This is a genomic window from Pseudoalteromonas fenneropenaei (genome assembly GCF_042643375.1).
Lineage (GTDB): Bacteria > Pseudomonadota > Gammaproteobacteria > Enterobacterales > Alteromonadaceae > Pseudoalteromonas > Pseudoalteromonas fenneropenaei.
This window is the reverse complement of sequence record NZ_JBHRSD010000014.1, coordinates 230686-346028: the sequence shown is the minus strand read 5'-3', so window position 1 is coordinate 346028 and position 115343 is coordinate 230686. Positions and strand designations below refer to the sequence as shown.

Annotated in this window: 94 protein-coding genes, 5 pseudogenes and 1 CRISPR repeat array (2 of these 100 only partly in view); of the genes and pseudogenes, 45 read left to right on the top strand and 54 right to left on the bottom strand. The window is 45.3% G+C overall.

Translation table 11 applies throughout. The features are described 5' to 3' along the window. Both ACFOEE_RS09650 and ACFOEE_RS09645 read left to right on the top strand, forming a co-directional pair. Window positions 1-363, top strand: the 3' portion of a protein-coding gene (locus ACFOEE_RS09650) for a hypothetical protein (protein WP_377123617.1). Its footprint begins 243 nt before the window's first position; the window shows 363 of its 606 coding nt (coding positions 244-606); its start codon lies off the left edge, out of view; its stop codon occupies window positions 361-363. A 141-nt stretch (window positions 364-504) separates the two neighbouring features. After that, entirely contained in the window at window positions 505-1176 is a 672-nt protein-coding gene (locus ACFOEE_RS09645) for a DUF2461 domain-containing protein (protein ID WP_377123615.1), read from the top strand. 7 nt (window positions 1177-1183) lie between these two features. On the opposite strand, the gene ACFOEE_RS09640 is transcribed toward ACFOEE_RS09645, so the two are convergent. Then, the gene (locus tag ACFOEE_RS09640) at window positions 1184-1972 is read right to left on the bottom strand and encodes an EAL domain-containing protein (protein WP_377123613.1); all 789 of its coding nucleotides are present in this window, start codon (window positions 1970-1972) and stop codon (window positions 1184-1186) included. A 65-nt stretch (window positions 1973-2037) separates the two neighbouring features. After that, window positions 2038-2931: a LysR family transcriptional regulator gene (locus ACFOEE_RS09635; protein ID WP_377123611.1), complete on the bottom strand. Its 894-nt coding sequence runs from the start codon at window positions 2929-2931 to the stop codon at window positions 2038-2040. A 216-nt stretch (window positions 2932-3147) separates the two neighbouring features. Here ACFOEE_RS09635 and ACFOEE_RS09630 point away from each other — a divergent pair, with 216 nt between their 5' ends. Next, window positions 3148-4338 carry an MFS transporter gene (locus ACFOEE_RS09630; protein WP_377123609.1) on the top strand — a complete coding sequence of 397 codons (1191 nt, stop codon included), beginning with the start codon at window positions 3148-3150 and terminating at the stop codon, window positions 4336-4338. Then, the gene (locus tag ACFOEE_RS09625) at window positions 4338-4901 is read left to right on the top strand and encodes a GNAT family N-acetyltransferase (protein ID WP_377123607.1); all 564 of its coding nucleotides are present in this window, start codon (window positions 4338-4340) and stop codon (window positions 4899-4901) included. Before ACFOEE_RS09630 ends, ACFOEE_RS09625 begins: the two co-directional genes overlap by 1 nt. A 32-nt stretch (window positions 4902-4933) precedes the next feature. Here ACFOEE_RS09625 and ACFOEE_RS09620 read toward each other — a convergent pair whose 3' ends face one another. Both ACFOEE_RS09620 and ACFOEE_RS09615 read right to left on the bottom strand, forming a co-directional pair. Next, a complete protein-coding gene (locus tag ACFOEE_RS09620; protein ID WP_377123605.1) occupies window positions 4934-5908 on the bottom strand; it encodes a calcium/sodium antiporter in 975 nt (324 codons plus the stop codon). Between the two features lie 490 nt (window positions 5909-6398). Then, window positions 6399-7097 (bottom strand): pirin family protein, encoded by a 699-nt coding sequence (locus ACFOEE_RS09615; RefSeq protein WP_377123603.1) that lies wholly within the window; start codon window positions 7095-7097, stop codon window positions 6399-6401. 315 nt (window positions 7098-7412) lie between these two features. Here ACFOEE_RS09615 and ACFOEE_RS09610 point away from each other — a divergent pair, with 315 nt between their 5' ends. The 3 genes from ACFOEE_RS09610 to ACFOEE_RS09600 all read left to right on the top strand — a co-directional run bounded on the left by ACFOEE_RS09610 (window position 7413) and on the right by ACFOEE_RS09600 (window position 12483). Further along, window positions 7413-7895 (top strand): gamma-glutamylcyclotransferase family protein, encoded by a 483-nt coding sequence (locus tag ACFOEE_RS09610; RefSeq protein ID WP_377123601.1) that lies wholly within the window; start codon window positions 7413-7415, stop codon window positions 7893-7895. A gap of 314 nt (window positions 7896-8209) precedes the next feature. After that, window positions 8210-11149: a TonB-dependent receptor domain-containing protein gene (locus tag ACFOEE_RS09605; protein ID WP_377123599.1), complete on the top strand. Its 2940-nt coding sequence runs from the start codon at window positions 8210-8212 to the stop codon at window positions 11147-11149. A 338-nt stretch (window positions 11150-11487) separates the two neighbouring features. Further along, window positions 11488-12483, top strand: a complete 996-nt coding sequence (locus ACFOEE_RS09600) for a DUF4382 domain-containing protein (protein WP_377123597.1) — start codon at window positions 11488-11490, stop codon at window positions 12481-12483. Window positions 12484-12620: 137 nt separating this feature from the next. Here the strand turns inward: ACFOEE_RS09600 and ACFOEE_RS09595 are convergent, their stop codons facing one another. From ACFOEE_RS09595 to ACFOEE_RS09585, 3 genes are read right to left on the bottom strand one after another with little or no spacing between them, the layout of a single operon-like run. Further along, window positions 12621-13052 carry a VOC family protein gene (locus ACFOEE_RS09595; RefSeq protein ID WP_377123595.1) on the bottom strand — a complete coding sequence of 144 codons (432 nt, stop codon included), beginning with the start codon at window positions 13050-13052 and terminating at the stop codon, window positions 12621-12623. Further along, window positions 13052-13759, bottom strand: a complete 708-nt coding sequence (locus ACFOEE_RS09590; protein ID WP_377123593.1) for a DUF4336 domain-containing protein — start codon at window positions 13757-13759, stop codon at window positions 13052-13054. Before ACFOEE_RS09590 ends, ACFOEE_RS09595 begins: the two co-directional genes overlap by 1 nt. Before the next feature lie 40 nt (window positions 13760-13799). Next, on the bottom strand, window positions 13800-14603 hold the full coding sequence (locus ACFOEE_RS09585) for a substrate-binding periplasmic protein (RefSeq protein ID WP_377123591.1): 804 nt from the start codon (window positions 14601-14603) through the stop codon (window positions 13800-13802). 357 nt (window positions 14604-14960) lie between these two features. On the opposite strand from ACFOEE_RS09585, the gene ACFOEE_RS09580 reads away from it, so the two are divergent. Then, entirely contained in the window at window positions 14961-16028 is a 1068-nt protein-coding gene (locus ACFOEE_RS09580; RefSeq protein ID WP_377123589.1) for a glycerol-3-phosphate dehydrogenase/oxidase, read from the top strand. 30 nt (window positions 16029-16058) lie between these two features. On the opposite strand, the gene ACFOEE_RS09575 is transcribed toward ACFOEE_RS09580, so the two are convergent. Together ACFOEE_RS09575 and ACFOEE_RS09570 are read right to left on the bottom strand one after the other, a co-directional pair. After that, window positions 16059-16898, bottom strand: coding sequence for an alpha/beta hydrolase (locus ACFOEE_RS09575; protein ID WP_377123587.1), 840 nt, complete (start codon window positions 16896-16898; stop codon window positions 16059-16061). Next, window positions 16888-17490 (bottom strand): TetR/AcrR family transcriptional regulator, encoded by a 603-nt coding sequence (locus ACFOEE_RS09570; RefSeq protein WP_377123585.1) that lies wholly within the window; start codon window positions 17488-17490, stop codon window positions 16888-16890. The genes ACFOEE_RS09575 and ACFOEE_RS09570 overlap by 11 nt, the downstream gene beginning before the upstream one ends. A gap of 353 nt (window positions 17491-17843) precedes the next feature. Between ACFOEE_RS09570 and ACFOEE_RS09565 the strand changes: the two genes are divergently transcribed. The 6 genes and pseudogenes from ACFOEE_RS09565 to ACFOEE_RS09540 all read left to right on the top strand — a co-directional run. Then, window positions 17844-22721: an RHS repeat domain-containing protein gene (locus ACFOEE_RS09565; RefSeq protein ID WP_377123583.1), complete on the top strand. Its 4878-nt coding sequence runs from the start codon at window positions 17844-17846 to the stop codon at window positions 22719-22721. A gap of 18 nt (window positions 22722-22739) precedes the next feature. Then, the gene (locus ACFOEE_RS09560) at window positions 22740-23189 is read left to right on the top strand and encodes a hypothetical protein (RefSeq protein ID WP_377123581.1); all 450 of its coding nucleotides are present in this window, start codon (window positions 22740-22742) and stop codon (window positions 23187-23189) included. Window positions 23190-23595: 406 nt separating this feature from the next. Continuing rightward, window positions 23596-23868, top strand: coding sequence for a hypothetical protein (locus ACFOEE_RS09555; protein WP_377123579.1), 273 nt, complete (start codon window positions 23596-23598; stop codon window positions 23866-23868). 131 nt (window positions 23869-23999) lie between these two features. Beyond that, on the top strand, window positions 24000-24263 hold the full coding sequence (locus tag ACFOEE_RS09550; protein ID WP_377123577.1) for a hypothetical protein: 264 nt from the start codon (window positions 24000-24002) through the stop codon (window positions 24261-24263). Beyond that, window positions 24253-24693 carry a hypothetical protein gene (locus ACFOEE_RS09545; protein ID WP_377123575.1) on the top strand — a complete coding sequence of 147 codons (441 nt, stop codon included), beginning with the start codon at window positions 24253-24255 and terminating at the stop codon, window positions 24691-24693. The genes ACFOEE_RS09550 and ACFOEE_RS09545 overlap by 11 nt, the downstream gene beginning before the upstream one ends. 221 nt (window positions 24694-24914) lie before the next feature. After that, a pseudogene (locus ACFOEE_RS09540) lies at window positions 24915-25139 on the top strand (transposase); the annotation flags it as partial. Window positions 25140-25206: 67 nt separating this feature from the next. Here the strand turns inward: ACFOEE_RS09540 and ACFOEE_RS09535 are convergent. After that, window positions 25207-26541: pseudogene (locus tag ACFOEE_RS09535) on the bottom strand (IS5 family transposase). A 120-nt stretch (window positions 26542-26661) separates the two neighbouring features. Here ACFOEE_RS09535 and ACFOEE_RS09530 point away from each other — a divergent pair. Continuing rightward, window positions 26662-27601, top strand: a pseudogene (locus ACFOEE_RS09530) (IS3 family transposase); the annotation flags it as partial. A 200-nt stretch (window positions 27602-27801) separates the two neighbouring features. Here the strand turns inward: ACFOEE_RS09530 and ACFOEE_RS09525 are convergent. The 4 genes from ACFOEE_RS09525 to ACFOEE_RS09510 form a co-directional block, all read right to left on the bottom strand. Then, window positions 27802-28455: a hypothetical protein gene (locus ACFOEE_RS09525; RefSeq protein WP_377123573.1), complete on the bottom strand. Its 654-nt coding sequence runs from the start codon at window positions 28453-28455 to the stop codon at window positions 27802-27804. A 175-nt stretch (window positions 28456-28630) separates the two neighbouring features. Continuing rightward, a complete protein-coding gene (locus ACFOEE_RS09520; RefSeq protein ID WP_377123571.1) occupies window positions 28631-28945 on the bottom strand; it encodes a helix-turn-helix domain-containing protein in 315 nt (104 codons plus the stop codon). A 342-nt stretch (window positions 28946-29287) separates the two neighbouring features. Beyond that, on the bottom strand, window positions 29288-29539 hold the full coding sequence (locus ACFOEE_RS09515; RefSeq protein WP_377123569.1) for a DUF2999 family protein: 252 nt from the start codon (window positions 29537-29539) through the stop codon (window positions 29288-29290). Window positions 29540-29607: 68 nt separating this feature from the next. Continuing rightward, window positions 29608-30498: a DMT family transporter gene (locus ACFOEE_RS09510; RefSeq protein ID WP_377123567.1), complete on the bottom strand. Its 891-nt coding sequence runs from the start codon at window positions 30496-30498 to the stop codon at window positions 29608-29610. Window positions 30499-30813: 315 nt separating this feature from the next. On the opposite strand from ACFOEE_RS09510, the gene ACFOEE_RS09505 reads away from it, so the two are divergent. Further along, entirely contained in the window at window positions 30814-33474 is a 2661-nt protein-coding gene (locus tag ACFOEE_RS09505; RefSeq protein WP_377123565.1) for an ATP-binding protein, read from the top strand. Next, window positions 33464-33823, top strand: a complete 360-nt coding sequence (locus tag ACFOEE_RS09500; protein ID WP_377123563.1) for an Hpt domain-containing protein — start codon at window positions 33464-33466, stop codon at window positions 33821-33823. The genes ACFOEE_RS09505 and ACFOEE_RS09500 overlap by 11 nt, the downstream gene beginning before the upstream one ends. A gap of 36 nt (window positions 33824-33859) precedes the next feature. Here ACFOEE_RS09500 and ACFOEE_RS09495 read toward each other — a convergent pair whose 3' ends face one another. Continuing rightward, on the bottom strand, window positions 33860-34630 hold the full coding sequence (locus ACFOEE_RS09495) for a DeoR/GlpR family DNA-binding transcription regulator (protein ID WP_377123561.1): 771 nt from the start codon (window positions 34628-34630) through the stop codon (window positions 33860-33862). 207 nt (window positions 34631-34837) lie between these two features. Between ACFOEE_RS09495 and ACFOEE_RS09490 the strand changes: the two genes are divergently transcribed. Next, on the top strand, window positions 34838-35983 hold the full coding sequence (locus ACFOEE_RS09490) for an MFS transporter (protein WP_377123559.1): 1146 nt from the start codon (window positions 34838-34840) through the stop codon (window positions 35981-35983). A gap of 79 nt (window positions 35984-36062) precedes the next feature. On the opposite strand, the gene ACFOEE_RS09485 is transcribed toward ACFOEE_RS09490, so the two are convergent. The 3 genes from ACFOEE_RS09485 to ACFOEE_RS09475 all read right to left on the bottom strand — a co-directional run bounded on the left by ACFOEE_RS09485 (window position 36063) and on the right by ACFOEE_RS09475 (window position 40420). Beyond that, window positions 36063-37268 (bottom strand): response regulator, encoded by a 1206-nt coding sequence (locus ACFOEE_RS09485; RefSeq protein ID WP_377123557.1) that lies wholly within the window; start codon window positions 37266-37268, stop codon window positions 36063-36065. A 393-nt stretch (window positions 37269-37661) separates the two neighbouring features. Further along, complete coding sequence (locus tag ACFOEE_RS09480) at window positions 37662-38855, bottom strand: RsmB/NOP family class I SAM-dependent RNA methyltransferase (RefSeq protein WP_377123555.1); 1194 nt, start codon at window positions 38853-38855, stop codon at window positions 37662-37664. 119 nt (window positions 38856-38974) lie between these two features. Beyond that, a complete protein-coding gene (locus tag ACFOEE_RS09475; protein ID WP_377123553.1) occupies window positions 38975-40420 on the bottom strand; it encodes a chitinase in 1446 nt (481 codons plus the stop codon). 255 nt (window positions 40421-40675) lie between these two features. Here ACFOEE_RS09475 and ACFOEE_RS09470 point away from each other — a divergent pair, with 255 nt between their 5' ends. The 4 genes from ACFOEE_RS09470 (at window position 40676) to ACFOEE_RS09455 (ending at window position 46057) form a co-directional block, all read left to right on the top strand. Continuing rightward, window positions 40676-41236: a GNAT family N-acetyltransferase gene (locus ACFOEE_RS09470; protein ID WP_377123551.1), complete on the top strand. Its 561-nt coding sequence runs from the start codon at window positions 40676-40678 to the stop codon at window positions 41234-41236. 4 nt (window positions 41237-41240) lie between these two features. Next, window positions 41241-42578, top strand: a complete 1338-nt coding sequence (locus ACFOEE_RS09465; protein ID WP_377123681.1) for an NAD(P)/FAD-dependent oxidoreductase — start codon at window positions 41241-41243, stop codon at window positions 42576-42578. A gap of 91 nt (window positions 42579-42669) precedes the next feature. Beyond that, entirely contained in the window at window positions 42670-43881 is a 1212-nt protein-coding gene (locus ACFOEE_RS09460; RefSeq protein ID WP_377123549.1) for a sugar ABC transporter substrate-binding protein, read from the top strand. Continuing rightward, window positions 43859-46057, top strand: a complete 2199-nt coding sequence (locus ACFOEE_RS09455; RefSeq protein ID WP_377123679.1) for an ATP-binding protein — start codon at window positions 43859-43861, stop codon at window positions 46055-46057. The genes ACFOEE_RS09460 and ACFOEE_RS09455 overlap by 23 nt, the downstream gene beginning before the upstream one ends. 26 nt (window positions 46058-46083) lie before the next feature. Here the strand turns inward: ACFOEE_RS09455 and ACFOEE_RS09450 are convergent, their stop codons facing one another. From ACFOEE_RS09450 to ACFOEE_RS09440, 3 genes are all read right to left on the bottom strand, one after another. Beyond that, a complete protein-coding gene (locus tag ACFOEE_RS09450) occupies window positions 46084-46545 on the bottom strand; it encodes a hypothetical protein (protein ID WP_377123547.1) in 462 nt (153 codons plus the stop codon). A 185-nt stretch (window positions 46546-46730) separates the two neighbouring features. Then, window positions 46731-48758: a S9 family peptidase gene (locus tag ACFOEE_RS09445; RefSeq protein ID WP_377123545.1), complete on the bottom strand. Its 2028-nt coding sequence runs from the start codon at window positions 48756-48758 to the stop codon at window positions 46731-46733. Window positions 48759-48975: 217 nt separating this feature from the next. After that, window positions 48976-49404: a GFA family protein gene (locus ACFOEE_RS09440; protein WP_377123543.1), complete on the bottom strand. Its 429-nt coding sequence runs from the start codon at window positions 49402-49404 to the stop codon at window positions 48976-48978. Window positions 49405-49685: 281 nt separating this feature from the next. Here ACFOEE_RS09440 and ACFOEE_RS09435 point away from each other — a divergent pair, with 281 nt between their 5' ends. Beyond that, entirely contained in the window at window positions 49686-51035 is a 1350-nt protein-coding gene (locus ACFOEE_RS09435; RefSeq protein ID WP_377123541.1) for a flavohemoglobin expression-modulating QEGLA motif protein, read from the top strand. Window positions 51036-51107: 72 nt separating this feature from the next. Here ACFOEE_RS09435 and ACFOEE_RS09430 read toward each other — a convergent pair whose 3' ends face one another. Beyond that, the gene (locus ACFOEE_RS09430) at window positions 51108-51701 is read right to left on the bottom strand and encodes a TetR/AcrR family transcriptional regulator (protein ID WP_377123539.1); all 594 of its coding nucleotides are present in this window, start codon (window positions 51699-51701) and stop codon (window positions 51108-51110) included. 195 nt (window positions 51702-51896) lie between these two features. On the opposite strand from ACFOEE_RS09430, the pseudogene ACFOEE_RS09425 reads away from it, so the two are divergent. The 4 genes and pseudogenes from ACFOEE_RS09425 (at window position 51897) to ACFOEE_RS09410 (ending at window position 55657) form a co-directional block, all read left to right on the top strand. Then, window positions 51897-52922, top strand: a pseudogene (locus ACFOEE_RS09425) (MBL fold metallo-hydrolase). A gap of 99 nt (window positions 52923-53021) precedes the next feature. Then, window positions 53022-53798, top strand: coding sequence for a helix-turn-helix domain-containing protein (locus ACFOEE_RS09420; protein WP_377123537.1), 777 nt, complete (start codon window positions 53022-53024; stop codon window positions 53796-53798). 77 nt (window positions 53799-53875) lie between these two features. Beyond that, complete coding sequence (locus ACFOEE_RS09415) at window positions 53876-55420, top strand: serine hydrolase domain-containing protein (protein ID WP_377123535.1); 1545 nt, start codon at window positions 53876-53878, stop codon at window positions 55418-55420. Between the two features lie 81 nt (window positions 55421-55501). Then, on the top strand, window positions 55502-55657 hold the full coding sequence (locus ACFOEE_RS09410) for a hypothetical protein (protein WP_377123533.1): 156 nt from the start codon (window positions 55502-55504) through the stop codon (window positions 55655-55657). A 112-nt stretch (window positions 55658-55769) separates the two neighbouring features. Here ACFOEE_RS09410 and ACFOEE_RS09405 read toward each other — a convergent pair whose 3' ends face one another. The 3 genes from ACFOEE_RS09405 to ACFOEE_RS09395 all read right to left on the bottom strand — a co-directional run bounded on the left by ACFOEE_RS09405 (window position 55770) and on the right by ACFOEE_RS09395 (window position 61532). Further along, window positions 55770-56873: a DSD1 family PLP-dependent enzyme gene (locus ACFOEE_RS09405; RefSeq protein WP_377123531.1), complete on the bottom strand. Its 1104-nt coding sequence runs from the start codon at window positions 56871-56873 to the stop codon at window positions 55770-55772. Window positions 56874-57012: 139 nt separating this feature from the next. Next, window positions 57013-59205 carry a TonB-dependent hemoglobin/transferrin/lactoferrin family receptor gene (locus ACFOEE_RS09400; RefSeq protein WP_377123529.1) on the bottom strand — a complete coding sequence of 731 codons (2193 nt, stop codon included), beginning with the start codon at window positions 59203-59205 and terminating at the stop codon, window positions 57013-57015. Window positions 59206-59648: 443 nt separating this feature from the next. Continuing rightward, window positions 59649-61532, bottom strand: coding sequence for a S8 family serine peptidase (locus ACFOEE_RS09395; RefSeq protein WP_377123527.1), 1884 nt, complete (start codon window positions 61530-61532; stop codon window positions 59649-59651). Between the two features lie 379 nt (window positions 61533-61911). Between ACFOEE_RS09395 and ACFOEE_RS09390 the strand changes: the two genes are divergently transcribed. Continuing rightward, a complete protein-coding gene (locus ACFOEE_RS09390) occupies window positions 61912-63186 on the top strand; it encodes a Xaa-Pro dipeptidase (protein WP_377123525.1) in 1275 nt (424 codons plus the stop codon). 155 nt (window positions 63187-63341) lie between these two features. On the opposite strand, the gene ACFOEE_RS09385 is transcribed toward ACFOEE_RS09390, so the two are convergent. Together ACFOEE_RS09385 and ACFOEE_RS09380 are read right to left on the bottom strand one after the other, a co-directional pair. Then, on the bottom strand, window positions 63342-63689 hold the full coding sequence (locus ACFOEE_RS09385) for a DUF6176 family protein (RefSeq protein WP_377123523.1): 348 nt from the start codon (window positions 63687-63689) through the stop codon (window positions 63342-63344). A 73-nt stretch (window positions 63690-63762) separates the two neighbouring features. Further along, on the bottom strand, window positions 63763-64455 hold the full coding sequence (locus tag ACFOEE_RS09380) for a hypothetical protein (RefSeq protein ID WP_377123521.1): 693 nt from the start codon (window positions 64453-64455) through the stop codon (window positions 63763-63765). Between the two features lie 332 nt (window positions 64456-64787). Between ACFOEE_RS09380 and ACFOEE_RS09375 the strand changes: the two genes are divergently transcribed. Both ACFOEE_RS09375 and ACFOEE_RS09370 read left to right on the top strand, forming a co-directional pair. Beyond that, the gene (locus ACFOEE_RS09375) at window positions 64788-65090 is read left to right on the top strand and encodes a helix-turn-helix domain-containing protein (RefSeq protein WP_377123519.1); all 303 of its coding nucleotides are present in this window, start codon (window positions 64788-64790) and stop codon (window positions 65088-65090) included. 133 nt (window positions 65091-65223) lie between these two features. Next, on the top strand, window positions 65224-65850 hold the full coding sequence (locus ACFOEE_RS09370) for a hypothetical protein (RefSeq protein ID WP_377123517.1): 627 nt from the start codon (window positions 65224-65226) through the stop codon (window positions 65848-65850). Between the two features lie 440 nt (window positions 65851-66290). Here the strand turns inward: ACFOEE_RS09370 and ACFOEE_RS09365 are convergent, their stop codons facing one another. The 3 genes from ACFOEE_RS09365 to ACFOEE_RS09355 form a co-directional block, all read right to left on the bottom strand. After that, entirely contained in the window at window positions 66291-67598 is a 1308-nt protein-coding gene (locus ACFOEE_RS09365) for a hypothetical protein (RefSeq protein ID WP_377123515.1), read from the bottom strand. A 418-nt stretch (window positions 67599-68016) separates the two neighbouring features. After that, window positions 68017-68187 carry a hypothetical protein gene (locus ACFOEE_RS09360; protein WP_377123513.1) on the bottom strand — a complete coding sequence of 57 codons (171 nt, stop codon included), beginning with the start codon at window positions 68185-68187 and terminating at the stop codon, window positions 68017-68019. A 212-nt stretch (window positions 68188-68399) separates the two neighbouring features. Then, complete coding sequence (locus ACFOEE_RS09355) at window positions 68400-69374, bottom strand: transposase (RefSeq protein ID WP_377123511.1); 975 nt, start codon at window positions 69372-69374, stop codon at window positions 68400-68402. 101 nt (window positions 69375-69475) lie between these two features. Here ACFOEE_RS09355 and ACFOEE_RS09350 point away from each other — a divergent pair. After that, window positions 69476-69769, top strand: a pseudogene (locus ACFOEE_RS09350) (transposase); the annotation flags it as partial. 283 nt (window positions 69770-70052) lie between these two features. Here ACFOEE_RS09350 and ACFOEE_RS09345 read toward each other — a convergent pair. From ACFOEE_RS09345 to ACFOEE_RS09330, 4 genes are all read right to left on the bottom strand, one after another. Continuing rightward, a complete protein-coding gene (locus tag ACFOEE_RS09345) occupies window positions 70053-71201 on the bottom strand; it encodes a radical SAM protein (protein WP_377123509.1) in 1149 nt (382 codons plus the stop codon). A gap of 128 nt (window positions 71202-71329) precedes the next feature. Beyond that, entirely contained in the window at window positions 71330-71506 is a 177-nt protein-coding gene (locus ACFOEE_RS09340) for a hypothetical protein (RefSeq protein WP_377123507.1), read from the bottom strand. Beyond that, a complete protein-coding gene (locus ACFOEE_RS09335; RefSeq protein WP_377123505.1) occupies window positions 71484-71846 on the bottom strand; it encodes a hypothetical protein in 363 nt (120 codons plus the stop codon). The genes ACFOEE_RS09340 and ACFOEE_RS09335 overlap by 23 nt, the downstream gene beginning before the upstream one ends. Before the next feature lie 419 nt (window positions 71847-72265). Further along, window positions 72266-73210 carry a ChaN family lipoprotein gene (locus ACFOEE_RS09330; RefSeq protein ID WP_377123503.1) on the bottom strand — a complete coding sequence of 315 codons (945 nt, stop codon included), beginning with the start codon at window positions 73208-73210 and terminating at the stop codon, window positions 72266-72268. Window positions 73211-73565: 355 nt separating this feature from the next. Here ACFOEE_RS09330 and ACFOEE_RS09325 point away from each other — a divergent pair, with 355 nt between their 5' ends. From ACFOEE_RS09325 to ACFOEE_RS09310, 4 genes are read left to right on the top strand one after another with little or no spacing between them, the layout of a single operon-like run. Further along, window positions 73566-74402: a heme/hemin ABC transporter substrate-binding protein gene (locus ACFOEE_RS09325; protein ID WP_377123501.1), complete on the top strand. Its 837-nt coding sequence runs from the start codon at window positions 73566-73568 to the stop codon at window positions 74400-74402. After that, window positions 74402-75427: a FecCD family ABC transporter permease gene (locus tag ACFOEE_RS09320; protein ID WP_377123499.1), complete on the top strand. Its 1026-nt coding sequence runs from the start codon at window positions 74402-74404 to the stop codon at window positions 75425-75427. Before ACFOEE_RS09325 ends, ACFOEE_RS09320 begins: the two co-directional genes overlap by 1 nt. Continuing rightward, complete coding sequence (locus ACFOEE_RS09315) at window positions 75420-76217, top strand: heme ABC transporter ATP-binding protein (RefSeq protein WP_377123497.1); 798 nt, start codon at window positions 75420-75422, stop codon at window positions 76215-76217. Before ACFOEE_RS09320 ends, ACFOEE_RS09315 begins: the two co-directional genes overlap by 8 nt. Continuing rightward, on the top strand, window positions 76210-76950 hold the full coding sequence (locus ACFOEE_RS09310) for a HugZ family pyridoxamine 5'-phosphate oxidase (RefSeq protein ID WP_377123495.1): 741 nt from the start codon (window positions 76210-76212) through the stop codon (window positions 76948-76950). The genes ACFOEE_RS09315 and ACFOEE_RS09310 overlap by 8 nt, the downstream gene beginning before the upstream one ends. 44 nt (window positions 76951-76994) lie before the next feature. Here the strand turns inward: ACFOEE_RS09310 and ACFOEE_RS09305 are convergent, their stop codons facing one another. After that, window positions 76995-77615 carry a peptidylprolyl isomerase gene (locus ACFOEE_RS09305; RefSeq protein WP_377123493.1) on the bottom strand — a complete coding sequence of 207 codons (621 nt, stop codon included), beginning with the start codon at window positions 77613-77615 and terminating at the stop codon, window positions 76995-76997. Between the two features lie 175 nt (window positions 77616-77790). Here ACFOEE_RS09305 and ACFOEE_RS09300 point away from each other — a divergent pair, with 175 nt between their 5' ends. The 10 genes from ACFOEE_RS09300 (at window position 77791) to ACFOEE_RS09255 (ending at window position 90548) form a co-directional block, all read left to right on the top strand. Beyond that, window positions 77791-78321: a GrpB family protein gene (locus tag ACFOEE_RS09300; protein WP_377123491.1), complete on the top strand. Its 531-nt coding sequence runs from the start codon at window positions 77791-77793 to the stop codon at window positions 78319-78321. Continuing rightward, on the top strand, window positions 78318-79223 hold the full coding sequence (locus ACFOEE_RS09295; RefSeq protein ID WP_377123489.1) for a LysR family transcriptional regulator: 906 nt from the start codon (window positions 78318-78320) through the stop codon (window positions 79221-79223). Before ACFOEE_RS09300 ends, ACFOEE_RS09295 begins: the two co-directional genes overlap by 4 nt. 257 nt (window positions 79224-79480) lie before the next feature. Further along, entirely contained in the window at window positions 79481-82183 is a 2703-nt protein-coding gene (locus tag ACFOEE_RS09290; protein ID WP_377123487.1) for a TonB-dependent receptor, read from the top strand. A 13-nt stretch (window positions 82184-82196) separates the two neighbouring features. Next, window positions 82197-83057, top strand: a complete 861-nt coding sequence (locus ACFOEE_RS09285) for an N-formylglutamate amidohydrolase (protein ID WP_377123485.1) — start codon at window positions 82197-82199, stop codon at window positions 83055-83057. After that, a complete protein-coding gene (locus ACFOEE_RS09280; RefSeq protein WP_377123483.1) occupies window positions 83054-84430 on the top strand; it encodes a YfcC family protein in 1377 nt (458 codons plus the stop codon). Before ACFOEE_RS09285 ends, ACFOEE_RS09280 begins: the two co-directional genes overlap by 4 nt. A gap of 112 nt (window positions 84431-84542) precedes the next feature. Next, window positions 84543-84725 carry a zinc ribbon domain-containing protein gene (locus ACFOEE_RS09275; protein WP_377123481.1) on the top strand — a complete coding sequence of 61 codons (183 nt, stop codon included), beginning with the start codon at window positions 84543-84545 and terminating at the stop codon, window positions 84723-84725. A 507-nt stretch (window positions 84726-85232) separates the two neighbouring features. Further along, the gene (locus tag ACFOEE_RS09270) at window positions 85233-87734 is read left to right on the top strand and encodes a zinc-dependent metalloprotease (RefSeq protein WP_377123479.1); all 2502 of its coding nucleotides are present in this window, start codon (window positions 85233-85235) and stop codon (window positions 87732-87734) included. Between the two features lie 224 nt (window positions 87735-87958). Continuing rightward, window positions 87959-88447, top strand: a complete 489-nt coding sequence (locus ACFOEE_RS09265) for a MarR family transcriptional regulator (RefSeq protein ID WP_377123477.1) — start codon at window positions 87959-87961, stop codon at window positions 88445-88447. Next, window positions 88437-89495 (top strand): HlyD family secretion protein, encoded by a 1059-nt coding sequence (locus tag ACFOEE_RS09260; protein WP_377123475.1) that lies wholly within the window; start codon window positions 88437-88439, stop codon window positions 89493-89495. Before ACFOEE_RS09265 ends, ACFOEE_RS09260 begins: the two co-directional genes overlap by 11 nt. A 15-nt stretch (window positions 89496-89510) precedes the next feature. Further along, the gene (locus ACFOEE_RS09255; protein WP_377123473.1) at window positions 89511-90548 is read left to right on the top strand and encodes a DUF2955 domain-containing protein; all 1038 of its coding nucleotides are present in this window, start codon (window positions 89511-89513) and stop codon (window positions 90546-90548) included. A gap of 85 nt (window positions 90549-90633) precedes the next feature. On the opposite strand, the gene ACFOEE_RS09250 is transcribed toward ACFOEE_RS09255, so the two are convergent. The 19 genes from ACFOEE_RS09250 to ACFOEE_RS09160 form a co-directional block, all read right to left on the bottom strand. Further along, window positions 90634-91992: a DUF3526 domain-containing protein gene (locus ACFOEE_RS09250; protein WP_377123471.1), complete on the bottom strand. Its 1359-nt coding sequence runs from the start codon at window positions 91990-91992 to the stop codon at window positions 90634-90636. Next, the gene (locus ACFOEE_RS09245) at window positions 91979-93421 is read right to left on the bottom strand and encodes an ABC transporter permease (RefSeq protein WP_377123469.1); all 1443 of its coding nucleotides are present in this window, start codon (window positions 93419-93421) and stop codon (window positions 91979-91981) included. The genes ACFOEE_RS09250 and ACFOEE_RS09245 overlap by 14 nt, the downstream gene beginning before the upstream one ends. A 21-nt stretch (window positions 93422-93442) precedes the next feature. Further along, complete coding sequence (locus tag ACFOEE_RS09240; protein ID WP_377123467.1) at window positions 93443-94165, bottom strand: ABC transporter ATP-binding protein; 723 nt, start codon at window positions 94163-94165, stop codon at window positions 93443-93445. 128 nt (window positions 94166-94293) lie between these two features. Then, window positions 94294-94755 (bottom strand): hypothetical protein, encoded by a 462-nt coding sequence (locus ACFOEE_RS09235; protein WP_377123465.1) that lies wholly within the window; start codon window positions 94753-94755, stop codon window positions 94294-94296. A 10-nt stretch (window positions 94756-94765) separates the two neighbouring features. Beyond that, entirely contained in the window at window positions 94766-96040 is a 1275-nt protein-coding gene (locus ACFOEE_RS09230; protein ID WP_377123463.1) for an MFS transporter, read from the bottom strand. Window positions 96041-96042: 2 nt separating this feature from the next. Then, window positions 96043-96867 (bottom strand): nicotianamine synthase family protein, encoded by an 825-nt coding sequence (locus ACFOEE_RS09225; protein WP_377123461.1) that lies wholly within the window; start codon window positions 96865-96867, stop codon window positions 96043-96045. Window positions 96868-97132: 265 nt separating this feature from the next. Then, window positions 97133-99262: a TonB-dependent siderophore receptor gene (locus ACFOEE_RS09220; RefSeq protein WP_377123459.1), complete on the bottom strand. Its 2130-nt coding sequence runs from the start codon at window positions 99260-99262 to the stop codon at window positions 97133-97135. A 128-nt stretch (window positions 99263-99390) separates the two neighbouring features. Beyond that, window positions 99391-101079: direct repeats of the CRISPR family, unit length 32 nt; unit sequence GTTTCAATCCACGCGCCTGCGGGAGGCGCGAC. A gap of 176 nt (window positions 101080-101255) precedes the next feature. Further along, window positions 101256-101549, bottom strand: a complete 294-nt coding sequence (gene cas2, locus ACFOEE_RS09215) for a CRISPR-associated endonuclease Cas2 (protein WP_377123457.1) — start codon at window positions 101547-101549, stop codon at window positions 101256-101258. 11 nt (window positions 101550-101560) lie between these two features. Then, the gene (cas1c, locus tag ACFOEE_RS09210; RefSeq protein WP_377123455.1) at window positions 101561-102592 is read right to left on the bottom strand and encodes a type I-C CRISPR-associated endonuclease Cas1c; all 1032 of its coding nucleotides are present in this window, start codon (window positions 102590-102592) and stop codon (window positions 101561-101563) included. Then, window positions 102589-103212 (bottom strand): CRISPR-associated protein Cas4, encoded by a 624-nt coding sequence (gene cas4, locus ACFOEE_RS09205; protein WP_377123453.1) that lies wholly within the window; start codon window positions 103210-103212, stop codon window positions 102589-102591. Before cas4 ends, cas1c begins: the two co-directional genes overlap by 4 nt. A 64-nt stretch (window positions 103213-103276) precedes the next feature. Next, window positions 103277-104146: a type I-C CRISPR-associated protein Cas7/Csd2 gene (cas7c, locus tag ACFOEE_RS09200; protein WP_377123451.1), complete on the bottom strand. Its 870-nt coding sequence runs from the start codon at window positions 104144-104146 to the stop codon at window positions 103277-103279. Beyond that, the gene (cas8c, locus tag ACFOEE_RS09195; RefSeq protein ID WP_377123449.1) at window positions 104146-105948 is read right to left on the bottom strand and encodes a type I-C CRISPR-associated protein Cas8c/Csd1; all 1803 of its coding nucleotides are present in this window, start codon (window positions 105946-105948) and stop codon (window positions 104146-104148) included. The genes cas7c and cas8c overlap by 1 nt, the downstream gene beginning before the upstream one ends. Next, the gene (cas5c, locus tag ACFOEE_RS09190) at window positions 105945-106625 is read right to left on the bottom strand and encodes a type I-C CRISPR-associated protein Cas5c (RefSeq protein ID WP_377123447.1); all 681 of its coding nucleotides are present in this window, start codon (window positions 106623-106625) and stop codon (window positions 105945-105947) included. The genes cas8c and cas5c overlap by 4 nt, the downstream gene beginning before the upstream one ends. Before the next feature lie 70 nt (window positions 106626-106695). After that, window positions 106696-108966, bottom strand: a complete 2271-nt coding sequence (gene cas3, locus ACFOEE_RS09185; protein ID WP_377123445.1) for a CRISPR-associated helicase Cas3' — start codon at window positions 108964-108966, stop codon at window positions 106696-106698. 577 nt (window positions 108967-109543) lie between these two features. After that, window positions 109544-111898: a family 20 glycosylhydrolase gene (locus tag ACFOEE_RS09180; RefSeq protein ID WP_377123443.1), complete on the bottom strand. Its 2355-nt coding sequence runs from the start codon at window positions 111896-111898 to the stop codon at window positions 109544-109546. Next, entirely contained in the window at window positions 111891-112880 is a 990-nt protein-coding gene (locus ACFOEE_RS09175) for a sugar kinase (RefSeq protein WP_377123441.1), read from the bottom strand. The genes ACFOEE_RS09180 and ACFOEE_RS09175 overlap by 8 nt, the downstream gene beginning before the upstream one ends. Continuing rightward, entirely contained in the window at window positions 112873-114321 is a 1449-nt protein-coding gene (locus ACFOEE_RS09170) for a sodium:solute symporter family protein (RefSeq protein WP_377123439.1), read from the bottom strand. The genes ACFOEE_RS09175 and ACFOEE_RS09170 overlap by 8 nt, the downstream gene beginning before the upstream one ends. Before the next feature lie 242 nt (window positions 114322-114563). Beyond that, window positions 114564-114950 (bottom strand): RidA family protein, encoded by a 387-nt coding sequence (locus tag ACFOEE_RS09165; RefSeq protein WP_377123437.1) that lies wholly within the window; start codon window positions 114948-114950, stop codon window positions 114564-114566. Continuing rightward, window positions 114943-115343, bottom strand: the final stretch of a protein-coding gene (locus ACFOEE_RS09160) for an N-acyl-D-amino-acid deacylase family protein (RefSeq protein ID WP_377123435.1). The gene runs 1087 nt beyond the window's last position; the window shows 401 of its 1488 coding nt (coding positions 1088-1488); its start codon lies off the right edge, out of view — the gene reads right to left on this strand; the stop codon is at window positions 114943-114945. The genes ACFOEE_RS09165 and ACFOEE_RS09160 overlap by 8 nt, the downstream gene beginning before the upstream one ends.

Sequence of the window (115343 nt, the reverse complement as noted above, 5' to 3'; positions counted from 1 at the left end):
GAAGAACCTTTTGGCCGTTGCAGAACGGCAATTGCGCCTTTAGTCGACGAAGTGGTGCTATTGGATATGCCGCTGGAAATATGCCTTTCACGCGTGATTATGCGAAACATAAATAACTCACCTTCAAAGTCGCACATCATGATCGCCAATTACTTAGCACGGTACGACGACCATTTACGGGCGATTTACCGCGAAATGGTTGAGCGTGCCCGGCAAAGTAGCGACCTGATTGTTCAAGACCTCGGCTCAGTTGAACACCTAGCCGAGTTAATCTGCGAATGGCTAACAAACCACTACGGTTGCAAAGCCATATGGACAGACTGGGCAAATGCAAAATGCTCTAGCCGCTTAGGTCTTTTATAAAATTGTGAGCCTTTAGATTATTCGCCTTAAAGTTAAGGCGATATTTTCGACAAACTCGCCACATACCTCTCATAACTACACTCGACAGCGCGCTGAAATTGCTCTAATTTGCCAATATATAAGCTAAAGAGGCGATGCATCATGTTTAGCACAAGAACATTTGATTTTTTACAGCAATTAGCAGGCCACAATGACCGCGAATGGTTCAAAGCACATCAACAAGAGTACGAAGATGTGGTGCGTACCCCAGCCCTTAGTTTGATAACAACCTTAGCACCAAGTGTACAAACCTTTTCACCGCGCATTTTGGCGGTGGCGAAAAAAGTTGGTGGCAGCTTGATGCGCGTGCAACGTGATACCCGTTTTGCGCATGACAAATCCCCTTATAAAACCAATATCGGTATTCAGTTTCGCCATTTTCAGGGCAAAGATGTGCATGCGCCCGGCCTCTATCTGCATATCGCCAATGATGAATGTTTTCTGGCCGCAGGTATTTGGCATCCTGAGAGCAAAGCACTGAATGCGATTCGTCATTGTATTGATGAAAATCCCAATGCCTATCAAAAAGCATTACAAACGCTGCAAAAAGCCGATTTTGTGATGGATGGTGAGAGTTTACAACGCCCGCCGCGAGGCTTTAGCGCCGACCACCCATTACTCACTGAATTAAAACGCAAAGACTTTATCGCCGTGAAAACAATCAGCAAAGATAGGGTGCTAAGTGCCGATTTCCCCGAGTGGCTGATGTCACAATGGCAAGCATGTAAACCCTTAATGGCTTACTTATGTTTTGCGTTGGAGTTGGATTTTTAGCCAATAATTATAATTGGCTAAAGTCAACCTCGGGCAGCGCTTCAAACGCAGGTTTAGCAAAAAAGTAGCCCTGCATTAAGGTTATGCCCTGCGCCTTGAGCCATGCGTACTCAGCGTGTGTTTCTATTCCTTCAGCTAAAACTTCGCATCCTAACTCACGCAACATGGCGACCTGATGTTTAACAATCGCCTGACGGGTTTTATCTGTATCAATGCCTCGTAGCAACGCCATATCAAGCTTAACAATATGAGGTTGGAATTCGCTCAGTAAACCTAACCCGGCGTAACCTGCGCCAAAGTCATCAATCGCGGTAATAAAACCTTGATCGCTATAATACTGAATAATTTTTTCGACATGCGCTACATCGGTAATTTTTTCAGTTTCGGTAAACTCAAACATGATTTGATCTATGGCAAAACCGACTTCTCGTGCGGCACGTAAAGTGGTTTTTATGCAGCGTTCAGGTTTGTAAACTGCATTAGGCATAAAATTGATACTGAGTTTTTGTGTCATACCCAGCTTTTTTGCTAGGGTTATCGCTTTAACTCGGCACATTTGATCGAACGCATAGCTATTTTTGTTTTTAACTTTGTTTATCACCACATACGCCGATTCACCTTGAACACCTCTCACCAAAGCTTCATAGCCAAATATGGTTTTTGCTTTCACATCGACTATCGGCTGAAAAGCCATAGAAAAATCAAATTCTAACTGCTCAGCTTGCATACAGTAGTCACAGCCATCTGGCTGTACATGCTGCACAGGAATACTTTGTTGTGCATCCATCTGATTCATTCGTTATCCTCACACATGTTCTTCCAAGTATAGGGAATATTTACGACATGTCGATGTAGTTCGGTTCAACTGCGTACCACATTTCGTAAGTTGGTTTTTAAGTGTTCAATAAACAACTTGGTTTTATACGGCGTAAAGCTCGCTTTGGGATAATAAGCCCATAACTGCTTAACCGCAGAGCGTACTTGCGGCATCACAGGCACCAATAAACCAAGCTGCACCTCACGTTCGATATAATGCGGCGAAATAAATATCAGCCCCATGCCTTGAATCGCCGCTTTGAGGATGGCATCGAGGTGATCGGTCACGAAATTGTAGTTTTCAAAGGTAAATACCCGCCCATCATCCAATATCAATCCCCCTTTCTTTTGATAGTAGTTGGTCAGCAACATTTTGTGCTTCGCTACTTCTTTTAAAGTGGTGATAGGTGGATGCTGTTTTAAATAATCCGGCGCGGCAAATATCTGCATTTGATAATCGATTAAACGTTTGCCAACGTGGGCGGTTGAATCAAACTCTTCATGGTAGCGCGTGATCACTAAATCATGGTGTAGATCAGGCGGCGCGCCGGGTGGAAGTACGTTTAAATGGATGGTAAGACGTGGATAAAGCGCTAAAAACGATTTGATGTTCGGCATTAAAACCGTACTACCGACCGCTTGCGTTGCAGCTATTTTTAAGCTGCCTTGCGGCTCAGTATGTGCGGACTGCGCATCATCTAGCATGGCATCAAAGTCATTGATCCAACGCTGTGCTTTGGGTAAAAACGCCAGTCCTTGCTCGGTTAAATTGACTTGTCGCGTAGTACGTACCAATAAACTTTGTCCAAGCTGTTGTTCAAGCCAATCAATCCGCTTACTCATGGCCGAAGGCGAAATGCTCAGTTGCTCCGCCGCCTTCGTAAAGCTGCCAGTTTGTGCCAACCAAGTAAAACTGCGTGCGGCATTCAACCAATCCATAATTAATTCCTGTTAGGAAAAAGTATTTTAATTATTACCCTATTTTTAAGACATTAAAAGCCCATTATAGTACCGCCCAACTGAGGTAATAATCGAACCGTCACCCTAGTGAGTTAGCCTCTCTTGGTATGATTGTCGCACCCCAAATAATACGGTGAGTAACAGCTTGTAGGTTGTCCACCAAGTCACGATCCAAAATAACAAGGTAGCAGCACGATGAACAAAACCCCGATGTGGGTTCCCCTCGCCGTATTTTTATTGTCCTGCTCGCAGCTTGCCAGCCAAATTTATATGCCCGTGCTGCCAAGTATCGCTAACTCACTGGCGCTCAGTGCAGGTAGCAGCCAAGCGATTATTGCCAGTTATTTTATTACCTTAGGTTTGTCGCAGCTAATAGTTGGACCAATGCGCGATAAATTCGGTGACCGTCCGGTGTTTATCTGTGGTCAGGCGACCTTACTGCTTGGCACTGTACTTTGCTCTATTGCACCTTCCGCTAGCTGGTTTTTATTAGGTCGTGTCCTTCAAGGAATTGGCGCTGCATCACCGCTGCTGATCAGCCGCACTTTATTAGCTGCACAGCTCAGTGGTGACAAACTCAAAAACGCCATGGCGACCTTAGCGATTTGTTCTAGTGTGACCTCGCTACTAGCACCGCTCTTTTCCGGGGTATTATCAGACTGGTTTAGTTGGCAAGGAATGTCGTGGGTATTGGTCGTCTATTACAGCCTAATTACCTTGTATGGTTTATCGCTGCTTAAGCACACAGAGCGAGCAAGTAACTCAGTTCATCCTAAGTTTTTAATTAAGCAATATCGCGAGCTTTTAAAACGCGGGCCGTTTATTACCGTTGCTTGTATAAAATGGGTACCGACATTTTTGTATCTCACCATTCAGCTGTATCTACCTTTTTTACTCAGTCATGAGTTTGGTTACAGCGACAAGGAAACCGGTCAGGCGATGATGCTGCCAATGCTCGGTTTATTGATTGGCTCTAGCGTCGCGAAAATACTACAAAAACGCTTTAGCTACTTAGACTTAGTGCTATGGTTTTGGCCTATCTTACTTATTGGTGCGGTACTTTTTGCCGTCAGCGAGCAAGCGCTGCTATTTTTGCTCGCCTATGCGCTGATCATGTTGGTATTTGGTGTGTATTTCCCAAGCTATATGCATCTTATCGGCGTAATTGAGCCGCAAAAGGCTGGCACAGCAAATGCGCTGGTGGGCGCCATTGAACTGTTGGTGTTCACTTGCCTTGCTTGGGCTATCAACCAATGGTTATTGCATTCGACTATCGCGGTTGCCGTTTTTGTTACCTGCTGCGCGGCCGTCATGATAGTGGCATGGCAGCGCCTCAACGCGCGTTTTGCTGAGCTTAGCCTGCAAACCTTACAAGGGAGTAAATAATGTTATTTCATACCACACGTTTAACCATCAGACCACTGGCAGAACAAGACTTAGCAGCGGTTTATCAGCACCGTAAAGATCCGCAAACTTCACGCTATATCGGCAAACCTGCGACCTTAGACGATGCCAAAGCGCGTATTGCCAATGCAGCGCTACCTTGGCAAGGACAAGAAAATGAGCGTTTGATGCTAGCGGTGGAGCTGACACCATGCGGTACTTTTATCGGTGAAGTAATGTTCAAATACATCAATCTTGAAGGTGAAATTGGTGAGTTTGGCTACCGTTTAGCCGCAGAGTTTATTGGCCAAGGTTATGGTTATGAAGTTGCCGCTGGCTTGATTGACCATTTATTCCATGTACTTCCGCTGCACAAGCTTACTGCCATTGCCGCAATAGATAACCTTGCCTCATGGAAGCTGATGGAAAAGCTTGGTATGCAACGTGAAGGCGTACTGCGTAGCCATATGAAGCTGAAAAATGGCCATGAAGATTGCGTATTGTATGGCATTTTAAAAACCGAATGGCTTGCCCGCAACCACACACCATTAGCCCGATTGGCCTGAATTAGGCAGGCCAATCAAATCTTTGCGCCAGCTTAGGCGCCCACCACGTTAGTGACTAAATAGCCGTTGTAGGCAATATAACAGGCGAGTAGCACCCCACCTTCAACACGGCTGATACGACCTTGGCGGCCAAAGCCAAAGGCCATTGCAAGTAGCAGCAAAGTTAATACCAGCATGGCACCATAATCACGGAAAAAGATCTCAGCGGAAATCTCCGGAATTGGGGCAATAACCCCAGCAATACCAATCACCGCTAAAATATTAAACAGGTTTGAACCAACCACATTACCAATTGCAATGTCGTGCTCGCCCTTTTTGGCGGCAATGATGGACGCTGCCAATTCTGGCAAAGAAGTACCGAGTGCCACGATAGTTAAGCCAATAATTAAATCACTGACACCCAGTGCTGCAGCAATTTCTACTGCCCCCCACACCAGCATACGCGAGCTGGCAATCAACACCACTAGGCCAATCACCAACCACAGCACGGCGCTGCGTAGTGGCATCGCATAGCTTTGTGTTTCTTGGGCAAACTCGGTACTGAGTGGATCGGCCACGTTACGCATGCCGCTGTAAATAGAGCCTGCTAAAAACAGTACAAACCCAGCCAGCAGTAATAGCGCATCGAGATAAGATAAATTACCGTCGTACAGCAGCACACCACAAAACAGCACCACAGCTAAGAGCAGTGGTAGCTCTTTTTTGACAATACTGGATTGTACCGCAATGGGTGCGATAAGCGCGGTGATCCCTAAGATCAAGCTGATATTCACTATGTTAGAACCTAGTGCATTACCAAGCGCTAACTCTGGATTACCGTCACTGGCCGCCATGGCAGACACCACCATTTCTGGTGCCGAGGTGCCAAAACCGACTATCACCATACCAATTAGCAATGGCGGTAAACCCGCATGGTTTGCCGTTGCCGCTGCGCCGTCAACAAACTTATCAGCGCTCCATACCAACAGCACTAAACCACATAAAATAGCAATAGACGCTAACAGCATAACGCCCCCGCTTGGTAATTATCGCAGCTAAGGCTAATTAAAGAGGACAACTGAGATAAGACTGGTACAACGACCAACTGAACAACAAACATGGTAAAAAGAACTCCAGAGGGCAGACAAGTTACAATAAGGCAAACAATCACATCTGCCCGATATGATGGCTTACCTTAAGTCTTGTCAAAGCTATACCCAACCTGCTTGAAGCCACAGCGGTATTAGCAAAGTTCGCTCCCCAATCAAAAAACCTAGCTATTCTGATGTGGATCTACTCACTTGCTACCAACCAGCAACGCCAAGTAGCTGAGGTATAAAGAGCCCGAAACTGCCACGAACGTTTTGTTGTTCGGAGACTGTTGACAGTTACCCTGTGAAGCACAGGCGACTACTCCCCTAAGTGGGTGAGAGCTTAGCGCCAATTGCGGTATAGGGGCAAGTTAAAAACCGCCGCACTGATACATTTTTAGGTGAAATTGAAAATCTTTCATTTTACTCACTCGGTAAGGGACACCGGCAAATCAAACCACAGCGCTTCAAATTCGCTATTGGCGCGCAGCGTTACCGCTTGCCCTGAAGGCAATGCAATACCATCCCCCATGCTCAGGGTTAATTCAGCTAACTGCACGTCGCCATGCACAACATGTAAATAGCCAAGCCTCGGTACCTCAAGTGTTACGCTCTCCTCTTGCTGCAAACGGACTCGATAGATACTTGCGTCCTGATGAATTTGCAACGAACCACCAACCCCATCGGGCGTTACCAAAGGGGTCAGCATGCCAGTTTGCTGTGGCTTACATTGCTGATAACTAGGTGCAATGCCTTTTACGTTGGGTCTAATCCAAATTTGCAAGAAATTCAGTGAGTCAGACTTTGAAGCGTTGTATTCAGAATGGTAAATACCTTTACCAGCACTCATCAGTTGCACTTCCCCAGCGGGAATAACATAACGGTTGCCCGTGCTGTCTTGGTGTTCAAGCGCACCAGACACCACATAAGACACAATTTCCATATCTTTGTGGCCATGGGTGTCAAAGCCAGCACCCGGCGCAACGACATCATCGTTAATCACCCTCAGCACCGACACCCCCATATGCGCCGCATCATAGTAACTGCCAAAGGAGAAACTGTGTTGACTGTGCAACCAGCCAAAGTGGGCTTGACCTCGTTCGTTTGCTCGGCGTAGATATACCATGATTTAAGCCTCAAAAATCTGACTGAGATCAGTGTAGCTTTCAAACGAATAGAATAATATTTGTAAATCTAAAAGCATTCATTCTTTTTAAACGAATTTTTGAAACATACTCAAAGCATGCATCCAGATACCCTACTTGCTTTAATCCTACGCACATAAACTGCAACACAAAGCTGCTAAAAACTCACCTTACGTAGCATGATCACGAACTCGCCTTAGCGGTTTGGATCACGTTATCTATGGTTCACACGAGTTACTACTAGGCAAACGCAGTCCAACAAGATAAGCTGCTCATACCATTTTTGGAGTGCAATCATGTCGTCAAACTCTTCTCTCACTATGTCGGCAAATCCAGCGCAACCTGCAAGTCAGGACGAGTATTTATTCGTTTATGGCACTTTGCTGCGCAAACTTAATCTCGCATGTTTTCGATTTCTTACCCCAGTTGCTGAATATGTCTGTGAAGCCCAAGTACGCGGGGAGTTATGGGATTTAGGTAGTTATCCTGGCCTATGTTTAAACGAGCAAGCAAATTTAGTTAAGGGCGAATTATTTAAGCTCACCAACAACAGTAATTGGCAAACGCTCGATGAATATGAGGATTACCAACCAAGCGACCCTGCTAACAGTCTCTATTTGCGTGTTGCGACACCGATTGTATGTGAGCACTCCACTATCACCTCTGCTTGGGTTTATCATTACCAAGGGTCGCTGCAACTCGCCAAAGCAATCAGCTCCGGTGACTACTATAGCTATCGGCGCAAACTAGCCGTTGCAAAACATACTAAGTTGCGGTAATTAGCGCGTTATACGCAGTTAAGCATCAAGTTTGTATTGCGTAATAAATCCTACTTAGCTTTGGTTATTTTGCGATGAAGAGTTGTTGTGTCACTTAAGATTAAATCGATGTCAGATCTTATTCTTAAACTACCTTGAATGGATTCAGGGTAATTTATGCATGCCAAGATAGATGTCCAATATACCCAGCAAAACAAGCCTAGATATTACAAAAAACAAACATTAATGCCAATTACCAAACAATTTCATCTCATTCGATTTGTACCCAATTAAAAAACAATTTACAGTACCGTTTTTAAAACCGAGGAAATACTGTGAATAGTCTGAATAGAATAACAACAACCATATTAGCGACAGTCGCTGTGACATCTGTTTCTGCCGCTTTTGCGGACCCAAAAAACGATACTGAAATAGAAAGAGTCGCTGTGACAGGCAGCCGTATTTTAAGCATCGAGGCTGGTTCACCCTCCCCCGTCACGGTAATTGACAAAGACTTTATTCTGGCAAGCGGCGCCACCGATATCTCTGAATTATTAAACAAACTACCATCAATGGCGCCGGGCCTTAGCTCAGGTACCAGTAATTACAATGGTAATGCGGGCATGAGCACGCAAGATCTCCGTGGCCAAGGCACGAAAAGGACGCTTACCTTAGTTAATGGCCGCCGTCATGTTGGCTCTATTCCAGGTGAAAGTACCGTAGATATGAGCTCAATTCCCACCGGCTTAATTGAACGCATCGAGATCCTAACTGGCGGCGCATCTTCAATTTATGGTGCGGATGCGGTTGCAGGGGTAGTCAACATTATCACCAAAAAAGATTATGTTGGCTCTAGTCTCAATGTTTCCACAGGAATAACCTCTCGCTCTGACGGAGAAAAAGCAGGGTTAAACTTCCTACACGGCCTGAACTTTGACGACAACAAAGGGAATACCACATTCTATTTCTCGTACAACAAAGAAAATGAGGTCAATGCCAAAGACCGCCCTTATACCAATTCAAACTGGGCTTATTACCCAAACCCTGAGCACCTCGCACTGCGCAAAAAGCTTCTCGCAGAAGGAATGTCTCCCAATGAGGTTACAGATATCACAGACAATGACGATATCCCCAATAACTTAATGGCCAGACGCTATTCTATTACTGCCAGCCCTACAACCGTGGTATTTATTGGCGGTGCAGCTTACACCTTCAATCCCGATGGCTCGATGAGACCTGTCAAGTTAGGTAAAAGTGGTGAGTTATATCGACCAGAAAACGGTTTAACCGGCGTGCAAACTGATGAAGGTGGTGAGCAGCTTGGAGCCTATGAGTTCCAACGCTTACAAGTCCCTGTAGAAAAGCTGATGTTCAATAACACCATAAACTACGAGTTTGACTCGGGCATATTGTTCACCATGGACTCTAAGTATGTCAAAACGAAGTCTGAATCACGGGTTTTTCCTGCGTCATTGTACGGCAGTGTACCTTTGTCTCGCGACAATGCCTTTATCCAGTCAGACTTAGCCGCGAAAATGGATGAGTTCAATATGACGTCTTTACCAATTGCCCGTCATTTTACCGAAATGGGTGCGCAAGGTAACGATTTTGAACGTGATGTATACCAAATTGTCGCCGCGCTACAAGGTGACTTTAATGATAATTGGCGCTGGGAATTTTATGCGCAGTACGGTAAAGCTACCGCTGACTCGACTACCATCAACAGTTACTATGAAGACCGTTGGCTCGCCAGCTTCGACGCCGTATTAGATACTAATGGCAACGCGGTGTGCCGAGCTTCAATTGATAGTAGTGCAGCACCAACTGCGGGTAATGACTACAGCAACTGCGTACCCCACGATGTCTTTAAACCTATGACTCAAGAAGTGTTAGACTATATCGGACTGGAACACACTTCTTCGCAATCACAATCGCAACATGTGTTCCATTTTAATACCAGTGGCGACCTGTTCGAACTCCCTGCAGGCCCGTTAGCAGTTTCTGTCGGTGTGGAATACCGTAAAGAAAAAAGCGCAACTAACCCCTCTGAGGTGTTTCGTCAAGGCATAGGTCAAAGCTACGCCATTGTTAAGCCAGTGGTTGGTTCATACGATGTCAAAGATGTGTTTGCCGAATTCAACATTCCGCTGTTAGCAGACATGACTTTTGCTAAGAACCTTGACCTGAATGTATCGGCACGTTCAGCACATTATAGTGAGGCGGGTCAGAATACCAGCTGGAACCTAGGCACTGTTTGGAAACCGATTGACGATATCACCCTAAGGGTTTCTCGCTCTCGTTCCGCTCGAGCACCTAATATCAATGAGCAGTTCACCACAGAAGGTCAAGGCTTTGAGTGGTTGTACCAACCATGTAGTCAAAACCGTATTAAAACCGCTGAAGCGCACGTTGTTGAAAACTGTAAAAAACTTGGTGTAAATGTATTTACCAACGCGGACGGTGAAACCACCAGTGATATTCGCTGGTATCAACCGGGCAATATCGTCACCTCAGGTAATAAAGAACTAGAAGTGGAAACAGCCAATACGCTCACCGCAGGTGTTGTTTTGGCCCCAGAAGCCATTGAAAATCTCGAAGTGACGTTTGATTACTGGGATATCAAACTAGATGGCCTCATCGACATGTTTAACGTCCCAACTGTTGTCGATGCTTGTGTTGAACAAACCTCCCTAGACAATCAATTCTGTAAATTACTGACACGACTGCCAAATGGCATTATCACCGACGTTGAATTAAAAACTCTCAACTTAAACCAACGCCGTACTAGTGGCTTAGACATAATTACCAATTACAAACTTGATGCCTTTGGTGGTCAAATTGGGCTCAATAGCATTGTGCAAAAGCTGATCCGCCGTGACATTCAAACGGACCCGACGTTGGATTTAGAGCCAACTAAAGGTTTATTTGCCTTCCCTGAATGGAAAGCAACGTTGAGCTTAAGTTACCAAAACGAACTGTTTAGAATTGGTTCATCAACACGTTACGTTGGTAAGCAAAAACGCCGCCAAACTTACAATGCATCCATCGCATCACCATTTGAAACACCGAGTGTTATCTATACCGACTTAACCGCTTCTTATTTCTACAGCGATAAGTTACGTTTTAACCTAGGTACTAATAACGTGTTCGATAAGAAAACGCCGCAAATGCCAGATGCGTATAGTGGTGGTGGTAATTATTATTTAGGTACAGAAGGTGGACTATTCGATACCTTAGGCAGAACCTATTTCGCCAACCTAAATTGGACTTTCTAGACTTTGCAAAGAGTCCATCGCAAAGTCAGTCATCAATTGATAGGTTAATTTGAACCTAATAAAGCCAAGCAACTAAAACCATTGTTTGGCTTTTCCTGCACTTACCTGAGCTTTGTCGGGGTGCGCTCAAATCACAATTTCGCAGTAGTTGTGTTTACCTAAGCTGAGCGCTTGTACAGCTCTATGTTTAAGTCTCCAGCCCTATGTGTTGAATATTTGTCGTTTAGCCTGCTATGGCGACAATTCCCCCAGCCATTAAGCTTCTGTTTATAAATAATTAACGATTTATTCAGTAAAGCACAACTATCCTTTCCATGACACGTATCTGGAGGATAATCATGTTTACACGTCATACTTTGCTTGCAACATCAACACTCGCCATGACTCTATTAGCTGGTTGTGGCTCGGACTCTGATGGCAACGCGACAACCACACCGCCACAAAGCCAGCAAGCGACTTTCTCACTGGCAGTTTCTGATGCACCCGTCACCAATTTAAAAGCCGTATGGGTCGCTTTTGATGCAATTACGCTCAAGGCACAAGGCGGCAATAGCGTCACGTTTGATCTGAAAAGTGAAGATGGTAGCCAATCCGTCCGCATGGTGAACTTACTCGATTACACTGGTGATGACATCTACCAACTCTTAGCCGACCAAAACATTCCCCCCGGCAGCTACGAATGGCTGCGCGCAGACGTGGTCAACGGGGATAGCAGCAATTACACACTGACTTCTCATGTGGTCTACAACGATGAAACTATGGCGCCTTTAGTCGTTAGCCGTAAAGGCAATGACGGCATTGGTGAAATCCAAATGAACAGCTTTAGTCTACTGGCTGGTGATAACCAGTTTGTACTGGAATTTGACCTCAAAAAATCTCTGGTTGACCCAAAAAATAATGACGAAATCAAGCTTAAGCCAACAGGTGTGCGCCTTGAAAATCTAGCACAAAAAACCAAAGTAAGTGGTGATATTAGCGCGCAACTCATGGCCGATTGTGAAGTAGCAAACGCCACACTCGCAGGGCTTGATAACCGTTTTGAGCATGCGGTTTACCTTTATTCAGCAACTGTGGAAACACCTGCCGATATTTACACCGAAGGTGAGCAACAATCAGCAACAAGCCCGCTAGCAACCTCATTGGTGAGCATTGATGCAGATGACCAACAAGGTGAGTATGAAATCGCGTTTCTCAGCACTGGTGATTACAAAGTCACTTATACTTGTTTAGCACATTTAGATAATATCGAAACCCAAGATGCTGATTTTACGCTGTATCGCACCCAGTCAGTGACTTTAACTGGCACAGAAAACGACGTTGACTTTACGGAATAATCCCCTTACCGGATAGGTTGAATTACGCCGTTTTAGTACTGCGGTCATGGCGATGTAATCGCTGACCGCAGTTGTTTTTTAGCCAGTACGCAATCATCACCAGGCAAACCTTAACTACTCTAGGGCATGCGGTTTGGTTAACGCGAATAAAGACTATGCCCCGCTTTTAGCTCAATTAAATCCCACAAATTGCCATACAAATCAGCAAATACTGCCACTGTGCCATATTCAGCTTCACTGGGCGCTCGGACAAACTCAATGCCTTTAGCAACATACGCATGGTAATCACGCCCAAAATCATCGGTCCGTAGGAACAAAAATACCCGACCACCACTTTGTGAACCCACCACCGCACTTTGCGCTGCTGAGCTTGCTTTTGCTAACAACAATGTTGCGCCTTGCCCACCGGGTGGCGCAACGACAACCCAACGTTTATCCTGCTCGGCTTGATAGCTGTCTTCCAGTAGCTCGAAGCCTAACTTGTTTACGTAAAAATGAATGGCTTCATCATAATCATTCACCACTAGGCTGATATGGATAATCGCTTGTTGTTTTTGTACTTCAGACATTAATCAACCTCACACCGGGACAAATCTGCCCAGCTAAATGAACGCTGTAAAAACGCAGTGGCGTTATTTGGCACAATTTCGCCATGTGCCATCACGATACGTTTTGGCTGCCACGCTACAAGCTTGGCAATATGCGATCTTACTAGGGCTTTTTTAAACATAAAACTACTGCGCCAATCCAGTGGCATTTTACCATTGGGCGCTAAAATACCAGTGATTTTCGCCACCAAGCGCTTCACTGGCGGGAATTGCGATGGGGTAAAATTTTCAATTAAATCAGTCACAATTAACGTACCACTGGCTTGATGTAGGAACACACACTCTTCCATCACCGCTGAGCCAGTAAACAACAGCATGTTGAGGTCTGAAGGCCAACAACTTGGTTCTTGAGCAGCAAAAACATGATGAAAAGTTAAATCAGGGCGCTTTTTGGCAACCCCAGCTGTGCCATATAACACAGCCTTAGGGTACGCTTGCAGCCAATCTGGTAAAAACAAATGGTGTAACTGATTCGGTGCGACTAAGCTGGCAACCTCACCTAGTTCAGCTAATTGCCGTTTGATTTCGTCACTCAAACGAATGGGGCTGTGTACCCAAAGCTGACCATTTTTAAGCCTAACTACTACCATGCGGGTTGAATAAGGAAAACCGAAAAACGACACTGCTTCACCGTCTACGTACCAAATGTCTTGGGCGAGTTCCTTCATGTTAAATTCTCCATTTCCACGTTTACGCCGTTTCACCGCGCTATTTTGGAAGCTGCTGCGCTAAAATTTGCAGCAATGCTTGGTCCATTTTGGCGATAAAATCCGCCTGATAACTGAATTTCTTTTTAATATCGGCAACATAGCCGATATGCGCGGTGCGTTTCATAATTTCCCGTACTTCACTTATTTGCGCAAACCGTTCTTGCAAATTGTCTGGGAGCGCAGCAACCACGTAGTGCGTTGACAAGCGGTCATTAATATAACAATCCAAACGTTGTTTTAAGAGTTTAATGACATTGGCATAAGTGTCTTTGTTTTCCCAGATTTGTACTTTACCCGCTCGTTTTGCCGTAAGAAAATCCGCACCTAAGATGCGAAATCCCGCATTGACGCCAACATTTAAACTTGCACCATCATTATCTGTCGTACTTAGCACACCTAAGTCCACATCATGTTGGCAAAAAGCGACGACTACCTCTTCTTGCAGCGGCACGGAATAGCGAGCAATGTAAGGGCGCTCCTTTTCTAAACGATACGGTGGCAATATGGCTATGGCATCGCCTTGCTCAAGCGCCGCTAAGCCTCTTTGCCAAGGGACAGGCATTAACGTCACGTCATAGTCGCGGGCCAGTAACATAGCAGCTTGCTTCACAAGTTCGACGTAAATACCTTGTAGTTCACCGTCGGCCAAAAATGAATAAGGTGGGTAGCTGTCATCGGCAAGAATGACCACTTTAGGTATGGATTGCTCCGCTTGGCACACCAGCGGCAAAAATAGCGCGCTACACCAGAGGTAAATTGCGATCCCAATACTGCTGCCAAACTTTCTTTGCGGTGCCATCATATACGTTTGTCCCTAACCAACCTACTGTGAATAGCTTAGTGCCAAACCGCCAACTCTGCTGAGTTATTTGCTTTTAATTTAATCATTTAAATCTGGCTAAGATATACCCACATTACTTGGGGTTGTAGGTAAACAGCAACTAAGCGGCTCCCCCTGAGTATAAATCTCTTATGTGATTGAGGTGAGGGAGCGCCGCCAACTCCACTTCAACTTCAACTTCAACTTCAACTTCAACTTCAACTTCAACTAAGCAGGGTATATCTAGTTTTTGACACTATTGCTACACTGAAAAACAACAGCCTACTGGCGACCTATCCACATATCCCTAATAAAAAAGAACCAACACAAGGAGAAACTATGCCCAAAGTTGCAGTCATTGGTGGTGGTATCAATGGTTTGTGTAGTGCTTGGCAACTGGCATTGGCAGGCGCTGAGGTGACTGTGTTTGAACGTGATGAACTGCTTAGTCAAACCAGCAGTGCCTCGAGCAAATTACTCCACGGCGGGCTGCGCTATCTTGAACATTTTGAGTTTAGGTTAGTGAAAGAAGCACTCGCAGAGCGACAATGGTGGCTAGAACATGCCCCTAACGCTACGCGCCGACTGCCGATACTCTACCCGCTTTATGCTCATACCCGACCACGCTGGAAACTGAAACTGGGCTTTATGCTCTACGATTTGTTGGCCGGCAAAAAAGGCATTGGTCGCCATCGCTGGCTAACCCCAAAACAAGTGCGGCGATGCTCACCACAGCTTAAACAACAGGGCTTACTTGGGGCTTATCTTTATCACGATGGGCAAATGGATGATATTGCCCTCGGGCAATGGGTTATCAACCAATGCCAAAAGTTAGGGGTAGTACTACATACTCAGCACCACGTCAGCTATTGTGACGCCAACGGTAAGCTAGTCGTCAACCAACAAACACTTAATTTTGACCATATCGTCAATGCCGGAGGCCCTTGGAGTGAGCAACTGCTCACCAACTCACAGCAACCTCACGATGTCACGCTCGATTTAGTGCGAGGTAGCCATTTATTATTGCCAAGTATCAGTAAATTCGGACATTTTCTTGAAGTGCCGGGTGAGTCACGTTTAGTATTTGTATTGCCGTATAAAGGCCAAACTTTATTGGGCACTACTGAAGTCGCACAATCTCTACAAGACCCAATCGCATGCTCTGAAGACGAGCGCAGCTACCTGCTAAAACTTTATAACCATTACTTTAGCCAAACCGTCACTAACTCTGATATTTTAGCTGAGTTTGCGGGGGTGCGACCGCTTATTGCCAGCGATGGATCTCTTAGCAGCCATAGCCGTGAATACAAATTACTACTACAAGGCAAACTATTAACCGTGTTTGGTGGCAAGTGGACTACCGCCCGCGCGCTCGGCAAGGCGGTAAGCAACACATTGCTGCCTTAAGGCTTTGCACCACCTGCAAACCGACTGCAGCTAAAGTAACTGCTGTTTAATAAGCTGCCAAGTCGGCTCCGCGCTGATGATCCTACCGTGACCTAATTGCGATGCTGATGTCAGCATAAAGTGAGTGTGCTGCCGAGCTTGTTCTGCACTTAACTGAAAAGGGGCAAACCTATCTTCGGTATCATGAATTGCATGCACTTTACACTGTTGCAAGGCCAAATGCTGCTCAGGTAGTAGCTGCAAAAATTGCATCTCATGTTCTTGCTCAACTTCCGTCAATACTCGCTCGAACAAACGTTCGCTGATCCCTGTGGTTAGAATTCGCTCACGAAATGATTCATAAAAACCAAACGTTGGCGCAATTAAAACCTGAGGTAAATGCTTAACGGCATTCAGGGCCGCAACAGTGCCCATCGAATGGCTCACTACACCAACTGCGTCTGGCACTTCAGCCAGAACGGCTTTTAAACCTTTAATAAAAAGCGGTAAATTGGCAAATTGCCCTTGGCTTTGACCATGCCCAAAGTGATCAAATGCCAGAGCACGGTATCCTGCCTCGGCAATTTTCGCCATTAATGGATAAAACTGCGCGCTACTGCCCGACCAACCATGCGTTAACACTATGGTTTTACCACTGCCTACAGCGCTAAGTTGTAATTTACCCTCATCAGTAATAAGTTCGCTTTGGCTAAAATGTACAGGCAAAGGCTCACGTTTACGACTGCGCACTGGCGTCAGGAGTAGCTTTTTGGTGTGCTTTAGCGCCAATGCTGGCGCAAGAGTTGCCATAGAGCTAGATAATGCTCTAATGCCATAGTAACTGAGCGGTTTACGCGCCGACTTAGAAGAAAAGTAGATTTTACTGCTCATGTGACACTCCACCACGATAACGTTCGATTAAGTTTTGCAACGCTTGTTTGAAACGACTGTGATTAGCATCTTCTAACCCCAGCCACGGCATACTTTGGCTCCCGAGATACAAGGAGTACAACTCAAAGACAAATTGCTGCGCATCAGTACCTTGTTTAAATTGCCCGCCCGCAATCACAGCTTCTACGCATTTAGTGAGAAACTTCAGCCACATAGCTAAGTCTTGCTGCACTTTGTCATGCACCGCGCCTGGTTGGTCGTCAAACTCGACTGCCGCTGAGATATAAATGCAGGTTTTAGCCTGATGCTCATACCAGTCCAGCCAGTTATCGCACACAGCCAACAAACGCGTAAGTGGGTCGCTGATATCACGCACAGGTTCACTCACTATGCTACGAAACACTTGCTGAGCATGCTCTAAAACTGCCAGTTGTAAGTTTTCTTTGGAATTAAAGTGCGCAAACAAACCTGACTTCGACATGCCTGTCGCAATCGCCAAACTGCCAATAGTTAGGTCGTTCAAACTACTTGCCGTCGCCAATTGCAATGCTGTACTTAAGATCTGTTGCTTAGTCTGGGTGCCTTTTCGCATATTAGTACACTTGTGCTTTTTTCACATAATAGCACGAACGTTCGGTTTGTAAAGAACCTAGATATTGCAGGTATGCCGTTACTTAATCGAAGATTAAAACCAACCACACGACCAAATATTTACAAAAATAAAACTTATGGTAACGTTAAATCCCCTCTTGCTTGAACTCAATTTGGAAACAACAGCAAGATGAGAGTAGACCGCAGCAACTTATTTCAACCTTAAGTCATGTTATTTATAGGGTTTTATAGGTTCTACAAGTCAAATCAAACTTAAAAGGAAACGGTCGAATAGCGTAGCCAGCAGCAATTGCTGGTGAGCTCTTTGGCTAATTTAAATAAATTGAGAAAAGTATGGATATGCATAATCAATATAAAGGCGTAATGAAACGATTCACGTACGCAGGAAAGTTTGCTGTTTTAATCTTATCTTCAACAATATTAACACTTACACCTCTGGCTAGGGCGAATACCGATCCACTAGTTACAAAGGAAGTCTCTGACATACTTACCCAAGCGATTGAACCGGGTGTTTTTGTCGAAGATGTGCCAACTTTTAAAATGCACTTTAAAGAGAAAACCCCCAAAAATGGATTTTTTGCCGATACTGTCGTTGTTCCTGGCACCAATCTAAGCGACATGATCCTCGATAGGCTAAAAGTGAACGAGGCTATCACTCCCGAAACAACAGCCCTATTTGGAGAAACCATAGACCCCAATACCGGTGTATTCTCCATGCAACATATTGATGTCAATATTCCTGGCAACTCCAAACTACCTGTAGAATTGCGGCGTATTTTTAGAGGTGCTCGCTATGCGTACAACTCCAGTTTAAGCTTAGGAGACTGGCAACTTGGTATTCCAAGTTATAGCACCACTATTATTCAAGACCCGTTTAATCACACTTATTCAGGCGCTTGGGGCAAAGGCAAACTGTGTTCTGGAGAGTTAAACCCAGACCAAATCGGTGTTGGTCCGAATTCAATATTAAACCCAGGTGACTATTGGAGTGGCGACACACTGGATATTCCTGGCGTGGAAACCGCCAAAGTACTTTATAAACAGGCTACTGGGATTAACAAGTATGTAAATAACTGGAAACTAACATGCTATACCGTTAGCTCTGACCCAATGGAAAGGATAAAGGCCACCTCCCCCGAAGGCATCACCTACCATTTTGGACAGCCAAAACTCATTCCAACTCAACCAATAAGTGCCTCTAACGGCGTTGGTCTAGATGAAGTTGTCAGTCGCTACAACGCATTTATGCTGGTAACAAAAATCTCTGATAGATTTGGCAATGAAGTAAACTTTACCTATTCAGATGGCCAACTTACGCAAATCAGTAGTAATGATGGCCGAGCTATAACGCTGACCTATGAGAAGAACCCATACGGTAAATATCGAGTAAAAACCGTCTCAGCAAATGGACAAACTTGGCAATATGCCTATATTAATGCAAATCATGCGGTTAAAGCAGATCAATTGGTACGAGTAACTCGGCCCGATGGTAGAAGTTGGCAGTTCACTTTAGATAAAGTAAATAGAGGCTCTGCAGGCAGTGTGACCGACCGCGAATACTTTTACCAATACGATTATACACCTGATGGAATAGTAACAAGACTACTAAGAATTGAAGAAAGCCAATGTTTAGACATTAGCTACAATCCTCTGCAGAGTGCCTCGGTTATTCACCCAAATGGTGCCAAGCTCGACTTAGGATTTAAAACGATTCGCTTTGGCCGCTCTGAAGTACCCAAAGTGAAAGCGCACAATGTATATGACGTGCATGCAAATGATCTATGCTTCCTCAGTAACTCAATTGTCAGTAAATCCATCAGTCAAGCAGGCTTATCACCGTTGAATTGGTCCTACAGTTATTCGCAAAATAAAGGGAAATGGGCTGGCGTCACAGGAGGTCAAGCATTGACAGGCCTCTATCAAACTCCCACAGGCTATAATGCAATGGATCTGCGCTCTACAACTATCAATAATCCAGATGGCAGCAAAACTGTGCATGTATTTAGTCGCAAATGGGATTACACAGATGGTCAAGAGGTCGCGACTGAGTACTATGATAATGATGGCTCAACATTACTGCAGCGCAAAGAGCGCTCATTCACTAACGTATCTACCGGAGCATCACCAGACTATTACTCTTATACTGGGCCTGAACATGCTTGGTCATTTCTATTTGATAACCCCGCACCTCACGCCAATTATGTCAACAAAACCAAAGAGGTGACATACAACTACGAAAACGGTTTGTACGATAGCTACACACTTGTTTATAGTAACTTCAATGCCTACGGCGCGCCTGGCAAAATCACCGAATATAACAGTTTAGGGAACCAGCAGCGGCACACGCTACAAACTTACACGCATGATACAACTAATTGGTTATTAAACCTTCCTGCGTCAAAAGCGCTATCAACAAATGGTAGTACGTATACCACAGTAGAGCAGACGAATTACTATGCACCTAACCACACCTATAAATCTCTCCCATATCAAACTTATAAATTTGGTCAACTCGAAAGTACCTTTGCAAGCTACCACCCTGACGGTAATTTAAAGCAACAAAATCTTAATGCACCTAATCGCTGGATATATTTTGAAAATTATAAGCGAGGAAAACCACAAGTTATCAAAGTGCCGCAGCGATATACAGCCAGCTGCACCAACCCAGCAACATGCTACATGAGTGCCAGTTTAAACATCAATAATGATGGGACTGTAGCCCAAGTCGTCGACCTAAACGGCAATCAAACCAATTATATGTATGACAATATGAGCCGTCTCACCAAGGTCACTCCCAAAGATACAAAATGGGCTGCTACCTCCATCTCCTATACCACCGAGAATGGGTTGTTCACGCGCACAGAAAGCAAAGGAAACTTCCGAAGTAAAACCAATTATGATGGCTTATTGCGGCCAATACTGACACAGGAGTGGGACGCAACCGTAGCTGGGAGCAACCGATACCTCAAACAATCGTTCAATGCCTACAATAAAACCACATTCAAGTCTTACTTTAGTAGTAACAGCAATGAAACGAAAGGAATTGCCACTCGTTATGACGGGCTACAAAGAGTTACACGTACTTTCAACACGGTCAATAACACCGGGACTGATTACCACTATCAGGCTGGTAATGAAATTCAGATGACGGATGCGAAAGGAAATAGCACTTTCACTACATACCACGCTTGGGGCACCCCAGAACACTCGTTGCCAAGCAAAATTGAAAGCCCTGAAAATATCACAACCACGATTTCCTATAATGTTTTCAATAACCCGACCTCAATTAGCCAAGGTTCTGTTAATGAGATCCGCACATACAATGCGCAACAAAGATTGTGTCGCTCTTCCCGCCCCGATGTTGGCAGTACCGCCTATAACTACAATGCCATCGGCGAGCTAATTTGGGAAGCGAAAGGTGCTTCAGGTAGTACGAGTGTATGTGACGAAGGAGCCGTGCTCGGTACTCAAAAGGTTACCTACAGCTATGATAATTTAGGTAAAGTACGCACCATGGCTTTTGGTGATGGCACCCCTACTCGAACCTTTACTTTAGATAAACAAGGCAATCTCAACCAACTGGTTGCAGGCACGGCAACTTGGTCATATAACTACAATAGCAAACATTTACTTGAAACAGAGTTGCTAAAAATTGACACTAAATCTCTTAATTTAAAATGGACTTATAACAATTTAGGACATATTGATAGCTTAACCTACCCAACCGGACGAGTCGTGAGTTTTAATCCAAATGCTCTCGGTCAAGCACGTCAAGCAGGCAGCTTTGCTAGTAGCGTAAGCTACTATCCTGACTCAAAAATCAATCAATTTAACTACGGCAACGGCATTGTACGAAAGTACCAACTTGATGCACTCAATCGTCCCCAAACTTTACGTGATTATTATGCCACAACGAATTACGTCGACTTTACTCATGGCTACGATAATAATGACAATATTATTTCCGTTACCGACTCTGTTGATACACAATACAATTTGACTTTAAGTTACGACTCGGCAAATAGACTCAAGTCAGCAAACGGTAAATGGGGAGCCGGTAGTTTTGTCTACGACACCGTCGGTAATATTACAAAACAACAACTCGGAAATTTCGTACTGAATTATGCTTATGCAAACAATCGGTTGGCTTCAGTTTCCGGCAGCCAAACAAGAAATTTCAGTTATGATGCAAGAGGAAACGTCACCAACAATGGTCTAAGGGGATTTAACTTTAACCTTGCTAATCAACTCGTATCATCAGCTACTCTCAGTTATGTTTACGATGGACATGATAGATTAGTCAAACGCAACTACAATGGCGCTATCTCGTACCCTATGTACAGTCAAACAGGCAAGCTGCTTCATGAGGTAAACAGTGATGGCAGTAGCACAGATTACGTGTATTTATCAGCCAGCTTAATCGCAAAAGTCAAAGGAAATGCCACTTCTTATGTTCATGCAGATTTATTGGGCTCACCTCGTCTAGAAACCGATACAAATCGTGCTGTTGTGAGCAATAGCAGACAACATTATCAGCCTTATGGCAACAGGATCCCGACCAGTAATTTTACTGATATTGGCTTTACCGGCCATAAACATGATGGTGAGTTGGGCCTAACATATATGCAGGCACGATACTATGATCCAGTTATCGGGCGTTTTTACTCGAATGATCCGGTTGATGCGATGGGGCACCTAAATACGCCAAATGGTATACACGGCTTTAACCGTTATACTTATGGCAACAATAATCCATTTAAGTATACAGATCCTACAGGAAAAAGCTCATATAACCCACAAAGGATGGCTGTTGAAATGGCCAGAACTCAAGGTGAAGCAAAGGCTATACATGCTTCCTACACAACTCCAAGGAGTGGTAGTGATACAACGAAGATTGTGGCAGGTGCTGCACTATCTTTGACGGGAAACATAGTTGCTGGAGCCATTACGATGGGGGAAGGGCTTACTGGTGAATCTTTAGTTGAACAAGCTGCGTTGGCACTCGATATTGAACCAGAAACTGCAAGTAACCTCGCATTAGGTGCTGACCTACTAGGTGGAATGAAAGGAGTGGCTGAAAGTATTAAGAAAATTGGAGATAACTTTGGCCCAGCAACTATTAATAAGATGCAAGAAGGGGCTGTAGAAGCTACTGCACAAGGAGCAGTATTAGGAAATGACATAGATAAATCAATAGAAGAAACGAAGTAGCCTAAATAGGATGGTGGTATGGTCAAGATTCTAAAAAACAATCTAAATATAGTATTCTCCTTGATTGTTATGTTTTTCACAGGGGCTGCTATCTTAAAAGTCTACTTGTCGGAACATCAAGTGGTTAATGGGTACATAGACGAAATTAATTGCCAAGCTGATAAGAAAAAGGACGGCGTTTATTCCTACCAAATAAGATTGGATAACGAATTTAGCTTTCGAAATAGACTAAATGTAGCGTGTGAGATAATTTCAGATTTGAAGAAAGGAGACTATATCGAAATCGAAAGTATCGGTCATATTTTTATTCAATTGAAACATAATGGGGTTAATTTGTTCAATAAAAAAGAACTTAATATAAAAAGGAGTGGAATTAGTATTATTTTCACCCTTTTGTTTTTATTGGCAAGTTGTGATTTTTTCTACCGAATCTACTCTTTTAAGAAAAATCGACATCATCAGACCTAAGTAAATTCATAGCCAAATTACTTAAAGGACAGCAAACCTGTTGTCCTTTTTGTGAACGATGGGATTAGCAAGGATGCGACAAATCAGTTTGTCTGAAACGCAATTGTTTGACAGTTAGTTTTGAATCCAAAGCCTTGCACTTGCAGAGCTAAGCTCACGGGTTTTGTTTTATCTGGGGTAGCTGGCTTGGGATTCTGTTTTCAAGGCAGGATGAGCGGATCAATAAAAAATCCGTTTGGTGCCAAATTCAATTGAGTTATCTCTCAGGTGAAATGCCGTGGCGATTCAGATTGATATTTCGATGGTAAATTGTTAGCGGAACACTGGTAACGTTTTATCGGACTCGTGGTAAATTTATGTCGGACGTGTGGTAAGGGATGGGCGGAATATACAGAAGAGATAAACAATGAGTAATAGAGCACCATTAGTAGTCTATTTGGATAAAAAATACCTACTGGCATTTAGAATCACAATGCTCTTAGTATCGCTTCCATTTCTCCATGATGTTTATGTAATAGTGGCTTCTGGTATCGCTGACTCTGGTGAATACATAGTCAATCGCGGTGAAGGATGGGGATACAATGCGTACTTATTTAAAAAATCAGCGTTTGCTTTCTTGTTTGTTTGGTTAGGTACTCTGGGGGCAAAGGACAAATCTGAAATATCCAACGGAAATTAATTTTAATCCAAAGCCTCGCATTTTTGAAGTGACCCCCAGTAATTGAATAGTCCAGCTACTGGGGTCACTTCAACTCGCGGGGCTTATTTATGCTGTTAAGTTAGCCAAATCTGTTTTCAAGGAACAAATAAATGAAAAAGAATAGCAAACCTAATGGAAGTTATTATTCTGGCTTTATGTCGATAATTATTGGTGGCGCCCTTATGGTTTTAAATTGTTCAATATTTTTAGGTGGTGAATATCACATGAGACAGAATTCATTGTCCGCAGATGGTGACTTGTTATTATTTAGCCTCAAATTGCTTACCTCTGCTTTAGCGTCTCTGTTTTTTATAATTTCCGGACTTAAGGTTATCTTAACTAAATTTAAAGATAAGGATGATAATGAAAAATAACACAAGAAATATTAATAAAGTTATATTTGTGTATTTTATTTTTGCGTTTCAATCTTTTGCAAATGAAGAAATTACAGTGATTGGTGGAACTTGGAATTGTATACAAGAGCAAAAAATAACGGATGCAATTACGGGGAATAATTCATTCATTTTGAAATTTTTACATGAAGGCAATAGCGTGAAACAGCTCGAAAAGGTTGTTATCTCTGACAAATCAACCAACAAAACTTCTGCGTTAGATTATTCGTTACATTTTAAATCTGAGATTAAAAATATGGCGTTCACCAATACATTAGCCGACTTAAATTATATTATTGTCAACGATGAACTAAACGTTTTCTCCAGTGGGGTTGAAACATTTTTTCCAAAAATCGGGGAAGAAATAAGTGGCAAAATATCGCTATTGGATAATGGAAATCTAGTTAGTTAATTCTCAGATGGAAGTGTTATAGAGTGCAGGAAAAACGATAAGTAAAATACTCAGTAATTTGAATCCAAAGCCTCGCACTAACGGGGCTTTGCTTTTCAAACTAACCGTTAATTAGCCCAAAGTCCGACAGCAATCAAAGACAACATTGTATAGCCGACTGAATCGCCACTGATTTCCTAGACGCCTTCTAGTTAGATAAACTAGCTAAAAAAGAGGTGTCCATGAGCCATAAACGTTACCCCGAACAATTCAAAATCGAAGCAGTGAAACAAGTCACTGTTGCCGGCCATTCTGTTGCTGACGTTGCTCAGCGTTTAGGTACTACCACACACAGTCTTTACGCCTGGATTAAGCGCTATGGTCCTGACTCTGAGGCACACCTTCAGCAGTCTGCTGAGTCCGCAGAAATTCGACGATTACAAAAAGAGCTTGAGCGTGTTACTGAGTCGATTCTGAAAATGTCGACTTTCCAGAAAATCGAGCCTTTTCGTTCCCAATTACCCTACTTTAAGTCTAGCTAAACAACTCGATATTTGTCCGATTCTCCCAACTCAGACACATTTTCAACCAACATAAAATCCAGACGTAAAAAAACCTCAATAGGCTTAGAACTTTTCTAAAGTTTTGCCCGATACCCGCTAAAATGGCATTGAGTTTGTCGCCCAATATGCCTTTCAAGCGGTTTAATCCCAAGTGACCATCATTTTTCATGTGTCCGATGATGGGCTCTATCCCATTGCGGCGCTTGAGTTTTTTCTTAATCGCAGGTGTCACGCCACGTTTTTGTCCTGCGATAAAGACTTCATACCGCTATGCCATATGACCGCGATAACCTCTGTCTACAAAACACCTAAACGGGCGCACGTTGGTGACGTCTTCGACTATTTTCAAGGTGCGATACAAGGTGTCACCGTCATAAGGATTGCCGTGCATTGCATGACAGCACAGCACAAATTGTTCTTTCACTGTCGTTGCTACGCTGACTTTCACCCCAAACTCGTACGGTTTTGCACTTTTGCCTTTCGCTATGCATTCAACGTGCGGCTCATGCAGTGAGTACAGCTTCGATTTACTGAATTTATCTTGCTTGAGCAGTTTTTCAGCTTGCCGGAGTTGAACGACCATCACCGCCGAAGGGTTGGAGTCTAGCTTACGAAGAATGTCGCGGAACACGCGACCAAGATATGACTTTTGTTTTTTCAATGCTTTACGCATCCGCTTGTATTGTTTGGCATGGGCGTAGCGACTGACCGAGTTTGCGACCTTCACACCTTCTCTCGCATAGCTTTGCCGCTGTGTGATACCTGCGTGTTTGGCAAGGTCGACTAACTTTTTACGGCATCGTTCAAGTAGTTTACTGTCGGTTGGAAAGCTGATGTTCTTTTCCATCACCGTGCTATCCACCACCACTTCGCGCAAACTACTTTCTTTTACCGCACCGACTTTTAGCCCAACATCAACGGTAAGCGATAACATCAATTCCGCACCTTGCTCGCCAATTCGCTTGCGAAAACGAACCATCGAACTGGGGTCGCAAGGCATGTGATGAGTAAAAAACTGCATCCCACAAAAATACTGCCAGTAGGGATTCTCACACCACATCGCGACCGTATTTTCATCCGAAAGTTTATGAATTTGTTTAAGATATTCCAATCCAGCCAGTAACCGAATGGGTTTCCCCAATGCGCCAGTATCTGCACTATAAAGTTGGCCAAACTCTGCTTCTAAACGCTGTCAATCAATGATGTTGGCCAATTTAACGAGTTCATGGTTGGGCGCCACAAGGTCAATCAATTCGACCGCGAACAGTTGCTTTTGTGGTGTATGGTTGGTCGCTTTTGGCTTCATTTTTAATCTCCATTTTGCAAGGTTTTGAGGGGTGAGAAAACAAACCTTGCAAAATGAGGATAGTAAGATCGTTTAGATCATCAAGAAGATCAATAAATTAAGTGATTTTCAGTGTCGACTACTGAAGAACGTGACCTCTTAAAAAAGCCGCGGCGTACTTCGCAAGCCACCCCGAGTAAGATACGCCTTTATCCAAGAGCATCATCACAGCCACTCAGTGCGACAGCTGTGCCAGTTGTTTGATGTTCATCCGAGCGGGTATTACGCGTGGAGGAGCTACGCAAAGTCGAAGCGACAACGTGACAATGAACGACTTACAGCCCAACTCAAACAATGTTGGCTTGAGTCTGGTGGTGTCTATGGATACCGCAAACTCCATCGAGATCTGCGTGATCTTGGCGAGCAATACGGTATTAATCGTGTACATCGCCTGATGCAGCGAGCAGGACTGCGAGCGCACGTTGGCTATCGCAAACCGAGAGCTCCTAGTGGTGAGCAACACGTTGTTACGCCAAATCGTTTAGAACGGTAATTCGATCCATTAGCGCCCAACAAGGCTTGGGTAACGGATATTACGTACATCAAAACGCATAAAGGCTGGCTCAATCTTGGCGCTGTAATGGACTTGTTCTCACGACGAATTATTGGTTGGTCAATGGGCCGTCGTATCACCAAAGAGCTTGCGTTAGATGCTTTATTTATGGCGGTATGGCGTCGTAAACCTGCTGGCAAAGTGTTGGTTCATTCAGATCAAGGAAGCCAATACACAAGCCATGATTGGAGTGAGTTTCTAAGCGCACATGGTTTGGAGGGTAGCATGAGCCGTCGAGGTAACTGCCATGATAACGCAGTAGCAGAGAGTTTCTTTCAACTGCTGAAACGCGAACGAATAAAGCGAAAAATCTATGCGACCAGGGACGACGCAAAGATGGATGTGTTTAATTATATTGAGATGTTTTACAATCCGAAACGACAGCATAGTTCCAATGATGATGGGCTATCACCGTTAGAGTATGAACGTCAGTATTTTAATGAGGCTAAAAGTCGTCTACTGAAGTAGTGGCGATTCAGTTCTTGGCTATCTCAACCCAGAGAATTTTGAATTGAAGAACAGTGCTTAGCGAAGTGTCCACTGTTGCTGGTATGGATCACTTTGCTTTGCTGGTGAGGTTTACCGTTGGTTTGCAGCAGAAAATAAAAAAGCCTTGTTTTAAAAGGCCTTTTCCATTTTATCTATCTGCGCTTTGTTTAAAGTAGATGTTATCTTTGTTCAACCAAAGTAGGTGCTGCTCGCTTTGCTTTGGAGCGCTCAATATAGATAGCTGCAAAAAATAACATTACGACGAAACACATTAAAACCGTCTTAACGGGTGAATACAAGTAGAAAACAAAGTCCCAACTCCAGAAAGGTTTGGCAAATTCCTCGCTAAAGCCAAAATGCTCTAAATTGCGAATTACATTTTCCGCAAGGCCCGCAGTATCAACAAAACAAAAGATTATTAATAAACCATACATAGGCGCATCAATTAGGCTACGCTCAAGTATTTTCGCAGTGATTTTAGGCTCTTTATCACCATACCATTTTAATTGGAAAACCTGTCGGTTTCGCAGCACGCCGATGAGACTCAGGTCTATCACTAAATGAATTAAATAAAATAGCGAATTCGAGTAAGCTCTAGCAACATTCCCCACCACAATAAATTTCAAGCCAAAAAACAAAAACATTTCTACCAACGAAATTGATATAAATACTGCAAGCAAATAACGTATGTTTAACGATCCTTTTGCATAGATATAAAAAGCTGACAATGTCAAAACGAAGATAATTTGATGACTTAGACCAGCAGCGAAAAATTCAACAATAAACAAAGAGATAACTATTGTTATAATAAGTAACTTATAAAAAGGTTTCATCTTTTAGTCCGTATCTAATGGAATGTACACTACATCATCGCTTACACTACTAGATGCGACCTTTGGTGTTTCAGGTGTATAACTTCCACTCCCACCAACAACTTGCCTTGCGTTAATAGAGCTAAGGACTTTTACACAATAATTTTTACGCTCAAAATTAAACAAACGTGTACTGTCATTCATTTTCTTTTTCAACATTGTCCATATTCTCCAGTTGCGTCTTATCATGGCTGGCTTCCTTATTGTAATGCTCAGTAAAGGCGTCTGTAGAATCCAAAATATCGCTAAGACTCAATTTTGCTAATTCGGCCAATCTTAACAAGGTGCCTAATCGAAAAGAGCTGACGCCATTCATATAATCATCCAGCGTGGTTAAGCCAATGCCAAGCTTCTCGCTTACAACTTTTTTTGTAAAACCACGCCGCTTTTTGAGCTCCTTGAGGATAGCGTTTATCCTAAGTGTCACTTCATATTCTTCGGGTGTTTGCATATTTCCCTCAATGCCCAGCCTCCAGCCTTTTCGAATACCCACGCTACGATACCGAAAGTTGCTGAAACTTAAAAGTGTCAAAGTTGAACAAACTATGAACAACAATAATAAATCACATCAAACATGGTTTGATGTTAACCTTAATTGTAATATTTGTAAATTATTTTACTTAACTTTAAGTTTACATTTCTAAAGTGTGATATTGGCTAAAATGGTCTTGGTACATGACTTCAGGGTTGTGATGTGAAGTTAAGAATGGGGAGGTGGGGGCTTAACAAATCGCCCCTCAAGTTTTTAAGATGCGAACAATCGTCCATATCACCTTATGTTTGTAACTGGGTTTTATTTTTGCAACTGCGCTTTAGCCGCTTCCACTTTGCTAAAATCAAGCCCCAACTCAGTTACGGCTTCTTTAATGAGCACAGGGTTTTGCATCACCAACATCATTAACTGCTGTAATTTATCTTGTGGAATACCGAGTTGCTGTACGGTTGCCATTGCCATAAGCGGGTTTGCGGTCATCTCGACAAAAACGTCCTGAATTTGCGCATCACTGACATTATGCTCTTTTAATAACGCGATTATTGGGTTCATGATGTTACTCTCTAAATCAAATTTGCCATTAGTTTACCAGCTTTGCTCTCAGACAAAAGCCGCTTTTCTCACAAAGTTGAAGCGGCTGGTTTACGCCAAAATAGTAATTTAGAAAACTTCACATCTGTAACCAGCATTACGCCCTGAATAACAAACACTGCGCCAAACAAGGTATTTAAGCCTATTGGCTCTGCCAAGAACCACGCCCCCCATAAAATACCAAATAAAGGGATTAAGAACGTCACCGTAAGCGCTTGTGCCGCGCCTAACATATCAATCAGTTTAAAATAGATAATTAACGCGACTCCAGTACAAAGCACGCCGAGTGCAAGCACCGACCAACCAACTGTTGCGGTTGGGAGTGAGGGTATTGGTTGCCACAATAATAAAGGCAATACCAAAAAGGTGGACGCCCATAAATTGCCATGGGCATTGTTAAACGCACTGACTTTAGGTGCAATTTTGGTGTAGTTAGACGCAATTCCGTAACACAGTGTTGCAGCTAGCGCAGCAAGGATCGGCACTAACTCCGACATACTTGGCAATTCATGCATATCCACCAAGATAATGACGCCGATTAAGCCACTTAAGCAGCCCCATAAGGTTTTTGCGCTTACAGAGGTTTTTAGCCAAATAGCACTGACCAATACCCCCCAAAATGGCGCGGTAGAATTAAGTACCGACAACACCGATGCATTCACGTACTGAGCAGCATAGGCAAATAACAAAAACGGTAATGCGGTGTTGAAGCATCCCAGTATTGCGTAATGTCGGCCAAGCCCTTTAACTTGCAAAGCCTTTCTGGTTAATACAGCAATCAACATCAGCGTTAATGCTGCAAGCAGCACCCGCGCTTCAATAAGATAAGCAGGCCCAAGGCTAGGTACTGCGATACGCATAAACAAAAATGAACCGCCCCAAATTGCGGCCAGCAGAACTAATAACAGCGCCCCAAGCATATTTTTATCCCGAATAGTTGTACATCTTGATTCACACTTGCACCACACTATGACAGGCAGCTTTGCTAAGAACAAGCTGGATCTGGCACTGACAACAATGCACCAAACAAAAAATTAACACTGTTCCAGCTTCTTATCTTAAGTATTAGAAGCTGTGATTGTGTTCCTCTGGATTTCCGGTGGCAAAGTGACATAATTAGCACTTTATTATTAATTTTATAGTATTTTATGTACAATAAAATTTAATCCTAGATTTGTAATTCCCGCCATTTTGACAATACTCATAACAAGTGATTATTAACTTTTATTAAACACATGAGTCTACCTGAGTGCGATTTCGCTATCTTGCAACTCGATGACAAGGATAATATCGTGTATGCCAATCCATCTGCGCAGCAACTGCTGCTGCCAGGGGATAATTTTTCAGAGCTGCATGCTCTCCATGACTATTTTCGTAGCGAACACAAAGCGGATATTCAACTTTTCGCTAAAAGTCCCAATGTAAAATCGCTGATTGCAAAAACTTGTTTTGGTAAAACACTGGTACTGGCAAAATCAACTAACCCCAGTAAACGCCAGCTGTTGTTAAGTGAGATTGATCTGCGCTTTGATAAAGATCTCTCTTTACTGATCAAAACTTTGAACAACTCCAACTTAGGCGTTTGGCAGGTCGATAAAACATTTTCGTATGCCTACTTTTCTAAAGCCTGTAATCGCATGTTAGGTATTGAGGCGACTCGCAATTTGACGTGGCATGGCTTTATCAATCACATCCACGAAGAAGACCGAGACTTATTAATTTGCTTTGTTGAAAGTCACGTCAATAGCGACACTTTACTTAAATTCGAATTTCGCGTTCCTACTATGCGTGGCGTGAAGTGGATGCAATTGGTTGGCGATAAATACGCCACTCTCAATGGTGAGGTCATGATCTGCGGCACCCTGCGAGATTTCACCAGTGAGAAACAGGTGCTGATTGAACTTAACGAAGCCAATGAACATCGCCGCCTTGCTTTAGAAGCGGGTAGAATCGGCACTTGGAATGCCATTAAAACCCAAACAGATTGGGTGTGGGATTGGGATCGCCAAGCCAGTGAAATATTTGCCTTAAATCCTTTCGACACAGGTGATTTAAGAGTATGGGCAAAAACCATCCACCCAGAAGACGCACCTCGCGTATTTGCCGCGTTAGAAGAGTCGATTAGCAACGGCACAGATTTCGAACAAAGCTACCGCGCAATATTGTTTAATGGTGAACAAATTTTCGTTTATGCCAAAGGTATATGCCATCATGACCTACATGGTAATCCTGTGCGTATCTCTGGGGTGTGTATTGATCAAAGCACTAGCCGGCGCAAAGAGGTCGAACTAACTAAAGTTAACTCTGAACTGGAAAAACGCGTGTCAGCGCGTACCAGAGAACTAGTTGAAGCGTTAGCTAGAGCCGAACAAGCCAGCCACAGCAAGTCTGACTTTCTCGCTATGATGAGCCATGAGCTACGCACCCCGATGAATGCCATTATTGGTTCTTTAGACTTACTCGCAATGAAGCCATTTGCACGTGAAACTCGTGAGCTTATTGAAACTGCCAATATTAGCGCTAACAACCTCATCATGATTTTAAATGACATTTTGGATATTAATAAAATCGAGGCGGGTAAACTGGAATTAGACAGTTTTGACTTTGACGTATCTGAGGTAATTAATAACATCATCGTGATTTTTGACCCCCTAGCTGAAGCCAAAGGGGTTAAATTTACTCTCCAAGAAACCAGTCAATTACCGAAGAGCGTCAATGGCGATGGCAATCGTATTCGGCAAATTTTATTCAACTTAGTGAGCAACGCAATTAAGTTTTCCAGTGGGCTAAAACGGATAGGTAAAGTCCACATAAAAGTTGGTTGGGAACAATTCGATAATGATATCGCCAAACTCGTCGTAACCGTGCGCGATAATGGCATTGGTATTGATGACAACACTAGGAAACGGCTGTTTACCCCCTTCATTCAGGCCGAAAAGTCTACTACCCGTAAGTACGGTGGCACTGGGCTTGGCCTTGCTATCTCAGGCCGTTTGCTCGACTTAATGGGAGGTGAGGTGTTGCTGCAAAGCGCCCCAGATCAGGGCAGTGAATTTACGGTCAAAATCCCAATATTCCACTTCCAACCCCGTCAATCTGATTTCTTGATGGAAAAAGTAAAACTCTATGCCGACATTGACTTAGGTCACTGCGAAAGTGTCACCAACAAATTGGGCTACATGGTTCAGACGATTGAACCAGGCTTTTTCCCTGACGTAGACGACCATGTACCGAGTGTCATTATTGTTACCTGTGATGCATCGGCCGACTCCCTACTAGCCAGCAACTGCACGCTTGATTGTGGCGCCTTGATCCTGTTTGAGGATATTGATTGCCAAGAATTACAAAAACAGTTCTCCAAAGCCATATTTCTTAAATTGAATACCTTGAATCGTTTTACGTTGCGTAAGGCATTACTAGATCTCAGCAACGCTGATTTTGACATTACCGATTTTGACTTTACCAGTGGCCTCAAAGCGCTCGAAGACCTAGACGAATCTGAGGCGCCCACGCAGATCACTAAGAGCATTTTGTTGGTTGAAGATAACCCGTTTAATCAAAAACTGATGAATAAACAAATTAACAAACTTGGCTATGCCTGCGATTTAGCCAGTAACGGCGAGCAAGGCTTTGAAAAATGGCGTAAGAACAATTATCAGCTGGTGTTAACCGACTGCCATATGCCTGAACTAGACGGCTACCAGATGACAGAGCGCATTCGTAAATTCGAAACCGACCATGCCTTACCCCGCACCCCTATCATCGCAGTCACTGGCGCAGCAATGAAAGGTGATGAAGAATACTGCAAATCATTCGGTATGGATGATTTCATCAGTAAGCCCATAAAGCTTGATAAACTAAAAACGACTTTGGCGAGGTGGCACAATGACGCTTGAGCAATATCGTACCATTAACCCTGCTGTGATCATTGAATTGATAGGTGACGACCCAAAGGAAATCAAGGAATTCCAGCTGAACTTTTTGTATCAAGCCAAAGGCTGCATACAAAAGATGATCCAATACTATAAAACGCAAGACTTCGCACAATTAAAGGGCGAAGCGCACTATCTTAAAACCTCCGCCAAAGCGATTGGTGCCGAACTTTGCGGCCATTATTTACAACAGTTGGAGGTACTTGCTGCGAAAGAAGATTTAGAGCAATGTAAACTACAACTTGCCCGTATTGCCAAGGAACTCGAAGCAGTAAAGCAAGGTATTGTTCACGATATAAAAGCCAGAAGCTAAATTGAAGCTTTACGTTTCGCTTAAGTAGCGAAGGCTTTAACTTGTTGGTGTGACAATATTCACATCTAGTGCTTTGAAATCAGCTAGTTTAGCTGGGTTCGCTTCAGTGACTAATATGGAGATAGAGTCCATGGTAGTCACTTTATGCCTTGCCACCGCACCTAATTTATCCTCAGTAACGGCGATTAATACAGCATTACTTTGTTTAATAATGGCTTGTTTAAATTGCGCATCTTCAACATCAAATGCACTAAGGCCAACATTGCTGTCAACCGCACATGCGCCAACTACACATAAATCAAAATACATAGTTTGCAGCTGTTGCAGCGCACTACTTCCAATTGCTGCGCCTTGTTGTTTGCTAATCTTTCCGCCTAACAAAATGACGTCGCATAAATCATGCGATTGCAGAGCCATGGCAATAGCAGGCGCATTTGTTACTACAGTAATGGGTAAATCATGGGGAAGTGCTTGAGCAATAGCCAAATTGGTACTTCCGGTATCTATAAAAATGATGGCATCTTTATTTAGAAACCGTATACAGGCTTTGGCTAATGCTTGCTTACGGTCTGCATGTAAATCCACCCTTTGCGCAAAACTACCTTCAGTGTGTGCCTGTATTACCGCTCCACCGTAGACCTTTTTACAAACCCCTTGACTTGCAAGCTCTTGTAAATCTCGTCGGATTGTATGCTCAGATACATTCAGTTCTGCGGCCAATTGCACGCAGACCACACGGCCGTTTTGTTGTAGTCGGTCTTTGATCAGCGCTTGCCTCTGATCCGGAAATGAAGCATAATCGAGCATAATTAATCACAAATGAGCATTAAAACTACCCTAATCTAGCACTCACTGCTCGTTATAGCAATTTTGTGCTTCTTTCTGGGAGAGTTGTTCTTTCAAACCGTATGTTTGTGATGATTTCTTGCCAATTTGCAAATCTCTCTACCAGTCTATTGGAGAATTTAGAAGCGGATTTGCTCGGTATTGATGTTTTATGAAAGGTTTAACTCAATGGAACACAAGCAATCGCCCTTTACACGGCACGAAGTATTGTCTACTCGATTAATGTTTTTATGTGCAGGGCTAGCAACCGCGACTTGGGCAGCGCTTATTCCGGTGATTAAGAGCCATGTCAATTTTGACGAAAGTACACTCGGCTTTTTATTACTTTGTTTAGGAGCCGGTGCCATTGCATCTATGCCGATTTCTGGCGCATTAGCGACCAAGTATGGTTGTAAGCGTGTGCTACTTGTTGCTGCGAGTGTATTTGCTGCTTGTTTACCGCTATTTGTTTTAGTCGACAACATTACCAAGTTGGCGGTGCTTTTGATTGTTTTTGGTATCTCTATTGGCTCAACAGATTGCGTAATGAATATTCAAGCCGTGTTGGTTGAAGAGCGCTCAAAACGTTCATTAATGTCTGGCTTTCATGGTTTTTATAGCCTTGGCGGTATTCTTGGCGCAGGGGCTGTTGCTGGGCTACTGATCCTAGGCTGGCCAGCAATACAAATCTGTATTTTTATGTCAGCTTGCATTTTTTTGTGCATAGTTTTAGCAAAAGATGCGCTATTACCTTTCGCTAGCCCAAGTGAAGGGCCTGCTTTTGCGTTACCCAAAGGCCCTGTTATTTTAATCGGCGCGATTTGTTTTGCTATGTTTTTAGCTGAGGGTACGGTTTTAGATTGGAGTGGTCTTTATCTTATTGATTATCAACATGCTTCTACAGGTATGGCTGCGCTTGGGATATTCTGCTTTTCGGTTACAATGACAATTGGCCGCCTCGTAGGGGATAATTTAATTACCCATTTTGGCCAAAGGCTGATATTAACCCTTGGCGGACTCACTGCAAGCTTAGGCTTATTTATAGCCATTGCATCCCCTAACTTTGCGCTAGCTTTATGCGGTTATATTTTGATGGGTATCGGATGTGCCAATGTTGTTCCTATTATGTTTTCAGCCGCAGGAAAGCAAACTTATATGCCGCAAGCCACTGCTATTCCTGCCGTCACAACCTTAGGTTATGTCGGTGTATTAATGGGACCCGCGAGCGTTGGTCAAATAGCACATCACACCTCGTTGCCTACTGCCCTTGTGGTGATTGCGCTATTAATCGCGACTGCTACTTTGCTTTCCTGTTTTGTAAAAGTGCAAAATTAAAAGCGCGTCTTGTTCTAATCCAATGAGGCCACAATATTTATCACTCGGTGCTATTGGCGCTACTTATTGAGCGCCGCTGTTATAATAAGGAATTAATGGTTTGCACTATTTTGTCTTTCGATGAAGGCTTAAGTATGTAACCCGACAATCCCTTCTGTACCCACTTGCGAATGATCTCTTTGTTGCGATTGCCTGTTAAAGCAACAATCGGCACATCTTTACAGGGGGTATTTTTGCGGATATTAATGGTGGTGTTGTAGCCATCGATGCCGGGCATAAAGAGGTCCATTAAAATCATGTCGTAGGTATGATCATCAAGATGCTTGATTGCATCTAAGCCATTGCCAAAACCATTGGTATCAAAGCCCGCCTCGCGCAGGATCTTCATCAGCATGTCGCGGTAGAGATCGTTGTCTTCAACTACCATAATGCGTTTTTTAATAACTGGCTCTGAAGTTTCTACTGGCACTTTGATGCTTGTGCTTTCTGCGGTTATTTCTTCATCTTGATTGTCGTATAAGTTACGGGCGAGCCTTTGCCTGACATCAAGGTCTAAAGATTCGGAGAGAATATGCGCAAGCTCTTTTACCGACCCCCGATTATTTTGCAAGCTATTGGTTAGCTGGCTAATGCGCTCTTCAATTGTATGCTCAAGTTGCGCCAGCATAGGCATAATGCGTTCTTGCTTGAACTTTTCCACCAGCTTGCCGCTGATCTCTTTCCCGTCAAACACGTTAACTAAGTGCTGTTTGACTTCTTTGAGTGAATTTTCACATTCACTCCCACAACGAGCCGCATCGTCAATTAACTGCCGAATACTATCGTCAATTTTGCCAAAATGCTCTTCACGCAATTGTGTGACTTCAAGATTTTTTTCATGTTGCATTAGACTATTATGTAGGATCATGCGCAGCCGATAGTTTTCGTACATCGGCTTGTAAACATAGTAGTCAGAAAACAGCCCTTTCATGCAACAACGAAAAGCCACTCCGGACTCTTTGTTCTCGCATAATAAAATATTTTCATGTGGGTAATTGAGTAGTTCCAACTGGGCCAATTCAGTGTAAATTTCCACGGCTCGGCTGACTTGCGACATCGCCATAATGATCACGGGCGGTTTTGAACTTGCCACCACGGCGTGAATGTCTTTTAACAGCCACACCGTTTTAAATGCAGAGACTTGGCTGCTAATTACATCACAAACCCCTACCAGTTCCTGCGCATCATCGCAGATCAACAACACTTTAGGGTGGCGTTCACCATGGTCAACATCGCCTTTTTTCATCTCACACTCCTTTTACCAGCAAGGTTATTTTGACGCTTCTCAACACACTAAACTGGAAGCCATAACCCTCCCAAATTACGCACCAAGTACAACTATGTATAAACTTGGCCCACAAATTTATTACAAAACGACATCTGTCAATGTTTTATGGATATTAACTTCTAGAGTGTAGTTCGCCACTCAGCATTTGCGAGCAAATAACGACCAAAAAAACGTGGCAAAACCGATAAAATAAGACTTTTAGATGCATGTTGTACGCATGCTATAAAGTAATTAATAATCAAAAGTACTTAGACTTTTAGCAAGGCATTGTTGCAGGAATAAGAGCCAAACTGGCAGGATAGAGCAGATGTTCTGGCTGCTTTGCAAGGTGCAGCCAGACTGTCGATGTGATTAATCGTTACGTTTTAACTTGGCAGCGTAAAAGCCATCACCTTCGGTGTTAATGCCGGGTAACAATACCAATTCTTGCTCTAGACTAAACTGGCTATTGGCCGCTAAAAACGCTGCGATTTGCTGTTGGTTTTCACTGGGTAGAATCGAGCAAGTAGCGTAAACAACATAACCCCCTGCTTTACACATTTGACTGTAACGCTGCAAGATTTCTCCTTGCAGTTGGGTCAATGCAGCTAAATTACTGGCTTCTAATTGCCATTTAGCATCTGGGTTACGCTTAAACACCCCAGTGCCCGTGCAAGGCACATCGAGCAATACACGGTCAAACTTATCTTTGAGTCGCTTGACCGTTTTACTGCTGGTGATCTGCCGGGTTTCTATCATGTGCACGCCTGCGCGTTTGGCGCGCTTTTTCAGTGTTGCCAACTTGTGCTCATGAATATCCATGGCCAGCACATAGCCTTTGTTTGCCATTAAGGCCGCCAGATGTAAGCTTTTTCCACCCGCGCCACAACAACCATCTACGACTCTAAGACCCGGTTTAACATCCAATAGCGGTGCGATTTGCTGCGATCCTAAATCCTGCATTTCAAACCAGCCTTGGTGAAACGCCTTGGTTTTAAATAGCTGGCTACTATCTGCAACGCGCAGCGTGTCAGGGGCACTCGTCACAGCCCAGCTTTCTACCCCTTCAGTACGTAGCAATTGTTGTAATTCAGTCGGTGTCGTTTTTAGACGATTAACGCGGATATAAGTGGTTGGCCGCTCGTTCATTGCACTGGCTATTGTTGGCCACTGTGCGCCAAGCTCAGCGCTGGCAATGTCATGCAACCAATCTGGGTAACTCAAAGTAACCGCTTGCGGCGCTGTTGCTAAGCGTGTTTGTACAGCGTCCATATCAAGCCCTTGCAATTCTTCCCAATCGGGTTGCATTTCGCCTTGCAATACCAGCATCGTACCCAACATATGCCAAACATTTGCAGTTGATGCTGAGCCAAGTGCAAACTCCAATTTGCGCGACAGTGATAGGAGCTGATACACCGTATTGACATAAGCACCCCGTTCCGCTTTACGCCAATGATTTTCCATTTTTAGCGTGCGTTCGATGGCTTTATCTGCATATTCTTGTGTTTCGCGGATATTATTGAGGGTTGCGACGACTTGCTCGGCGACTTGACGTGTAATTGACAACTTGGCTGCTCAAAAACGAAATAATGACTGTTATTGTAGCGCTTTAAAATCGGTTAACCAAAAGAAAAGTTACGGCTTTGGGGCGGAACTCTCCGCTCCAAAGCCTATTGCGTTAGCGTTTAGAGATTTTTGATAAACAACCACACATCCGAGCTACCCGGTGTGTTGCCTTGCGTCCACCATTTGGCTTCAAACACTTGTTTGTTGTATTCGACTTGGTCGCCTTTTAAGTAGACCTTATTAGCTTCCCACACTGGCACCCCACCTGTTGGCGGTTGTGTATCTGGTGGTGGTAAGTCAGCAACTACTTTGACACTTGGCCAACCAACGTGAGATTGGTAGAAGTTAGTCACGCACTTCTCATAATCACCTGCCACTAGAGCAGAGTAAGCCGTTTGATAACCAACTAACTTACATTCGAACGAATAACCTCCGGGTCTGTCAGCATAATATGCCCAATCGCCTTCCCAGTTGGTGTATAGCACATCGGTTGCGCCATTAAGATTCAAACTACCGTAGGGTGTTTGTTGCCAACAGGTGTCTTCTTCATCGGTCTCAATCGGGATGTTGTAGTAGTTGGCAAGTCCTTGCCAATAACGAATCCGATTCACTGGCTGGCCTTTGTCGCGGTTTTGACTACCACATTCAATCCCACCGTTAATGATATTGATGGTCGTACCAAAACCATAGCCAATATTAGCATCTAGCTCGCGCTGTGAAGGAGTCCAAGTACGGTCAATAACATGGAGCATGGCCGGTTTTGGCGCTTGTGGGGTTAAGAAAAACCAAATCGCTGAGGCAAGGTTTAGCCAAGAATCTGCTACCAATCCAGGATTATTCAGTAACACAGTTGCATCGCCATCAAACATCGCTTCTGAGAATGCGCCGTAGTTGAAATGATAAGACAATTGCTTTGCGCCGCGACCAAAGTAACCTTGACCGGCTGCACAAGGCCAACGGCGGTTTTGCCAATCGTTTTGACCACAGCCTGTGGTATAACCCGGTTGCCCTTCTGACCAACCCATTTCTCTCACATGCACCAAGGCTTGCTGCCATTCTTCTAGTTGTAATGGGTTATCAGAAATGTTGTCCTTCGCGATATGACCACCAGTTTCTTGGGCAAAATGCGCAAAGGCAGTCACGATAGATTTTTTACAAATCGCATCGGCGTTACGGCCGTCAGTATAATCGCCGCAAAAGGCGGGGAACTTACCCACCGCTTGTAAAAAGCGCAAATAAGTATATTCCGGCGCGGCCATTTGGGTTAAAAACTGCCACTGGGTTTGACCAAATACCCGCTCTACACGTTTGACGTTTACGGGATTAGTTGCTGCCCCTGGGCTAATGGCATTTACAACAGCGTTATCAGCTGTGCGTAGCGCATTCGCCCAAGTTTGATACATGGCATTGCTGGTTTTAGCTTGGGCTGAGGCATCAACTTGAGCTTTAGAGAGTAAGTAACCCCCAGGATTATTGGGATCAGGCTGAGGGTTCATCGCCAACGCGGACGCACTGACGGTCGTCAGCGCCAAGACCACTGGCATGGTTAATTTTGATAATTGCATTCTTCGTTCCTACATGTTGTTGTGATTGCGGTTGTCCGTTAGCGGCGTAAAGGCATCCTTACTTGTAACGTTTCAATCAGCATTAAGTTATTTTTTTGTTTACCGCACATCACATTATTCGCTACATGACATCGCTGTCAAATCTTACCAGTTCACAAAATCGTTACAGCATGATGATAAAGTCGTTCCTAAAAGCACTAACCACATGAAATATTTTAAAAAGCAGGTTATGTTAGCGGCGAAGAGGAGAGCTGTATGAATATCAAACCATTAACACCTGACTACTATGATGCTGTGATTGCCTTAGGCAACCTCGTCCATGGCGACAACTACCTCGATGCCGAAGGCCTTCAAGCTATGATTACCAAAGGCACCAAATTCGGTCTCAATGCCTGTTTTGTTGCGGTAGATGAGAACAATCAAGTGTGTGGATTTCGTACCAGTTATGCCGCAGGGCAGTGGCCGATTGATAAGTGGTGTACGCCAACACTTTGGCCGGTAGCACAAGCCGATATGGCTTATTTTAAATGTTCAGCCATAGCGCCAGCAGCGCAAGGGCAAGGCATTGGTCCGCAATTGCTAAAAGCGGCTGTTGCAGTGCTCAAGCAACAAGGTGCACGTGCTGGTGTAGCGCATTTATGGCAGCAAAGCCCGGGCAATGCGGCAGTAAAATATTTTACTAAAGCCGGCGGCAATTTGGTGCGCTTACATGATGACCGCTGGCTGCCTTTATGTATTGAAGAAGGTTATATCTGTACAATTTGTGGCAATGAATGTCATTGCCAAGCCGCCGAAATGGTAATTTCTTTTGAGTAATATAATGACCCAAGCTTACGACCCCATTACCGCCCCTCACTGTCAAGGCCAAGCCTACGCACCAAGCTTTTGGTCATCGACGGTTGCTTTACCCACGGCCAATGCCGCACTACAACAAAACTTACAATGCGATGTGGCGATTATTGGTGGTGGTTTTAGCGGTTTACTTACGGCCTATTATTTAGCCAGTGAGCACCAACTAGAATGCGCAGTATTTGAGGCGAATCAAGTTGGATTTGGTGCCAGCGCTCGTAATGCTGGTTTTGTGCTAAAAGGCTCGGGGCGACTCAGTTACCCACAAATGGCCAAAAAGTGGGGAATGGCAACCTGCCAAGGGATTTACCAAGAATTCAGTGACGCCGTAGCCCGTGTTGAAGGCCTAATCCAGCAACATGGTATTGCCTGCGAGCCACAAGCCAAAGGCTATATAAAAATAGCCCACAACCAAACTGCCTTCCAAAATCTGCAAGCACAAGCTGATTTTTTGCGCACCCATCTAGGCGCTGATGCTGAATTTATTAGTCGCGAAGACTTACAACAAGACTATATGGCACATCAGCAAGCCTTTGGTGCGCTGCGCCTACGCGATGGTTTTGGCTTAAATCCATTGAAGTTGCTGTTGGGCTATCGCGATATGGCAATTAAAGCCGGGGTAAAGCTGTTTGAGCACACCTTAGCGACTGATATTCAGCAGCATGATACCGGTATTACGCTAAAAGCGAATGGTTACTCAGTGACGGCCAAAAAGCTGGTGATTGCTGGCAATGCCTATAATCAAAAGGTCACTCATCCTAGTATAGATAAGCGTTTTTTACCGATTTTATCCAGCGTGATGGTAACTAGGCCACTGACAGAAACAGAGCTAACAGCCAGCGGTCTACAAACCCATCAAGTTGCCATGGATACACGTACCTTAAAGTACTACTACCGTTTGCTGCCAGACAATCGCTTACTATTTGGTGGGCGTGGTGCCATTTATGCCAAAGATCAAGACAAAGCCGTGTATTTAAACAATTTACGCCGAGGTTTAGGCGCCTGCTTCCCCTCGCTGCAAGCGGTTCCCCATGATTACTATTGGCACGGCTATATTGCCGCGGCGATTGACGATATGCCGCATGCTTATTATCACAATAATATCGGGTATTTACTTGGTTACTGTGGTGCAGGTGTGTCTTTTAGTGCTCAAGCGGCTTATCGCATGGCACAGCAAGTGGCTGGCATAAAAGTTCCTAATTTACCTTTATATTCAACACCTCTACCCTATTTACCATTTGCACAACTGCGTCGAATTGGTCAGTGGGGTTATTATCAATATGCTCAAATTAAAGACAAATTAGGCTAATAATTGCAAAATCATTACTACGCCAGAAAAAGCAACAGAGTTGAGCTTTTCTGGCAATTTGCTATACCTAAACCACTAACAGCAAAAATGTATGATTATGCGTAAACTTAGCCCTGTGCTATTCCTTTTCTCGCTCATCCTGATATGCAATATCATGGTCGGTAGTGCGCAAGCACAACAAAATATCAGCGTCGCAGTTGGTATGGAAAACTACGACTTCACACCTTTTTTTGCTGAGTTTACTAAAAAAACCAATATAACTGTCGATTTATTGGCCTTTGCTAATAACGACTTAAAATCAGAGCTGCTGCAACAAGCAACCCAAGATGGTTTGCCTGATGTTATTATTGTCCCCTCAGATTATATGGGGTTAGATTTTTTAAATTTGTCAGAAGTGCCCGCAACATGGCTTTCAACTAAATTGACCCCAGCGGTTCGCCACAACAGCCAAGTAAACGGCGTTTACAAAGGTGTACCACTATTATTTGGCAACCACTTACTGCTTTACTACAACAAAAAACTGCTCACCAACCCACCAGTAGCATGGCAGGACTTTGCAGCGCTAAAGCAAAATATCGGCACAGACACTGAACTTATCGCCTGGAATTATCTAGAAATGTTCTGGTTTGCCGCATTTCACAATACCTTTGGCACCCCTTTAATCGCCAATGGGAAAGCGAATCTAAACAGCCCCCAAATGGTTGCCACGCTTAAATGGTACAAACAGCTTAGAGACCAACTCAACCTAGACACAGATTGCAACTACACTTGCGTCAACCAAAAATTCGAAGGGGGTAAGCTGGCGATGGTGATCAATGGGACTTGGATTTTTAATCGTTACGGAGAAGCCCTTGGTGACCAATTAGGGGTAGCCGTGTTGCCTAAATACCATGAGCACCCCATGAGCCCTTTTTACTCTGCACATGTTATGGCATTTCCTAATCAAGGGCTTACTGGAGCAAAATCCTCCGCGCTAAAAAAACTGGTGGAGTTTATTCAGTCTCAACCTTTGCAAAAGCAAGTATGGCAAAAACTACAATCACTGCCGACTTTAGATTCTGAACTTAACGCCTTAGACAAAACTTCCCAACAGCACAACAACCGCAATCTCCACCATATGATTAAGGCACTTGAAAGTGCAACAGCCATGCCTAACGACCCAGAAATGGCGTATATTTGGGAGGCAATGTTAAAAGGAGTAACGCGTTATTTAGCCGACGTATTTGATGCCGAGCAAGCAGCTCAATATATGCAATACACAGCGGAAAAATCGATTGAACATGCTAAACAGCCACAACCATAAAAAAAGCATCGCCAGCGAATTTAAGTTCAAAGTTGCGGCCATTATTCTCATCTTACTTAGCATTGAGATTGGCTATTTTTCATTTGTGTCGTTACAACAAGCTGAATCAATTGCGCAAGAAAATGTCGCCCGCAGAGCCACCAGCTTAAGGTTTGACATTAAAAACCAGTTGGCTGAGTTGAATTATCAAATCGTGCCGATGGCAGACAACAAAGTCTTGGCCGAGCTGCCTGAAAACATTTTGTATAGCCAGTTTGCTCTTAAGCATCTAAACAACTTTGTACTAGATAACGAGCTTATCGCCGCTGCATTTATCAGCGACGGTTCGCCCTATATAGTGGATGGTTATCCACTAAAAAGTTTGAAGTGGGCAACACCTTCCATTCGCAACCTTACCAACAGTATTTTAAGTAGTGACGTGCGCAGTAATAGAATTCACAAGCTGTTAGTCAGTAAAACCGAGCTAGACGGCTACACTGAATCCGACAGTGCGTTGTTACTCGCACTACCTCTACGCAAAAAGCAAAACTCACTGATGCGCCCCTATCAATTTACCGGGGTGCTGTTTGTGGTGGTCGATTTTGAAAAACTGGTATTATCCGCGGAGCAAGATTTAGGCGAAGTGACTGAGTCCATTCTCGCGCGCACGAATGACCTTGTATGGTTTGAAATTGGCGACAAAGTCGATGACGGTTTTCATCATACCGTTTCGGTATTTCCTGACACAGAAGCGGATTTGCCATTGCAGCTAACTGTGACGCATTCTTCTGACCTTTACACCGCACAGTTTGAGCAGTCTTTATATCTCACCATCATAGTTAGTATTTTAGATTTGGCTTTGCTGCTTTGGTATTTGAGTTATTTTGGTAAAAAAATGATTGCCCCTATCAAGCGGCTTGAGCGCCAGTGTCATGATTATGCTAAGGGTAATTACCGCAAGAGTGATACCGAAATCGAATTTAGCGAACTACAAACTTTGCAACAGACTTTGAATACCCTTGCGGATACAGTCGACCAGCAGCTGACTATACTCAAGCAAGAGAAATACCGTGCAGAACAATCTGAACGCGCAAAATCGCAATTTTTAGCTAATATGAGCCACGAGATCCGTACTCCAATGAACGGTATTTTAGGTACATTTCAAGTATTGGCGCGCCAAAGTGCCAGCGCTGAAGATAAAGAATTAATTACAAGCGGCCTAGTCTCGTCGCAGTCGTTACTGCAATTACTCAATGACATTTTAGACTTTTCTAAAATGGAAGCGGGCAAACTGGAACTTGAAACACTAACCACAGACTTTGTCTTACTCTGTAAAGAAGTCATGCTGGAATTTGCTGATATTGCCAAACAACGCGGCATTGAGCTGAACTTAAACATAGATCCAACACTTATCCCGTATCGCCAGCTTGACCCCGTCAGGGTCAAGCAGATCCTGCGTAATTTATTGTCAAACGCACTTAAGTTTACCCATCATGGCAGCGTGACTGCCATTATTGGTGGTAACGCCGAGCAACTAGATATCTCGGTAAAAGACTCAGGTATTGGCATCAGCAAAGAGCAGCAACAAAAACTCTTTACCAGTTTTAACCAAGCTGATGCTTCGACCACACGCAAATATGGCGGAACTGGGCTTGGTTTAGCGATTGTGAAACAAATCGTGCATTTAATGAATGGCTCAATTGCACTACAAAGTGAAGAAGGTATTGGCACTACGTTTCATGTTCAGTTGCCCATTCGCAGCGAAGTACTTGTCAGCAAAAACGAATCGAAGCAGCTCGTTGCGCCCAATTTGGCAGGTATAACGCTCTTATTGGCCGAGGACAATAAAATCAATCAAACTGTTTTTTGCGCGATGTTAAAAGGCACTGGCGCAAATCTGCTTATTGCCAACGATGGTCTTGAAGCGTTAGAAATAGCGCAAGCAAATACGGTTGCAGCAATTTTTATGGATATTCAAATGCCCAATTTGGATGGACTGAACGCATGTAAAATGCTCCAACAAGCAGGCTTTACGCCTCCCATCATTGCTCTGACGGCCAACGTCATGCCGGATGATGTCAAAACCTACCAAAATAGTGGTTTTGCAGCGTGCGTTGGCAAGCCTATCGACTTACAACAGCTCTATGCCACTATTAATAAGGTTATCTTGCCAACCATAAAACCAGCTGAGCGCTAATTACCCTGCACCTTGTACTGCACGTTTTACCAAAGCTCTTTAACCATCACGATTTGGCCGTCGCGAAAACCAAATAACGCCAGTAAAGGTGCGTCGGCGTGCCATTTTCCTTCGCCGTCAACCACACCATGCGCATATTCCACCGCAAGATGGTTCTTCCCATTTATCGACTTGAGTATGCGCTGCTCTTGGGCTGTGGAGTTGTTAAAGCGGCCGAGTTCAAGGTTGCGCATAAACGCACGGCGCCAACTGGCTTTATCAAAATTCGCGTCGTATTCAATATGTACATAACTGACCTCAGGATGCATCAACATGAGCAACGCTTCAATATCCGCAACGCTTGAGCCTTTGCGTGCAACTTTATCAAGCGCACCAAAATAAGCTTTAACTTGCGACAGTTGACACTCACTATCACACTCCCCAGCCACGCCAACTGGAGTAAAGCACAACCCAACCAATACCAAACCAATTTGCATTAGTGTGCGCATCTTAAATTCCTTCTGTGGTTATTATTAGACTCGCTGCAGTGCCTAAAAACCACCCAGCTGACTGCGCCAAATTGCGTGAAAATAAAGCAGCCGTCAAGCTAATTTAATACGGTCAATATTTAGTGCGAGGTGTAAAACAAGTAGGAAGGGGAAGCTGCGCAGTCGGCACTGCGCAGCAAATTGGCTTACTTCTTCGCGCGGTTTTCAAACCACCATAGAATGTGCTCTACCTTACTTAACAAGTTAGAAGGCCGAGCGGCAATGCCATGTGATGCATCTGGAATACGCACCATCGCCGTATCAACTCCTTGCATTTTCAACGCTTGATAAAATTGCTCGGTTTCAGAAATTGGCGTGCGGTAGTCGGCTTCGCCCGTCATTAGCATAGTGGGTGTTTTTACATTCCCGACATAACTAATTGGTGAGCGCTTCATGTAATGTTCCATGTGCTCCCACGGCTTACCTGGGAACCAGTAATCGGCAAAAAACGGATAATAATCGGCAGTGAGTACAAAGCTGTACCAGTTAATAACCGGTTTCACTACCACCGCAGCGGCAAACCTGTCAGTATGGCCGACAATCCACGAAGTCAGTACGCCGCCACCTGAGCCACCAGTAACAAACAAGCGTTTGTTATCGATAAAGCCTTTGGCTAGCAACGCATCAACACCCGTCATTAAATCATCAAAGTCATTGCTTGGATAATTATGGTGTATGGTTTGCGCAAAGTCCTTGCCATACGAGTCACTGCCGCGCGGGTTCATATACAGCACCACGTAACCACGCGCCGCCATGAGCTGTAATTCAGCACTGAAATGCGGGCCATAGTTAGCCACCGGACCACCATGAATTTCAAGGATCAGCGGGTACTTTTTGCTAGCGTCAAAATTAGGTGGATACATAACCCAACCTTGCACTACAAGGCCATCATGGCTGGATTTAACCCATAAAGATTCAACTTTCCCAAGTTCGATATCGCCTAAAGCATCGTCGTTCAATTGGGTTAAACGTTTTACTTCGCCACGCGCCAATGTTGCAACATCGGCTGGGCGGTTCGTATCAGCCAAGGTAAATGCTACCGCGCCACGCTCACTGACATCAAAGTCACCCCCAGAATAAGGACGGCCAAGTGCGGTGCTACCGATATCTTTGGTGATCACTTCCAAACGGCCTTTTAACGGTTGTAACGCTAAGGTTGTTTGCCCTTCGCTGTCGTAACTGACGTACACGCCTTTACTATTACCTGCCCATTTTAAGCTACTCAGGCTACGGTCTAACTCCTGTGCAAACACTTGCGTTGCGCCGCTTTTTAAATCACGCACGTAGAGCAAGTCATTCTCATAGTTAGTTAATTTGTCATCATGGCCAAGATACGCGAGATAACGACCATCTGGCGAAACTGCCGGATAATAATCTGGTCCCACTCGGTCTGTAAGTGGTGTAATAGCCAAGCTCTGCATATCCAAGGCGTAAACTTCACTGTTGGTTGGTTTAAGCCTGTGATTTTCATGGCGATTGGCAGAAAAATACAACGTGCCGCCATCTTGGCTAAAACTCACCGCGCCATTGTGATCAAAATCACCGCTAGTGAGCTGCTTGGCATTGCCACCTAGCGCATTTAACTTAAATAAGTGAGTGAAACCTGGCTCCAAATAGCCTTCGCCATCCGCGCGATAATACACATCGTCGATAAATACTGCGGGTTTCGCCCAATCAGCGCCTTCTGGTTTTCCTTTTACAGTAACTGGACTTTTTGCGGGTTTTGGCACAAACATGCTGAAGATCAGATGATTGCCGTCTGGCGTCCAATGTAAACGACTAGGTGATTGCGTGAGGCTACTCAGTTTTGCTACTTCGCCACTGGCAAGCCATTTGACATAGACTTGCGCGCTACCATCGCGGGTAGATATAAACGCTAAACGGGTGCCATCAGGGGATAAAGTCGGCGCGAAATCTTGGTGTACGCCAGAGGTTACCGGCAACATAGCACCGGTTGCCATATCCACCGACCAAATATTGCCGACTTTGCGGTCCTTTTTGATGTCCATGCGGTTGCGCACAAAATAAGCCAGTTTGCCATCATCTCTAAGCTCTATTTGGCTGGCGTATTCTAAATCAAAAATGGTTTCTGGCTGTAATATCGCCTGACCTGCGCTGGCTTGTCCAATTGCTGCAAGCGTTAAGCATGCCAGCAACGTTTTTGTTATTTTCATTCTTGCTCCTGCTGATGATTTTTGCTGCATCTGACTTGACTTATAAAATCTAAACAAATTGATTTATATGTAATATTTATTCTCATTTTGACTAGCGCCACCAAGCGCCTTTACCTGATGAGTGGCAAGCTGCGGCTCGAATAGGTGCTGTTTACCAAAGTCTAATTACCTACCTTAAAGAGAACCGCGCCTGCCCGTCAATTGTTTGCGACTGATGTCAAAACTGGTCGGGGTAACTGTCAAATGTCGGTAGCGTGGCAATACACTCAGTCCACTTTGCTTGCTCAGCAACAAAAATTCTATCATCTGAAGCAAAGTCAAATGGGGTATCAATACTCCCTGCGGGGATCACCAAAAACGCACCGCTGCGGTTAATGTACGGCACAGGCGCACCGCATTCACGACAAAACTGTTTGGCAAAGCTTTTAGCTTGTGGCAGCTCAAAACGTTGGATTTTTTCCTCGCCCTTAAGCCAACGGAGCGCTTCAGGTTTGGCAAAAATATTTGCCGCATGGGCGCTGCCCGTGTTGTGGCGACAGCGATTGCAATAACACAAATGGAACGACGATACTGCACCATTGATTTCAAACTGGACTGCACCGCATAAACAGCCGCCTGTGACTTGCTGTAATTGTTTTTCTGACATGACTTGCTCCTCAATAACCGATTTATTTGAAGTTGCAGCGGTATTGGCTGCGTTCACTCACCTTAATCACATCGCAGATCTCTGCTTAGGGGAAGCACTTCCTTAACTCCTACCAGCAATGCCAAGTAATTTAGTGATATATTTGCCTCCAGTAGACCGCTATTTACCGCGTATCATCACAATATCACTCTTTACAGTTCAGCAAAAAGTGAACACAAATCACTATTCAAAATACCATGAATGACATACAGTTAGCCTAGTTTTAACGCAGAGGCGCAACAATGCCAAATCCGCTAGAGAATTATCAACAAAAACTCCGTACCCTTTCCGACCGCCTAGTGGCCATTCAGCAGCCAATTCGCATCTTAGACGCCATCAAATGGCCAGCGCAGTGGCGTGAAGAATTCTTTGCCCGTGGCGCCAATACCCCGCCACCTGCCGATAAAGCCTATTACCAGTCTATTCCGCTGGGTTTTGATTTAAACCAAACCCGTGCTGAATTAAAAAGTCTGTTAAGTGATATTAAAAAAGAACTCGGTAAAAAGGACCCGCTAGGGCTAATTTTACAAGACACCACAGAGCAATACTTGCTGGTGATGGATCTCTTAAAAGACCGTGGCACCACCGGCTTTATTGATCATAGCCGCGCATTGTATGGCTCGGCGCACGACCATTTAATCGGCGACCGCCGTTCACTTAAAGAAGTGGGCGAGCATTTGTGTGATATTTTCCATTTACCAGCCGCCAAACATATCTCCTTCGCGCAGCCTAAGCTTTATGACGCTGAGCAATCAGTGGGGATTTTACAAAGCAAGTTAGATGGCTATTTCACCCGTCATAATGTGCAAGTCAAACTTTCTGACGGTATCGTTTCTGACGCTGCAGCTGGCGGCGATAGCATTAAACTTAACACCCGCTCAAAATTCTCTGACCGCGATTTACATGTACTTGAAGTCCATGAAGGTTGGGTACATGTGGGTACAACCTTAAACGGCCGAGCCCAGCCCTACGCCACTTGGCTTGGGGTAGGTTCACCAAGAATCGCCGCCCATCAGGAAGGCTTAGCTGTACTACTAGAAACCCTCACTTTTGCCAGCTTCCCCGCACGCGCTAGACGGATCAGCGACCGCGTGACCGCCATACATATGGCCGAAGAGGGCGCTGACTTCCTTGATGTTTATCGTCATTTTATTGCTGCGGGACTTAGTCAAAACGACAGCTATGCGGTAGCACAGCGGGTATTTCGTGGTGGCCGAGTTAACGGTGGCGCCGTATTTACCAAAGACTTATCTTACGTACGCGGCTTTGTGGAAAACCTTAACTTTATTCATAGCGCGATTTCAGCAGGGCGCCCAGAGCTTATCCCGATGCTATTCCTTGGTAAGCTAAACCTCAATGATATTCCAGTACTATATGGTGCTTATTTGAGTGGCATTATCGACCCACCACAATATGTGCCGCCGATGTTTAGCGATCTAAACGGTTTATATGTGTGGTTTGGCTTTGCCAACGGCATGCACCTTATTGATATGGAACGCGTACAAGGCCACTTTATTGATATGTTTAGCACCATACCTAGTGTTTGCCCAACCATTATGAGCCCCACCGCCACCCAAGACGTTGAGCTTTAATCGATATCCGTTATGGCAATAGCAAAGTGGTTTGATAACCACTTTGCTTTATTTAAGTGCACCAAGGTCCTTTTAATTCCCATACCTTGCGACAAATAATTTAACCGTTTCTTCAATATAGTAAGCTTGCTGCGCCTTGGTGATTTGCTCAAAACCATATAATGCGGGGTAGAAGATCAACGATTTTAATTGATACACAAACTGCTTGGCGGCCAATTCGAAGTCCGTGACTCTGAGTACCCCCTGCTCCGTCGCCGACGCCAAAAACCGTTCAAAGTAGCGCAAACAACCAAATTGCGCGTTACTGAGGCTTTGCGCTAGTTCGCTGTCTTGCAGCAGTTGTAAAAACGCGATTTTGGCGATTTTTAAAAACTCGTCTGAGGTCAACAGTTGCACTTCTTGATTGGCAATTTCGGTTAGTTGCGCACTGATGTCACGCATGGGGTCAAACACCACCTCGGCACCTTGCTCAATCTTATAGAACATCTCAGTCATCACAGCTTGAAAGAGCACCGTTTTGGTCGCGAAATGGTTGTACACGGTACGCTTTGATACTTCTGCCTCTGCCGCAACTTGATCCATGCTGGTTGCTGCTACCCCTTGCAGCGCAAACAGGCGCTCAGCGGTATTGATGATCTGTAAGCGTTTTTTTTCTGAGACTTTCATAATGCAAGTTAGCTTTGTGACGATGCTGTGAGGCATGATTGTAGCAAACTAAAAAAAAATTACACTAAGCAGTTTACTTTTGCTGCAACACAAAAGTAAACTACACCGTATAGTTTACTTTTAGCCGATGTGACTATGAAACGCTTGCTCGTCATTACGTCGATTTTATTTGTTATGTTTGTTGGGGGATGCCAAATGTCTAATTCTTTAAACGCCAGTGTTAACTCAGCTTTACCTACGTCCGAACATTTAAAGGCAGGTAAGTTCAGTAACTTGCAACCGACTAATCCTTCAACTTTGAAAAAGACTTTACAGATTTTATGGCGTTATATCCGTGAAACTCGCGTTGACACTGAGCCACAACACGCTATTCCAGTGAATACGCTTACCCGCAGTCAGCTAGAAGCGTTAAGTAGCGATGAAGTGCATATAGTAAAACTAGGCCATTCGTCGTTATTGCTCAAAGTTATGGGCGAATATTGGCTGCTTGACCCAGTATTTGCCGAGTGAGCTTCGCCGTTTGCATTTATTGGCCCTAAGCGTTTTCATCACACACCACTAACGATTGCTGAGTTGCCGACGATAGATCGCGTGATAATCTCTCACAACCATTATGATCATTTAGATAAGCAAGCTATCACCGAGTTAGCCAACAAAACCGCCGTGTTTTTTGTGCCACTGGGTGTTGAAGGCGATTTGCAAAAATGGGGCGTGCCCGCAACCAAAATTCAGCGTTTTGACTGGTGGCAGTCGCACCAAAGTGAGCTTGCAACACTGACCTTTACGCCAACCCAGCATTTTTCTGGCCGTGGCTTAAATGATGCCAATCGCACTTTGTGGGGCTCTTGGGTTATCGAAACAGCCAAAGGGAAAATCTATTTTAGTGGCGACTCAGGTTACTTCCCCGGCTTTAAACAGATTGGCGAACGCTTTGGGCCATTTGATTTAACTTTGATTGAAACTGGCGCTTACGACCAAGACTGGCATGATATTCACATGACGCCGGAGCAAAGCGTGACAGCACATTTGGACCTTGGTGGCAAAGTTATGATGCCTATACACAATGGTACTTTTGATTTGGCGTTTCATGCTTGGTACGAGCCGCTAGACCGCGTGCAACTTGCCGCATCTGAGCACGGTGTCACCTTAACCACACCGCTTGTCGGCGAGGTTTTAACCTTAGGCGAAGCCATGCCAAATAAAACTTGGTGGCAGGAATAACCCCACCTTCGCAACTGTGCAACTGATATTTTGTTACACTTTGCACAAACCTTTGTCATGGCTTGCTGTTAGGCTGAAAGAAAACCGTTAAACAGCACCATGACAACCCTTAGTACTTTGCCGCTTGACCACAATTTGCTTTGCAAACTCAGTTATTATGCCGCTGGCAGTGCGATGCCTGCACACCAACATGAGCTGGCACAGTTTTCGTTTTTGTTTTGCGGCCAAGTCCACGAAAGCACCTTGTGCGACGAATATGCCATTTACCAACCGAGTTTATGTTTTAAACCCGCCACATTAGTGCACGAAAACCAATACGGACAGCAAGGGGCATTAATACTATCGTTTAATTTTGCCACCAACATGCTGACCGACTTGGCCGCTTTAACACCGCCCAATTATCTGTGGCAACCTTTGCAGCGCACTTCACCTCAGCAATTAAAAGCGTTATTGACCGCGCAGTTAGCGCAAGACACGCAGCAAGCAACCGACTGCTTTTGGGATTTATTGAGTCAAGTCTCTTCACTGCCTGCTTACACTGAGCTTACCCCACCTAGTTGGCTTAAACAGGCACAGCAAAGGTTAGAAGAACACGATGATAGTGTGCCGTTAAGTGATATTGCGATGCAAATAGGCGTGCATCCGGTGCACTTCTCGCGCACCTTTAAACGCTTTTTCCATTGTAGCGCCAGTGAATATCGGCAACGTAAACAACTTGACCGCGCTATTTTGCAATTAAGCCAACAGCATTCGCTAAGCGATACCGCGCTCCAAGCTGGCTTTGCCGACCAAAGCCATATGCAACGCAGCTTTCGCCGCTATTTGGGCGCCACTCCAAGGCAGTTACAAATGCTATTAAGGCTAAAACAACTTTAGAATCAGGTTAAATCTGTTCAATACTTCACAGTGAGCTTAGGCTAAAGTACAAAAATAAATCCTTTTGGAACAAACATATGAAATCGTTGCTGGTCGGTACTTTGGTTGCTATTAGCTTCAGTTATATTCATTCAAGCGACGCCGCAACGCTTGCCGAAGGCGCAAATTACATCGACACCTTTGTCAGTGAAACCCAAGGACTAGGGCCGGGGTTTGGCATCGTCATCGTCGGTGCGGAAGAGGTGTATCTTAATAAAGTATGGGGGTTTAGAAACGCCGCCAAGCAGTTACCGCTCACCACCACCACGCCTATCTATATCGCGTCACAAACCAAAGCTTATGTTGGTTTAGTGGCGGCTTTTTTAGATAGGCAAGGGCTACTCAAATTGGGGTCGCCCTTAAGCCAATTTTGGCCAACAACGAGCTTTCCCACAGGGTTTGACGCCGGTAAATGGACCTTACGGGATTTACTGAGTCATCAAGTGCCGTTAAATGCTGAGTTAATTACCGAGCTTGAAGCTTACTATAGCGAAATTGCCGCAGCAGATTACCCTGCGCTGCTATCAATCACCGCCACATCTAGGCCTGTTGGTTTTGATTACGATAACTTAGGTTACAACCTCTATGCTGCGATTTTGCAGCAAGCCACCGGCAAATCATGGCGCACTTGGCTAAACGAAGTGATCTTTAAACCGTTTGCGATGGCGCATACTTCAAGCAAAACCTCTGATTTCGCTGCGGATAGCTTGTCTTGGCACCATATTTGGCAAGGCCAAACCTTAGGCTATGCGACATTAGCACCAAAACCGGATGCGTTAATGCAATCTGCGGGCGGAATTGTGACCTCCACCTCAGATATGGCGAAATGGCTGCAGCTCAATCTTTCAAAAGGCAGTCAACATATCACCGCTGAGATGCTCACACTGGCGCACACCAGTATGGTTAAACGCGATGAAAAACAGCGCAATAGCTACGAAATGCCGTGCGCAGGTTACAGTTTGGGCTGGAATATTTGCGAGCTTGACGGTACGCCAGTGTATATCCACGGTGGCGGTTATACTGGCGCTCAGTCTCTGATGGCCTTAGTGCCTGCGCTTAATTTGGGCTTTGCAGCATTTGGTAATTCGGACAATCTCACGGGCCTGCAAGCGCTACGTATCTTTAAACAACTTATGTTGTTTCTAAATGACGACCCCGAAACTGCATCGTGGCGAACACGTCGCTTAGCCATTTATCCTGAGAACGTTGATAAGTGGCTGAAGCATCGCGAACAAAAATACCATTCCAGCTTAAGCGACCCTAAGTGGCAAAATTGGGCATTTACACCCGATGCAAAAACGCTTGCACGTTACAACGGCATATATCTTGGCCGCTCACCCTATTTCAAAATAGCCATAAGCAACTGTGAACAAACCCTGTTAGCAAAATTAGGTGACACAGAAATTAGCCTAAAACCTGCTACAGCGAGTTTATTTGGCGGCTTTAAATTGTCTCGCGGCGTGCCAATTCCATTCGCCGCACCTGAGCCATTTGAATTTAAGCTTGACCAGAACGGTGATGCCGTGGCACTGAAATGGCGTGACGAGTGGCTCACCAAACAGCCCAATCTGGAACAAAAATGACAGCGCTTGAAAATCTTTCAATTTACAATATTTACAGTTTTGCAATAGATTAATTTCTAAACAACTGTAAAGGAGCAAACCATGAAACTGAAAGTCAAAAAAGTCCAAGTCAAACAGCTAAGCACGGCCAAACAACTCGAACAACAGGCTACCCCGCAAGTAGCTGGCGGTTATACCGCAGCTTGGATGTGTCAACACAGCTATCCGGTGTGTTACACAGGCCCAGGTGTGTGTTAAGAGCCAACTAGGGCTAAACTTGAGCGCATCACAATCGGCGCTCGGTAAATAAATTGATTAGCTGACATACAGGGCGTGGTCGTGTTACGCGCCCTGTTTTAGCAACCTAAACCTAATCGCAACGTCCTCGTGCTGCAATGGCAACTTCTCCTACCACCTCAGTGCCACTTACCAATACAAAGGTATCAAAGTTATTCACTGTGGTATCGCAATGGCTTGGTAGCAAAAGAATTTTATCGCCAATGCGCAACTTTTGACTCTGTTGTGATAAATGCAAAATACCATGTTCATCGCCACCACATTGATAACGTATGCTGTCATCATCCAGCACTTGCGCCATGCCTAAGTCAATGGACAGGCTTTTCATGCCAGCATCAACCACAGCGCGGTGTGGTTTAGGGGTGCTGATCACCGTTGCCAATACTGACAGCGCACAACCAAATAGCGGCTCACTTGCTTGCTGTAAGTCTTCAATACTGCGATACGATGCGTCCATAAACACATAAGAGCCCGCTTGAATTTCAGTAAACCCAAGCCCTTGATAAGCGGCAAAAGTGCCCGTACCACCGCCACTCACGACACTAGGCGCAAGGCCAAGTGGGGTTAAAACCTGCTCAATATAAGTAAAAAGCGGCAGTACCGCCTCACGGGCTGCATGGTTGCGCTCGTTAAGGGTTTTCACTTGCTGTAAATGGCCACTATAAGCTTGTACGCCCAGATAGCTCACCCCATTACAAGCTTGAATGGCACGGATCAAATTCAACAGCTCGTCGCCCACTTCTACCCCACAGCGCTGCTGGCCGCTTTCTACTTCTATCAACAAAGGTATGCTGACTTGCTGTTGCTGTGCTTCTTTGCCAATAAGTTGAATTTGCTCGATATGGTCAACCACTTGAATTAATCGCGTAGTCGGATATTGACGTTGCAAGGCGATTAAACGCTGCACCTTTTTCAATCCCGCAATCGGCGTAGTGATTAAAATGTCCTGCACACCGCCACGGGCTAACACTTCGGCTTCACCTAATTTGGCCACGCACACCCCTTTAGCGCCCGCCGCAATTTGCTGTAAGGCAAGCTCTGGGGTTTTATGGGCTTTACAATGAGGCCTTAAATTGAGGCCAAGTTCGCTGATTTGCTGTTGCATCATGGCGATATTGCGCGCCAGTTGGTCGACGTCAACCAGCAATGCTGGGGTATCTAATTCGTTGATATGCATGGGCGTTTGTTCCAGATGATGAGTGCACGCTTAGCATAACACAGCCACCAAGCTGGCTAAAACTTGCTGGCTGTGTGGGGAGAGCTGTCTGTTGTCAGTCCAATGACGCCATAACGAGCGCGCCATTTTAAACCAACGTTTAAAACTGATAACTAAGAGTCAGTGCAAAATTACGCCCTACTTCAGTCAAACGACTTAGGTCTTGGCCTTCGTCATGGCCTGCAACGTTATTAAAATCGACATATTCTTTATCAAATAAATTGTATACCGCGAGGTTAACACTCAAGTCTGCATTAACGGCGTAACTAGCTAACCAATCTAAGGTGCCATAACCGGCGATTTCTTCCTTACCCGCATTGACTTTGGTCATACGTTTAGCCAAGGTCAGCACTAGCTCCGAGCTAATCGCGTCTTGTTCATAGCTTACGCCAATATTGCCACTAAGCGGACTAATGGTAGTGAGGTACTCGCCCGTGGCGTCATCTTTACCATCTTGATAACTGGCATTGGCTTGAATATGCCAATTAGCGTTGAGATCGTAACGGGCACCTAATTCGATGCCTTTAATCGTGACGCTATCGATATTTTGGTAGCGATAAGTCTCTTTAATGTGGCTAAAGTTACCTTCGCCATCGCGCACCATATCACGTTTAACCAGCTCAGTATCAAGGAAGTCATCAAAACGGTTGTAATACACTGCGGCATTAACCACAACCTCGCCAACATAGCCGCGCAGGCCAAGTTCATAAGTGTCGCTGGTTTCTGGCGCAAGGTCGTCCGCTGGGATCACCTCATAAGCGTACTCTGAGCTGGGTTGCATGCTGTGTTCAATGTAAGCTAAATCATAAGCTGGCACTTTAAAGCCTTGCCCATATTGAAAATACGCATTAAGGGAAGGATTAATCGCGTAGCGCGCGCCAAAATTCAGCGAGGCGTGGGTTTCGTTAATGGCTTTAAATGGCGTACCATCGACTTTGAGTTTGCCGTTCGGATCCATATCGTAATGGTCTAGCCTAACGCCTGGCGTCAGTAACCACTTACCCTCACTTAGACTGATCTCGTCATTAATATAAGCCCCCGCACGCAAAGTATCGTTTTTTGGAAACTTAGCGGTAAGTTCATCTTTAGTTGGCGCGGCTTTACCTTCAACCGTGCGCAGCTCATGGGTATTACGCAAACTTTCGGTGGTTTCCACATCCACACCAAATCCTAACGTATGCATAGCATTCAGCTGTTTACTGGCATGAGATAACAAACCCAACGTGGTTTGTTCGTAGTCGCCGTTTTTCCACATATGACGCTTTTCTACCACTCTAAACTTCGGCGCGTTGATGTCTAAAAAGCCATATTCGCTGTCTTGCTGCTGCGTATGGTTGCGGTAAGCATTCACTTCTAGCACGTCGTACCATACGCCATTATAAGATTGATAGTTGAATTTCAGCGCTTCGCTACGTTTTTCTGAGCTAATCGATTCGTCTGCGATGTGGTAACCATATTTCGCAAGGTTACGGAAGTAGGCCAGCAAACCGTCGGCACTGTCACCTTGGGTATCTTGGCGCCAAATATCCACGCTAACGCCAAGCTTGTCACCACTGGCTAAGTCGTAGCGCGCTTTATACAGTAAACTTTCAGAATCTATCTCAAACGGCTCTAATGAGCCTTGATAGTTTTGCTGCTCTTCACCTCGCCTTGCACTTAAATGTAAAACTTGCTGAAAACTCTCTTGTTTTAACGCGAATGTGGCAGCAAGTTGCGCTTGTTCACCGTCATCGTAATAACCCGCTTTAACTTTACCAGCAAAGGTTTCGCCTGCTTGCAAGTAGTCTTCAGCATCTTTAGTGACAAACACCACAATACCGCCCAGTGCATCAGAGCCGTAAATTGATGACGCCGCACCTTTGGCTACTTCAACTTGCTTTAAAGTCTCGGTTTCGATAAAACCACGCCCTACTACATCGTTCAAACCATTGGCGCCATAACCTTCGTTCATGCGCATACCGTCTTTGATCATCAACACCCGATCAGACCCCATGCCGCGTACCACAAAATTCTGCGCGCTGCCCTGACTGCCAGTGATTTTAATGCTCGGATCATATCTAAACAGCTGGTTCATATCGTTAACCAATTGCTTATCAAGCTCGGTGCTGGTCATCACAGAGATACTGCCCACCACGTCTTTAAGTGGCTTAGCAACTTTATTGCCACTGACCACAATGACTTCTAAATCGGTATTGGCAACCGATGAACCGGATTCGTCAGCCATAACTGATTGATTTAACATGATCCCGCTGGCAATCGCCAAAGATAATAAGGAAGGAAAGAGTTTACGCATAGAGTGTACATCCGCTGGCAGAACTGCCAATTACCTGTAAATGAGATTTGTTTGCAATAATACGCAATTATCAACAAAGTTCAACGCTTGTGATAATTATTTTTATTCTCAATTTGGTTTTATGATGCTTTATCACCCCTTTACCTGCTCTAAAGCTGGAATAATCAGAAGATTAGGAAGAATGATGATTATTGTCGACGTGAGTGTTACCTCGCGCAATCAGGGGTAAGGTGATTATTGTAGGCGTGAGTTTACCTCGCGCTTAGCTAGCTATCACAATGATTTAATAAAGATTTATGGCAAAGCTTTAATAACAACGGCCTCCTGAAATAGATGATTGCGACCCGAAAACCAAAAATGCCCACTAAGGGGCATGGGAGGATTTAGCAGCACAAAGCTGCTTATTAAAAACGGGAGCGCCGCAGGAATAGCGACACGGTAAATCAGTATCGCCCGTATAGCGTTACACCGCTGTAGCGCTCAGTACCACGCAATAAGATTTGATACGTACCGCCAGTGCCTGAATTAAGACGGCAAGTTTCGTTGTTGCCAGTTGCAAAAGGTCGGCAATCATATTTCAAGGTCGTCGGCCGTGCGTCTTTACGCACATAAAGGTCAACATCCCCCGCGCCACCTTGAGTGCTAATCGTCACCTCAACATTCGCAGGTACCACAAACTGGTATAACAATTCGGAATTAAGCCCACCAGCAAGGCTCGTTACCGGCACATCATTATGTAAACACAAACCATCGCACGCGGTTGGTACATCAGCCAACGACGCAGTTAATGTCGCACCGCTAAATTGCTGGTAACCATGCAGCATCACATACCACTCGCCTGTGGCTGGCGTAGTAAAAGCGCAACTTTCGTTGTTACCGCTTTTATAAGGCCGACAAACAAATTGCTCAAAACTCGCCAAACTACCGTGCTGCACGTACATGTCGGCATCGCCATTACCACCCGCAAGGACAATATTAAGCGAAGGCGCACCCGCCGGCACCGTAATGCTATACAACTGCTGCGAGCCGGTACTGCCAGCCACGGGGAGCGGCACCCCAGCAGCCAGTGCCGTCACAGGTACGCCGGGGTCAACCACATCGGCACCTAAAGTAAATAACAGTAAGTTTGGCGAGCCACTGCCTGCATCGCGCACTTTTCCCTGGGACGCGCGGGTTATCAGCTCTTGCGTCAATTGCGCGGGGGTCAAACTCGGGTCTTGTTGTAGATATAAAGCCAGCGCCCCTGCCACATGCGGCGCCGCCATTGACGTGCCGCTGATGGTACGAATGGCGGTGTTGCTGCTATACCAAGTGGAGGTAATGTCCGTACCGGGGGCGTAGATATCTAAACAACTGCCGTAATTAGAAAAGCCCGAGCGACTATCGTTACTGGCGGTAGCACCAACCGTAATTGCATCGGCGGCACGCGCTGGTGACGAGTAACAAGCGTTACTATTATCGTTGCCAGCGGCAACGACCATACTAATGCCCGCCGCAACCGCAGCATTCACGGCATCATCTAATGCTTGTGAAGCGCTACCACCAAGCGACAGATTAGCCACACTCGGGCCACTGGCGTTAGCTCGTACCCAATCCACGCCGGCTATCACCCCAGAGGTAGAACCAGAGCCGTTACACCCCAACACCCGCACCCCAACTAAATTGGCTTGCTTAGCCACACCATATTGGCTGGCACCTATTGTTCCGGCAACGTGCGTACCATGGCCGTTGCAATCACTGCTGTCTGGGTCATTATCAATAAAATCAAAGCCATGCTGGGCACGCCCAGCAAAATCTTGATGGGCGATATTAATGCCAGTATCAATAACATATGCCGTTACACCCCTGCCATCATAGTCATGGTGATATTGGCTATTAAGCGGCAAATTACGCTGATCGATACGGTCTAACCCCCATTCAGGCATTGCATTGTTGTGCATACTCAGCGGCGCGACCGAAAGTAGCTGGTCTTGCTCAATATAAGCGATATTCACCGCGCGCCTTAACTGTGCCAGTTGCGTTTTATTAGCACGAACCACCACGCCATTTAGCGTGCCATAAAAATGCCGTGTAATCGCTACGCCATATTGCAAACTCAGCTCTTTCGCTTGCAAACGAGCATACTGCGCCACAGTTTCGGCGCTTTGCTCGGCCAATATTAAAGGGCGCTTAAATACCACAATATATTGCTCCGCAATCGCCTGTGCAGGTACCAGCGCCAAATGTAAGGGTGCGAGTGTAGGCTCGGAAACGGGTGAATTTGCCAACAAACTTGGCGTATAACATGCGCTAGCCAGCGCGAGGGTGCATAAAGTCAATTTTTGCATTGTTCATTCCTTGTGCAATTAGTTGCACTTCAAGCCTAATGCAAAATTCATTTTACGCCATAAAAATACAAAAATATTTATTATAATCAAATTGTTATTTAATTTATTACAGTAATTTTAGCTGTTTTTAAACAACGCTTTTATACACTTGAAAAACCCGCTTGTTGCTAACCTCATGAAGTACCCAACACTTCTCCCTCCACCTAGCCACTAAAAACGCAAGACCAATGCAAATCACAGAGCTTTGATGTTTTCCTATTCGCAACACTGTACCTAATTCATTGCATTTACGGGCATTTCGTCGCGCAAGCATTGCCTTAGCAGATAAAAGCGATAACACTTTGGCCACTCGCTCGCTTCTTAAGTAATGGAACTCACTATGTTAAAACCGACTTTGTTAGCTCTGGCAGTTGGCATGTTTACAACCCAAGCTTTAGCAGAAACCTTAGTATTAAACGCCGATGCGGCGCTAGATGTAAAAAGCGGCAAGCTCATCACCCCTGCCACCCTAATCATCGAAGACAACCGCATTGTAAGCATTGGCAAACCCACTAAAAAAGCGCTACCTGCAGATGCCAAAGTGATTGATTTAAGCGGCCACACCTTATTGCCGGGCCTATTCGATATGCACGTGCACTTGACCAGCGATGCCCACGTCCATGGCTACAAACGCCTACAACGTACCACGCAGCGCGCTGCTATTACGGGTGTGATGAATGCCAGACGCACTCTAGATGCGGGCTTTACCTCAGTGCGTAACTTAGGTGCCGCAGGCTATGCCGATATCGCGCTACGTGATGCCATTTACGATGGCGATGTGCCGGGGCCGCGTATTTTTGCAGCCGGTCCATCTCTCGGTATTACTGGCGGCCACTGCGATAACAATTTACTCACTCATGAGCATAAAGTGGTTGCAGAAGGCGTCGCCGATGGCCCCTGGGCAGTGCGGGCCAAAGTACGTGAAAACATTAAATATGGCGCCGATGTGATTAAATATTGCGCCACGGGTGGAGTACTTTCCAAAGGCACCAAAGTCGGCGCCCAGCAATACTCTTTAGAAGAAATGCAGGCTTTGGTTGACGAGGCACATTTACGGGGCTTAACCGTGGCAGCACATGCGCACGGTACGGAAGGTATCAAATCAGCCATCAAAGCTGGGGTAGATTCCGTCGAGCACGTTAGTTTCTTAGATGACGATGCTATTTTACTGGCGAAAAAACAAGGCACTTACTTCTCAATGGATATCTACAACACTGAGTATATCCTGAGCGAAGGTGAAAAAGCCGGGATCTTGGCTGAAAGCCTAGACAAAGAACGTGTAGTGGGTGGCACACAACGCGAAAGCTTCCGCCGCGCAGTAAAAGCGGGTGTAAACATGGTGTTTGGCTCAGATGCTGGGGTTTATCCACATGGTGACAACGGCAAACAATTTAGCCGTATGGTGAAGTTTGGCATGAGCGAACTTCAAGCGCTGCAAGCGGCGACCATCAATGCTGCAACTTTGCTAAAACGCGCTGACCAACTTGGGTCACTCGATGCCGGTAAACTCGCCGATGTGATAGCGGTAAAAGGCAACCCACTAAAAGACATCAGCACCATGGAAAACGTACCGCTGGTGATCAAAGACGGCAAAATTGAAGTCAATAAACTGTAATTTGCCTTAACTTAAACAGTCAGGTTTGATTCGCTGGATTTAATTAAGCCTGACTGTTGTGTATATGGCAGAAGTGGGTCTTCAACGCCCGCAGCTGGGGCAAGACTGATCGTAGCGAGATTTTGTCCCAAAACTGCGTTTGTTAAATGCCGTTCTCACGCTTCAAAACTCACTTCTTTATTAAAACAAAACAACGCTTCTACATCGTTGTAATGTTCTGGAGCCCAACACTCTTTTCTAAATTTTTCGTAAACTTCTCTAAAAGGTGTACTTATTAGACCAGCTTCATCTGTCATAATTTTAGAGAAACTCTTAGATTTCAAAACGATGTACAAAAATTCATCCTCAGCTTCGCAATCATAGAAAACTGAATCCCAAAAATAACCTTTTTGCTCCATTTCCTGTTTAGGAAAATCAATGTGAGATTTCATATATGCCAATAGCGAATCGACCTTTTCTCGTGATCCAGGGTTCAACTTTATTTTTAGTAATTTTGTTTCCATTGATGAATTCTCTAAGGCAACGCCCGTTTAAGCGGGCAAAAATTGTCGGTTATAATGTGTAGCGAAGCGGAACCTAACCAACTGGTTTTGTTCCGTTTAAAGCATTTGTTAAATTGCGTAAACCTACTGCTTCAATAAGTTTAGGTAGATGATTTGCGTACCTTACAATAAACTTTAGGTGGTCTTTATATAAGTCCAACTTCTCCTTATAAAAACCACCTGCAATAATAGACTTACCCGAAGGTAACATCAATGAACCCATTGCCATTATTGATGCGTGGCTATAACCATTATAAAAATTCTTTGCTTGCTTGAGCCACTCACCTCCTTCTATTAAGCCTAAAGTATCTGCATTTGATAAAACATTATCAATAGCTCTATGAGCCTTTGTATTGCTGTTCCCTTTTTCATAGGCTTTGTAAAAATTGACTGGCTTTGCTTTTTTGCTTTTATCAATTATTACATTTCTCTCTGCACTAAGTAGTATTGCCAAAGATAGAGATTCATAGGAAATTCTCATTGTATTTCCAGAAGCATTAATATGCCCTTCAATCATAAGCCTTGTTGCTGTAACAAGAGACTCGATAGTCATAAATGTAAATTCCCGTACCCATTTGTATTTTTGTTTTTCAGGCTCACTAAAATAGCGCTCAAAACAAGATTCACTTTGTTCAAGTAGATTAGTAATCACGGTTATTTCTGGTTCGAATATTGAACAAAACTCTGCTACTGAACGATCAGTTACTAAAATATTTCGGATACTCAAAACTTTTCCCCATTACTCTATCTTCGCCACACAAAAAGGCACGGCGAACGCAGTGCGAAATACACTTGTTTATTTTGCGGCGTAACTTTGTTTGGCGCGTTCAGATACTGTGTGGCCAGAGCCAACCATCAGGGCATAGAATTAATGAGACCTAGATGGTTGTTCGACAAATGGTTAACATCACAAAAAGTGATGTAGTATGGACTGCTTTCCCTACCAGTTGACAAACAAAGCGTTGACATTTTCAGCAGTTAAATTAACATTTAGGGCCAAATTAAAGTCAGCATATTAACACTCTCGTCATGTTTTAACATTAGGGTAAATAAGGGATAATGCAAACGCCTGAAGAATATGAAGTGACCAAGCGTGTAATTGAGTTGCTCAAATTGCACAAGAAACGCCATGGTATAACTAAAAGGAAGTTTTCTGAGAAGCTTGGTATCGGTTTGACTACTCTCGATGATTATCTCAATGGTACGAGTTCATTTCGGCTCGGAACATTGATGAAACTTTCGTGGATATGTAAAGTAAAACTCTCGGACTTGCTAGAAGGAACCGAAGCATTTTGTCAGTTGGTAAACGAGGATACAAAAAATGAAAAAAAAGAAGAAAATATTGAAAACAATGTTGATTAACGAGTGCCTCATGGTCGCTGGTGGCGGCTCTAAAGTCCTACCTGAACGAGGTGGAACTGAGTCAGCAACCTCAAATCCAGAAACGCCCCCGCCGCCTCCACCTGTTGAAGAATCAGCAAGCAATGGGTGAGCTATGAAGCCAATCTACGTCCTTGTTATTCTCGCAGCTTTGGTTGGTGGCATTGACTTATTTTCGATAAGTCAAGCAACTGGCGCAGATTACAGAACTGAGCTGTCATACGTATTGGGGTTGGGCGTGTTAATGTTCCTCAGTAAAGAAATGACAAATATGCGTTCTATTTTAAGTTTGATGATTTTTCTCATCTTGCTTGAAGAGACACTGTTCTTGTTTATCTACCCTGCTTACTCGATTTTATCCTCCTTTTCGGCGCAACTTTTAGCATTAGGTACGTTTGTACTCCTGGACGGCCTAGCATTCTTTATTTTTAAAAACCGCTGGTACCTAACATTGCTATGCATAAAATGGTTTAAGCTCAGTGAAGATAATGTTGGTAAGTATGGACCAAACCCTGTAGACGCTCCGTTAACTGGGGTTTTCCTCATCATGTTCATTTACAGTCTACTGTCTTTCATCGAAGCATTCGCGGTGGAATTTGCTGTATTCCCAAATATGAATTTCTTCTACGACACAATCAATGCAGTCCGGTCATTTGGACTTGGATTGGCGGTGGCTATTTGCGTTGGTGGTTTTGTTATTTCGTGGAAGCAACGAACAAAATTCCACGAGTTAAAACAATAGTAAAAGCGGCAAGTGCCGCTTTTTACATTTTCAAGCAACAAAATATACAGCCATTGTTAAATTCTCTTAGCGACAAAGTAGCCAGAGCGCTTTGATTAGACACCTTGCCGCCGCGCATTTACCATCAGCAAGATAGTTTGCGCCTATGCCGAGCCTGAAATTAACTGGCTTTAAGCCCGACACCTTGAATAGTGCCAGCAATAGGTTAACCAATGAATGTCTGGTGCCCCTGCTGTCAGTAAGAACACAGAGATCAGCAGACGCTCATTGAGAGTGAGATAAGAGAGCCCCGATATGTGTTTGTTGCAAGCCACCGCTTGGCAACCATGATGACAGATAAAGCAGTCTATCTTGCTAATAGACAATAAACTGGCCGCTAACGCGGCCAAAAGAATGATATTACCTATTGACTTTGAGAAGGCTCATATGTGTTAGCACTACTATGCACTTATCCATTTTCGGTAGGCAGCTTTTGATGCAGTTGGTACAGAGCTTTGATCTAGCAGCTTGACAAGCTCTATGTAGCGATTATTACAACGGGAGTATGTTTTGAGCCTTTGAGCAACTGTATTACCTTGATTTGGTAAATTAAGCATCACTTGAATTTCACTCGGAGAGAAGTTTTCAACCATCTTTTTATAACTTACATAAGCAGACTCAGAAGTTCCCCACTGATTACCAATTGCACACATGATGACGGTTTTTACGTATGAGTGTTTTACTGTATCGGGGATTTCACCTTGTTGGGATAATTCAAGTAGCCTCTCTGCAAATGGAGGTTCATTGTAAAAGTTATCGAATGATTTGTGTACACTTTCAAGCTTCTTACAAGTACTTGAAATTAATGTGTGCCATTCAGTTTCATCAAGTAACGCTAAGAGTTTTAGCTTTTCAAAAAACTGCTGTGAAGCTTTGTGACGCTTGTCATCTCCTTTTGCAGCATACTCAGAGTGCTTGTCTATCAGGTCTTCTTTATTTTTCGGGGTGAACCCTTCTTGAATATCGCTACATATGTCTAACGCATTTAGTCGAGTTTTTTCATTACTATCAGGATCACAGTAAATTCCGTGTAACGTAATTAACAAAAGATTTCTCTGAGCTTCATGTGTTTTCTTAACACGCTTTACCCACAGTTTTCTTTGCTCCTTTTCAAAACGACCACCTTTGAGCGCTTTCATGAATCCCTGTAAATCTACGCCAATAGGGTTGTTTTCGTTTCCAAGTGCATATTTTGCACAGCGATTAACAAACGATAAAAACTCGCTATCGTCTAACTGCCCAACGACTGGATGAGCCGCAGAAAAATTATTGCGGATGTCTCTACATTGATCGAGGAAAAAATAACCATCCTCGGTAATTAAGTTAAGTTTTAAACATAGAGTTAATAGCTCAGCATCTTTCATGTTTAACAGTGTACTTTCATCAAAGTTCGTACGATCTGTAACTTGTTCAACTACTGGGAGTCCAAATTTTTTTACTTTATCCCTGAGCTCTATAACTGATGCATTCCAGATGTAGTTTATTGCACTATCAAATAATCCTGTTGATACCGCCACACACATTTTAGCTAACCCTTCAGTGCGAAGCTCAGGAGGAATCTTTTTAAGCAATCTTGGCAAGCTATCCCATGCATTTTCAATTTCTTCATCTGAAGCTAATAAGTTTCGTGGAACGCCTATCGCTTCCGTAATTAGCAGTAGAGCAGGAGTTGTTGTCTCCAAAACTGCCGGTAATTCAATTTTTGACATATTTTATCCTTTTCCTAGCCAAATACCTGATGCTAAATAAGTAGTGCTAACAATCTTAATCAACGAGCGATTTGATCGTTTTTTTCACCCCAAATCGGCTCGTTTTCATACATTGTATACTTTTACCATTTCTCCTAACTAATTGCTATTACTGTGCTTTACAATCAAATGGTGATTTTATCTTGGGACAAATATGACCCTATCGCTCGTTTTCCTGACTTTACGAGAAACTTGTAACTAAAAAGCCGATAAGGGTAGAAATCGAGTCCCTGCAATTCGCTCCTAATCGCCAAACTGGAAGATCAATCTGCGCCCGTTCAAATAAACCGTAATTTGTGCTGATTGGCGCATCGGCGCTATATCAGTAAAAAACAGTATTAAAGCCGCTCAGTTGCGGCTTTATACCCACCATGCCGTGCTACAAACATGCCTTAGCTTTTTCTTTGGCTGTTTTAAACATCTCTGTAAACACGCTTTGTTTATAGGCCTCATCAACATATTCTGGCGGTAATGGCTTGAGTAGATAGTACATTTCGTCTTGCTGTGGCGCTTTGGCTTGCTGCTCGGCTACAGCATCGCAAATAAACAAGACCGCAAATAAACAAGACAGCCATAATTAAATTATCAAAAATAACGAACGTGTAAAGCCTGCACATTTGATATCTTTACGGCAAAAGCCCCTTTTACTATTATGCTTTGGTTTTTCTCAAGGAATTAAGTTCTTATTGCAAACAGTCAGGCACGGATTTTCCTACTTTGTCAGCATTGGATTGTGGTGACGTGTTTTGAATTGACTGTGATTTAGCCCAGCAGCTGTTCACAATGGCTGATGTTAGTTCGCCGTTTGGCGTTTAAATGGTTATAGTAGCTATCTAACGTATTGGATCGCCCTACTGCACCTTTGAACGTCTCGGTAAATTGGGTGGTTAGTGTTAGCCAGTTTTCTGGTGCGATATATAATCGCGCTAAAAGTGGCAGGGTTTGCAGCGCAATATACCCGCGTTTGTCCTCTCGCATGCATCGGCCTGTGAGGTCAACTAACTCTAAGTACGACCTTAATTCAAATGGCAGCCCTTTGGGCATGTGTTTTCTTGGGCTTCCTGCAAACCGAGCGAGTTGCTTGGGTTGTTTTGCGTCTTTTGCGGCGTTAATGCGTTTTTGCACGCTGGTATGCTTTGACTCTTCAGGTGTGTTGGCCATTTTTGCTCTGATGGGGTTCAGGTCTACATACGCCATACAAGCTGCCAGCGCCGGCTCATCAAGAAGCGCTTGGGATTTAAAACGTCCTTCCCAAAAACGACCTGTGCACACATCTTCTTGATTGGCTTTTCTCGCAATGTCTTCATTAAGTACCCGCATAAACCAGCTGATATCCGCGAGTCGTTGCCGATAATCTGCAATGGTGCGGGTTAAAAAGAGTTGCTCGACCTTATCTAACCTTTCGCCCTGTACGTATTTCTGCGTGAGTAGTGTGCCTTTGAATAGCTTGTGCCAACGAATAAGTATGGCTTTATCACTCAACCTATTCGCTTTCTTATCATCCACATACAACACTACATGGGTGTGATTACTCATCACGGCATAAGCACAGACATCGATACAAAATACCTTGGCGAGCGCTAGCAGTTTGTCTTCTACCCATTGCCTACGGTGCTCATAACTTTTGCCCGTTACCCTATCTTCTCCGCACAAAAAGGCACGGCGAACACAGCGTGAAATACAGTGATAATATTTGGTGTCCACCAAACTGACTTGTCTTTTACGCGCCGTTGCCATAGAACTTGCCTACCTTTAACCCAGATAGATAAAAGATAGGCAGTGAATGTAAAATAAACAAATAAAAATGGGTGTCTTATTTATTCTATTATTTATTCTAGCGGACCAAGCCTATAGCCATCCGCTGTGACAATGGGCCAGAGTTCATCAGCCATGAATTTACACAATGGGCGAAACAGCATGATATCCGGATTGATTATATTCAACCGGACAAACCACAGCAAAACGCGTACATTGAACGTCACAACAAAACCATCAGATACAGTTGGGTAAGCAAACATTTATTTGATACGCTTGAAGAAGTTCAAGACTATGCCACAAAGTGGTTATGGTTTTACAATCATGAGCGGCCACATCAGGCTAACGGAGGGAAACCACCGTTAATGGCTGCTTAACCTCTACTTTTAGCTACGGTTAAAAATGGGAGGATTACCCTGACTTGGGAGGATTACCCTGACTGTTGTGTATGTGGCGATTGTGGATAGTGGTTACCTACATCATACAATGATAACCCTCTAGCCAGCTAAGTTGACATTATCCGACATCAAACCAGATAAAAACAGCCGCGAATAAATATTAAATGACTTCTGTTTGATACTGAAAACAATTCGGTAGAAAGCCACTCGGGCTCTTTACTGCTGCTGACTAATAGATATCCCTAAGATCTTTCTTAATGACTCAGAGAGTATTTTCGTTGATATTGTAGAGCAACCTTTCTTCGGTCACACCAGAACCATTTAGATAAGCCGTTAAGGTAATATATAATTCTTTTAATGGTTCACAGAATACAGACTTCCTTTTGAATGGAACTGGGTCTAGTGAACTGAATCTGTTTTTCAAATTACCTCCCCTACATATGGATACCCAGTCACAACCAACACAGCTTTCGGGAATATCTATAGCTTCTTTAAGCACTGAACTAATAATTTTGTTAGTCACCACGTCTAGTGAATCAGAATTAGATATATTTACACCTGTTTCAAATGCAGCAGGAATAACTGACCTTAATGTGTCCTCTGGTCCGATTGCTCCATCAGAATCAACAGTTATAATTAACTTCTTAGAATTTATATATTTACCAATAACATCTCTTTGAAAAGGAGTACTTAGAATTCTATTGATAGCTTCATCAATGAAGCGAATTTTTCTATTGCGGTTTGTGTCAGCCGCCCAGCAATCAACTAGCTCGATCAAATATGATGTATAAAGATCTAGCTCACTTGGATTAATAGTGTCATATGTATGATCAGGCAATAAAAAATGAAGCGAATCAAATCCGAGTTCTTGAGTTAAGTGTAAATAAATCCTCTTTGCCGAAAACTTTGGATTTATTACAGCAATCATTCCTGGCTTAGGCATTAAACCCCTTTCGTACGCGTCAAATAATTTATTAATTCCACGCACAACTTTGGAATGAGTGCCCTTTCCTGAAAAATCGATCCTATATAGATCATTATAGTCAGCGGGACCATCGATACTTACGCCAACAAAGATCTGGTGTTTTACAAACAACTCGACCCAATCATCATCTATAATTGTCGCGTTTGTTTGTAATGTGAATTCAATTTTTACCTTATCTTTCAATGGAAGAGTTATTGATTCCAACAGATTATCAAAGGCGTGTTTCTTTAATAGTAGAGGCTCTCCACCATGCAAGATAACTCTAACTGATTTAAGGCCATATTTAAGACTTCGTTCAATAAAAGTGACCAGATCAGAAGCTTTTTGGGTAGTAAATACGGGCTTTCTTTTCAATGGTGAATCATCACCACCAAAAAAGTAATAGCAGTAAGTACAAGCAATGTTGCATCTTTCTGTTACTTTCAATACTAGTTCAATAGACTCAATCCCTTCATATCGGAAAAAGTCTTCGTTGCAATTTGGGTATTTAAAAAGCATAAATTTATGGTAAATTCTGGCTCCCTCATGCATTTGAAGGAGCATTAGTTTGAGATTTAAGGTTGGCAACTTTGCATAAAGTCACAACTTTTATCAGTCCAGGTTCCATCACATCCTTTACCAAAGTGACTATCGTGGCCTCCCCCAATTCGCTCTAACTGCTCTTTTGATATCTGTTTCGCATTGTCATGCAACTCAGTAGCTTTTAGGTTAATTTTCTCTTTTAATGTCATTTAAGTTGTCCTTCTTGATTAAAATTTCTAGCTTAGATTTGTCAAAACTAAATACGCTTTGTCTATTCAGTTCGACGGTAAATGCTGGGCTTACAGAGAAATCTGGCGTGTTAACTGACAAAGTAACTTCGGCAAAATTTTGGTTCACCTCTAACACCATAATATTTAATAAGTTTCCATCGCCAGATTGTAAACTTATTTCTTTGCCAAATGTCCCTTCTAAAGATACATGCCACTTAGATAATTCATCACCAAATAATTTAACATCAGCGTTATAGTCAGCAGCTAGACCTGCGCCACTAACGAAAATGGAAGAGAGCAAAAAGTAACTTAATTTCATGAAATAATCCTTTCTCATAGTTTGGCGCATAGTAAAAACACTCAGAACAAACGTCAACAAAAAGCACATACCAAGCTAACATTTGTTTCTGTTATGGGTTGTTTTTAGGTAGGTGATAAAAGTTACAGGTGTTGTAACAGCTGGTGTTGCAAAGCGAGTTGGAGGGGGGCTTGAGACCAAGACGGTTCCACTTAAGAACACTGGGGTCAAACCGCTTGCTTGGTATATAGAAACAACAAGAACAGCAATGCGCTCCTACCTGCCTTTCAAATAAAATATAAACCTAATCGCCAAACTGGAAGATCAATCTGGGCCCGTTCAAATAAACCGTAATTTGTGCTGATTGGCGCATCGGCGCTATAACTGTAAAAAACAGTAATAAAGCCGCTCAGTTGCAGCTTTATTCCCACCATGCCGTGCTACAAACATGCCTTAGCTTTTTCTTTGGCTGTTTTAAACATCTCTGTAAACACGCTTTGTTTATAGGCCTCATCAACATATTCTGGTGGTAATGGCTTGAGTAGATAATACATTTCGTCCTGCTGTGGCGCTTTGGCTTGCTGCTCGGCCACGGCATCGGGGTAAAGCGGTGTGACCACCCGCACTTTTAACGCAGGCGCGCGCTGTAGTAGCGCCCCAGCTGTACCAAGCCGCTCTGCACTATGAAAACTGCCATTGATATGCACTACCAAAGCATTGGGATAAGCGCGACGCGCGGTTAAAATCGCTTCCGCCATGGTATTGTCACGAGCAAGCTGCGCGGCATAACTTTGTTTAGCGCGTTCCGATACCGTGTGGCCAGAGCCAACCATCAAGGCATAGAATTTATCGGCATAATTTGGCACTGCCATAAATGGCGCCTCGGCCAATAAGCGCCGTTGGTTGAGGGGTAATTTATCAACATACGTTTCACCTTGCGCGCCTATACAGCGCACCACATCGGCGGGCGCATTGGCGGCAATAATGGGTAATCCATGCTGCTTGGCGTATTCTACTAACGGCCGATAACTCGCCGAATAGTTTTTCCATGCTGGCGCCTTGTTAATTAAGTAATGCTCGCCAACTTTGCCAGCCAAATAATCATCCACAATAGTTTGTTGCTCACGGGTGAACATTTCCATGCTTAGCACTAGTGGGCGATTCTGCTGCTGGCTATATATGTGCAGCGCGGCCAGCAAGCGCATTTGTAATAAATGCGATGCATGATTGCCATGATATTCACCAATTAACACCACATCGCTTTGCGCTAATGACGCCACCAATTTAGGCTCAGTAACGGGTTGGTAATTTGCATCCAATAGCTGGTAGTCGTAGGCTGTGGCTAAATTCGCAGCAAGCTGCTGTGCAATTGCAGGCTTGGTCACTGAGCTACAGCCGCTAGCGCACATTGCTATGAGCAATACGCTCGATATTGTTAGACATAACTGACTAGGTTTAAAAGCGAAAAACAACATAATTTTGAGTCCTTACTTACCACCCACACTTGCCACAAAAACGCCAATAAACAAACTTAACCATTGATAATTAAGCGTTTTAAACGTGCGTTAGCAGACAGCAAGGCGGCTTATTTAGAAGTTATTTTTGCAATTATACATATAAGAATGATTTTTATTTATATTTTCATCTTTATTGCGTTAAAATAAAAAACCTCAACCGCTGGGCTAAGTGGAATATCCCATTCTCCCAGCCGAAAACCTCTTTTTGATAACGGGCTTAATAATGAAACTGCACTTTTTTCTGATGGTTAGTTTGTTTCTCTGCGCACCAAGCTATGCGCAGCGGTTGGTGGTGGCAGGCGGTGCGATTACCGATATCGTTTATGCACTTGGCGCAGGTGATCAAGTAGTTGCGGTAGATGCCTCCAGCACTTGGCCATTGGCTGCCCAACAATTACCAAAAGTAGGCTATTACCGCGATTTAGCCGCCGAAGGCGTACTGGCGCAATCCCCAGATTTATTGTTGACCCAAGAAGGCGCAGGGCGTGAGCAAGTACTACAACAAATCGCCGCAACGGGCGTGACCATTAAACATTACCCTAAACCTAACTCAGTGACCGACTTGTTTGAGTTAATTACACAAATTGGCACTGACTTAGAGCGCCAAACTGAGGCTAAAGCCGTGGTTGCCCGCTTACAAGCTGAACTACCAGAGACTCTGCCCACGCGTACACACCATGCATTATTTGTACTTTCTGCTGGAGACCGCGGTTTAGTCGTAGCAGGCAAAGATACCGTGCCAGAGATTTTATTCCAGCACGCTGGCATCAAGAATATTGCCACGGCCTCCGGTTACAAACCACTTAGCCGAGAAGCGCTATTGGTGTCTCAACCTGACTTTATTGTTGCGCCGGACCACGTGGTGAATGCCATGGGCGGGAAAAACAATTTCTGCCAACAGGCCGCTCTGGCTCTATTGCCTGCCGCACAGGCTTGCAAGGTGTTAGTGATGGACTCGCTACTGGCAATGGGCATGACTACCCGCCTGCCCGAAGCCATTGCGACTTTAGTCAACTTTAGCACTCAGTTTAACAACAAACTCGCAGGTAAATTGCAGTGATGGTTAACGCAAATGCGCGCAGCTGGATGCTATTGACCTCCGTTATGTTGCTGCTCTTGGCGTGGGGATCACTCAGTAGCGGCCCTGTCGGCTGGGAGTGGAAAATGCCCATTATGTGGTTATTGCCAGAGTCACTGACCAGCCATATCAATGAGTTACATGTACAAGTGGTGACGCAAATCCGCTTGCCACGCTTAGTATTAGGTTTATTAGTGGGAATGGCGCTGGCGGTCTGTGGGGTTGCGACCCAATCTTTGTGCCGCAATCCCTTGGCCGACCCGAGTTTAATGGGGGTGACGGGTGGCGCAGCGGTTGCGGCGATTGCCGTGATTGCCTTCTCTGCACAGGTCAGTTTTATATCCGAAGCGTTAGTCGCGCCAGCGTCATTTATCGGTGCTTTGCTGGCAACAGGGTTAATTTACCGCTTGGCATCACACTGCGGGCAAATCCATATCACTACTTTGTTGTTGGTGGGCGTGGCGGTCAATGCCATCGCATTTGCCTTAATTGGCGTGTTTAGCTTTTTTGCTGACGACAGTGCGCTGCGCTTAATGACTTATTGGCAAATGGGTTCACTTGGCGGCGCCAGTTGGCGCGCGATGCAATATGGCGCTCCTTTAGTGCTGTTGAGCATCGTGCTTTTGGCATTACGCCGCAAACAGATCAACGCCTTGATGCTCGGTGAGGTTGAAGCCAAACACCTTGGCGTCAATATCAAACAACTGAAAACGGAAATCGTATTTTTAGTGGCGTTAGGGGTTGGCGGCGCAGTGGCTATGGTAGGCATGATTGGCTTTGTTGGCTTAGTGGTGCCGCATATCGCTCGCTTGTTAGTCGGCCCCGATTTACGTGTGATGCTGCCCCTTAGTATGTTGCTGGGTGCCAGTGTGTTGGTATTGGCAGACTGGTTAGCGCGCTTAGTGGTTGCGCCCTCAGAGCTGCCAATTGGCATTATCACCGCATTGTTGGGCAGCCCGTTTTTTATTTACCACTTAATTAAACAAAAACGAGGTTTACATGCTTAGCTGCCATGCGCTCCACGTTAAACACGGCCATCGCGCTATTCTTGCCGACATTAATTTTGAACTGGCGGCAGGTCAATTTATTGCGATTTTAGGGGAAAATGGCGCGGGTAAATCAACGCTATTGCAAGCCCTGACTCAAGATATTGATTATCAAGGCACGGTTAGTTTTGCTGGCCAAGATCTCGCCGCTTGTAACCCAGCGCAATTGGCGACCCGCCGCGCGGTGATGTTACAGCACAGTCGACCTAACTTTGCCTTTAGCGCCAAAGCTTTGATAGCCATGGGACGCTATCCGATTACCGAATCAGAGCGCGAGCGTGAGGCAAATGTCAATGAAGTCATCGCTTTGCTGGATTTAACCGCACTTGCCGAACGCGACATTACCGCGCTCTCTGGCGGCGAATTACAACGGGTGCAATTTGCCCGTTGCTTTGCGCAACTGAATGGTCAACGCCGCGATAGCAGCGGCAAGCTGATGCTGCTTGATGAACCGACCGCCGCGCTTGATTTACACCACCAGCACAAAGTGCTTGGCCTCGCCAAACAGTTTGCGCGCCAAGGCAATGTGGTGGTCGCGGTATTGCACGATTTAAATCTGGCCTCTTTATATGCCGACCAAGTCTTACTGCTTGCCGATGGCCGTTTGCAGCAACACGGCGCACCCAGTGACGTGCTTTGTCAGCAGGTACTTAAACCCATTTATCACACTGAAATGCACATTAACCCGCATCCGGTGTACCACATTCCAATGATTTTTTCTGAACCGCTTAAAGGAGTTCGCCATGCGTGAACAAGCTGCTTTTGAAGCACGTACTCTGACACAACAAGCCAGCGTTGGCGTGATTTCTACCCTATCAAAAAACCTGGCTGGGTATCCGTTTGGCTCTGTGTCACCGTTTTTAATTGATGCTGAAGGCCGCCCAATCTTTTATATCGCCGATATTGCCCAGCATTCACGTAATTTAACTGAAGATAGCCGCATGTGTATTACGGTGTTTGATGCCGCTACCTCTGGCGACCAAAATGCCCATGCCCGCGTCACGCTCGTTGGGGATGCTACCGTGATCCCAGCTGAAGAAAGCGCTGCAATTTTAGCCCGCTACGAGCGCCAATATCCTGAAGCACAAAGCTATCGTGCGGCGCACGATTTCAAACTATGGCGAATGGAAATCAAACGTGTGCGTTACATTGGTGGCTTTGGTCATATTTTTTGGATTGAAGCCGACGAATGGCAACTTGCCGCGCCAAATTGGACAGCGCAAGACGAAACCAGCATGGTTGAGCATATGAATCAAGATCACCAAGACGCCAACCGTTTGATCTTACAACTCGTCCACCAGCTTGAATGCGATGACGTGATCATGACCAACATTTTAAGCGATGGCTGCTATTTACGCGCCAACCAGCGTAACTATTTTATACCCTTTGCCACCCGCTGCTTAGAGCCGATTGCAGTGCGAAAAGAGTTAGTCAGACTCACCAAAGCGGCACGAGCTGCAAGCACAGAAGACAGCGTCGCTTAACTACAAACAGGCCAGCCAAAATTGCATTTGGCTGGCCTGAAAAACTAAAGCTTGATGCTTGCTTTAATAATCGCCACCGGATTTTTTAGCTCCTGCCCTGCGGTATAACCCTCTCCTTTTAGCTCCGAAGCTGGGGTTTGATGGATAGCATCGACAATTTCCATCCCCGCAACCACCTCGCCAAACACCGCAAAACCTTGCTGATCGGCATTGCGTTTTTCACCCGCATCTAAGCCTGGCGAGTCTTTTGCCACAATAAAAAAATACGCTGCAGAGCCGGTATTTATTTCACCACGGGCGAGCGAAATGGCCCCCCGCTTGTGACTTAGCCCAGTTTGGGCGGTGCTTTCATGTTTAACAGCGGCAAAAGCGGGCTCTTGGCTAAGCAAACCACCTTGCACGACATCAATTTGTGGTGTGCCATGGTCGTTATCCGCTCGCACTACACGATAAAACCCCTGCCCATCAAACAAACCAACTTTAGCATAATGTAAAAAATCAGCGCTCGACAAAGGCGCTTGCTGGCAAGCCAATTGGATACTGATATTGCCTTGCCCTGTTTGTAGTTCCACTATTGGGCAAGGGTTAGGCTCAGCCAAGGCTGTAGCAGAACAACCAACTAGGCTAAGTAATAAAGCAAAGCGTGCTGTGAGGTTATTTTTCATTGTTATTATTATCCTTATTGGTCATGTAATACCCTGAACTTATCTCTCTCTTACCTTACCTAACAATTTACTACGCATAACGATTGTGCGACGAAGTGCAGTTAAACAACGATTTTTGCTAGCCACTCAAGCAATTTTCGTGTTTAAAATAATCTAAAAATAAGGCGAAAAGACCATGTCGATTGTTGTTGTTGCTTATAACCCGCTTTGGCCAAACTTATTCGCCAAGGAAGAACAGCAGTTACAACACGCGCTCGGTGAGCGGATGTTGGCGCTTCACCATATTGGTAGCACTGCCGTTCCTGGCCTTGCCGCAAAGCCGGTAATAGACATGATCTTAGTTGCGACGTCACTCACGGCGCTTGACGCCGCCAGCGCACAATTTAATGCGCTGGGCTACGAGGCGAAAGGGGAAAATGGCATTGCAGGGCGTCGCTATTACCGTAAAGGCGGCGCTCATCGCACCCACCATCTACATGCATTTGCTGCGGGTGACAGTCATATCACCCGTCATTTGGCGTTTCGCGATTATCTTATTGCTTATCCGGAAGTTTGCCGTGCCTATCAAACACTGAAAACGCAATTGGCGGCAGCCCACTGCCATGACCGAGCGGCATACTGCCAAGGCAAAGACAGTTTTATTGCCTTGCACGAACAACGCGCCTTAACTTGGCAAAACCACCAAGCCGAGGGTCACAAGCCATGAGCGAACAAAGCAAAATTAGTCTGCGCGCGTTAGAAGCCTTTGCCGCCTTTATGGCAACCGGCTCTGCGACCGATGCCGCCAATAAACTTGGTTTATCGCAACCTGCGGTAAGCCGTTTACTAGCCAGTTTTGAAGAATTTGTCGGCTTTTCGCTGTTTTATCGTGAACATGGTCGCCTTTTCCCGCGTGATGAAGCCTTAATTTTGGCGCAAGAAGCCAATGTGGCTTTGAGTAGCATCGAACGTTTAGTGTTACTGGCCGAAAACTTAAAAACCTCCAATGTTGGCTCATTACGCATTGTTGCCCCAGTGAGTTTTACCTCTGGGCCATTGGCCGATGCCGTGGCTGATTTTATGCGCCACTACCCAAATATTAATGTGCTGCTCGATTCGCGTAACCCAGAAGCCATCCGAGAATTAGTTGCCCATCGCGCCTTTGATTGTGGTTTTATTCAATTGCCCGAACGTCACCACGGTTTAGTGGTTGAGCCGCTCTTTACCAGTCAAATTATGTGCGCTTTGCCGCCCTCTCATCCGCTTGCCCAGCTTGATGCCATTCGCGGCGAAGACTTAGTCGGGGTGCCATTGATTTTGCTCGGCAAAGGTCGCCATTCTCGGGATTGCCTGGAGCAGGCGTTTCGCAGCAGCCAAGTAAAACTGAGTGCCAAAATCGACACCCATAATGTCGCCACCGCCTGCGCCTTTGTAAAACGCGGTTTAGGAGTCGCGCTACTCAACGGCGCCCTCGCCGCACAATATGTCGATAGTGAGCTAAAGCTCATCCCTTTTACCCCCAACATCGCCATTCAATATGGTTTTATTGTTTCAGCCCACGCGCCGATGTCACGCCTTACCGCCACATTTCTAGCTCATTGCCAGCGTCATTTTGCCGTGGCGGAGTAGTTTTTCACCAAAAAATAACCACCAACAAGCTTATTAACTTAGCCGCCACAAAAACGAAAAAACGGCAATTCTCAGCTACCCTCTTGAATACATGACATTTCGACGCGTTGATAACCACTTCCACACTCACCAGCCCCTTGTGTTATCAAAGTCATTACAAAATGTAATGACCTAATAGCAATTACACATAAGATTGCATAGCAAAAAACACTCTGGCTAAGATGCCAACACTAAGACAACAAGAGCAGAAAATAACCATGAACAATAAGTATCTGATCCAAAGTCTACTCAGTGCCAGCATCCTCGCAGCCTTGAGTAATAACGTGTTTGCCGCCACAGCTGAACCTAAAGCAGAAGATGAGGTGGAAGTCATTCAAGTAACTGGCTCGCGCATTGCCCGTAAGGAAGAGTCAGCCGCGCCGGTACAAGTGATCTCTCAAGACGATTTGCAAATTCGCGGCGCGCTCAATTTAGGCGAAATTCTCCAAGAAATGCCGTCGGTTGGCGCTAGCCTCAATGGCAACGGTAGCTCAGGTACCAGTCATGGCTCAAACACCATCAACTTACGTAGTTTAGGCGAAAACCGCAGCCTGATTTTGGTCAACGGTAACCGCTGGGTTAATGGCGCAGGTACACGTGGTTTTCGTGATTTTGTTGATTTAAATACCATTCCGTCGTCTATCGTGCAAAGTGTTGAAGTGCTGCAAGATGGCGCCACCGCCATTTACGGTGCCGATGCCATTGCTGGGGTGGTGAATATTCAAACCTACCGCGATTTTGTTGGCAGCAAAATCACCGCCTATTATGGTCAATCAAGCGAAAACGACCGTGAGTCGCTTAATTTTGATATTCTGCATGGTGTGGATATTGGCGACAGCAACTTGATGTTGGCACTGAGTTACGCCGACCAAAAAGCCATTTATAGCCAAGACCGTGAATTAACTCGTATTCCGCTCAATGGCCTTTCCGCTGGCACCCCAGAAGGGATCTTCAAAGAAAAGAACTTAAGCAAGCTGCCTTTTTATGGCAGTAGCGGTATTACTCGCGATGCCGGCAGCGATGGCAGTAACCCAGCTAACTGGCGCGCCGCCAATAGTAATGATGTGTTTAACCGCTGGGATAATAACTATGTGACCGGGCCATTGGAGCGCAGCTCACTGTACTTGCAGTGGACACAACCTTTTAGCGATTTCACCATGCGCCTTGAAGCGCTTTACAACAACCGTAAGTCCGATCAGCTCTTTAGCTCGGCACCAGCAATCGTGCGCGGAAGCCGTGGCTTTACCATTGCCAATGACAGTCGCGTCAATCCGTTTGGTGTTGAATTTAGCGGCAGCGATTTTACTTTGACCAACTTTTTTTCAGATATAGGTCAGCGCCGCAACAAGCAAGATGTTGATACCATGCGTTTAGGGCTTGGCTTTGAAGGCGATATCGGCAGCGATTGGCAATGGGATGCGTTTATCAGCCATGCCCGCAATAAAGCCATTTTTGTTAGTGACAATCAACTCGACCTTGATCGCCTTGCTTTAGGCTTATTGGCTTGTGATAGCAGTAACATCAGTGCAGATATCAGCGACTTAAGCTCAGGCTGTGTGCCAGTCAATCTATTCAACCCGCTTACAAGCGACATGGCGGACTATATTCGTTTTAGCGGTAAAGACAGTAATGAATCACGTCAAACACATGCCCGAGTGAATTTTTCAGGGCCTATCGCGCAATTTAATGGCGAGGATATTTTAATTGCAACCGGGGCGGAATACCGCAAAGAGCAAGGTATCGACAACCCAGATAGCTATATTAACGCCGCGCCGCGCGTTAACAGCTACCAAACCACCAGCTCGGCGCCACGCGACGGCACCAATGGCGAGTACGATTTATATGAAGCTTACGCAGAAGTGAGCATTCCATTATTACACGACCAAGCCTATGCAAAACGATTAGAGCTCAATTTGGCCAGCCGCTTTAGTGATTATTCTACCTTTGGCAGCACAGTAAACAGTAAGATAGGTTTAATGTACCGCATTGACGATAACCTGATGCTACGCACGAACTGGGCCGAAGGCTTTCGTGCACCGAGTATTTTAGAATTATACGAAGGACAACGCGCCAGCTTTGCCCCCGTTGCTGATCCGTGTGCTGGGAGCAGTGGTTTACCCGGTTGTAGCGGCGTACCCGCAGGTTACGTACAAACCGACACCCAAGAGCCAATTACTGTCGGTGGCAATCCGGAGTTACAACCCGAAACCTCAGAAAACACTAATTTTGGCATCGTCTTAACGCCAGCTGCGCTCGACAATTTCTCGTTAAGTTGGGACTACTATCAAATCAACTTAGACGACACCATCAGCACTTATGGTGCGCAAAACGTGGTGAATTTATGTGCTACTACAGGGCGTAATTGCGATGCAGTTAGCCGCGACAGCTCAGGTCGTCTCACTAACATCATCGACGGGCCCATTAACCTCAACCAAACCAAAGTACGCGGTTGGGATTTAGTCACTCGTAAAGGCTTTAGCACAGATTTCGGCCGCTTTGACTTACAACTGAATGTGTCGCGCTTGCTTGAGTTTACTCAAATCTCCACACTTTCAGATGGCAGTTTACAATCAGAAGCATTACTGGGCATTGCACGCTCTCGTGAAGCTTATCCAAAATACCGCAGTAACTTGCAACTAAATTGGCAAAACGGTGACTGGACAGCCAATTACAACTGGCGCCATATTGGTGATACCGAGGAAACCGTGGATGGCGAAGCGCATCATATCGCATCGTTGTTTTACCACAATGCCGCTGTTAGCTACGCGCTCAGCGAAGGCTTAAAACTTAAGTTTGGGATCAATAATATTGGCGACAAGCAACCTCCTGTGAGTTTCACTAACCTTAACATCAATTTTGATATCAATACCTACAACGCCATTGGCCGTTACTACTACACTCAGGTGAGCTATGCGTTTTAAGGAGTCAGCCGTTTTGCGTGAGACTGTGTTCACCGTTTACTCTCCCCCTGCAGAGGGGGAGCAACTGCCGTTGGTGTTTGATTCGCCCCATAGTAGCGCAGCGTTTCCGCAATCTGACTATGTGTTAAATGTGGGTGAGGCGGTGCTGAAAACCGGTTGGGACGCCTATATTGATGAACTGTGGCAGCCTGCGGTGAAGCTTGGTGCCACCTTACTCGCAGCGGGGTTTTCGCGTATGTATATAGACCCCAACCGCGCCTTAGATGATATCGACCCAGAACTCCTTAACGGAGTATGGCCCATGGCACTCAACCCGACTAAATACAGTGAACGTGGTATGGGGCTTATTCGCCGCTTTGCGCTGCCAAACCAAGCTATGTATGGCAAGGCTTTAACGGCCGAAGAAATTGCCCACCGTATCAATACGTATTATGCGCCGTATCATGCCGCCCTCTCGACACAACTTGATACAGCAAAACAACAGTTTGGCGCAGTGTGGCATGTTGATTGTCATTCCATGAAATCCACTGGCAATGCGATGAACATAGATGCTGGCGACAAACGCGCCGACATAGTGATTGGTGACCGCATGGGGCAAAGCGCGAATCCGGAATTTACCCAAGTCGTGGCCGATGCGTTTATACATTTAGGCTATCAAGTGGCGCTTAATTACCCGTATCAAGGCGGGCAAATTATCAGTCAGTACGGGCAACCCAAGGCACAATGCCACAGCATTCAGATTGAAATTAACCGCGCCCTATATATGGACGAAGCGCAGTTTAGTAAACACAGTGGCTTTACTTTGCTACAAGCAGATCTGCTGCGCGTCAGCGAAGCCATTCGCGGCTATATTCGGGAGCAACTGGCATTATGAGTACCGCACAATCACATCGCAATCCGTTGGTGGTGTTACTGGCTATTTTGCTATTGGCAGGTGCACTAACCTACTTTATTGACGCAGGTAGTTATGCCCGCGAAGGCAAATTAGTGCTGCCGGGTAGCTTTACTTGGCTTGATAAAGAAACCGGTTTACATAACCTGTGGCGCACTCACGCTACCACCCAAGCCGCAGCGCCAGTCAGTCTTAGCGAATTACTCTTAGCTATCCCGCTTGGTTTAGAGCGTGGCGCGAGTTTGATTTTTATGGTGCTGGTGATTGGCGGGATGTTTGGCATTTTAAAACAAGCTGGCGCCGTGGAAGCAGGTCTTGAACGCCTACTTGCCATAGTCAAAGGCAATATTTATGTGCTGGTGCCGACTTTAATGTTGGTGTTTGCTGCTGGCAGCACCTTTTTAGGGCTCGCATCCGAATATTTGTTGATCATTCCTGTAATGGTGGTCATGGCCAAACGCCTTGGCTTACCGGCAATTTATGGACTGGCGATTGTCACTATTGCGGTGAAAGCGGGTTACCTAAGCTCAGTGACTAACCCATTACCACTGACTATTGCTCAGCCTCTGGTTGGCGTGCCAGTCTTCAGCGGCGCAGGTTTTCGGCTTGCCTGCTTTGCGGTTTTCACTAGCGTGGGCATCGCTTTTATGATGTGGCTAATTTATCGCCACAAGCCTAACGGCGAGCAAACCATACATTTTAGTGCGCAGCCGCTGAGCCCTCGCCATCGCGCCATGTGGCTGACTTTAAGTGCGGGTATTGCCATTTTAGTGTACGCCTCTAACCATTGGTTTTGGCATAAAGAGCAGCTTACCGCGTTTTATATTGCGCTAAGCGTAGTGCTGGCACTTATCAGCGGTATGGGCATGAATCGCGCAGCGGATGCCTTTGTCGCAGGCATGCAAAAAATCCTGCTCGCAAGTTTTTTAATTGGCGTGGCCTTTGCCATTGCCATTACCTTAGAGCAAGCCCGTATTCTTGATACTGTGGTGTATTACCTCACCAGTTTAGTGGGTGAAAACAACAGCTGGCTCGCCGCACAAGCTATGCTGCTGTCGCAATTACTGTTGGATTTTATGATCCCATCAACCTCTGGTCAGGCTGCGGTAAGCATGCCAATTTTAAGTCCACTTGGGCAATTGGCTGGCGTTGGGCCACAAACTACCGTGCTGGCGTTTTTATTTGGCAATGGCATTACCAATATGATCACGCCAACCTCTGGTACTTTACTCGCCTACTTGGCAACTGCCCAAGTCTCGTGGAGTAAATGGGCAAAGTTTATTTTGCCTTTGTGTGTGGTGTTTATTGTGATTGCTGTCGCGCTGTTAAGCGCCGCAGTTGCTTTGGGTATTTAACAACCTCACAATTTTAACAACTCGTATTCACCATTGGGCGAAGCTTACCAGTGGTGAATATGACTTACCACGACTACACTCATGAGCATCATCATATCGCTTAGGGGTAGCCATGAACAAACATTGTCAAAGCTGTGGTATGCCACTTAAAGGCGACACAAGCCGCTGTGGCACAAACGCCGACGGCAGTCGTAGCGACGATTTCTGCACGCACTGTTTTGTCGCAGGACAATTCACCCAACCGGATTTTAACTTAGGGCGTGTTGGCCTTTGCAGTTTGTTTTTGCAGCAGTAAGTTAGGTATTTAGGCAAGGAAGCGGCTGCGTGGCATAGTGGACTATGTGAGCCAGCCGATAACGCTGAATAAATACCTAAATTGCGCTGCCCGAAGGGTTCAACCAAAGGCTTTCACTACTTTGTCATTCGCAATTTACATAGACCACTATGCTACATTGCTCATTTCGCGTATTAAAAGCCTTTGATTTGAACAAAAATCATACCTCAAAGGTCAACACGCCCTAGTGCAAATGCAGCACTTTTGTATCGGTAAAATGCGTGAAATGGGCTTTCCTAAAATCTTAGCGTGGCTTTTTACCCGCAATATTGCCAAATTAAAACGCTGGCAAGTTTAGCCGTGTAAACAAACCCATTGCAGTTATCTAAGTAGGATAGCGCTCAGCCAAACAATATTGGTCAGCATTTGACTGGCCTACTTTGCCGCCATAAATGACGCAGTTTAGTTGGTCAAAACAACCTTTTTAGGTACACTCGGCTTGAGTAACTATATAAAAAGGAAGCAAGAATGAAAATTAAAGCACTGACTTTAGCTTTAATCCTAGGACTAAGCACCCAAACAACAGCCCAAGCCGCAGAGAAGAAAAAAGACAAAAAACCAGACACTTTGGCTGAGCTAATCAAAGACAAACAACAATCCACCGGCCTGTTTGACTTGTATACCGATGAGAAAAACGGTGAGCTGTTATTTGTGATCAATGAATCACAGCTCAACACCCCATTTATCTATTTTGCTCATAGTGTTGACGGCGTTGCAGAGTCAGGACATGTCCGGGGTTATTACCGCGAAACTAAGCTGATTGAATTTAGACAACACTACAACCGCATTGAAATCATCAGCAAAACTCCACGCTTTAAGTTTGACGAAGACAATGCGATTGCCCGCGCAAGTGGGGCCAACGTCAATGAATCTGTGCTTGCCTCGGTGACTATCGAAAAACAGCAAGACGGCAAAGTTGCCTTTAAAGCCAATGAATTACTACTTAGCGAAGCACTTCATAAGGTATCGCCGTGGAAATCACACGATGACAAAGACGCAGGAAAACGCTTTAATTTAGGCAAATTAGATGCGAAAAAGTCGCGTATCGAAGCCAATCGCAACTACAGCAATAATCTCGATGTTGTCGTGGCCTATGTCTTCAATAACCCAGAACCCACAGTATATGGCTCAGCTGCGGTAGGCGATGCGCGCAATACCACAGTCAAAGTGCAACACTCATTTATTGCCTTGCCACACAATGACTTTAAACCTCGCTTGGATGACGCCCGCGTGGGTTATTTTACCCAGCAATTTGATGACATGACGTCATCAGATTGGGCACCGTATCAAGATTATATTAATCGTTGGAACTTAGTAAAAAAGGACCCCAACGCTGCCCTCTCAGAGCCCGTGACTCCTATCACTTGGTGGATAGAAAACACCACACCAGTCGAGTGGCGCGAAACCATTAAACAAGGTGTGTTAGCGTGGAACTCGGCGTTCGAAAAGGCCGGATTTAAAAATGCCATGGAAGTCAAAATCCAACCCGACGATGCGACGTGGGACGCCGGTGATATTAACTACAACGTGCTACGCTGGACATCCTCCCCAAGCCCTATGTTTGGCGGCTATGGTCCGTCTTTGGCAAACCCATTAACGGGTGAGATCCTAGGCGCAGACATCATGCTTGAATATGTATTTATGAAAAACCGCTGGATGGTGGATAGCCTGTACAGTCAAGGTGGTGTTGCTATCAGTCCTAGCACAACAAACAATTTACATTGTAGCCAAGGCCATGAGCTGCAAGCTGGTTTAATGGTTGCTAACAGCCTAGCCAGTACTGCAATCGAAAAAAATGAGATCCTCTCTGAAGGCTTAAAAATGCTTATCTTGCATGAAGTTGGCCACACCTTAGGGTTAAATCACAATATGAAAGCGTCTATTTTATGGAACGAAAAAGACGTCCATGACAAGCGCAAAACCCAAGGGATCTTAACCGGCTCGGTGATGGATTATACCCCAGTAAATTTAGCGCCACTGGGTATGACACAAGGTGACTACTTCCAAGTTAAACCCGGTCCATACGATGATTGGGCGATTGAGTACGGCTATTCAGTCGCATTGCCTGACGAAACGCAAGAAGCTGCGCGCCTTAAGCAAATTTTAAGTCGCTCTAACCAACCAGGCCTTGCATTTGGCAATGACGCCGATGATATGCGCTCACCCGGTACGCACATCGACCCGCGTATTATGATAGGCGATATGTCGGCAAATGCAGTCGCTTATGCCACTGATCGGATGAACTTAGTTAACTCGGTGTACCGCAATTTAGATAAAAATGCGCTCCATGCTGGCGAAAGCTATCAAGAATTGCTGGTGAAAGCCAATTTGCTGTATCGCGAATATTTCAGCCAAGCCAACGTGGTGTCTCGTTACATTGGTGGCGTATATTTAGAGCGCAATGTCGTTGGCAGCGGCACCACGCCATACAAACCAGTGCCACTGGCTGAGCAAAAAGCAGCAATGCAAACCTTAACTCAATTGGTCTTTGCACCCGATGTGCTGGCGAACATGCAGCCTTTATTGTCAAACATGCAGCATCAACGTCGAGGCTTTAAACACCTCGGCCAAAATGAGGACCCGAAATTCCACGATATGGTGCTAAATATGCAAAAAGCCGTATTAGCCCATCTACTCCACCCAAGCGTGCTTAAGCGTATTTCTGATACCAACAAATACGGCAACCAATATACTTTGCATGCTGTGCTTGGCGATTTAACTGCCGCGATTTTTGTTCCAGCTGATAAAGCCAGCTCACTGAGCTACAACCTTCAAACACACTACGTACAGCAATTAGTTGCCATCAGTGGTGTGAAGGGCGGGTCGCAGCACGACAATCTCGCGCGCGCGGCGGCGTTTAAACAACTACAAGATATCCTGAAACAAAGCCTATCTTGGGGCGCTAGTGATGAAGCCAAAGCTCAAAAAGCCTTTATTGATAATTTGATCAATAAAGCGTTAGAAGCTTAACCAATATCAGGGAAGCCATTGGCTTCCCTTACTTTCAGCCCTTAAGTGTATCGCCCTTCCTCGCTACTCTGTCACTCATATTAGTTGCTCATCTCGGTCACTCATTTTTACTTATTCCCTTTCAGTGGTTTAGCTGCTCGATTGAATTTTGTTCTTGTCTGAACATTTACTTAGCATGCTAAGTATTATATATTAGTTAGCATGCTAACTAAAACACTATGACTATGACTCAAGAACTTTGCACCTTTAAACAATTGTCGCTTGCTGAGCAGTTAGGCCGCGTGTCACGGTTATGGAAAATGGTCGCAGATAAAGAATTAGCGCCGCTTGGTCTCACCCATCCGCGCTGGACGGCACTGTTGAAACTTCAACGTTTAGGCGACCACATTGGTACTAAGCAACTCGCTGAGGCCCTAGAGATAGAATTACCTTCATTGATGCGCACCTTAAGCCAACTCGAAGAGCAAGGTTTAGTTACTCGGCATTGCTGTCCAAATGACAAGCGCACCCGCATCATTCACCTAACGGATTCAGGCAAAGCGCTACTAACAGAAATGGAATCGCACATTCTTTCGGTACGCCGCACTTTGCTCGCTTCATTAAATGACGAACAACAGGCTGCACTTAGCCAAACCTTGGCACAAATTGCTGAAAATGCGTTGGTACAATTGGCCTTACCCTCAATTTCAACAGGAGAAAAAGATGACGCCTGATCAAAAATTTGCCCGCTGGGTAAAATTCGCCTGTATTGGGTTTGCGGCCGTATTTGCCTATTTCTTAGTGGCCGATTTAACTATGCCTATGACGCCACAAGCCATGGCAACTCGCGTGGTGACAAAAGTGGCACCACGTATAAATGGTCAGCTCGCGGCAGTGTATGTCACTAACAATCAACCAGTAGCAAAAGGTGAGCTACTGTTTGAGCTAGACCCAACACCGTTTCAGCTCGCAGTTGAGCAGGCAGAACTCAATGTCGCACGCGTGCAACAAAACAATGCGCAAATTGATGCTGCTATTGTTGCCGCCAAAGCGCAGGTGCGTGCTGCGACCATTATTGCTGAGCAAAAGCAACGAGAAGCCACCCGCCTAAATACTTTGTATGCCCAAAGTGGCACTTCATTGCAGCAGCGCGATGATGCCCAAAGTGCCGCAACAGCGGCACAAGCCAATGTGCTGTCCGCCCAAGCAAAACTACAAGAGCTAGAGGTTAATCGTGGCGATTTAGGTGAAAGCAATGTCAATTTGCAAGTGGCGCTTAATCAACTCAAACAAGCAAAACTCAATCTTTCTTATACTCAAGTCATCGCAGAGCATGATGGCGTGGTTACCAATCTGCAATTGGAACCCGGTGCCTATGCTGCCGCAGGCGTCCCGCTCATTGCTCTAGTGGCCAGCGATGTTGATGTTATTGCTGATTTTCGTGAGAAAAACTTGCGTCATATTGCTTCTCAAACAGCTGCGCTGGTTGCGTTTGATAGTAAACCTGGGCAAGTCTTTACTGCCAAGGTGAGCAGCTTAGATGCTGGCGTCAGTAATGGACAATTTGATGCCAATGGTCGCCTTGCAACACCTACCGAATCAAACCGTTGGGTACGCGATGCCCAGCGTATGCGTTTGCACCTCGCTATCGACGACCCACAAATTCAAACTTTACCTGCTGGGGCACGCGCTACAGTGCAGCTACTTCCAACCAACCCATTGCTCAATTGGTTAGCGCATGCGCAAATCCGTATGCTTAGTACCTTGCATTTTATTTACTAAGCGGCAGGATTGGTTATGAAGCTTTGGCACCATCCTTTAAACGCCAATGATGTCCGGCAGTGCTTACGGATTGCCACGGGCGCTACCTTGGGTTTTACCATTAGTAAATTATTTAACTGGAATTACGGGGTATTTTTCACTGTTATGCCCATGTTGCTGCTGGGTTTAGTACCTGTGATCAGTGCTCATGCGGCAAGACAATTATTCGCCTCAGCAGTTATTTGTGCGCTTGAAGTCGGGATCCTTGCTGGCATTCTAGCGGCTCACCCAGTGCCCCTCACTTTGGTGGTATTTGGCTTGTTTCTTTATAAATTTGCCTGTATGGCCAAGGGCAGTTTATTCTTGTTTGGCGCAACTGGGGTCTTAAGCCTGAGCATTATGCTCCATTTTGCCAGTTACCCAAGCGCCGACCTCAACGAGTTGGTGTTTGGTAACTTATTGGCGGGCGTGCTCTCAGTGGTGATAGCCTATGTAATGGGGTTTTTAATCCCCGATGCAGAACCGCGTGAACCGCCTCCCCGCCCACTGCACCCCAAACAATCGCACCAACTCCGCCACGAAGCATTACTTGGTGCAAGCGTTGCTACTTTGTCATTTTTGGTGTTCCAAATTGCCGACTTGAGCGACTCCATGTCAGCGCAAGCTACCACAGTTTTATTACTGTTTCCGATGCACTGGAATGGCACACTAGGATACGCGCGTAAACGCGCCATAGGGACTGTGCTTGGTGTTAGCTTTGGCATTATGGCGCAGATACTACTGTATGACTGGTCAAGTCAGCTATTGCTCGTAATGCCTCTATTGTGGCTTGGTGCCATGTTATTTAGCTATATGCATGCAAAAGAAGGCGCAGGTTCCGGCGTAGGATTTGGCGGGCTCACCACTTTAGGCATTTTATTCGGCCAGTATTTAGCACCAAATAACGATTTGATTTACAGTGCACTCTACCGTATCTCCAGTGTTGTCTTCGCAATCATCGCTACATTATTAGTTACTTACTGCATTCATAAACTGCTGAATCAATATCAAGCAACTCGGTTTGGTGCTCAATAACTTTGTTATGAACAGAATCACCTATAAAAATAGGTGACTCTGTTATAGCGCCGAAATAAAGCTTTTACGCATTCATTCTAAAGACTTAACAAGCTGCCACGCGCTTTAATCTTACCGCTGCAATACCTGCCAGCAGCAACACCAATAACGAGCTAATCAGTAGCTCAACTAACCGTAAATTAGTCGCCTGTGTTGTGACCTTGAACAATGGAAAGTTTGCTATGTCTTGCTTGGTGACAGGCTTAGCAAAAAACAAAAAGTCATAAAAGAAGTGACGCACTTGCTGATGATAAGCACCAATTTCTTGTAGATATTCGAGTTGGCTGCGACTACTGGTATTAGCTAATTGGTTGAGTCTGAGCTGAAAAAACAGTGCTGGCGAAAATACGCTCAGTGCCGCTAAGCGCTCTTGGCGCGCCCAACTGCTGGCAATATAACTTTGCCATTGTTCAGCCACCGCCAAATCACTCATATGTTGCTGTGCGTAGTACCATTTCCAGTCAAATGCCGCCCCAAGTGGTGCGGTGTTTTGCCATTGGCTTTCAATTGCTAAGAACTCATCCAGCGTAGTTTGCTTGTCTTTATCCCAACCGTCATTTAGCACCATACGTTGCTTTAAACTCATTTCCAGCGGCGCATTGCTACTAAATTGATTCGCCAAATAAAGATGAACGGCGCCCGGTATTAATATCGCCACCAACACCCAACTGCTGAGATAAGCTAGGCTATTAAACACCCCACTTTTGCTAAAGCTCATGATAAATCCAGCCAGCGCAAACCAGAACAGCATATAAACCGAGGTCGCAGTCAGCACTACCCAAAATGTAGCGTCAAACGGCAGCGATAACAGCAGTGCAGCACTGAATAATAACAAGAAAATTAACAACCAGAGCACCACAAAGCGCAGCGCAAGCTGCCGTAGCACTTGGCTAAATGCGCTACTAGGCAAAGCATTGAGCAACCGCCAGCGACCTGCATGTTGTTCATCGGCAATCAGTGTCACTGTTAATATGCCTATCACTAGGGGCAACAGATACACCAACACAAAACCAAGATCTAAACCCCCAGCTCTTTGCTGGGTAGGATTAACGATTTCACGATTGAAGATCTGACCTTGTAAAGCCGTTGCGCGAATTTTGCTGGCGACCATTGAAGATGGGGTTTCTCCCACAAATAGCGCCGCCCAAGGGCTGAGTTGCCATTGAGTTGGTGCCGCTGCGTAATACGCCAATGAACCCGCTTCAGGCAAAGTTTCGCGATTACTGACATGCTCGCGCTCCTTTTGGAACACCACAGTAGATTTATACTGATCGATCCGCTGCGCTTTATAGCCTTGTGCACCTTGATAAATCGCAAGCACACCAGAAACCACCAACAGCAGTAACACTAGCTTATTGATAAGACCAGAGAAAAGACGCTTACATTCGAGTTTAAACAGTAGCATAAATCCTCCTTTGCATGCCTTTTGAATACAACCCAATAAACAACAACGCTACCGCTAGTAATGGCAGCAACCAACGCCACGAAAAAGACTGTAGTGACCAACTTAAATTAGGCGAATGGTAGCTAAAAGGCGCAAACTCCTGCCAAAAAGACTTACTAATTCTTTGCTCTCTATCATTGTGATGATGGATTTCATGGGTATGAAGCGCATTTAACTTTTGAATGCGTGTGTAGCGATGCGCTTCAGCTTGCTGCTCAAAATCGAGAAAATGCTTAGTATCGGTTTTGGTTAATGCCATAGAAAAGTCCCGCACAAACAAGTACGGATTCAACCAATAAAACTGACTTATAAAGGTTTGCTGTAGCGTGAATTGTTCAAGTTGTTTGGCGTAATGTTTTTTATAAACTTCAGCATTGAGTCTTTCCCCTTCAATCATTACTAAGCCTTTGTAATTGACTGGTAATTCTTCCACTGTCGCAACACCATATTTTTTCAAGGTGTCTTCGCGAAACTGATTAAAGTAAGGGTCGTTAGGATTATGGCTATCGCCCACTTTACGGTTATCAAGTTTTACCGCAAGTTCAAAGTCATTACGTTTTTGATGCGGATGTTGATTGTGTGCCAATTCAGCCAGCACACGCGGCATCAAAATCGTCATGATAAACCATATTGAAGTCAGCAAAACTAATGCTTGTTTTGGCTCCTTTACCCAGCTTGAAACTAACAACGTCAGCCCAATCCAGAACATGCAATACAATAAATACAGCGCAAACAACAACACCAGTCTAAGCGGGCCTTCAGCAGAAAACTCCGCTCCTGAACTTAATGCCAGCACCAATGCAAAAACAAACACAGGTAAAATAAACAGCACCGACACCAACAAGTAACTTAAACTTTTACCTAAAATGAGTGCCCTAAATGACACCCCCATCGCCATTAACTGGCGTAAAGTGCCGCTTTTTTGCTCGCCACTGATACTAGCAAAACCCAGCGCAATGATAAGTAGTGGCCAAATGATCAGTAAAATATTAGCGCTACTGAGCTCAGAAAAGCGCAGCAAAGTGCCACCGTCTTGGTCGTTAGCAAAATTGGCGCTATTTTGTTTGTGCGCCTCTAAAAAAATACTGTCGCCTACCCAAGAATTGACCCCAAGGTCAAAGAAACTCAGCGCACTTGGCGGACGAAACGCAAAATGACCAAAATGCGCAACACGGTGAGGATGCCTGTCGGGCTGGGCTTGCCACTGCTCTTCCACCAACGCCTGTGCCGTGGTTTGCGTTTGAATACTGTGTTGAAATTGCTGCCAGCCAGTAAATAGCGCAATCGCCAAGAGCAACTGCATCATAATAAAGAGCAGCCAAAGGCTTGGGCTTTTACGTTTACTTGCCAATTCGTGGCGAAAAATGTGCAGAACTTTATTCTTAATCATGTTATTGGTGTTCCTTATCCATCAACTTACCTTACGTAACAAGCTCTTGCCGGAAATAAGTTCATGATAGGTTTCTTCCAATGTGCTAATCGGCAGCTGCTTATTCTCAAGCAATGTGAGCAAACGCCCTTGATCCATAATGCCAATTTTGTCAGACAAGGTATGAGCGCAGTAAAAGTCATGCGTGACCATCAAAATCGCGGCACCTTTCTGGGCTAACTGCTCAATGATACGAATAAATTCAAGCGTGGCACTGGGGTCTAAACCAGAAGTCGGTTCATCTAACAACAACACTTTGGCTTGGCGGATGACAGCAAACGCGATCCCAACCTTTTGTCGCATGCCTTTGGAGTAACTTTTTAAATTTTGCTGACGCGCACTGTTATCTAGCCCCGTTTCATCTAACGCCGCGTGGATCTGCGCCTCAGTGACGCGCAACCCCGACAAACAGGCCAAGTATTTGAGGTTTTCGATGGCATTGAATTCTTGATACAAATTCACTTGTTCTGGCAAATACACCAGCTTGTGCTTGCTGCTATCTTCAAGGTGTACATCAACGCCATCGATCAGCGCTTGACCACTATCCGGTTGCAGGAAATTTAAAAACAGATTGAGCGTGGTACTTTTACCCGCCCCATTGGCACCGAGCAAACACATGATCTCACCCGCTGCCACCGTAAAGCTCAGCGACGAGAGCACCTGCTTACCCGCAAATGATTTATTTAGATTTTTGGCTTCTAACACAAAACACTCCTTATAAAAAATCCGCTTAAGCTCAAAATTTGCAACGATGCAACGAACTGAGCTAAAGCGGAGGAAGGGAATTCACTTAAAAACACGTTATAACATAACAAAATTTAAGTAAATAGCAATTATTGCGCCGCTCCGATAGGCACTAAAAAACTCGCAGTGCCAGTAAAAGCACCGCTTTCGACACGAAAGTGGGCGTTTTTATAGTAAACCAGCCCATCCGCTAGCTGCTTTTTGCAATATTTCGGGAAAATTCCCTCGAACCGCACTTCTTGCGTGGTATTAATGGTGCGCTTGAATTTCAGGTCGAGATCTCTTAAATACACCTCACCTGCTTTTGCAGCCAATTGGTTATCCCAGCAACCGTAAATAATCCCCAGCTGCGAAAGCCAAATGATGGCGCTCTGCGCACTGAAGTGAAATCGGCCGTCACCCGGCATTTGAAAATGCTCAACGTTCACTTTTGCTTCGATATAGCCAGGTTCGAGCGAAACTGAACTAAACGACATTCTTTCTTCACGCCAACCATTTGTTAAATAGTCAGACATGTAAGCTCGTTGCTGCGCTGCGCTTAATTGGATCATGTTGTATTCCTTATTTTATGATAGAGGACTTGATTGGTTGCGCTGCCTCTGGTTGCGACTTCGAGGACATAAAAAGCATGTTCAATAGCGATGTACCAAAACCGATGACAAGTAAGCTGTACCAAGCCAAATGTTCGCTCCGATGCGACAAATCAAATGCCAGCCCCACTAGGCTGCTGCCAGCAATTAAACCCAGCCCCGCAAACAAATAGAAAAAACCATAATGCGTCGCCACTGATTTATTGTGCGCTAATAGCGCAATTTGGCTCATGATGAACGGAAAGCTAACCAAAGTACCTAGGGTAAAGACGATGGCTAAAACGCATAACGGCAACAAAGCCAGCAGCCCATCGCGGTAAGGCCAATCGAGTATTAAGGTGGAAAAAGACAGCCCCATCAAAGCGATGCCGATACTGATCCAATGCTGTGGCGTTAACCGTCGCTCACACGCTTTAGTCACAGGAAACTGCAGTGCAATAGCCACCACAGCACATAACGTCATGATCCAAGCAATATCTTGTGGTGTTCCAGAGCTCGCCACCAGATGGATAGGTATGGCAAAGGAAATTTGGTTGATAAGCATAAAATAACCCGACATCACCGCCGAAAAAGTCAGGAACGCCTTGTTACTCAGTACAGTGCGAATAGTATTGGCGATACTTGCATTTTGCTGATTCTGTTCAGTTTTTTCAGTTGCTGTTGTGCTTGCTGACGCCGTTTTATTGGGTAGTAATAGATAAAAAACCACGGCAAATAGCGCAAAAGGGAGCGCTGCGATAAGGCATAGAAGATCAAAACTAATACTAAGTAGCAAAACGCCGCAAACCGGCCCTAGCAGCTCGCCTGCGTTACGCGCGATTGCAACCAAAGAGAACATTTGCGTACTTGATATCGCCTCTTGTTTTGCAAAGAACGCTTGTGCCGCGGGGGTAAATAACGCCCCTGCAAACCCAGTTAAAAACGCAGCTAAAAACAGCACTAAGGTCTGCTCAGAAAATAGAAACAGACCAAAGCCAACTGCGCGCAGCACACACCCAACAACAATTGGCAGCTTGGCCCCCATCAGATCTGCCACTAACCCGCCGACTAAAAACAGCCCTTGCTGACAAAACGATCTGACACCCAGCACCACGCCAACTAAGGTCGCGCTGAGCAGCAAGTCTTGCTTTAAGTAACCCGCAAGAAAAGGGATCAGCATATAAAAACCAAGGTTAAACACACATGCCGCGGCTAACATCCAGCGATATGTGGCGGTCAGTTGCGAAAATGAACTCAATACCGACATCGTCATTGCTTAGGCTTTTGTGCAATTAAAATGGAATGGAAATTATCAGCATAAGTCTGAATTTTGAGCTTAAGTTGGAACGGCGCGATGTGTTGCTCAGTTAAACTGGGGTACAACAAAGTGCGCAAATTAAACGCGGTGCGGATCACAAGTAGTGCGCCCGCTTGCATATGGTTGAACAAATGCTGGAGGATGTTGTTTTTGATGGTTTCATCCCCGACTAAGGCGGCAAGCCAAATGACGTCGTACTGGCGTAAATCAGTTTGCTGCAAAATATCGTTGTGAATAAAGCGCATGTGCTGATTTTTAGCCACTCCCCCACACACTTGCTCGCCCAAGCTTAAATCCGCAGCGCTAATATCCAAATTGTCGACGGTAAAACCTGAGTTTGCCAATGCCAGTGAGGTCAACGGCAATGCCCCAGAACCTACCATCAAAACCTGCTGAGTAGGCTTATCTGCTAACGCTTGAATCGCGTTGATCTCAAGTGCGGTGGCGCGCTGATAGTGCAAATAATAGGGGTATTCTTCACTTAGCACTGCGTTAGGATGCTGGCTTGCGATAATACGCTCTGCCCAATGCCTTTCATAAAGACTTGATGCTTGGCTAAATAATTGCTGGATGCCAAATTTAATGCCTTGAATGGCTGGTTCAGCCAACACCGCATCGGCAAATTCGCTGCCATGTTCATTGGAGAGTAAATTCAGAAATTGATGGAACATCATCATGGTTTCTGCGGTGATGGTTAATTCCGACAAAGACTTGAGGCGATGATATTCAGCGACTATTTTAGCCGCGTGGGTATGTACTGGATTTGAAACATTCATAACTAAGTTCACACAATTTTCATTTTTAAATTTCGTTATAACATAACACCTAGTTTACATTAATGTAAACAGAAATGAATTACCGGCTTCAGGTTTATCTAGTCACCAAGCCAATTCAGCAAACAAATATTTTACGAGTTACAAGTGTGGGTTAATGCTCGCTCAGCACACCTCGCAGACGCGCAGAAACGGCCTTGATGAATTTCTTCATCAAGGCTTAGATGTTCTCATCTGCGACGCGCGTTAAACGCTGCAGATACCGCGTTTAAAACTGATAAGACGTCGAAAGCAGCACCTTACGCGGCTCACCAGGTTGCACCCACATTTGTGTATATGAATTGGTAAAGTGAGTACGGTCGAAGAGATTGTGGACTTGTGCTTTAACAGCCCAGCGCTCGGTTAACTGATACGAGGCAAAGAAATTAGCCGTCACGTAAGAAGGCAAATAAAAATCTGTGCCACGCTGCCCTAAACGTTCATCAACATATTGCACTCCAACACCGGCAATTAAAGTATTGCCCGCCACCGTATAGTATTGGCTGAGCTGCAAACTCGCTGTGTTTTCAGGAATATTGAGTAAATCATCGCCTTTTTTGATGCTCACATATAAGCCGGTATCAATATCATCTTTATCGACTTGCGCGTCGACGTAGGCGTAGGAAAAGCGCACTTCAATATCTGCAGGCAGTTGGCCTGCGATATCCAGCTCCACACCTTGGCTACTGGCTTCACCAATCGCCGCTTGAAAGCCTGGGTTATCAACGTCAGCTACAATAATATTGGTTTGCTTGCTATCAAAGTAAGTCACACTCAGCTCGAGATTATTGTCGAGTAAGGACCATTTACTCCCTAACTCAATCGACTCGCTTTCATTTGGCGCAAATGCTTCCCCTTGATAGTCAATACCAAAGTTTAAGCGATAACCTTGCCCATAAGTGGAGTAAAGTGACCAATTATCGGATACCTGATATACCACCCCCAACTGTGGACTGAAGTGATTTTCTGATTGCTCGACTGACTGAGATTTGAGTTTATCGTCGATAGTTTGCTTAAGCGCATCAAAACGGCCACCGACTCTAACTTGCAGCGCCTCGGTCAGGGCGATTTGATCTTGAATATACAATCCAGTCGCCCATTGGTTTTGCTGGCGTACCGTCACAGGTTTCGCCGTTGGCGGGGTATACTGCCCATAAATGGGATTAAAGACATCAAGGGCATACAACTGCGCATCCGTTGGGTTAGTCTTCAATGCTGGCGCACGTCCAACCCGATAATCGCGGTCAAAATCAAACCTGTCGTAATCAACCCCCATAATCAGGTTATGTTTGAAACCCAGTAAATCAGCCTCGCCCGCAAGCTCAAACCGCACCACATACTGATCAGTATCGTATGCACGTTGTCTATGTTGGCGGGTTAAGGTGCGACCATCGTAATAGAGTTTTTGCCGACTAAACGACACGTCTGCGTCACTTGAGAGGCTATCAAGCTCAGTTTGCCTAAACGCCACGGCAGAACTTAATTGCCATGAATCATTGACTTTGTAAGACCATTGCAATTGGTGTCCCTGGACTGAGGTGGTAGTCGGGCCATCACCCGGCTCACCTAAAAAGCGCTCAATCGGCATAAAATCAAAGTTACCGTTTGGCGCGATAATGCCACGGTCAAATGGGATCTCTTGCTCCGCATATTCTAGTTCATAAGTCCACGTTGAGCGCTCTGACTGATCAAACTGCATTGACGCCATCAGCCCCGACTTTTCTATTTCAATGGTATCGCGAAAGCTATCTTCGGTATGATGAAACGCAATAAATCGACCCGCGGTATTTTCACTAAACGTGGTGTTAATATCCGCCTCAACACGCTGATGCGCACGGCTACCTAAAGTCAATTCAAATTCACTAGAGGATTGAAAAGTCGGCTTTTTGGTGATGATATTAATAGAACCACCCGGCTCACCACGACCAAACAATGCCGCTTTTGGGCCTTTCAATACTTCGACCCGCTCCACCCCTGAGACATCACGCGGACCAGAAAACCCTCGACCAGCATTAAAGCCATTCACTAAGTAGCCACTTGGCACATCTTCGTCACCAAAAAAGCCACGAATAGCAAAACTATCCCACAATCCCCCTAAGCTATTTTGCCGACTGACTGACGCCGACATATCTAACACCTGCGCCAAACCAGTGATGCCGGTATTTTCAATTAAGGTTGCGTCAAAAGTCGCCATCGCTTCTGGCGATTGTAAAAAAGTAAATTTACCGCGATAAGCTTGTCTTTGATCTGTGACTTCAATTCTTTCGATATTGGATTGGTCATCCGCTGAGGCAGGAAAAGCAGCCATCAAAGAGAGCGCAAGCACGCTTAAACGCGCAGTAGGAGGGAGAGACTTCATTAACACTTCCTTAATTATGATATACTATAACACAAACTCTAGCATGACTCGTTTCCATTGTTAAGACAAAAATGATGAGCTGGGTGTTATGGTTAAAAGAAAAGTGTTCGAATTAGAAAAAGATAATAGTTTCAATCCACGCGCCTGCGGGAGGCGCGACTGCCTTGCTTGATTACAATACGGGCACCATTACTGTTTCAATCCACGCGCCTGCGGGAGGCGCGACTCACCGTTAAGATATTTGTTTAGAGTTGGTCTTGTTTCAATCCACGCGCCTGCGGGAGGCGCGACTATTGTAAAACAGTAAGGCACCTCAGTTTTTCTGGTTTCAATCCACGCGCCTGCGGGAGGCGCGACGCGACGGCGGTACTGCTTGTTTTTGGCATCATAGTTTCAATCCACGCGCCTGCGGGAGGCGCGACCACCGATGAAAACGTGACCTTACTTTCAGATATGGTTTCAATCCACGCGCCTGCGGGAGGCGCGACGGCAAGAGTCAGGATAATAATTTTTATTATGATGTTTCAATCCACGCGCCTGCGGGAGGCGCGACAACAATTGTTAAGGCTTTAGAGCTGTCAGGATTAGTTTCAATCCACGCGCCTGCGGGAGGCGCGACTATTATCTCGGAGTAGCTTACTATGAAAATAGTTAGTTTCAATCCACGCGCCTGCGGGAGGCGCGACGATGGCAGCATGACCGAAAAAATCTCACAGACTAGGTTTCAATCCACGCGCCTGCGGGAGGCGCGACCTGGTGAAAAGCTAACAGGCTTACGTGTGTTAAATGTTTCAATCCACGCGCCTGCGGGAGGCGCGACAAATTAACACTCGCTACTTAGACGACATTACAGAGTTTCAATCCACGCGCCTGCGGGAGGCGCGACTGTTGATACTAGAGGTCAAAGCGGCCTGCCAAAAGTTTCAATCCACGCGCCTGCGGGAGGCGCGACTAGTCGGGGAGCTGGATGCGCTAAACGCCATCAAGGTTTCAATCCACGCGCCTGCGGGAGGCGCGACTGGGTCGCTAGTGATCGCAATGATGTTAAGCATTGTTTCAATCCACGCGCCTGCGGGAGGCGCGACACACCAATAGCGCAAGACCCTTTGAGTTTTTCCAGTTTCAATCCACGCGCCTGCGGGAGGCGCGACCACAGGCGGTATAGATCCTGAAATCGTGAACAAGCGTTTCAATCCACGCGCCTGCGGGAGGCGCGACTGTGCTCTATCCTAAGTTCGATTTCCGAACAGCACGTTTCAATCCACGCGCCTGCGGGAGGCGCGACCATTATCAACCAACCTAGTCGGTAAGTTGTATGGTGTTTCAATCCACGCGCCTGCGGGAGGCGCGACATTCTTTGTGAAAGCGGTAGTCCCATTTGACACTGTTTCAATCCACGCGCCTGCGGGAGGCGCGACCACCCGTGGCGGCAGTTGGTAATCCGCCAGAAATGTTTCAATCCACGCGCCTGCGGGAGGCGCGACGATGGCAGCATGACCGAAAAAATCTCACAGACTAGGTTTCAATCCACGCGCCTGCGGGAGGCGCGACTTTAGTAAGCGCGCCAAGTCACAACGGTGTGCGAGTTTCAATCCACGCGCCTGCGGGAGGCGCGACTGGTACGACTCAATGTTAGCTTTATTTGATGCTAGTTTCAATCCACGCGCCTGCGGGAGGCGCGACATGATTATGACGCGGTGAGCACAACGTTAAACAATGTTTCAATCCACGCGCCTGCGGGAGGCGCGACGCTCTCTTTGTAACTTGCTACGTCATAATCGGATTGTTTCAATCCACGCGCCTGCGGGAGGCGCGACTGCCTTTTGGCAAAGGCAGGTATAACCTAACATATCATAGGGTTTTCCGCTAACCTTAGGTAAAGCGGCAACATTTCGCTATGGTATACCGAGTTAAAAGTATATTTTCTTTATTTTTAAAGAACTTAAAAGATCGCTAGATCACCGGGGTTTTACTGAGTACTGCCCGCTAGCGATTACAAGATTAATGTGTCGCGAAATATATCTATCGCCACTTTGGCACCGTGATGCTCAACTTTGTTTTGCCAATTTTTACCGAGTTTGTAAAATCGCAAACTATCCACTTCAGGATCGTAAATAGACAATAGTTTTTCTTTAAAGCGCAACCATTGGGTGGCGTCTATTTCACATTCAAACACCGAATATTGCACCCGCACCCCATAATCTAGGCATACTTTGGCAAGTTGCCGTAACCGTTTTTGCCCGTCTTCGTTGCTAAACGAGACATCATAAGTCACTAACACCATCATCTTGGCTATCCTTATTTTTTGATCACAAAAGGCGGATAATGGGCAAGGTCGCCTCGCAAATGGCGCGCCAACAACATGGCTTGCACATGTGGCAACAAACCAAGCTGCACTTTTTCTTGTAAATAGGGATGCATGACTTCTTCTTGCTTTTTAGCTTGATAAGCCTGAAACACCAGTTTACGCGCATCGTCCTTTAAGGTTACGCCACCTAAACAATCTTGCGTAAAATCTTTTGCGCCTAACGTTTGGTTATTAAATAGCTTTAACGCAATGCTATCGACAATATAGGCTCTAAATTCTTCGAGTATATCAAGCGCGAGGCTATTTCTGCCCGGCCGCTCTTTGTGTAAAAAGCCCACTTGCGGGTCTAACCCAACCCCTTGCAAAGCACCACTGATCTCTTGTGCAAGTACGGAATAGAGCAAGGAGATCACCGCATTGACAGGGTCTTTCGGCGGCCTGCGGGTACGTTTATCGAACAATTGTCTATTGTCATTGCCTTTAAACATATCGGCAAAGGCAGCAAAGTAGTGCGCAGCTGCTTCGCCCTCCAAACCTAGAATACTGTCATAGGCAGTAACAGCACTAAGTTGTTCAATAATTTGCTTTAAGCGCACAATGGCTTGTTCAATTTGTGGCGTTGCAGTGTGATTACGACGAAAGCGTAACAACAGCATCCGTGACGAGCGAATTTTAGCGGCGACAATATGTTTGGCAAGGGTGGTGGCAGCAAGTTCAGTGACAGAAAACTGTTGCCTGCGCAGCAACACATTACCCGTTTGCTTACCGACGACATTGGCTAAAAAGCGCCCATGCATATCAAAGAAAGCTAAGTGGGTGCCATTTTCACCACAAAAGCCGAGCAATTGCGGCGACACCATAATATTGCCAAAACAAAAAATGCTGCCGATGGAATGAATAGGCAATTGCATCAGTTTGAGCTTTTCACCCTCCACTTTTTGCTCTATCAGCAAAGTTTCGCGTTGTTTATGTAAATACGCGCCGTCTTTAGTGATATAGAGTGCGTTTTGTATTCTCTTCATTCACTCTCCATGTTGAATAGCGCTTGGATATAGCGGTTTGAGCCATCATTGTGGGTTAATTCCGGCTGACAAATATCAAGCAGCGAACACGCTTTACAATGTTTGCCTATGCTCGGTGGTGGGGTTTTCCCTGCAGCAAATAACTGCTGCACTTGCGTAATTAACGCCCGCGTTTGGTCGCGCAGGCTCGGCTCAAACACCACCTCCATACGCTTGCGCGTTTGCCAGTACCAAAGTGCCCCTTGCTCAATGTGAACGGCCAACATTTCCTCAATACACAAAGCTTGGGCGCAGAGCTGTACTTTGTCTAAATTATTGATTTTTGGTTTGCCACGCTTGTATTCCACCGGCACAAACTGTTGCGTAGCTTGATGATACTCCAATAAATCCAGCTTACCCGTTACACCAAGCAAAGGGGCACTCACCACCACGCCACGTTCAAACCGCACACCCTTGCGCGTTTCAGGCTCGCCGCTATCTACTCGCTCATGTAACTGCCGCCCGTGTGCCGTTAGGAAGTTTTCTTGCCACACTTGCTCAAGGTGAATGAGCGCACATTGGCGCGGACAAAAAACAAAATGTTGCAAAGCAGAGATATTGATTAGCTTTTGTTCGTCCATGATTTAAACATCCAAAATCAGAGTAAAGTCCATTAATCATAGACCTTACTCTTTAACTCATCGGCTAAAAATATTGTTTGGCTTCAACGCCCAAAGATTCCAACCCATCTGCATTAAAACTAATTTTGTAGTCAGAAAATGCTGCAGCTGGAGTACCTTCTTCCCCATTTACCCTTTCGACTGTAACACGCTCAAACAATTTATGTGCAGGGGCATTTCCTAAAGCATTTTCATGCTTAAACACAATTAAACTACGCCCTACCATTTCACCTCTGGCCGCAGAGTGGTCATGCTCGAACATCATTTCCAAAGCCTTCCAAACTTTCTCTAAATCTCCTTCAGAGAAGCCTGTTTTCTCAGCCAATTTAGCCGAAACAAAGCCATGCACGCGATAAAGTCCATATGGAACAATATGCTTTCGCCCCATAGTTCGTTCTTTTTCTAAATCCTTTTCGTTGGTGACTGCCATACGTGTAATTGAGATTTCTAGTGGAATAATCGGGTCGATGGACTTCGCAAATGCCAATTGTAATGGCCCGCGAACTTGCCCTGAGTTCACTTCAGTGGTCATTACAGCGCCAAAAGCACGAACATCAAAGAAGTTAGCACACATCCAATCCGTTACTTCTTTTGCCTTAGCTTGATCTTTTGGCAATTTTTTTGGCTCAGACTTAATTTCAAGCGCATCATACGCTTTTTGATTTTGTTGATTTAAAACACTTTTTTCCTGCACGTAAATGTCATAACCTGGTGAATTTTCTTCACTGAGCTGAATATAGTTTCGGATCTTGCGTTTAAGACTCACATCCGTTACCAAACCTTTGCTCGATTCAGGATCAAGTCGCGGCATATTTCCCGCGTCTGGATCTCCATTTGGGTTACCATTTGTCACGTCAAAAAAGTAAACAAATTCATAGCGGTTTTGGATAGTCATTAGTCATTCCCTTCTATCATTGATTCATCGGTTTTTATTTGTTCAGATTGAGAAAAGCGAGCATTTTTTTGATGGTAATAGCCAATCGAAAAGCGGCCTTGATGCTCAATTGAAAAGTGTCGTGGAAATTCTGTTGGTAGCATCGCCATAATGTTGCCAAGCTCTTTTTCCAACGTAACGGCTAGACCAGGTTTTTCCTTGCGCAATTTCGACAGGTGATGTTTGCTTCCAGACAATAGCCTTGGGTAAATTGAGTAAGGTACTGTCGATGCTGACGCGTAATACTTATCTGTAATTGTCGCATTGACTTTGTCACCCAAAGCATTTCGTTGAATATTTTCCAAAACAGAAAATAGCCTTCCTAACAAATATGCTGGGTTAGAATTTGACTCATCTAAACTCATAGAAATCTCCTCTTTTCCTAGTAATCTGAGCTCTCTTTGCAATACCGCTTTTACCATCGCGACTCGCAACCCACTAATATCGCCATCAGCCCTGAATCGTGATAACAATTGCGCCAATATCGCTCTTGGATAGCGTTGTCCCGTTAAAATAGCACGCATCAATTCACCAGCTAAATGGGCTGGCGCATCGTCAATTTTCGGCTTTTGCCCCTCTCTATGAGGTGCCAATTGCAGCAATAAACGCCACACTGACGGCGCAGTTTTCCAAGGCAATGGATTTAACGCCAAATCTTGAAAATGTTCCGCAAATCTCTGCTGAATATGCCCAAGATCAGTTTGCAGCCAAAACCGAATAGAAAGACGGGCAGCATTAGGAGCCAATCCTAAGATGAAAAATTGCGTATTGGGATCAAGATCAGGTGATATTTCTGCTAGTGATCGCCCTTTTACCAGCTTTTCCAATTCAGCACCAAGCGCCGCCACTTCGCTTTCATCGGTCGGCATTGGTGGGTTAAAACCCCTTACAAAAAATGCTTCTGCACTCTTGGCCTTTTGCTCACTCTCTGCCAGCGCCCAAAACACCACACTGGTGTCACCTAAGTTGATGACCTGATCATTCTCTCGGCGTAACAAGTAATTTAATGCTGTCGTGTAAGCAAAGGCCGCCTGTTCAGATACTGGCGCATTGTCACCTTGCCCTTTACCAAAAGATTCAAACGATTCTTTATTAAAAGAGACAATGGAAACGCCTGAGCTCTGCCCACCTGCCACTCCTTTAATGGCAGGATGTAATCTAGAGATAGGTGCTTCTTTACCTGTAATTAAGCACATGGCTTGTTTGACATCATCCGATTGCAGCAAACTGCCCCAAATCATTTTTGCTTCAGCTGATTCATGAATGTATTGACGCATTCCATCCAATTGGAAAACGACATTGGCGTCTAAGACATCTTGAGTGAGGATAGAGCTTGCAAAGCTCTCAGGCTGCCAGTTTTGTAAAAATATAGTTAAGGCTTTTAGTCCCTTGTCCTCAGAATGTTTTAGCAGCGATAAATGAGAATCTCGAAAGGCTTCAAATGTTGGTAAACATAATTCAAATACCGTATTACTGTCTTTATTGTTTGATGACGAAACGCCAAGAGAATAAGCTGTTTTATCCCACAGAAAGAAAGGTTTGGTAACTTTCCCTGGTCTTTTGAAGGATTGAGGTACCTGCATTAATTTTGGCTTTGGCTTTTTTTCGTCCGTCAAATTTGCAACCAGATCAACTAGCTCTCCTTGTTCTGAAAGCACCAAAATGTAGCTTATTTTCTCCTCGCTAAATCCAAACGTAGGAACTTTGCCTTGGTTATCATTATTAAGGCGTTCGTAGTATTGGGTTAAGGCCGATAAAATCATTTCACCACCTTCGACGATTGGAAAGGAGGCACATCTATCATTCCGCCTTTTAATTCTGCTCTGAAAAATCTAGGCTCAGCGCCGTTAGCGAAATCAATATCATGCAGCATCCAGCCAAGATCTTTACTGGCCGTCGCCAATTCTGATTGAGGAAAATCCCCTTCATGCTCAATTAGAGAAAAATACGCTGGGAATTCACGATTACCTAAACAAGGTTGATGGAAAAACTGCCCTTTACGAGCACGACGATTGAATATATCCAAGTGTTTCCCAATTGAATCTTCTGCACCAGCTTTGTCGCTTAGTACAAAATGCGCTTCAATGACATAAGCCACATCACGTAGCAAGGTCGTCGCTCTTTGCTGACGATTATCACCATCATCAATCAAAAAACTTAAATCTTGGGTACTTTTTCGTTTTATTGCTCCACTGACTTTGGCAGCGGATATTTTACAATTCCCAAGTTCATTGCGCCGAATAGACTCAAAACGAACTGGTCTCAGTACGTGAATACGATCAATTACCCAACAGATGGCGGGCTTCCAGTGAATGGCTTCCAAAATTCCCCTTGCGGCTGATGGGGTAATAACATCGTAAGAAACGCGTTCCACCTTCATTTCCGGTCGGGTAAAGCACGCATAGTCGCCCCATACATGCAATTTAATGCCATAAGCCATGATGCTCTCCTTTTGGCTTGATTTACCACACAAAATAATCCGCGCCCCTAAGGGCGACATTAAAAAATAATTACCATACTAAATTTTCAGTCTTGATAAAATTAGGTTCACTCCAACTGAGCCCAGATTCTGAGTCATAAATGTCCATGTTTACTAACTCCCAAAACTGCTCGTCAAAACGATGTGGGGCAATTGTTTGAATAACCCCAGCAAATCGTAAGCTGTCAAAACCACTTTGTGGGATCTGTACAATATACGGCTGTAGCTTTCTTAAAACGCGACTCACTTCATCCGTAGATTCAAGTTCGTTCAATAACTTGCGCGCTTCATCGTTATAAGGGATTAAAACCGGACACATAAAGCTGTCAATCATTCTGAAATCACTAGCAATTCTCTGAAGTGGAAAGTCTAACTTCGAAGCACCAATTCGACAGGCTTTTAAAAGCTGTTTCTGATCAAGCTCATCCCCTTTGCGCCAATAAACATTGGAGAAATAATCTTTGATAGCCATTTGGTCTAATATGTTGTCATGACCTTTTCTCAGTACCGCTCGCATATCCGCAGAGAGCCCTTTCAATTCGGGTGGAATAGGCCAGTCGGGAGATCTGAAAATCCAAACATGGCTATCCGCTTTTAGCCATAACCGTTCACGATTACAGCGTCCTGCCGCTTGTGCAATTGAATCTAAGCCAGCTTCAGCTCGCATCACGCACGGGAAACTGACATCCACGCCAGCCTCGATCAGCGACGTCGAGATTACACGACATGGCTGAGGGTTATCTGGATTTAAACGCTTACGAATTTTATCCAAGGTTGCCGTTCGATGTGCGGCACACATTAAGGTTGTTAAATGAAAAACCCCTTCTGTCTGCATTGCCTTAAGTGTTTGGAAAAGCGACTGAGCATGACGGCGATTATTTACAATAGTAAGAATCTGTTTGTTAGCCTGAATACGAGAGACTAACTCATCATCACTTAATTCTCCCAAATGAGAGACATTCACCAAACTGAGTTCGTCAAAAAGTCTGGTTGGATCAGGGGCAATCTCGCGGACATCTTTAAATCCGTCCGTAAAATCAGGCTCACATAGTGCCGGTTGAGTCGCGGTGCATAGTACAACAGAGCAGCCATAGTTGCGCGCCAACTCATCAATTGCGGCCATTACTGGGCGGAGAAATTTAAGCGGGAGAGTTTGTGCTTCGTCCAGAATAATCACACTGCCCGAGATGTTATGTAGTTTGCGGCAACGGGAGGGACGGTCAGCAAACAAGGACTCAAAAAACTGTACTGCCGTAGTCACAATCACTGGCATATCCCAGTTTTCCATTGCCAGTTTTAGTTTATCGCGAGTTTCCTCTGCTCCTTCTACATCCTTTATTTTACTATCGTCAAAATTACTGTGGTGTTCTAAAACGGCTGACTCACCTAAATCACCAAATGCTTCACGAAACACTTTGGCATTCTGCTCGATAATACTGGTAAACGGGATGACATAGATAACTCTGCGCATGTTATGTGCTAAAGCGTGATCTAATGCAAAGGCCATTGAGCTAAGGGTTTTTCCGCCCCCCGTCGGCACAGTTAAAGTGAATAATCCAGGAGTAAGTTTCGCTTTGATACGAGCAGTATCTAGAATCTCTTTACGAAGTTGATTAACGGTTTGCGTTTGGTCAGTACTTTTGATCTTGTCAGCTAAAGCTTGATCAAACTGTATTTTTAACTCTGCTAATTGAGGATAATCTCCGCGTAATAAGGGCTTACCTTCAAGCTGTTTATAGAATTTATCAGTATCAATGAAATCAGCATCAACTAAACACGAAAATATCATTCGAATTAAAAATGCAAATTGGAAACCTTGCAGATCCGCATTAGGATTTGGTGATATTTCAGGAATAAGAGACTCGATAGATGGCAAGACAAGTTCAGACTGCCAAGCTTCACTATCCAGCGCAGGTATGTCTTTTCCAAATTGCAGGTTCAACCGGTCTTTTAGAGCACGACGTCCAGCTCCCTCACCAGAGCCATTTGCTAATCCTGCATGATGCCCTGCTATAGCGTATGCGATCAGATTACCGAAGGGAGAGGGTAAAAGTTCCGTGGCAATTTTAGCGCCAGCCGTAGCATGATCTACCTGGTTTGGAGCACCTTCAAGTCTCGCCTGAAACTCTCGGCTATATTTACCCAAGTCATGCAAAAGACCTGCAAGATACGATAATTTAGCTGCTTTAAAATATTGGGAATTAAATTCCGCTCCCAAAGCAACTCGACATAGGTGATCTTTTAATGGTTGCCAGTCAGACTTGTCTTCCCTATTTCCTGAATGTCCAAAGTACTTACTCATGATCGATACCTTTTTGATTGTGCAAGTTGCCGCTTACTGAAACCCCTTTGCCTTGCAAACCCTAATTTTTCCGCAAGTTGTGCCGCAAGTTTTGCCACTGCTTCGAGGTGCTGCTTAACCGATTGGTGGGAACCACCCGCAAAATTGGGGTGTGCAATATAGTGCGTACCGTTCATTTTTATTCCTTATGCTGGGTAGTTCTGGGGCCGCTAAACCGTTCCAATTTAGCATCCAAACTTTATGGCAATGGGTGCTAAATCACCGCTGGTTTTTGTTCGGTATTGGTGCCATTCGTGCTTTTTTAGTTTGTAATACTTTGAACTTATGCCGCTTTAATTGCAGATGCAATCCTGCTTATTTAACCAGTAAAATTTTTTACAGGTCTAAATGCAATTACACGGCGTTACAGCGTGCTACTTTTAGCAACGAACTATTTGCAATAACTTAGAGTGCTTGGCAAAGGAAGGGATTAATCTGCTTTTCTTGCAACAGTTTTAAACATCACTATTGCAGGAAAAGCCATATTATAAAATACCTGTTTTCAAAGCGCCTTTCGCCTTATTTTGCAAGGTGGCGCTTACTTTAGGTATGACCGACAGGTTTGCGCTGCCGCTTTAAACTGTGCCAGCAGTTCACCGACACGCACAATCACGCCTTGGTGCTCATATATTGCTGGCACGTTTGTCGAGTTCATCGCGAGTTGTGCGCCTAAGGTTTTCATCAACGCTGCCCATTCAGTGTGGTTGGCTAATTGTCCTTGCAATTGGCGCCATTGGTTTTGCCAAGTGTTGATTTGCGCGGTGATGGCGGCGTGTTGCTGCGGTTTACACTGCTTGGCATAGTCATTAATGTCATACGCCAATTGGATCAGGGTAAGGCTTTCGACTGGTAGGCCATCCGCTAAACGATTCAGTGGCGCGAGTTGATGGTATTCACCACGCAAAAACGCCTGATGGTGCAAAGTGTAATAATGAACTGGTTCTAAAAATTGGCTCAACCACTTCAGCGCGGTAAGGGAATACGGCGCTGGCCAACTCGCTTGCTCGGCCAGCATGGCCAAATGCTGGATTGCTTGTCGCTGATGACGTAAGCCAACCACTTGGGTGGCGTAATCGGAGGCAAAAGCCAAACGGCGATACATATCACGTTCGTCTTGCACGGTGGGCGCTGACCAAAACCGCTCACCAATGGCAAATAAGCGCGGCCAAATGCGCACATCTAAATTCGCGGTGGTGATAATTTCGCTCCAAATGGTGGCTTCACCGCCCAGCACTTCACCGCCGATGACTTTGCCTTCAAGCACTTGCTCGGCTACTTCACTAAGCTGGGTATTTAAGGCCGATAGACTGAGCGGCTCAATGGCGGTTGCGGCAAATTGATACGCGGTATTGCCTATCTCAGCGTGGTTATGTTGTGGCTTTTTGCCGATGGAGAGTTTTGTGGGGCCAAGCCAAGTGTCAACATTCACCACATAAGCACGTTCAGTTTGCTGCACTTGGGTGGTAACAAATTCGCCTTTGCCGTTAATGGCTAGCCACGCCGCAAGCTGACCTTGATACGAGAAGAGTTGGACTTTCCCCGTGACTGCTGCGCCTTTTAAGCGAGTTAACGTAAACTCCGCTGCGGGGAGTAAGGTATCAGCTTGTTTGATTGGCGTCTCAAGCGGTTGCGGGTGGTTTCGATAGTGGTAACTGGTCCACTGCGGTTGGTCGATGTAATAGCCGCTTGATAATAAGCCCGCAAACCCGGCTTGTTGAATTGCCCGCAGTGAATGATGGCCGCGCCATGACTGCACTAAGGTGGATTTATCCAGCATAGGGTGCAGCACTTCGTCCCACCCTATCATGGTTTTATGGTGCTTTCGTAAAATCGTACTCACGCGCTGATTAAAATAGGCGTGTAACGCTTCTGCATCCTGAAGCTGGTTGGCAGCCATAAAGGCTTGAATTTTGGGGTTATTGAGCCAATCATGGGGTTCAACTTCATCGCCACCGATATGCAGATAAGGGTCGGGGAATAAACCGCTTAGCTCAGCCACCACTTGATCTACAAACTCGTATACTGCTGGGTTGCTGGGGTCGAGTAATGGTCTAAATACCCCCCAGTGCCTTTCAATTTCTGTTACTGGCTCACCACTGCCAAGCTCTGGGTAGGCTTTGATAATTGCACTTGCATGGCCCGGTACATCAAACTCTGGCACCACACGAATCCCCAGCTTGGCGGCATAAGCCACCACCTCACGGATTTCCGCTTGGCTGTAATAGAGGCCGTCTGAGGCCAGTTGGTGGAGCTTGGGATAGCTGTTCAGTTCAATTCGCCACCCTTGGTCATCGGTTAAATGCCAGTGAAAGACATTGAATTTTGCGGCTGCTAAGCCATCCAAAGTGCGTTTTACATCCGCCAGTGGGAGAAAATGCCGCACACTGTCAAACAATAAACCGCGCCAGCGATAATGCGGCTTATCCACGAGTTGTTGCTCGGCCACAAAGCCACTGTGTTGCTGCTGAAAATACAACTGACTAAGACTTGCAAGGCCACGCAGCATGCCGTATTGGTTAGCGCTTTTGAGTGTCAATTGCTCGGCGGTGAGCGTTAATGTATAGCTTTCGTCTTGTTCTAAACTTGGAGTAGCTGGCGCTAAGGTGTCGATATCAATTTTGAGAAAGCCTTGCGGCTGCCAAGCGAAGGTCACTTGTTTGGCGAGTGCCGAGTGTTCGAGCAATGGCAACAAGGCTTGCTGATGTGCTTGGGGTAATTGCACGCTTAACGTTGCTGGTAATTGCACGGCTTTTGTCGCAACGTTATTGGTTGAGACATTCACCGCATAGGGTTTGGGCATTAAATAGTCGCTAGCAAATAAAGGCGTTGTGGTGAGTAACGCTAGTATCAATAGCGCAGCCGAAGTCAGGTTTGCAAAGCAAGTTTTAAACATGTGAATACTCCTCTAAAGCAACGCTCGTCTCAACAATGGCGCCGGGCGCCATGATCACTTGGCCAGCCAATTGCTGGGCGATGGTTACCGCTGTTGCTATGGATTGCCCTTGGTTACGGGCGGCCAAATAACCGGCTGCAAAAGCATCCCCTGCTGCTGTGGTGTCTACAGGCTTGCTGATGGCGGCAACCGCAAAGCGTTGTAATTGCGCTGCGGTTAACACTAAGGTGTCTTGTGTGCCTTGCTTGATGACTACTTCGGCTTGCGGGTAGCTACGATAAAACGCCACCATCGCCGCTTCGTCACTGTCACCAAATACCGCACTGTGGTCGTCATTGGTAATAAGCAGCACATCGGCTAATTGATATAAAGTGTGATACCACTTGGCTGCCACTTGCGCTGCACTTTCCAGCGTACTTTCCACATTACTTTCCGCCGCATTGTCGTCTTCATTATTAAGTGCGGCCTGCCACAGCTTGGCGCGATAATTACTGTCAAAAATCACGCGCCCCCCAAGGCGCTTTTGTAGCACAGCCAAGGTCAATAACTGTGCTCGGTCGGCGGGCGATAAAATCGCCAAACTAATGCCCGAAAAATACAAATTATCGACCTCACGATTTGCAATCGCGGCTTGCAGCTTCGCGGCTAGCGGGGTTTGAAAATACGCTCTTGCCGCACTGTTGCTACGGTCATAATGAAACGTTCGTTCACCGCCTTCACTCAGCGTAATGCCGTAGCGTCCCAAAGTGCGTTTGCTATCTATGGCAAGATACGTAACGCCAAGACCTTCAGCTTGCCATTGCTGCAATGCTGCGGCGCTCAAAGCGTCGCTCCCCACCGCCGTGGCGTACTGCACCTCACACTGAGTCCCACATAAACGTTTAAAATACACTGCGCTATTGTAGGTATCGCCGCCAAACCGCAGTTGCTGCGCAGGGTTAAGCTCTTGCATCGCTTCGCCAAAAAATACCCAATTAGTCATGGTTCATTTGCTCCCGCTCAGCCGCTAAAATCGCCTGTGCTGCAACCGCATTATGACGCTGCGGTGGGGTTAAAAGCGTCACTACACCCGCGACAAGCGTGGCAATCAATAGCGCAGGCACAATGGGGTTGCCCCAAAATGCTTGCCAGCTGGGGATTAACAATATCGTGATGGAGGTCAGACTTGAGGTACCAAGCGCCGCCATAGCGCCCTGCCAGTTAAACCTTGGCCAAAAATGCCCAAGCAACACGCACACACATAACCCTGACATTAAAGTAGCCACCATATTAGTGATATAACCAATCACATCATTGGTTAGCAGTGCCAACAGTAGCGCCAAAGCAATAGTGGCAACTAAACCTAAGCGTGAGATCAGCACCACTTCCGAGGCTTTTGGCATGCGCTTAAAGCACAAGCGGTAGATATCACGCACCACCACACTGACTGCAGCAATGGCATCTGAGCTCGCACTTGAAATGGTGGCAGACAGCCCCGCGATGATCACCAACCCAGCTAACGCCAGCGGCAAGGAGTGAAACGCCATAAACGGAAATGAAAAGGCGGGATTATCAAGGCTTGGGTCTAGCTTATAAGCCGCCATGCCAATCACCGCAGGGACAACCGCAAAGGCCAAATACAAGCCACCAGAAAGATAAAACGAGCGTTTAATGCTGTTAACGTGCTCACCAGAGTAAATACGTTGACGAAACGAAGGGGCAACCAACACCCCGACCAATACCGCCATAAATAACGATAAGCCATGCACTGGACCAATTTTATCCAGCGCCAAAAAGCTTTGGTTAGCAACTGGCTGCGCACTGGCAATGGCGCTTAATCCGTCCGCTTGATACAGCGCAACAGCGGCCATTAAGAAAAACCCCACAAACAACACCAGCGCTTGGATAGAGTCAGTCCACACCACCGCAACGTAACCGCCAATCACCACATACACGCTAAAGCCAAGCGCAATCAGTAACTTTGCCGAAAGCGGGTCAATTCCAGTGAGCCACGCCAAATACATGCCGCCACCAAGAATATGGGCACCAAGCCAGCCGATACTGGCGACAAAAATCACCACCGCAATGGTGTTCTTCACTATGGCTTCAGCCCCCACATAAAAGGCCACTTCTTCACTCATGGTCATAAATTGTTGGTCGCGCACGGGGGCAAATAACTTCGCCAGCAGCAAAATGCCACAGGCACCGCCAAGGCCGTAAATCATCCCAGCCCAACCATTTTGATAAGCAAACCCTACCGCCCCCATTGAGGAACCCGTGCCCACCATAGTGGCCACCGTAGTGCCTAAGGTCAGAATAAACGGCAGGCGTCTGCCCCCTAAAAGAAAGTCGTCACCGCTGCGATTATTACGACTGACCCACCAGCCGAACCAAATCATAAACAGCAGATAGCCGACAAATGCCATCAATAATTGCCACTTCATACGACACCCTGTTGTTGTGTCTGGCCAGACGCGCCCTTAGCCCTATAATTGTATGGAATAAGCTAAAGTACTAAAGCGCAAGGCCATCTTGTTGTTCACCAAGCGAGACTGGCTATTGAAAGTCACACCGTGTTGGCTAGGTTCGCTCAGCGCAATCACATAGCAAAGCTCTGCTTGTGGATGCGCTTACTTGCCGCTTGCTCGCTTGGCGTAGTTATTATTTTTTGTTATGGGGTATTGGCTTAATTCGGTGCCTTGTAACAGGTCACATCCACTTCGACTTTACAATCCACCACTAAGTCTGCCACTGCGCAAATGCGCGCTGGTGGATGTGCGCCAAACACTTCCTTAAACACTTTGTTGAATGACTGAAAATAGCGTGCATCGGTCAAAATTACCGTTACATGGACTACATCAGCGAGGCCGTAGCCCGCATCCGTCATAATGTCGAGGCAGTTTTGAATCGCCAAACGGGACTGCTCAATAATACCGCCCTCAACCACTTCTCCATCTTTCATTGGCGTTTGGCCTGATACCATTAACCAACCACCGGCTTCCACCGCGCGGGCAAACGGTAAATGTTGTCCGCCCGTGCCTGTACCACCTTCAATTCCAAAGCGTTTAATCATGTTTAGTTGCTCCTGTTGCTGCTAAAAACTGCCCAGCGCGCGCGCAAAGCACTTGTTGTTGTGTAAAAGTCATGACGCCATTGACCCATACTTGGTGGATCCCTTTGGCAGGTAGACTACTGTTAACAAAGTCAGCGCTGTCATTGATGGTTTTATCATCAAACAACACTAAGTCTGCGTAATTCCCGGTGCGCACTTCCCCGCGACCTTTAAGCGCAAAATTGCGTGCACTTAAGCCCGTCATTTTGTGAATTGCCTGCGGCAAGGAAAGTAAGCCTAACTCGCGGCTATAGCGACCAAGTACCCGTGGAAACGAGCCCCACAAGCGTGGATGCGGATGCGGATCGCACGGTAAACCGTCCGAGCCAATCATGGTTTTTTCAAAGCCTAAAA

Coding starts and splice junctions, on each gene's coding strand:
- ACFOEE_RS09645 (WP_377123615.1), top strand. CDS start 505: ATGTTTAGCACAAGAACATTTGATTTTTTACAGCAATTAGCAGGCCAC.
- ACFOEE_RS09640 (WP_377123613.1), bottom strand. CDS start 1,972: ATGAATCAGATGGATGCACAACAAAGTATTCCTGTGCAGCATGTACAG.
- ACFOEE_RS09635 (WP_377123611.1), bottom strand. CDS start 2,931: ATGGATTGGTTGAATGCCGCACGCAGTTTTACTTGGTTGGCACAAACT.
- ACFOEE_RS09630 (WP_377123609.1), top strand. CDS start 3,148: ATGAACAAAACCCCGATGTGGGTTCCCCTCGCCGTATTTTTATTGTCC.
- ACFOEE_RS09625 (WP_377123607.1), top strand. CDS start 4,338: ATGTTATTTCATACCACACGTTTAACCATCAGACCACTGGCAGAACAA.
- ACFOEE_RS09620 (WP_377123605.1), bottom strand. CDS start 5,908: ATGCTGTTAGCGTCTATTGCTATTTTATGTGGTTTAGTGCTGTTGGTA.
- ACFOEE_RS09615 (WP_377123603.1), bottom strand. CDS start 7,097: ATGGTATATCTACGCCGAGCAAACGAACGAGGTCAAGCCCACTTTGGC.
- ACFOEE_RS09610 (WP_377123601.1), top strand. CDS start 7,413: ATGTCGTCAAACTCTTCTCTCACTATGTCGGCAAATCCAGCGCAACCT.
- ACFOEE_RS09600 (WP_377123597.1), top strand. CDS start 11,488: ATGTTTACACGTCATACTTTGCTTGCAACATCAACACTCGCCATGACT.
- ACFOEE_RS09595 (WP_377123595.1), bottom strand. CDS start 13,052: ATGTCTGAAGTACAAAAACAACAAGCGATTATCCATATCAGCCTAGTG.
- ACFOEE_RS09590 (WP_377123593.1), bottom strand. CDS start 13,759: ATGAAGGAACTCGCCCAAGACATTTGGTACGTAGACGGTGAAGCAGTG.
- ACFOEE_RS09585 (WP_377123591.1), bottom strand. CDS start 14,603: ATGATGGCACCGCAAAGAAAGTTTGGCAGCAGTATTGGGATCGCAATT.
- ACFOEE_RS09580 (WP_377123589.1), top strand. CDS start 14,961: ATGCCCAAAGTTGCAGTCATTGGTGGTGGTATCAATGGTTTGTGTAGT.
- ACFOEE_RS09575 (WP_377123587.1), bottom strand. CDS start 16,898: ATGAGCAGTAAAATCTACTTTTCTTCTAAGTCGGCGCGTAAACCGCTC.
- ACFOEE_RS09570 (WP_377123585.1), bottom strand. CDS start 17,490: ATGCGAAAAGGCACCCAGACTAAGCAACAGATCTTAAGTACAGCATTG.
- ACFOEE_RS09565 (WP_377123583.1), top strand. CDS start 17,844: ATGGATATGCATAATCAATATAAAGGCGTAATGAAACGATTCACGTAC.
- ACFOEE_RS09560 (WP_377123581.1), top strand. CDS start 22,740: ATGGTCAAGATTCTAAAAAACAATCTAAATATAGTATTCTCCTTGATT.
- ACFOEE_RS09555 (WP_377123579.1), top strand. CDS start 23,596: ATGAGTAATAGAGCACCATTAGTAGTCTATTTGGATAAAAAATACCTA.
- ACFOEE_RS09550 (WP_377123577.1), top strand. CDS start 24,000: ATGAAAAAGAATAGCAAACCTAATGGAAGTTATTATTCTGGCTTTATG.
- ACFOEE_RS09545 (WP_377123575.1), top strand. CDS start 24,253: ATGAAAAATAACACAAGAAATATTAATAAAGTTATATTTGTGTATTTT.
- ACFOEE_RS09525 (WP_377123573.1), bottom strand. CDS start 28,455: ATGAAACCTTTTTATAAGTTACTTATTATAACAATAGTTATCTCTTTG.
- ACFOEE_RS09520 (WP_377123571.1), bottom strand. CDS start 28,945: ATGCAAACACCCGAAGAATATGAAGTGACACTTAGGATAAACGCTATC.
- ACFOEE_RS09515 (WP_377123569.1), bottom strand. CDS start 29,539: ATGAACCCAATAATCGCGTTATTAAAAGAGCATAATGTCAGTGATGCG.
- ACFOEE_RS09510 (WP_377123567.1), bottom strand. CDS start 30,498: ATGCTTGGGGCGCTGTTATTAGTTCTGCTGGCCGCAATTTGGGGCGGT.
- ACFOEE_RS09505 (WP_377123565.1), top strand. CDS start 30,814: ATGAGTCTACCTGAGTGCGATTTCGCTATCTTGCAACTCGATGACAAG.
- ACFOEE_RS09500 (WP_377123563.1), top strand. CDS start 33,464: ATGACGCTTGAGCAATATCGTACCATTAACCCTGCTGTGATCATTGAA.
- ACFOEE_RS09495 (WP_377123561.1), bottom strand. CDS start 34,630: ATGCTCGATTATGCTTCATTTCCGGATCAGAGGCAAGCGCTGATCAAA.
- ACFOEE_RS09490 (WP_377123559.1), top strand. CDS start 34,838: ATGGAACACAAGCAATCGCCCTTTACACGGCACGAAGTATTGTCTACT.
- ACFOEE_RS09485 (WP_377123557.1), bottom strand. CDS start 37,268: ATGAAAAAAGGCGATGTTGACCATGGTGAACGCCACCCTAAAGTGTTG.
- ACFOEE_RS09475 (WP_377123553.1), bottom strand. CDS start 40,420: ATGCAATTATCAAAATTAACCATGCCAGTGGTCTTGGCGCTGACGACC.
- ACFOEE_RS09470 (WP_377123551.1), top strand. CDS start 40,676: ATGAATATCAAACCATTAACACCTGACTACTATGATGCTGTGATTGCC.
- ACFOEE_RS09465 (WP_377123681.1), top strand. CDS start 41,241: ATGACCCAAGCTTACGACCCCATTACCGCCCCTCACTGTCAAGGCCAA.
- ACFOEE_RS09460 (WP_377123549.1), top strand. CDS start 42,670: ATGATTATGCGTAAACTTAGCCCTGTGCTATTCCTTTTCTCGCTCATC.
- ACFOEE_RS09455 (WP_377123679.1), top strand. CDS start 43,859: ATGCTAAACAGCCACAACCATAAAAAAAGCATCGCCAGCGAATTTAAG.
- ACFOEE_RS09450 (WP_377123547.1), bottom strand. CDS start 46,545: ATGCGCACACTAATGCAAATTGGTTTGGTATTGGTTGGGTTGTGCTTT.
- ACFOEE_RS09445 (WP_377123545.1), bottom strand. CDS start 48,758: ATGAAAATAACAAAAACGTTGCTGGCATGCTTAACGCTTGCAGCAATT.
- ACFOEE_RS09440 (WP_377123543.1), bottom strand. CDS start 49,404: ATGTCAGAAAAACAATTACAGCAAGTCACAGGCGGCTGTTTATGCGGT.
- ACFOEE_RS09435 (WP_377123541.1), top strand. CDS start 49,686: ATGCCAAATCCGCTAGAGAATTATCAACAAAAACTCCGTACCCTTTCC.
- ACFOEE_RS09430 (WP_377123539.1), bottom strand. CDS start 51,701: ATGAAAGTCTCAGAAAAAAAACGCTTACAGATCATCAATACCGCTGAG.
- ACFOEE_RS09420 (WP_377123537.1), top strand. CDS start 53,022: ATGACAACCCTTAGTACTTTGCCGCTTGACCACAATTTGCTTTGCAAA.
- ACFOEE_RS09415 (WP_377123535.1), top strand. CDS start 53,876: ATGAAATCGTTGCTGGTCGGTACTTTGGTTGCTATTAGCTTCAGTTAT.
- ACFOEE_RS09410 (WP_377123533.1), top strand. CDS start 55,502: ATGAAACTGAAAGTCAAAAAAGTCCAAGTCAAACAGCTAAGCACGGCC.
- ACFOEE_RS09405 (WP_377123531.1), bottom strand. CDS start 56,873: ATGCATATCAACGAATTAGATACCCCAGCATTGCTGGTTGACGTCGAC.
- ACFOEE_RS09400 (WP_377123529.1), bottom strand. CDS start 59,205: ATGCGTAAACTCTTTCCTTCCTTATTATCTTTGGCGATTGCCAGCGGG.
- ACFOEE_RS09395 (WP_377123527.1), bottom strand. CDS start 61,532: ATGCAAAAATTGACTTTATGCACCCTCGCGCTGGCTAGCGCATGTTAT.
- ACFOEE_RS09390 (WP_377123525.1), top strand. CDS start 61,912: ATGTTAAAACCGACTTTGTTAGCTCTGGCAGTTGGCATGTTTACAACC.
- ACFOEE_RS09385 (WP_377123523.1), bottom strand. CDS start 63,689: ATGGAAACAAAATTACTAAAAATAAAGTTGAACCCTGGATCACGAGAA.
- ACFOEE_RS09375 (WP_377123519.1), top strand. CDS start 64,788: ATGCAAACGCCTGAAGAATATGAAGTGACCAAGCGTGTAATTGAGTTG.
- ACFOEE_RS09370 (WP_377123517.1), top strand. CDS start 65,224: ATGAAGCCAATCTACGTCCTTGTTATTCTCGCAGCTTTGGTTGGTGGC.
- ACFOEE_RS09365 (WP_377123515.1), bottom strand. CDS start 67,598: ATGTCAAAAATTGAATTACCGGCAGTTTTGGAGACAACAACTCCTGCT.
- ACFOEE_RS09355 (WP_377123511.1), bottom strand. CDS start 69,374: ATGGCAACGGCGCGTAAAAGACAAGTCAGTTTGGTGGACACCAAATAT.
- ACFOEE_RS09340 (WP_377123507.1), bottom strand. CDS start 71,506: ATGACATTAAAAGAGAAAATTAACCTAAAAGCTACTGAGTTGCATGAC.
- ACFOEE_RS09335 (WP_377123505.1), bottom strand. CDS start 71,846: ATGAAATTAAGTTACTTTTTGCTCTCTTCCATTTTCGTTAGTGGCGCA.
- ACFOEE_RS09325 (WP_377123501.1), top strand. CDS start 73,566: ATGAAACTGCACTTTTTTCTGATGGTTAGTTTGTTTCTCTGCGCACCA.
- ACFOEE_RS09320 (WP_377123499.1), top strand. CDS start 74,402: ATGGTTAACGCAAATGCGCGCAGCTGGATGCTATTGACCTCCGTTATG.
- ACFOEE_RS09315 (WP_377123497.1), top strand. CDS start 75,420: ATGCTTAGCTGCCATGCGCTCCACGTTAAACACGGCCATCGCGCTATT.
- ACFOEE_RS09310 (WP_377123495.1), top strand. CDS start 76,210: ATGCGTGAACAAGCTGCTTTTGAAGCACGTACTCTGACACAACAAGCC.
- ACFOEE_RS09305 (WP_377123493.1), bottom strand. CDS start 77,615: ATGAAAAATAACCTCACAGCACGCTTTGCTTTATTACTTAGCCTAGTT.
- ACFOEE_RS09300 (WP_377123491.1), top strand. CDS start 77,791: ATGTCGATTGTTGTTGTTGCTTATAACCCGCTTTGGCCAAACTTATTC.
- ACFOEE_RS09295 (WP_377123489.1), top strand. CDS start 78,318: ATGAGCGAACAAAGCAAAATTAGTCTGCGCGCGTTAGAAGCCTTTGCC.
- ACFOEE_RS09290 (WP_377123487.1), top strand. CDS start 79,481: ATGAACAATAAGTATCTGATCCAAAGTCTACTCAGTGCCAGCATCCTC.
- ACFOEE_RS09280 (WP_377123483.1), top strand. CDS start 83,054: ATGAGTACCGCACAATCACATCGCAATCCGTTGGTGGTGTTACTGGCT.
- ACFOEE_RS09275 (WP_377123481.1), top strand. CDS start 84,543: ATGAACAAACATTGTCAAAGCTGTGGTATGCCACTTAAAGGCGACACA.
- ACFOEE_RS09270 (WP_377123479.1), top strand. CDS start 85,233: ATGAAAATTAAAGCACTGACTTTAGCTTTAATCCTAGGACTAAGCACC.
- ACFOEE_RS09265 (WP_377123477.1), top strand. CDS start 87,959: ATGACTCAAGAACTTTGCACCTTTAAACAATTGTCGCTTGCTGAGCAG.
- ACFOEE_RS09260 (WP_377123475.1), top strand. CDS start 88,437: ATGACGCCTGATCAAAAATTTGCCCGCTGGGTAAAATTCGCCTGTATT.
- ACFOEE_RS09255 (WP_377123473.1), top strand. CDS start 89,511: ATGAAGCTTTGGCACCATCCTTTAAACGCCAATGATGTCCGGCAGTGC.
- ACFOEE_RS09250 (WP_377123471.1), bottom strand. CDS start 91,992: ATGCTACTGTTTAAACTCGAATGTAAGCGTCTTTTCTCTGGTCTTATC.
- ACFOEE_RS09245 (WP_377123469.1), bottom strand. CDS start 93,421: ATGATTAAGAATAAAGTTCTGCACATTTTTCGCCACGAATTGGCAAGT.
- ACFOEE_RS09235 (WP_377123465.1), bottom strand. CDS start 94,755: ATGATCCAATTAAGCGCAGCGCAGCAACGAGCTTACATGTCTGACTAT.
- ACFOEE_RS09230 (WP_377123463.1), bottom strand. CDS start 96,040: ATGTCGGTATTGAGTTCATTTTCGCAACTGACCGCCACATATCGCTGG.
- ACFOEE_RS09225 (WP_377123461.1), bottom strand. CDS start 96,867: ATGAATGTTTCAAATCCAGTACATACCCACGCGGCTAAAATAGTCGCT.
- ACFOEE_RS09220 (WP_377123459.1), bottom strand. CDS start 99,262: ATGAAGTCTCTCCCTCCTACTGCGCGTTTAAGCGTGCTTGCGCTCTCT.
- cas2 (WP_377123457.1), bottom strand. CDS start 101,549: ATGATGGTGTTAGTGACTTATGATGTCTCGTTTAGCAACGAAGACGGG.
- cas1c (WP_377123455.1), bottom strand. CDS start 102,592: ATGAAGAGAATACAAAACGCACTCTATATCACTAAAGACGGCGCGTAT.
- cas4 (WP_377123453.1), bottom strand. CDS start 103,212: ATGGACGAACAAAAGCTAATCAATATCTCTGCTTTGCAACATTTTGTT.
- cas7c (WP_377123451.1), bottom strand. CDS start 104,146: ATGACTATCCAAAACCGCTATGAATTTGTTTACTTTTTTGACGTGACA.
- cas8c (WP_377123449.1), bottom strand. CDS start 105,948: ATGATTTTATCGGCCTTAACCCAATACTACGAACGCCTTAATAATGAT.
- cas5c (WP_377123447.1), bottom strand. CDS start 106,625: ATGGCTTATGGCATTAAATTGCATGTATGGGGCGACTATGCGTGCTTT.
- cas3 (WP_377123445.1), bottom strand. CDS start 108,966: ATGAGTAAGTACTTTGGACATTCAGGAAATAGGGAAGACAAGTCTGAC.
- ACFOEE_RS09180 (WP_377123443.1), bottom strand. CDS start 111,898: ATGTTTAAAACTTGCTTTGCAAACCTGACTTCGGCTGCGCTATTGATA.
- ACFOEE_RS09175 (WP_377123441.1), bottom strand. CDS start 112,880: ATGACTAATTGGGTATTTTTTGGCGAAGCGATGCAAGAGCTTAACCCT.
- ACFOEE_RS09170 (WP_377123439.1), bottom strand. CDS start 114,321: ATGAAGTGGCAATTATTGATGGCATTTGTCGGCTATCTGCTGTTTATG.
- ACFOEE_RS09165 (WP_377123437.1), bottom strand. CDS start 114,950: ATGATTAAACGCTTTGGAATTGAAGGTGGTACAGGCACGGGCGGACAA.